This is a genomic window from Actinospineispora eucalypti (genome assembly GCF_039543365.1).
GTDB classification, from domain to species: Bacteria; Actinomycetota; Actinomycetes; order Mycobacteriales; family Pseudonocardiaceae; genus Pseudonocardia; species Pseudonocardia eucalypti.
Genome location: NZ_BAABJP010000039.1, coordinates 1 through 115,343 on the forward strand (window position 1 = coordinate 1; position 115,343 = coordinate 115,343).

The 115,343-nt window shown below is 73.0% G+C and carries 104 protein-coding genes (1 of these 104 running past the window's edge); 75 read left to right on the forward strand and 29 right to left on the reverse strand.

Annotated features, from left to right (window positions below):
* The coding region (locus ABEB12_RS29825; protein WP_345703259.1) for a VOC family protein at positions 1–597 on the forward strand (597 nt) is incomplete at its 5' end.
* Positions 598–657: 60 nt separating this feature from the next.
* Entirely contained in the window at positions 658–1,266 is a 609-nt protein-coding gene (locus tag ABEB12_RS29830) for a dienelactone hydrolase family protein (RefSeq protein WP_345703260.1), read from the forward strand.
* A 158-nt stretch (positions 1,267–1,424) separates the two neighbouring features.
* Here the strand turns inward: ABEB12_RS29830 and ABEB12_RS29835 are convergent, their stop codons facing one another.
* From ABEB12_RS29835 to ABEB12_RS29845, 3 genes are all read right to left on the reverse strand, one after another.
* Positions 1,425–2,687 (reverse strand): pentapeptide repeat-containing protein, encoded by a 1,263-nt coding sequence (locus ABEB12_RS29835; protein ID WP_185065253.1) that lies wholly within the window; start codon positions 2,685–2,687, stop codon positions 1,425–1,427.
* A gap of 735 nt (positions 2,688–3,422) precedes the next feature.
* Positions 3,423–4,115 (reverse strand): ferritin-like domain-containing protein, encoded by a 693-nt coding sequence (locus ABEB12_RS29840; RefSeq protein ID WP_345703261.1) that lies wholly within the window; start codon positions 4,113–4,115, stop codon positions 3,423–3,425.
* A complete protein-coding gene (locus ABEB12_RS29845; protein WP_185065254.1) occupies positions 4,112–4,618 on the reverse strand; it encodes a hypothetical protein in 507 nt (168 codons plus the stop codon). The genes ABEB12_RS29840 and ABEB12_RS29845 overlap by 4 nt, the downstream gene beginning before the upstream one ends.
* Before the next feature lie 111 nt (positions 4,619–4,729).
* Here ABEB12_RS29845 and rimP point away from each other — a divergent pair, with 111 nt between their 5' ends.
* From rimP to ABEB12_RS29905, 12 genes are all read left to right on the forward strand, one after another.
* A complete protein-coding gene (rimP, locus tag ABEB12_RS29850) occupies positions 4,730–5,287 on the forward strand; it encodes a ribosome maturation factor RimP (protein WP_185065255.1) in 558 nt (185 codons plus the stop codon).
* Positions 5,284–6,333, forward strand: a complete 1,050-nt coding sequence (nusA, locus tag ABEB12_RS29855) for a transcription termination factor NusA (RefSeq protein WP_185065256.1) — start codon at positions 5,284–5,286, stop codon at positions 6,331–6,333. The genes rimP and nusA overlap by 4 nt, the downstream gene beginning before the upstream one ends.
* A gap of 76 nt (positions 6,334–6,409) precedes the next feature.
* On the forward strand, positions 6,410–6,712 hold the full coding sequence (locus tag ABEB12_RS29860) for a DUF448 domain-containing protein (protein WP_185066131.1): 303 nt from the start codon (positions 6,410–6,412) through the stop codon (positions 6,710–6,712).
* A gap of 93 nt (positions 6,713–6,805) precedes the next feature.
* Positions 6,806–9,886 (forward strand): translation initiation factor IF-2, encoded by a 3,081-nt coding sequence (gene infB / locus ABEB12_RS29865; RefSeq protein WP_185065257.1) that lies wholly within the window; start codon positions 6,806–6,808, stop codon positions 9,884–9,886.
* A 57-nt stretch (positions 9,887–9,943) separates the two neighbouring features.
* A complete protein-coding gene (locus ABEB12_RS29870) occupies positions 9,944–10,240 on the forward strand; it encodes a DUF503 family protein (RefSeq protein WP_185065258.1) in 297 nt (98 codons plus the stop codon).
* 11 nt (positions 10,241–10,251) lie between these two features.
* Positions 10,252–10,698, forward strand: coding sequence for a 30S ribosome-binding factor RbfA (rbfA, locus tag ABEB12_RS29875; protein WP_185065259.1), 447 nt, complete (start codon positions 10,252–10,254; stop codon positions 10,696–10,698).
* Positions 10,699–10,777: 79 nt separating this feature from the next.
* On the forward strand, positions 10,778–12,109 hold the full coding sequence (locus tag ABEB12_RS29880) for an MATE family efflux transporter (RefSeq protein WP_185065260.1): 1,332 nt from the start codon (positions 10,778–10,780) through the stop codon (positions 12,107–12,109).
* Positions 12,110–12,140: 31 nt separating this feature from the next.
* Positions 12,141–13,631: a hypothetical protein gene (locus tag ABEB12_RS29885; protein ID WP_185065261.1), complete on the forward strand. Its 1,491-nt coding sequence runs from the start codon at positions 12,141–12,143 to the stop codon at positions 13,629–13,631.
* 44 nt (positions 13,632–13,675) lie between these two features.
* Complete coding sequence (locus tag ABEB12_RS29890) at positions 13,676–14,371, forward strand: crotonase/enoyl-CoA hydratase family protein (RefSeq protein ID WP_185065262.1); 696 nt, start codon at positions 13,676–13,678, stop codon at positions 14,369–14,371.
* 10 nt (positions 14,372–14,381) lie between these two features.
* Positions 14,382–14,966, forward strand: coding sequence for a WHG domain-containing protein (locus ABEB12_RS29895; protein WP_185065263.1), 585 nt, complete (start codon positions 14,382–14,384; stop codon positions 14,964–14,966).
* Positions 14,967–15,025: 59 nt separating this feature from the next.
* The gene (locus ABEB12_RS29900) at positions 15,026–15,478 is read left to right on the forward strand and encodes a MarR family transcriptional regulator (RefSeq protein ID WP_221498759.1); all 453 of its coding nucleotides are present in this window, start codon (positions 15,026–15,028) and stop codon (positions 15,476–15,478) included.
* On the forward strand, positions 15,475–16,857 hold the full coding sequence (locus ABEB12_RS29905; RefSeq protein ID WP_185065264.1) for an MFS transporter: 1,383 nt from the start codon (positions 15,475–15,477) through the stop codon (positions 16,855–16,857). The genes ABEB12_RS29900 and ABEB12_RS29905 overlap by 4 nt, the downstream gene beginning before the upstream one ends.
* Here the strand turns inward: ABEB12_RS29905 and ABEB12_RS29910 are convergent.
* Complete coding sequence (locus ABEB12_RS29910; protein WP_185065265.1) at positions 16,854–18,260, reverse strand: cation:dicarboxylate symporter family transporter; 1,407 nt, start codon at positions 18,258–18,260, stop codon at positions 16,854–16,856. The genes ABEB12_RS29905 and ABEB12_RS29910 overlap by 4 nt on opposite strands.
* A gap of 91 nt (positions 18,261–18,351) precedes the next feature.
* On the opposite strand from ABEB12_RS29910, the gene truB reads away from it, so the two are divergent.
* The 7 genes from truB (at position 18,352) to ABEB12_RS29945 (ending at position 26,110) form a co-directional block, all read left to right on the forward strand.
* The gene (gene truB, locus ABEB12_RS29915) at positions 18,352–19,239 is read left to right on the forward strand and encodes a tRNA pseudouridine(55) synthase TruB (RefSeq protein ID WP_185065266.1); all 888 of its coding nucleotides are present in this window, start codon (positions 18,352–18,354) and stop codon (positions 19,237–19,239) included.
* A gap of 10 nt (positions 19,240–19,249) precedes the next feature.
* Positions 19,250–20,191: a bifunctional riboflavin kinase/FAD synthetase gene (locus ABEB12_RS29920; protein ID WP_185065267.1), complete on the forward strand. Its 942-nt coding sequence runs from the start codon at positions 19,250–19,252 to the stop codon at positions 20,189–20,191.
* 739 nt (positions 20,192–20,930) lie between these two features.
* Positions 20,931–21,392 carry a helix-turn-helix transcriptional regulator gene (locus ABEB12_RS29925; RefSeq protein WP_345703262.1) on the forward strand — a complete coding sequence of 154 codons (462 nt, stop codon included), beginning with the start codon at positions 20,931–20,933 and terminating at the stop codon, positions 21,390–21,392.
* Positions 21,392–21,961 (forward strand): 2'-5' RNA ligase family protein, encoded by a 570-nt coding sequence (locus ABEB12_RS29930; protein WP_185065268.1) that lies wholly within the window; start codon positions 21,392–21,394, stop codon positions 21,959–21,961. The genes ABEB12_RS29925 and ABEB12_RS29930 overlap by 1 nt, the downstream gene beginning before the upstream one ends.
* Positions 21,962–22,081: 120 nt before the next feature.
* A complete protein-coding gene (gene rpsO, locus ABEB12_RS29935) occupies positions 22,082–22,351 on the forward strand; it encodes a 30S ribosomal protein S15 (protein WP_185065269.1) in 270 nt (89 codons plus the stop codon).
* A gap of 232 nt (positions 22,352–22,583) precedes the next feature.
* Positions 22,584–24,812 (forward strand): polyribonucleotide nucleotidyltransferase, encoded by a 2,229-nt coding sequence (locus tag ABEB12_RS29940; RefSeq protein WP_185065270.1) that lies wholly within the window; start codon positions 22,584–22,586, stop codon positions 24,810–24,812.
* A gap of 2 nt (positions 24,813–24,814) precedes the next feature.
* On the forward strand, positions 24,815–26,110 hold the full coding sequence (locus tag ABEB12_RS29945) for a M16 family metallopeptidase (protein ID WP_425572290.1): 1,296 nt from the start codon (positions 24,815–24,817) through the stop codon (positions 26,108–26,110).
* 16 nt (positions 26,111–26,126) lie between these two features.
* Here the strand turns inward: ABEB12_RS29945 and ABEB12_RS29950 are convergent, their stop codons facing one another.
* Entirely contained in the window at positions 26,127–27,452 is a 1,326-nt protein-coding gene (locus tag ABEB12_RS29950; protein ID WP_185065272.1) for a styrene monooxygenase/indole monooxygenase family protein, read from the reverse strand.
* A gap of 255 nt (positions 27,453–27,707) precedes the next feature.
* On the opposite strand from ABEB12_RS29950, the gene ABEB12_RS29955 reads away from it, so the two are divergent.
* From ABEB12_RS29955 to ABEB12_RS29970, 4 genes are all read left to right on the forward strand, one after another.
* Entirely contained in the window at positions 27,708–28,190 is a 483-nt protein-coding gene (locus ABEB12_RS29955; protein ID WP_345703263.1) for a DUF456 domain-containing protein, read from the forward strand.
* The gene (dapB, locus tag ABEB12_RS29960; protein WP_185065273.1) at positions 28,187–28,945 is read left to right on the forward strand and encodes a 4-hydroxy-tetrahydrodipicolinate reductase; all 759 of its coding nucleotides are present in this window, start codon (positions 28,187–28,189) and stop codon (positions 28,943–28,945) included. The genes ABEB12_RS29955 and dapB overlap by 4 nt, the downstream gene beginning before the upstream one ends.
* Before the next feature lie 170 nt (positions 28,946–29,115).
* Positions 29,116–29,682, forward strand: coding sequence for a GNAT family N-acetyltransferase (locus ABEB12_RS29965; RefSeq protein WP_185065274.1), 567 nt, complete (start codon positions 29,116–29,118; stop codon positions 29,680–29,682).
* 225 nt (positions 29,683–29,907) lie between these two features.
* A complete protein-coding gene (locus ABEB12_RS29970; protein ID WP_185065275.1) occupies positions 29,908–31,146 on the forward strand; it encodes a DNA glycosylase AlkZ-like family protein in 1,239 nt (412 codons plus the stop codon).
* A 6-nt stretch (positions 31,147–31,152) separates the two neighbouring features.
* On the opposite strand, the gene ABEB12_RS29975 is transcribed toward ABEB12_RS29970, so the two are convergent.
* Both ABEB12_RS29975 and ABEB12_RS29980 read right to left on the reverse strand, forming a co-directional pair.
* Positions 31,153–32,178 (reverse strand): DUF4097 family beta strand repeat-containing protein, encoded by a 1,026-nt coding sequence (locus tag ABEB12_RS29975; protein ID WP_185065276.1) that lies wholly within the window; start codon positions 32,176–32,178, stop codon positions 31,153–31,155.
* An 11-nt stretch (positions 32,179–32,189) separates the two neighbouring features.
* On the reverse strand, positions 32,190–32,726 hold the full coding sequence (locus ABEB12_RS29980; RefSeq protein ID WP_185065277.1) for a toxin-antitoxin system HicB family antitoxin: 537 nt from the start codon (positions 32,724–32,726) through the stop codon (positions 32,190–32,192).
* A gap of 100 nt (positions 32,727–32,826) precedes the next feature.
* Here ABEB12_RS29980 and thyX point away from each other — a divergent pair, with 100 nt between their 5' ends.
* The 9 genes from thyX to ABEB12_RS30025 all read left to right on the forward strand — a co-directional run bounded on the left by thyX (position 32,827) and on the right by ABEB12_RS30025 (position 44,863).
* Entirely contained in the window at positions 32,827–33,579 is a 753-nt protein-coding gene (gene thyX / locus ABEB12_RS29985) for an FAD-dependent thymidylate synthase (RefSeq protein WP_185065278.1), read from the forward strand.
* 6 nt (positions 33,580–33,585) lie between these two features.
* Positions 33,586–34,245, forward strand: coding sequence for a TIGR03085 family metal-binding protein (locus ABEB12_RS29990; protein ID WP_185065279.1), 660 nt, complete (start codon positions 33,586–33,588; stop codon positions 34,243–34,245).
* A gap of 5 nt (positions 34,246–34,250) precedes the next feature.
* Complete coding sequence (locus tag ABEB12_RS29995) at positions 34,251–34,886, forward strand: TIGR03085 family metal-binding protein (RefSeq protein ID WP_185065280.1); 636 nt, start codon at positions 34,251–34,253, stop codon at positions 34,884–34,886.
* A gap of 256 nt (positions 34,887–35,142) precedes the next feature.
* Positions 35,143–36,816, forward strand: a complete 1,674-nt coding sequence (locus ABEB12_RS30000) for an RNase J family beta-CASP ribonuclease (protein WP_185066135.1) — start codon at positions 35,143–35,145, stop codon at positions 36,814–36,816.
* A gap of 533 nt (positions 36,817–37,349) precedes the next feature.
* Positions 37,350–38,486, forward strand: coding sequence for a substrate-binding domain-containing protein (locus ABEB12_RS30005; RefSeq protein ID WP_185065281.1), 1,137 nt, complete (start codon positions 37,350–37,352; stop codon positions 38,484–38,486).
* A gap of 11 nt (positions 38,487–38,497) precedes the next feature.
* Positions 38,498–39,271, forward strand: coding sequence for an ATP-binding cassette domain-containing protein (locus ABEB12_RS30010; RefSeq protein ID WP_185065282.1), 774 nt, complete (start codon positions 38,498–38,500; stop codon positions 39,269–39,271).
* A 12-nt stretch (positions 39,272–39,283) separates the two neighbouring features.
* Positions 39,284–40,711: an ABC transporter permease subunit gene (locus ABEB12_RS30015; RefSeq protein WP_185065283.1), complete on the forward strand. Its 1,428-nt coding sequence runs from the start codon at positions 39,284–39,286 to the stop codon at positions 40,709–40,711.
* Between the two features lie 3 nt (positions 40,712–40,714).
* Positions 40,715–41,893: an ROK family protein gene (locus tag ABEB12_RS30020; RefSeq protein WP_185065284.1), complete on the forward strand. Its 1,179-nt coding sequence runs from the start codon at positions 40,715–40,717 to the stop codon at positions 41,891–41,893.
* 453 nt (positions 41,894–42,346) lie between these two features.
* Positions 42,347–44,863: a DNA translocase FtsK 4TM domain-containing protein gene (locus ABEB12_RS30025; RefSeq protein WP_185065285.1), complete on the forward strand. Its 2,517-nt coding sequence runs from the start codon at positions 42,347–42,349 to the stop codon at positions 44,861–44,863.
* 529 nt (positions 44,864–45,392) lie between these two features.
* Here the strand turns inward: ABEB12_RS30025 and ABEB12_RS30030 are convergent.
* From ABEB12_RS30030 to ABEB12_RS30040, 3 genes are all read right to left on the reverse strand, one after another.
* Positions 45,393–47,345, reverse strand: a complete 1,953-nt coding sequence (locus ABEB12_RS30030; RefSeq protein WP_185065286.1) for a sigma factor-like helix-turn-helix DNA-binding protein — start codon at positions 47,343–47,345, stop codon at positions 45,393–45,395.
* Between the two features lie 168 nt (positions 47,346–47,513).
* The gene (locus ABEB12_RS30035) at positions 47,514–48,371 is read right to left on the reverse strand and encodes a coiled-coil domain-containing protein (protein ID WP_185065287.1); all 858 of its coding nucleotides are present in this window, start codon (positions 48,369–48,371) and stop codon (positions 47,514–47,516) included.
* Between the two features lie 522 nt (positions 48,372–48,893).
* Positions 48,894–49,400, reverse strand: a complete 507-nt coding sequence (locus ABEB12_RS30040; RefSeq protein WP_345703264.1) for an amino-acid N-acetyltransferase — start codon at positions 49,398–49,400, stop codon at positions 48,894–48,896.
* 43 nt (positions 49,401–49,443) lie between these two features.
* Here ABEB12_RS30040 and rimO point away from each other — a divergent pair, with 43 nt between their 5' ends.
* The 4 genes from rimO to ABEB12_RS30060 all read left to right on the forward strand — a co-directional run bounded on the left by rimO (position 49,444) and on the right by ABEB12_RS30060 (position 52,992).
* The gene (gene rimO, locus ABEB12_RS30045; RefSeq protein ID WP_185065289.1) at positions 49,444–50,889 is read left to right on the forward strand and encodes a 30S ribosomal protein S12 methylthiotransferase RimO; all 1,446 of its coding nucleotides are present in this window, start codon (positions 49,444–49,446) and stop codon (positions 50,887–50,889) included.
* Entirely contained in the window at positions 50,886–51,500 is a 615-nt protein-coding gene (pgsA, locus tag ABEB12_RS30050; protein WP_345703265.1) for a CDP-diacylglycerol--glycerol-3-phosphate 3-phosphatidyltransferase, read from the forward strand. The genes rimO and pgsA overlap by 4 nt, the downstream gene beginning before the upstream one ends.
* 147 nt (positions 51,501–51,647) lie before the next feature.
* Positions 51,648–52,004 (forward strand): helix-turn-helix domain-containing protein, encoded by a 357-nt coding sequence (locus ABEB12_RS30055; RefSeq protein WP_185065290.1) that lies wholly within the window; start codon positions 51,648–51,650, stop codon positions 52,002–52,004.
* A gap of 148 nt (positions 52,005–52,152) precedes the next feature.
* On the forward strand, positions 52,153–52,992 hold the full coding sequence (locus ABEB12_RS30060; protein WP_185065291.1) for a PspA/IM30 family protein: 840 nt from the start codon (positions 52,153–52,155) through the stop codon (positions 52,990–52,992).
* Here the strand turns inward: ABEB12_RS30060 and ABEB12_RS30065 are convergent.
* Positions 52,989–53,807 carry an Fpg/Nei family DNA glycosylase gene (locus ABEB12_RS30065; protein ID WP_185065292.1) on the reverse strand — a complete coding sequence of 273 codons (819 nt, stop codon included), beginning with the start codon at positions 53,805–53,807 and terminating at the stop codon, positions 52,989–52,991. The genes ABEB12_RS30060 and ABEB12_RS30065 overlap by 4 nt on opposite strands.
* A 37-nt stretch (positions 53,808–53,844) precedes the next feature.
* Between ABEB12_RS30065 and ABEB12_RS30070 the strand changes: the two genes are divergently transcribed.
* The gene (locus tag ABEB12_RS30070) at positions 53,845–55,026 is read left to right on the forward strand and encodes an aminotransferase class I/II-fold pyridoxal phosphate-dependent enzyme (protein WP_185065293.1); all 1,182 of its coding nucleotides are present in this window, start codon (positions 53,845–53,847) and stop codon (positions 55,024–55,026) included.
* A 94-nt stretch (positions 55,027–55,120) separates the two neighbouring features.
* On the opposite strand, the gene ABEB12_RS30075 is transcribed toward ABEB12_RS30070, so the two are convergent.
* The 5 genes from ABEB12_RS30075 to ABEB12_RS30095 are packed head-to-tail and all read right to left on the reverse strand — an operon-like array spanning position 55,121 to position 62,520.
* Positions 55,121–55,513, reverse strand: a complete 393-nt coding sequence (locus tag ABEB12_RS30075; protein WP_345703266.1) for a type II toxin-antitoxin system VapC family toxin — start codon at positions 55,511–55,513, stop codon at positions 55,121–55,123.
* A gap of 16 nt (positions 55,514–55,529) precedes the next feature.
* Positions 55,530–55,760: an AbrB/MazE/SpoVT family DNA-binding domain-containing protein gene (locus tag ABEB12_RS30080; RefSeq protein WP_185065295.1), complete on the reverse strand. Its 231-nt coding sequence runs from the start codon at positions 55,758–55,760 to the stop codon at positions 55,530–55,532.
* A 38-nt stretch (positions 55,761–55,798) separates the two neighbouring features.
* A complete protein-coding gene (locus ABEB12_RS30085; protein WP_185065296.1) occupies positions 55,799–60,451 on the reverse strand; it encodes an ATP-dependent helicase in 4,653 nt (1,550 codons plus the stop codon).
* 46 nt (positions 60,452–60,497) lie between these two features.
* Complete coding sequence (locus ABEB12_RS30090; protein WP_185065297.1) at positions 60,498–60,776, reverse strand: Lrp/AsnC ligand binding domain-containing protein; 279 nt, start codon at positions 60,774–60,776, stop codon at positions 60,498–60,500.
* A gap of 34 nt (positions 60,777–60,810) precedes the next feature.
* The gene (locus ABEB12_RS30095; protein ID WP_185065298.1) at positions 60,811–62,520 is read right to left on the reverse strand and encodes a DEDD exonuclease domain-containing protein; all 1,710 of its coding nucleotides are present in this window, start codon (positions 62,518–62,520) and stop codon (positions 60,811–60,813) included.
* Between the two features lie 59 nt (positions 62,521–62,579).
* Between ABEB12_RS30095 and ABEB12_RS30100 the strand changes: the two genes are divergently transcribed.
* From ABEB12_RS30100 to ABEB12_RS30120, 5 genes are all read left to right on the forward strand, one after another.
* Positions 62,580–63,869, forward strand: a complete 1,290-nt coding sequence (locus tag ABEB12_RS30100) for an NYN domain-containing protein (RefSeq protein ID WP_185065299.1) — start codon at positions 62,580–62,582, stop codon at positions 63,867–63,869.
* Between the two features lie 125 nt (positions 63,870–63,994).
* Positions 63,995–64,273, forward strand: a complete 279-nt coding sequence (locus ABEB12_RS30105; RefSeq protein WP_185065300.1) for a hypothetical protein — start codon at positions 63,995–63,997, stop codon at positions 64,271–64,273.
* 279 nt (positions 64,274–64,552) lie between these two features.
* Entirely contained in the window at positions 64,553–65,593 is a 1,041-nt protein-coding gene (locus ABEB12_RS30110) for an NlpC/P60 family protein (protein ID WP_185065301.1), read from the forward strand.
* Positions 65,594–65,730: 137 nt separating this feature from the next.
* Positions 65,731–66,993: a hypothetical protein gene (locus ABEB12_RS30115; protein WP_185065302.1), complete on the forward strand. Its 1,263-nt coding sequence runs from the start codon at positions 65,731–65,733 to the stop codon at positions 66,991–66,993.
* Between the two features lie 71 nt (positions 66,994–67,064).
* Positions 67,065–68,213, forward strand: a complete 1,149-nt coding sequence (locus ABEB12_RS30120; protein WP_185065303.1) for a glycosyltransferase — start codon at positions 67,065–67,067, stop codon at positions 68,211–68,213.
* Positions 68,214–68,280: 67 nt separating this feature from the next.
* Here the strand turns inward: ABEB12_RS30120 and ABEB12_RS30125 are convergent, their stop codons facing one another.
* Positions 68,281–70,095 (reverse strand): AMP-binding protein, encoded by a 1,815-nt coding sequence (locus tag ABEB12_RS30125; protein WP_185065304.1) that lies wholly within the window; start codon positions 70,093–70,095, stop codon positions 68,281–68,283.
* Positions 70,096–70,252: 157 nt separating this feature from the next.
* On the opposite strand from ABEB12_RS30125, the gene ABEB12_RS30130 reads away from it, so the two are divergent.
* Genes ABEB12_RS30130 through ABEB12_RS30155 form a run of 6 tightly spaced genes read left to right on the forward strand, consistent with a single transcriptional unit; the run spans position 70,253 to position 74,636 of the window.
* Positions 70,253–70,675, forward strand: coding sequence for a polyketide cyclase / dehydrase and lipid transport (locus ABEB12_RS30130; protein ID WP_185065305.1), 423 nt, complete (start codon positions 70,253–70,255; stop codon positions 70,673–70,675).
* A 7-nt stretch (positions 70,676–70,682) separates the two neighbouring features.
* Positions 70,683–71,480 (forward strand): metallophosphoesterase, encoded by a 798-nt coding sequence (locus ABEB12_RS30135; RefSeq protein WP_185065306.1) that lies wholly within the window; start codon positions 70,683–70,685, stop codon positions 71,478–71,480.
* 37 nt (positions 71,481–71,517) lie between these two features.
* A complete protein-coding gene (locus ABEB12_RS30140) occupies positions 71,518–71,952 on the forward strand; it encodes an SRPBCC family protein (protein ID WP_185065307.1) in 435 nt (144 codons plus the stop codon).
* 34 nt (positions 71,953–71,986) lie between these two features.
* Complete coding sequence (locus ABEB12_RS30145) at positions 71,987–73,237, forward strand: TRC40/GET3/ArsA family transport-energizing ATPase (RefSeq protein WP_185065308.1); 1,251 nt, start codon at positions 71,987–71,989, stop codon at positions 73,235–73,237.
* Complete coding sequence (locus ABEB12_RS30150; protein WP_185065309.1) at positions 73,234–73,680, forward strand: hypothetical protein; 447 nt, start codon at positions 73,234–73,236, stop codon at positions 73,678–73,680. Before ABEB12_RS30145 ends, ABEB12_RS30150 begins: the two co-directional genes overlap by 4 nt.
* Positions 73,674–74,636: an ROK family protein gene (locus ABEB12_RS30155; RefSeq protein WP_185065310.1), complete on the forward strand. Its 963-nt coding sequence runs from the start codon at positions 73,674–73,676 to the stop codon at positions 74,634–74,636. Before ABEB12_RS30150 ends, ABEB12_RS30155 begins: the two co-directional genes overlap by 7 nt.
* A gap of 347 nt (positions 74,637–74,983) precedes the next feature.
* On the opposite strand, the gene ABEB12_RS30160 is transcribed toward ABEB12_RS30155, so the two are convergent.
* A complete protein-coding gene (locus ABEB12_RS30160; protein WP_185065311.1) occupies positions 74,984–75,445 on the reverse strand; it encodes a hypothetical protein in 462 nt (153 codons plus the stop codon).
* Between the two features lie 108 nt (positions 75,446–75,553).
* On the opposite strand from ABEB12_RS30160, the gene ABEB12_RS30165 reads away from it, so the two are divergent.
* From ABEB12_RS30165 to ABEB12_RS30180, 4 genes are all read left to right on the forward strand, one after another.
* Positions 75,554–76,288 (forward strand): 1-acyl-sn-glycerol-3-phosphate acyltransferase, encoded by a 735-nt coding sequence (locus tag ABEB12_RS30165; protein WP_185066137.1) that lies wholly within the window; start codon positions 75,554–75,556, stop codon positions 76,286–76,288.
* A gap of 8 nt (positions 76,289–76,296) precedes the next feature.
* Positions 76,297–76,812: a polyadenylate-specific 3'-exoribonuclease AS gene (locus ABEB12_RS30170; protein WP_185066138.1), complete on the forward strand. Its 516-nt coding sequence runs from the start codon at positions 76,297–76,299 to the stop codon at positions 76,810–76,812.
* 13 nt (positions 76,813–76,825) lie between these two features.
* On the forward strand, positions 76,826–77,851 hold the full coding sequence (locus ABEB12_RS30175; protein WP_185065312.1) for an ATP-dependent 6-phosphofructokinase: 1,026 nt from the start codon (positions 76,826–76,828) through the stop codon (positions 77,849–77,851).
* A gap of 154 nt (positions 77,852–78,005) precedes the next feature.
* Positions 78,006–79,397 carry a class II 3-deoxy-7-phosphoheptulonate synthase gene (locus ABEB12_RS30180; protein ID WP_185065313.1) on the forward strand — a complete coding sequence of 464 codons (1,392 nt, stop codon included), beginning with the start codon at positions 78,006–78,008 and terminating at the stop codon, positions 79,395–79,397.
* A 6-nt stretch (positions 79,398–79,403) separates the two neighbouring features.
* On the opposite strand, the gene pknB is transcribed toward ABEB12_RS30180, so the two are convergent.
* A complete protein-coding gene (pknB, locus tag ABEB12_RS30185; protein ID WP_185065314.1) occupies positions 79,404–81,095 on the reverse strand; it encodes a Stk1 family PASTA domain-containing Ser/Thr kinase in 1,692 nt (563 codons plus the stop codon).
* Between the two features lie 99 nt (positions 81,096–81,194).
* Between pknB and ABEB12_RS30190 the strand changes: the two genes are divergently transcribed.
* Entirely contained in the window at positions 81,195–81,560 is a 366-nt protein-coding gene (locus tag ABEB12_RS30190; RefSeq protein WP_345703267.1) for an Rv2175c family DNA-binding protein, read from the forward strand.
* A 50-nt stretch (positions 81,561–81,610) separates the two neighbouring features.
* On the opposite strand, the gene ABEB12_RS30195 is transcribed toward ABEB12_RS30190, so the two are convergent.
* The 6 genes from ABEB12_RS30195 to ABEB12_RS30220 form a co-directional block, all read right to left on the reverse strand.
* The gene (locus ABEB12_RS30195) at positions 81,611–82,555 is read right to left on the reverse strand and encodes a squalene/phytoene synthase family protein (RefSeq protein WP_185065316.1); all 945 of its coding nucleotides are present in this window, start codon (positions 82,553–82,555) and stop codon (positions 81,611–81,613) included.
* 8 nt (positions 82,556–82,563) lie between these two features.
* A complete protein-coding gene (gene mptB / locus ABEB12_RS30200) occupies positions 82,564–84,141 on the reverse strand; it encodes a polyprenol phosphomannose-dependent alpha 1,6 mannosyltransferase MptB (RefSeq protein WP_185065317.1) in 1,578 nt (525 codons plus the stop codon).
* An 82-nt stretch (positions 84,142–84,223) separates the two neighbouring features.
* Positions 84,224–85,717 carry a phytoene desaturase family protein gene (crtI, locus tag ABEB12_RS30205; RefSeq protein WP_185065318.1) on the reverse strand — a complete coding sequence of 498 codons (1,494 nt, stop codon included), beginning with the start codon at positions 85,715–85,717 and terminating at the stop codon, positions 84,224–84,226.
* 8 nt (positions 85,718–85,725) lie between these two features.
* A complete protein-coding gene (locus ABEB12_RS30210) occupies positions 85,726–86,838 on the reverse strand; it encodes a polyprenyl synthetase family protein (protein ID WP_185065319.1) in 1,113 nt (370 codons plus the stop codon).
* 26 nt (positions 86,839–86,864) lie between these two features.
* Positions 86,865–87,542, reverse strand: coding sequence for an LppM family (lipo)protein (locus tag ABEB12_RS30215; protein WP_185065320.1), 678 nt, complete (start codon positions 87,540–87,542; stop codon positions 86,865–86,867).
* Between the two features lie 93 nt (positions 87,543–87,635).
* Positions 87,636–88,226 carry a GNAT family N-acetyltransferase gene (locus ABEB12_RS30220; RefSeq protein ID WP_345703268.1) on the reverse strand — a complete coding sequence of 197 codons (591 nt, stop codon included), beginning with the start codon at positions 88,224–88,226 and terminating at the stop codon, positions 87,636–87,638.
* A gap of 161 nt (positions 88,227–88,387) precedes the next feature.
* Between ABEB12_RS30220 and ABEB12_RS30225 the strand changes: the two genes are divergently transcribed.
* Together ABEB12_RS30225 and ABEB12_RS30230 are read left to right on the forward strand one after the other, a co-directional pair.
* Positions 88,388–88,705 (forward strand): hypothetical protein, encoded by a 318-nt coding sequence (locus ABEB12_RS30225; protein WP_345703269.1) that lies wholly within the window; start codon positions 88,388–88,390, stop codon positions 88,703–88,705.
* Positions 88,706–88,716: 11 nt separating this feature from the next.
* Positions 88,717–89,172, forward strand: a complete 456-nt coding sequence (locus ABEB12_RS30230; protein WP_185065322.1) for an SAV_6107 family HEPN domain-containing protein — start codon at positions 88,717–88,719, stop codon at positions 89,170–89,172.
* Here the strand turns inward: ABEB12_RS30230 and ABEB12_RS30235 are convergent.
* Positions 89,144–90,073, reverse strand: coding sequence for a ParA family protein (locus ABEB12_RS30235; protein ID WP_221498762.1), 930 nt, complete (start codon positions 90,071–90,073; stop codon positions 89,144–89,146). The two genes, ABEB12_RS30230 and ABEB12_RS30235, sit on opposite strands and share 29 nt — an antisense overlap.
* Before the next feature lie 113 nt (positions 90,074–90,186).
* Between ABEB12_RS30235 and ABEB12_RS30240 the strand changes: the two genes are divergently transcribed.
* Both ABEB12_RS30240 and ABEB12_RS30245 read left to right on the forward strand, forming a co-directional pair.
* Entirely contained in the window at positions 90,187–90,993 is an 807-nt protein-coding gene (locus tag ABEB12_RS30240) for a methyltransferase domain-containing protein (RefSeq protein ID WP_185065323.1), read from the forward strand.
* Positions 90,994–91,157: 164 nt separating this feature from the next.
* The gene (locus tag ABEB12_RS30245) at positions 91,158–91,535 is read left to right on the forward strand and encodes a DUF3040 domain-containing protein (RefSeq protein ID WP_185065324.1); all 378 of its coding nucleotides are present in this window, start codon (positions 91,158–91,160) and stop codon (positions 91,533–91,535) included.
* Positions 91,536–91,550: 15 nt separating this feature from the next.
* On the opposite strand, the gene ABEB12_RS30250 is transcribed toward ABEB12_RS30245, so the two are convergent.
* From ABEB12_RS30250 to ABEB12_RS30260, 3 genes are all read right to left on the reverse strand, one after another.
* A complete protein-coding gene (locus tag ABEB12_RS30250; protein WP_185065325.1) occupies positions 91,551–94,028 on the reverse strand; it encodes a transglutaminaseTgpA domain-containing protein in 2,478 nt (825 codons plus the stop codon).
* Positions 94,029–94,255: 227 nt separating this feature from the next.
* Positions 94,256–95,503: a DUF58 domain-containing protein gene (locus ABEB12_RS30255; protein WP_185065326.1), complete on the reverse strand. Its 1,248-nt coding sequence runs from the start codon at positions 95,501–95,503 to the stop codon at positions 94,256–94,258.
* Complete coding sequence (locus ABEB12_RS30260; protein WP_221498937.1) at positions 95,496–96,458, reverse strand: AAA family ATPase; 963 nt, start codon at positions 96,456–96,458, stop codon at positions 95,496–95,498. The genes ABEB12_RS30255 and ABEB12_RS30260 overlap by 8 nt, the downstream gene beginning before the upstream one ends.
* Before the next feature lie 429 nt (positions 96,459–96,887).
* On the opposite strand from ABEB12_RS30260, the gene mraZ reads away from it, so the two are divergent.
* The 16 genes from mraZ to ABEB12_RS30340 form a co-directional block, all read left to right on the forward strand.
* Positions 96,888–97,319 carry a division/cell wall cluster transcriptional repressor MraZ gene (gene mraZ, locus ABEB12_RS30265; RefSeq protein ID WP_185065328.1) on the forward strand — a complete coding sequence of 144 codons (432 nt, stop codon included), beginning with the start codon at positions 96,888–96,890 and terminating at the stop codon, positions 97,317–97,319.
* A gap of 135 nt (positions 97,320–97,454) precedes the next feature.
* Positions 97,455–98,471 carry a 16S rRNA (cytosine(1402)-N(4))-methyltransferase RsmH gene (rsmH, locus tag ABEB12_RS30270; RefSeq protein WP_221498938.1) on the forward strand — a complete coding sequence of 339 codons (1,017 nt, stop codon included), beginning with the start codon at positions 97,455–97,457 and terminating at the stop codon, positions 98,469–98,471.
* Positions 98,472–98,514: 43 nt separating this feature from the next.
* A complete protein-coding gene (locus ABEB12_RS30275; RefSeq protein ID WP_185065330.1) occupies positions 98,515–99,177 on the forward strand; it encodes a septum formation initiator in 663 nt (220 codons plus the stop codon).
* Positions 99,174–101,018, forward strand: a complete 1,845-nt coding sequence (locus ABEB12_RS30280; protein WP_345703270.1) for a peptidoglycan D,D-transpeptidase FtsI family protein — start codon at positions 99,174–99,176, stop codon at positions 101,016–101,018. The genes ABEB12_RS30275 and ABEB12_RS30280 overlap by 4 nt, the downstream gene beginning before the upstream one ends.
* Before the next feature lie 257 nt (positions 101,019–101,275).
* On the forward strand, positions 101,276–102,772 hold the full coding sequence (locus ABEB12_RS30285; RefSeq protein WP_185065331.1) for a UDP-N-acetylmuramoyl-L-alanyl-D-glutamate--2,6-diaminopimelate ligase: 1,497 nt from the start codon (positions 101,276–101,278) through the stop codon (positions 102,770–102,772).
* A complete protein-coding gene (locus ABEB12_RS30290) occupies positions 102,769–104,187 on the forward strand; it encodes a UDP-N-acetylmuramoyl-tripeptide--D-alanyl-D-alanine ligase (RefSeq protein WP_185065332.1) in 1,419 nt (472 codons plus the stop codon). The genes ABEB12_RS30285 and ABEB12_RS30290 overlap by 4 nt, the downstream gene beginning before the upstream one ends.
* Positions 104,184–105,266 carry a phospho-N-acetylmuramoyl-pentapeptide-transferase gene (gene mraY, locus ABEB12_RS30295; RefSeq protein ID WP_185065333.1) on the forward strand — a complete coding sequence of 361 codons (1,083 nt, stop codon included), beginning with the start codon at positions 104,184–104,186 and terminating at the stop codon, positions 105,264–105,266. Before ABEB12_RS30290 ends, mraY begins: the two co-directional genes overlap by 4 nt.
* A 201-nt stretch (positions 105,267–105,467) precedes the next feature.
* On the forward strand, positions 105,468–106,847 hold the full coding sequence (gene murD / locus ABEB12_RS30300) for a UDP-N-acetylmuramoyl-L-alanine--D-glutamate ligase (protein ID WP_185066142.1): 1,380 nt from the start codon (positions 105,468–105,470) through the stop codon (positions 106,845–106,847).
* Positions 106,844–108,301 carry a putative lipid II flippase FtsW gene (gene ftsW / locus ABEB12_RS30305; RefSeq protein ID WP_345703271.1) on the forward strand — a complete coding sequence of 486 codons (1,458 nt, stop codon included), beginning with the start codon at positions 106,844–106,846 and terminating at the stop codon, positions 108,299–108,301. The genes murD and ftsW overlap by 4 nt, the downstream gene beginning before the upstream one ends.
* A complete protein-coding gene (gene murG / locus ABEB12_RS30310; protein WP_185065334.1) occupies positions 108,298–109,389 on the forward strand; it encodes an undecaprenyldiphospho-muramoylpentapeptide beta-N-acetylglucosaminyltransferase in 1,092 nt (363 codons plus the stop codon). Before ftsW ends, murG begins: the two co-directional genes overlap by 4 nt.
* Entirely contained in the window at positions 109,386–110,834 is a 1,449-nt protein-coding gene (gene murC, locus ABEB12_RS30315) for a UDP-N-acetylmuramate--L-alanine ligase (RefSeq protein ID WP_185065335.1), read from the forward strand. Before murG ends, murC begins: the two co-directional genes overlap by 4 nt.
* On the forward strand, positions 110,831–111,559 hold the full coding sequence (locus tag ABEB12_RS30320; RefSeq protein WP_185065336.1) for an FtsQ-type POTRA domain-containing protein: 729 nt from the start codon (positions 110,831–110,833) through the stop codon (positions 111,557–111,559). Before murC ends, ABEB12_RS30320 begins: the two co-directional genes overlap by 4 nt.
* A 156-nt stretch (positions 111,560–111,715) precedes the next feature.
* On the forward strand, positions 111,716–112,978 hold the full coding sequence (gene ftsZ / locus ABEB12_RS30325) for a cell division protein FtsZ (RefSeq protein WP_185065337.1): 1,263 nt from the start codon (positions 111,716–111,718) through the stop codon (positions 112,976–112,978).
* Between the two features lie 483 nt (positions 112,979–113,461).
* Positions 113,462–114,169 carry a peptidoglycan editing factor PgeF gene (pgeF, locus tag ABEB12_RS30330; RefSeq protein WP_185065338.1) on the forward strand — a complete coding sequence of 236 codons (708 nt, stop codon included), beginning with the start codon at positions 113,462–113,464 and terminating at the stop codon, positions 114,167–114,169.
* Positions 114,166–114,906, forward strand: coding sequence for a YggS family pyridoxal phosphate-dependent enzyme (locus tag ABEB12_RS30335; RefSeq protein ID WP_185065339.1), 741 nt, complete (start codon positions 114,166–114,168; stop codon positions 114,904–114,906). Before pgeF ends, ABEB12_RS30335 begins: the two co-directional genes overlap by 4 nt.
* A gap of 86 nt (positions 114,907–114,992) precedes the next feature.
* On the forward strand, positions 114,993–115,343 hold the 5' end (the start) of the coding sequence (locus ABEB12_RS30340) for a cell division protein SepF (RefSeq protein ID WP_185065340.1). Its footprint extends 399 nt past the window's final position; 351 of the gene's 750 nt are visible here — the first part of the coding sequence; the start codon lies at positions 114,993–114,995; its stop codon lies beyond the right edge, outside the window.

Below are 115,343 nucleotides of genomic sequence, written 5' to 3' on the forward strand. Positions count from 1 at the left end.
CCGGCCGGCCTGCCCATCGCCACCTCCAAGATCGAAGTGTTGCGACGACCGGTTGAATTCGCCCTTGATGCCCTGGTCGAAGTGCTGGCGACAGTGTTAGTCGTGTCGAGCGGTGGGCATCGGCTCGGCACGCTGCGTGGTCTTAGGGTGTCTGTTGGGTCTGGCCATGATGGAGGAGGAAGTTGGATGGGTGGTCCTCTCGGCTCTGCGCGGGCAATCACCAAGATCCCTGTGCGGGACTTGGAGCGGGCACGGCGGTTCTACCGTGATCGTCTCGGGCTTGATCCGGTCGAGGAACGTGCTGGCGGGTTGCGTTACGTGTGCGGGACGACGGAGTTTCATTTGTTCCGCTCGTCCGGGACGGCTTCGGGCGCATCAACGCAGATCGGGTTCGAGGTGGACGACATCGATGCGGTCGTGGCCGAGCTGCGTGCACGCGGGGTGCGGTTCGAGGCGTTCGACATCTCCGGTTTCGAGGTCGAGCACGACATCGTGACCGTGCCCAACAACTATCCCAGCAAGGGCAGCGGGGAACGTGGCGCGTTCTTCCGAGACAGTGAGGGCAACCTCCTGGCGCTTGGACAGGCAATCGAGTAACCGGGGGCGGCCTGGTCTGACGGCGCGCGAGCGCCGATGTGGGGCGTGGGGGATGCTGGAATGAGCCGGGACAACCGGGGCCTGGTCACGGTGGCCCTGTTCCATTCGATGTTCGGTCTTCGACTGGTCGAGCTGGCTGCGGCCGAGGATCTGCGCGCCGCCGGCCACAGAGTGGTCAGTCCGGATCTGTTCGCTGGCGCGGTCGCGGCCGAGCACGGTTCGATCCCGACACTCGATGACGGGTTTGCGCTCATGGAGCGGATCGGCTGGGAGACGATCACGGCGCGGGCCCGGGCCGCTATCCATGACTTACCCGCCGACACCGTCCTGGGCGGCTTCTCGATGGGGGCGGGCGTCGTGGGCAGCCTGTGGCCCGACCGACTTTCCGCGGCCGCTGTGTTTCTCCTGCACGCGACCGCGCCAGTGCCCGAAGGCGTTCCCGCCGGCATACCCGTCCAAGTACACGTCGCCGGGGGCGACCGGTTCGCCCCGCCGCACGAACTGGCCGTCTTCCGCGCCAGCGCGGGCCGCGCCGGTGCCGACGCATCGGTGCACATCTATCCGGACGTCGGGCACTTCTATAGCGACCCCGCGCTGCCCGATCACGACGCCATTGCCACCGAAGGCACCTGGCGGCACGTGCACACGATGCTGGAGAACCTACGTTGATCGCCCCGTCGCCGATCCAGTGAGTTGGACCGGGACGGGTGTGCTCCCGCGCCCGGCAGACAGCACCGACGCATCCGCTGGGCTGAGCCGGCGAGGCTGCTCGCCCGTTGTAGGACTGTTACGACCGCGTTCGCGTTGTCCGCGCCGATCGTTTTGGGTCACTCCCCGGTGGACGATTCCTCGAGCCAGTTGGTCGGAAGCGATGCGACTGCTCTCGTTTGAGCTTGGGTGAGCTGACTTCGCAGGAGCCCACGTGTGTTTGCGAGGTCGGCGTCCGTGAGGTCGGCGCCGGTGAGGTCGGCGCGGGTGAGGTCGGCGTTGGTGAAGTGCGCACCCATGAGCAGGGCGCCGGTGAGCTTGGCGTCGGTGAGGTTGACGCCGGTGAGGTTGGCGAGGGAAAGGCCGGCGTCCTTGAGGTAGGCGTAGGTGAGATTGGCGTACCAGAGTTGGGCACCGGAGAGGTGGGCGCCGGTGAGTCGGGCGCCGGTGAAGTCGGCCCGGGTGAGGTCAGCCCGAGTGAGGTCGGCGCCGGTGAGGTCGGCCTTGGTGAGCTTGGCGCCGGTGAGGTCGGCCTTGGTGAGGTCGGCCTTGGTGAGGGTGGCGCCGGTGAGGTTGGCGTCAGTCAGGCGCGTGTCGACGAGGCGGGCACTGGCGAGGATCGCATCGGTGAGGTCGGCGCTCGTGAGGTCGACACGGGCGAGCTGGGCGTTGTCGAGGTGGGCGCCGGTGAGGATGGCGCCGTCGAGGCGGGCGTCGTCGAGGTGGGCGCCAGTGAGGCGGGCGTCAGCGAGGCGGACGTGGGCGAGTTCGCTGGCGGTCAGGTCGGCATGAGGTTTTAGCGCCGGAGTGAGGTTCACGTTCCGAGCGGCAGCGCCAAGGTCGGCACGATCGACGCCCTCGCGCCGGGGAAGACGCGACAGGACCGACAGAGCGGCCAGCACATCCATAGACAGTTCCAGTGGGGGTATTTGCGGAGCCTCAGGCGTCGACGAATCGGTCACCGACCGGGTGGGGGTGCCTAGCTGCGCGATGCTGTGGCGGAAGAACGCTGAGAGGACCTCTCCGACCGTGGCTTGGTCGCCTGGTCGGTCGGTGTCGACGGCGATCTGTTCAAGGGCATAGATGCCGCCGAGGCGGATGGCGATGGATTCGGAGTTGCCGAGCTGTTCGATTGCCCTGGTGTAGCGGTCGGTGAGGTGCCCACGCTGCTGGATTCGGAAGGTCTGGTTGGTGATCGCGAGCGTATGCGCGGCAGTGCGTGAGTTCCGGTAATTGATCGCAATGGTGACAAGTGCGCCAAGCCCGGCCAGGGCAGCGAGGACGCTGGCGCGGGTGGTCACGATCGCCTGCGATCTAGCCGACTCCGCGGCGGCGAGCAGGGTCACGTCCTTGGCGGTGCTGGCCGGGTAGAGGTCGGGCACCTTGACCCACGCAAGCACTGCCAAGCCAAGGACCAGCGCGACCGCAAGTACAGCCAGCCTGATTAGGCGGCGGGTGTCGCTCCCGCCACCGGTAACCGCAGCCTCATCTGTCACGTCATGTTCGTCGCTACCGGTGATCGCGTCATTACGACATCAGCGGGGCACCTCACTCATGCCGTCCGAAACTGATGGCGCTTGCAGACAAGGGTCGAGCTGGAGCGTCGAGGCAGCAAGCAGCCGCAGAAGTCCGGCAAGGCGGCTGCTCGGCCGGGACGATCCAGCCATATCCCGGCGCCCAAGCGCTTTGAGAACAGAACCCACAAGCTGACGACGCTCCGGCCAGGTCCGCCCGACGTAGGCAATTCAAGCGTCGCGGGAGGCTCTTTGAGCAGGTGGCTTGCGGGCTGGTGATCCTTTTCGTAACGAGTAACCGGCACACTTGTAGTTGCCCTGCACTGTGAGTCGCTAACAAAGCCTCTTGACAGCGAGTCGGGGATCTGGGAACGCCGAGTCGGGGATCCGGGAACGGCGAGTCGGGGATGTGGGTGCGGCGGCCGGCATCTACCTGACCGGGCTCCGATCACGGCGCCGGCCCGGGGGACGCAGATCTCGGTGCACGCCGGCGGCGGCCGTACATCCAGGCACGGCCGGTCGGTCCGTACCTGGATCCCCGACTCGCCGTACCCACATCTCCGACTCGCCGTACCCAGATCCCCGACTCGCGGAGCGGAGGGGTTAGGGGCTGCCGGGGAAGGGGGGGATGGGTGGGGCGTTGTCGAGGGTGCCGGACCAGCGGGCGCCCCGGACGGCGGCGTCGATCAGGCCCTCCAGGGCGGTGCGGCGCATGCTGGGGTCGTCGCACCGCTCGAGCACGTACCGCCAGGCGGCCGCGGCGTCACCCTCGGCGAGCACGGCCAGCTGCGCGGCGGCCTTCTGGTCCTCCACCGGCTCGGGCAGGCGGTAGGCGGGCTCGGCGGGTTCCGGCGCCACGCCGGAGTCGGTGAGCACCCGCATGGTGTTGTCCCGCCTGGCCCGGTGCGCCGCGAGATCCTCTCTGGCCCGCTTGTCCAGGTTGGCCGGCAGGAACGCGGAGATCAGCCCGTAGCACCAGACGGCGGCGTGCTCGGTGCCCAGCGCGATCTGCACCGCCGCCGTGGTGTCCGGGTTGGGTTTCGGCTGGTCGGACGCCGGCACCGGGTTGCTGGGAGGCCGGGGCCGGTCGGTCGCCTCGGCACCCGGCACCGGAGCGGGCGCGGGTTCGGCGGACGGCTCCGCCGACGCCGACTCCGACGCTGAAGGGCGCAGTGACAGCGACGGCGACGACGACCGGGAGCTGGACCGGGACGGCCGGCTGGACCGGGAGGCGCTGGACGACCGGGGCGAGGAGGACGTGTCGTCGGCGTCGGGGGTCGGGGTCGGCGAGGTCACGCGGCAAGCACCGCCGAGTGGGCCGCGCAGTTGGCCGCGATCGAGCCGACCAGCCCGGCGCGCGCCCGGGGCAGCGTGGGCACCAGGTTCGCCGCCTGCTCGCGGGCCTGGTCCAGAGTGGCGCGGACCAGCCGGATGACGGTCTCGACTTCCCGCTTCGGGGCGGGCGGTTGCGGCTTGGGCGAGGGCGGGGTGGTCTCGCCCAGCTCCACGCCGAGCGCCTGGGCATGCTGCCGGCGGGCCTCCACGATCGGGTCCAGCTTGGGCGCCAGCTTCTCCCGCACCTCGGGGTCGGCGAGCAGCGCCTCGTACGCCTCCACCTCGGCGCGCGCCTGGCGGAGCAGCAGGTTCAGCGGGTCCTCGTCGCCCTTGCCGCAGCCGGCGAGCAGGCCGGCGAGCGGGGCGGCCACGGTCGTGGCGGCCAACGCGAGCAGCACCGGGCGGCGGCGCGGCCGGGTCGGTACCGGTGCCGGCCCGGAGGGAGCGGGATCTGGGACAACCACGTCGAGTGATACTGCCAGGCGCATCCGGAGCGGGTTCCCATCCGGGTCTGTCCCGCCCGGCGGGCGCGAGTTGTGGCGGGTGTCCGCCGGGCCGCGCGATACCCTGCCCAAATGGCCCTTCCCCAACCCGAGCGGCTGCGCGGTGAGCTGCGCCCGCTGGTCGAGCGCGCGGTGTCCTCGGTCGGATTCGACCTGGAGGACATCGAGGTGCGCCAGGCCGGGCGGCGACGCCTGGTCCGGGTGGTGGTGGATGCCGATACCGGGGTCGGGTTGGACGACATCGCCGTCCTGTCCCGGCGGATCTCCGCCGAGCTGGACCAGCACGACGCCGTGCTCGGCGGGCCGTACACGTTGGAGGTCACCTCCCCGGGGGTGGACCGGCCGCTCACCCTGCCCCGGCACTGGCGGCGGTCGAAGCTGCGCCTGGTCGAGGTGGCGCTGAACGACGCGGCCGGGTTCACCGGGCGGGTCGGTCCGGCCGGTGACGATACGGTGTTGATGTTGGTTGACGGGCGGATGCGAGAGCTTCGCTACGCCGACGTGAAGCGCGCCTCGGTGGTGGTGGAGTTCCGGCACCCCCCGGAGTACGAGCTGCGCGCGCTGGCCGAGGCGGAGGAAGCCAAGGCCGACCGGGATGACCTTGGGGAAGTTGCGGAGGAACACAAGTGAACGTCGACATCGCCGCCCTGCGCGCGATCGAGCGCGACAAGGACATCCCCTTCGACACGGTGATCGAGGCCATCGAGACCGCGTTGCTGACCGCCTACAAACACACCGAGGGCCACCAGGCGCAGGCCCGCATCGACATCGACCGGAAGACCGGCGTGGTCCGGGTGATGGCCCAGGAGCTGGCCGATGACGGCCAACTGGTGCAGGAGTGGGACGACACCCCGGAGGGCTTCGGTCGGATCGCCGCCACCACCGCCCGCCAGGTCATCCTGCAGCGGCTGCGGGACGCCGAGCACGAGCGCACCTACGGCGAGTTCTCCACCAAGGAGGGCGAGATCGTGGCCGGCGTGGTGCAGCGGGACGTGCGGGCCAACGCGCGCGGAGTGGTGGTGGTGCAGCTGGGCGGCTCCACCGAGGGTGTGATCCCGGCCGCCGAACAGGTGCCGGGGGAGCGCTACGAGCACGGCGAGCGGATCCGCTGCTACGTGGTCGGCGTGTCCCGGGGCGGCCGGGGTACCCAGATCACCCTGTCCCGGACCCACCCGAACCTGGTGCGCAAGCTGTTCGCGCTCGAGGTCCCCGAGCTGGTGGACGGCTCGGTGGAGATCTGCGCGGTGGCCCGGGAGGCCGGCCACCGGTCCAAGATCGCGGTGAAGGCCACGGTTCCCTCGGTGAACGCCAAGGGCGCGTGCATCGGGCCGATGGGTCAGCGGGTGCGCAACGTGATGAGCGAGCTGGCCGGCGAGAAGATCGACATCGTGGACTGGTCGGACGAGCCGGGCGAGTTCGTCGGGAACGCGCTGTCCCCGGCGAAGGTCGTGTCGGTGACGGTCCTGGACGAACGGGCGAAGACGGCCCGGGTCGTGGTTCCCGACTTCCAGCTCTCCCTGGCCATCGGCAAGGAGGGGCAGAACGCCCGCCTGGCGGCCCGTCTGACCGGCTGGCGGATCGACATCCGCAGTGACGCGGCCCCGCCGGCCGCCGAGCAGGGGGCTCCGAGCGCATCAGGTTCGCCGGCCGGACACGCCGGTGACCCGATCGCTTAGCGCACGCGCTACACTTTTGGTGGCCAAGCACCGCGATATTGCTCCCGCAGGCGAGTCATCCGACCGGGCCTCCGCAATGGGCCCGGTCCGCACTTGTGTGGGATGCCGTAACCGGTCCTCGGCCACCGAGTTGTTGCGTGTCGTCGAGGAGGCCGGGGTGCTGGTCCCGGACCCGAGGCGGCGGCTTCCTGGTCGAGGTGCCTGGTTGCACCCCGATCCGGAGTGCCTGCGTCGCGCGGAGCGACGGGGGGCGTTTCCGAGGGCGTTGCGCGTCCGAGGTCCGCTCGCCGCCGACGCCGTGTGGCGCCACCTTCAGCTCAACCCGAAGTGCGAGACCGTCTCGCACCTGGATCACGAGAGTCAGGTCGACCCGTCATGAGCCAGCTGTGAAGATCGCACCATGAATGTGCTGCGACAGTAGGACGAGGTCGAGCGGGTAGCTGCCGCCCGGCCTCCGATCAAGAGGAGAGCAGTGGCAGGCAAGGCCCGCGTGCACGAGCTCGCGAAGGAGCTCGGAGTTACCAGTAAGCAAGTTCTCAGCAAGCTGCAGGATCTCGGCGAGTACGTGAAGTCGCCGTCCTCGACGGTGGAAGCCCCGGTCGCCCGCAAGTTGCGTGACGCGATGGCCGGCGGTTCCGGTGGCGGGGATGGCCGGCCGTCCGGCCGAGGTCGCCGTCCCGGCGGTTCCGGTCGCCCCGGCCCCGGCGCGCGTCCGGGTCCGCCGGCCGCCGCCCCGGGCGCTCCGGCGCCTTCGGGGCAGCCGGCCCGCCCGGCCGCGCCCGCCGCGTCGGCTCCGTCCTCGGTGCCGTCGGCGCCGGCGGCGTCCTCTTCGGACGCTCCCGCCCGGCCCCAGCAGCCCCGTCCGTCCGGACCGCGTCCGGGCCCTCGCCCGCCCGCGCCGGCTCGCCCGGAGACCCCGGCACCGGCGGCTCCGGCGGACGCGTCCCGGCCGGGTCCGATGCCCGGCCCGCCGCCGGCGCCCAAGCCGCAGGCCCGCCCGGAACCGCAGGCCCCGGCCCGCCCGGCCGAGCAGCCGCCGCAACCGCAGCAGCCGGCCGCCGCCAGCGCGGATCCCGCCGTGGTTCCCCCGCGTCGGCAGTCGCCCAAACCCGGCCCCCGCGCGCCCAGGGTCGGCAACAACCCGTTCGGTGTCGGTTCCGGCGCTCCCGCGCCTCGGCCGCAGGCAGCACGTCCCGCCCCGCCCAACCAGCAGGGTGGCCAGCAGGCCCCGTCCCGTCCGGGTGGCGGCGGCGCGCCGCGCCCGCAGGGCGGCCCCCGTCCCGGCGGCCCGGCTCCCTCGGGCGGCCCCCGGCCCAACCCGGGCATGATGCCGCCCCGGCCCAACCCGGGCATGATGCCCGGCCGTCCGGCCGGTGGCGGTCGCGGCGGCCCTGGTGGCGGCCCCGGTGGGGGTCGTGGTGGCCCCGGTGGCGGTCGTCCCGGTGGCGGCGGCGGTCGCGGCGGCCCTGGTGGCGGCGGTCGTCCCGGTGGCGGCGGCGGTGGCTTCCGCGGCGGTCCCGGTGGTGGCGGTCCGGGTGGCGGCGGTGGCGCCGGCGCACCGGCCGGTGGTGGCTTCCGGGGTGGCGGCGGTGGCGGTCGTCCCGGTGGTGGCGGCGGCCGTGGTCGCGGCGGTGCCGCGGGTGCGTTCGGCCGTCCCGGTGGGCCGGCCCGCAAGGGCCGCAAGTCGAAGCGGCAGAAGCGCCAGGAGTACGACGCCATGCAGGCGCCGTCGGTCGGCGGTGTGCGGCTGCCCAAGGGCAAGGGCGAGACCATTCGCCTGCCCCGGGGTGCCTCGCTGACCGACTTCGCGGACAAGATCAACGCGAACCCGGCGTCGCTGGTGCAGGTGCTCTTCCACCTCGGAGAGATGGTCACTGCGACCCAGTCGGTGGCCGACGAGGTGCTCGAGCTGCTGGGCACCGAGATGAACTACGTCGTGCAGGTGGTCTCTCCGGAGGAGGAGGACCGCGAGCTGCTCGACTCGTTCGACATCTCGTTCGGTGAGGACACCGGCGACGAGGACGACCTCGAGGTCCGCCCGCCGGTGGTGACCGTGATGGGTCACGTCGACCACGGTAAGACCCGCCTGTTGGACACCATCCGGAAGTCCAACGTGATCGCCACCGAGGCCGGCGGCATCACCCAGCACATCGGCGCCTACCAGGTGGCCACCGAGCTGGAGGGCCTGGAACGGCTGATCACCTTCATCGACACCCCGGGTCACGAGGCGTTCACCGCCATGCGGGCGCGGGGTGCGAAGTCCACCGACATCGCGGTGATCGTGGTGGCGGCGGACGACGGCGTGATGCCCCAGACGGTGGAGGCGATCAACCACGCCCAGGCGGCCGAGGTGCCGATCGTGGTCGCGGTGAACAAGATCGACAAGGAGGGGGCCAACCCCGCCAAGATCCGCCAGCAGCTGACCGAGTACAACCTGGTCGCCGAGGAGTACGGCGGCGACACGATGTTCGTGGACGTCTCCGCCCGGGAGAACATCAACATCGAGCAGCTCCTCGAGGCCATCCTGCTCACCGCGGACGCGGCGCTGGACCTGCGGGCCAACCCGAACATGGAGGCCCAGGGTGTGGCCATCGAGGCGCACCTGGACCGGGGCCGAGGCCCGGTGGCGACCGTGCTGGTTCAGCGCGGCACGCTGCGGGTCGGTGACTCGGTCGTGGCCGGAGATGCCTCCGGCCGGGTGCGGCGCATGCTGGACGAGTACGGCGAGGACGTCGAAGAGGCGTACCCGTCGCGCCCGGTCCAGGTCATCGGCTTCACCTCGGTGCCCGGCGCCGGCGACACCTTCCTGGTGGTCGACGAGGACCGGGTGGCCCGGCAGATCGCCGACCGGCGGCGCGCCCGCGAGCGCAACGCCGAGCTGGCGCAGCGCCGCAAGCGGGTCAGCCTGGAGGACCTGGACGCCGCGCTGAAGGAGACCGACACCCTCAACCTGATCATCAAGGGTGACAACTCGGGTACCGTCGAGGCCCTCGAGGACGCACTGCTGAAGATCGAGGTCGGGGACGACGTCGCGCTGCGGGTCACGCACCGGGGCGTCGGTGGTATCACCGAGAGCGACGTCAACCTGGCCATCGCGTCGGACGCCATCGTCCTGGGCTTCAACGTCCGGGCCGAGGGCAAGGCCACCGAGATGGCCAACCGCGAGGGCGTGGAGATCCGCTACTACTCGGTGATCTACCAGGCCATCGACGAGATCGAGGCCGCCCTGAAGGGCATGCTGAAGCCGGAGTACGAAGAGGTCGAGCTGGGCCGGGCGGAGATCCGCGAGGTCTTCCGTTCGTCCAAGGTCGGCACGATCGCCGGTTGCATGGTGCAGTCCGGGATCATCCGGCGCAACGCCCGGGCGCGGTTGCTGCGGGACAACGTGGTCGTCGTGGAGAACCAGCCGATCAGCTCGCTGCGCCGGTTCAAGGACGACGCGGTCGAGGTGCGGGATGGCTTCGAGTGTGGTCTCACCCTCGGGTCGTTCAACGACATCAAGGTCGGCGACATCATCGAGACCTTCGAGATGCGGGAGAAGCCGAGGGCGTAACCGGAAGCCGGGCGCGGGGTCGACTGCCTCGCGCCCGGCCGCCGGTCGCGGCACATCATGTACGTAGGGGCCTTGGAGCTCGACGTGTTGCTCGGTGACGTCGGCTCGCTGAAACAGAAGCGGTCGCTGGTGCGGCCGGTGCTCGCGGAGCTGCGTCGCCGGTACGAGGTGGCGGTGGCCGAAGCGGGCCACCTCGAGCTGCACCGACGGGCGCTGCTCGGGGTCAGCTGCGTGGCCGCCGACGCCGGCTACGTGACCGAGGTGTTGGATCAGTGCGAGCGGATGGTTGCCGCGCGCCCGGAGCTGGAGCTGCTCTCCGCCCGGCAGCGGATCATCGGCCCGCACGACGACTGAGGGAGGGCATCGTGGTGGACCACGCGAGGGCCAGCCGACTGGCCAAGCGAATCGCGCAGATCGTGGCATCCGCGCTGGAGCACGAGGTCAAGGACCCCCGACTGGCCATGGTGACGATCACCGACGCCCGGGTGACCGGTGACCTGCACGATGCCACCGTCTACTACACCGTGCTGGGCAACACGGTGGACGCCGAGCCGGACACCAAGGGCGCGGCGGCCGCACTGGCCAGCGCGACCGGGGTGCTGCGCTCGATGGTCGGCCAGCAGACCGGGGTTCGGTTCACCCCGACGTTGACCTTCGTCCCCGACACCGTGCCCGACACCGCCCGCGGCATGGACGAGCTCCTGGCCCGCGCGCGGGACGCGGACGCGCAGGTGGCGAGGTTGGCCGCCGGTGCCAAGCCCGCCGGCGACGCCGACCCGTACCGGGCTCCGAGGGAAGACGACGAGGAGTAGCCCCTCGCACCCAGCCGGCTCCGAACCGAACAGCCAATAACCGGTCGCGGGTGCGGCGAGCGAAAGGCACCCTGGGCGGGTGGTCGAACCCAAACGAGCGGATGCCGGGGCGCGTGAGGTGGTGAGGCTGGCGGCGCCGGCGCTGCTGGTGCTGGCGGCCGAGCCGCTGTACCTGCTGGTGGACACGGCGGTGGTGGGGCACCTGGGGGCGGTCCCGCTGGCCGGGTTGGCGGTGGGGGCGGTTCTGCTGGCGCAGACGGCCGCCCAGCTGACCTTTCTTTCCTACGGCACCACCGCCCGGGCCGCCCGGCTGTACGGCGCGGGCCGGCGCGCCGACGCGATCGTGGAGGGCGTGCAGTCCACCTGGCTGGCGCTGGGCATCGGGGTACTGCTGGTGCTGGTCGGGCAGCTGGTGGCCGGGCCGGTGGCGCGGGCGATCGGCGGCGGGCCGGGGCCGGTGGCCGACGCGGCGATCGCCTGGCTGCGGGTGGCGCTGTGCGGGGCTCCGCTGGTCCTGGTGACGCTGGCCGGCAACGGGTGGATGCGCGGGCTGCAGGACACCGCCCGGCCGTTGCGCTACGTGTTGGCCGGCAACGGGCTGTCCGCGGTGCTGTGTCCGCTGCTGGTGTACGGGCCGGGGCCGCTGCCGGCCTGGGGACTGGTCGGTTCGGCGGTGGCCAACGTGGCCGGGCAGGTGGTGGCCTCGGTGCTGTTCGGCGCCGCGCTGCTGCGCGAGCGGGTGCCGCTGGCGCCGGTGCCGGCGTTGCTGCGCGCGCAGCTGGGCATGGGGCGTGACCTGGTGCTGCGCAGCCTCGGTTTCCAGGCCTGCTTCCTCTCCGCCGCCGCCGTGGCCTCGCGGTTCGGCGCGCCGGCGGTGGCCGCGCACCAGGTGGTGCTGCAGCTGTGGAACTTCCAGGCCCTGGTGCTGGACTCGCTGGCGATCGCGGCGCAGTCGCTGGTCGGCGCGACGCTCGGAGCCGGCGGGGGAGATCGGGCCAGGGAACTGGCCCGGCGGGTCACCCGGTACGGCCTGGTGCTGGGCTGCTTCTTCGGCGTGCTGTTCGGCGCGCTGGCCTGGGTGCTGCCGCGAGTGTTCACCAACGACCCGGCGGTGCTGGCCGCCATACCGGTGCCGTGGTGGTTCTTCGTGCTGTTGCAGCCGATCGCCGGGGTGGTCTTCGCCCTGGACGGGGTGCTGCTGGGCGCCGGGGACGCCGGGTTCCTGCGCACCTGGACACTGCTCGCCGCCGGGCTGGGTTTCCTTCCGTTGATCTGGGCGTCACTGGCGTTTGGCTGGGGGCTCGCCGGCATCTGGACCGGCCTGGCTATGTTCATGCTGATCAGGCTGGCCAGCGTGGCGGCGCGGACCCACTCGGGCGCGTGGGCGGTACTCGGCGCGGTTCGGCACTGACAGAGACCCGAGAACCGGGGGGATCATGCCGTTGACCAGCCAACTCCGCCGGCTCGCATGGGGCGAGCGGGCGTGCAAGGTACTCGTCGAGGTGGCCGACCTCAGCCCGGCGGGTTGGCGGCGGCTGGCCGCCGACCCCGAGCTGCGCTGGCGCCGGCTGAGTGCGACCCGCCCGGCCGGTGGCACCGGGGCGGTGCGCCGGCGGCGGGGCCGGCTGGAACCCGCCGGGCGGACGCACACGGCCGCGCCGACCCCGGCGGTGCTGGAGGCCAGCGGAGTGGCCGGCGGTACGGCGGCGGTGGCCAAGCAGCGGCTGGCCGCGCACGCGCTGGCCCGATTACACGCGGCCGGCCTGGACGGTGAGGTGGTCGGCGCCGCGCTGGCCGAGCCCGAGGAGGGGTCGGCGGCGCCCTCCGACGCCGAGTCGGTGTGGCCGGCCTCGCACGGCGTACTGATCTTCGGGCCGGCCCGGCAGGAGGAGCTGGACCGCCGGTTCGCCCTGGCCGCCCAGGCCTGGTCGCTGAACGGCCGGGCCGCCCGCCCGCCGGTGCTGGACCCGCCCGGCGAGCGCCGCCGGCGCGCCCGGGTCGATCTGCTGGCCGGGCTGTGTGTGCTGCCGTTGTTGCTGATGCTGGTGGCCACGGTGGGTCCGTGGCTGAGCGACCGGGCGTGGGTGTTGCTGCTGGCTGCCGCCGCGCTGTGCGTCGTGGTGCCGGTGCTGGTGGTGCAGGCCCTGGCGAACCGCCGGCCGGGGCTGGCGCCGGTGCGCGGCCGGGCGCTGGGGTTGGCCGCCGCGCTGATCGTGCTGGTGCTGGTGGCCCGGGTGCTGGCGCACCTGCCGGTGCCGCCGCTGGCCGTGATGGTCGGCTCCGCCGTGTTGATCGCGCTGCTCACGCCGGTGGTGGCCCGGCTGGCCCCCACCGGGTCCACCCCGAGGGCGGCCTCGGTGTTGCTGGTGCTGGGCCTGGCCGTGCTGGCCGCGCCGGTCGGCGAGCTGTTGGACGGGGTGTACCTGGGCCGGTTGGGGCTGCGGGCCACCGACGTCTCGCTCACCTTCGCCCAGCGCTGGTGGTCCGGGGCGTTCTTCGGGGTGACCGCGTTGGCCGGACTGATGCTGATCGCCTCGGTGTGGGGCTGGGTGCGCCAGCTGGACGCGGTGGGCCGTCGCCGGGCCCGGCCGCCCGCCCCGCTGCTCGCGCTGTTCGGCCTGGTCTACGCGGCGGCGCTGTTGGCGCTGGCCAGCACGGTGGCCTGGCAGCGGGCCGGCACGGCCGCCGCCGACGCACTGCCCGGCGAGTGGGGCGGCATCAACCCGGCGTGGGTGTGCTGGTCACCGGTGTCGCCGCCGGGCGCGGTGGACGAGGTGGGCTTTGCCGGCCGGGCGTTGCCGCCGACCGGGCACGCGGTGGCCTGGCTGGGCACCTCGGACGACCGGTACTCCCTCTGGTCGGCGGAGACCGGCGGCGTCACCGTCACCGACCGGATCCGTCTGCGCCTGCGCGACCAACCCGGCCCTTGTTGAATCGTAACTTGATTCCGTAACATTGATCCGATTACCCTCGGACCATGACGGTCGACTACCGATTCGCCAACTCGATTGCCACCCTGACCATGGACGACGGCAAGGTGAACGCGCTGTCCACGGCCCGGTTCGCCGAGCTGAACCACGTGCTGGACCGGGCCGAGCGGCAGGCCGAGGCGGTGGTGCTCACCGGGCGTCCCGGCGTCTTCTCCGCCGGCTTCGACCTGCCCGTGCTCCGGGCCGGTGGGGTGGACGCCACCACCATGCTGCGCGCCGGGTTCGAGACCGCCGCCCGGCTGCTGGCCTTCCCGGTGCCGGTGGTGGTCGCGGGCACCGGCCACGCCATGGCGATGGGGCTGTTCCTGCTGCTCGGCGGGGACTACCGGATCGTGGCCGATGGCGACTACAAGCTGGCGGCGAACGAGGTGGCCATCGGGCTCACCATGCCGCGCACCGCCGTGGAGATCCTGCGGCTGCGGCTGAGCCCGGCCGCCTTCCAACGCGCCGTGGCGCTGTCCGAGACGTTCGGCCCCTACAACGCGGTGCTGGCCGGGCTGGCCGACCGGGTGGTGGCGGCCGAGGAGCTGTCGGCGGTCGCCCACGAGCTGGCCGGGCAGATGCGCGGGTTGGACCGCGAAGCGCATCTGGCCAGCAAGTTGCGGGCCAGGGCGGGCGCACTGGCCGCGATCCGCGAGGCGATCGAACGGGACACGGCCGAGCCGCTCCCGGTCCGCCGCTAGGCTCCACCCGGTGCCGAGGCCGAAACAGCGAACCCCCGAGCTGCGCGATCGCCTGCTGCGCGCCGCGATCGACACCCTGACCGACGGCGGGATCGCCGGGTTCACCACCCGGCGCGTGGCGGCCGGCGCGGAGACCTCGGTGCCGGCGGTCTACGAGCTTTTCGGGGACAAGGCCGGGCTGGCCAGGGAGATCTTCTTCGAAGGGTTCCGCCGGCTGGGCGGAATGTTGCGTGCGGTGCCCGACGGCGCCGACCCCCGGCACGACCTGGTGTGCACCATCGACGCGTTCCGCGAGTTCGTGCGGCACAACCCGGAGCTGGTCGAGGTGATGTTCGGGCGGCCGTTCGCCGACTTCGACCCCGGACGGGGCGAGCGGGCCGCCGGCGACGTGGTCCGGGAGACCCTCACCGGCCGCGTGCGCCGTTGCGTGGAGGCCGGTGAGCTGGACGGCGACCCGACCGACCTGGCGCACGTGCTGATCGCGGTCGCCCAGGGCCTGGCCCGGCAGGAGGTGGCCGGCTGGCTGGGGGTCACCGAGGTCGAGCGGGACCGGCGCTGGTCGCTGGCCTTCGAGCGGGTGCTGCGGGCGCCATAGTCAGCATGGCTGTCTAATTTCTCACTGGCTCCAGGTGAATGCACAGCTATGCTGTGTATATGACCGCCGCCGACCAGATGACCGACCTTGCGGCGCTGCACGCCGCCGACGAGCTGCGCAACAGCGTGATGCGGCTGACCCGGCGGCTGCGCTACGAACGCCCGCCGCACGGGGTGGGGCTGACCAAGATGGCCTTCCTCAGCCACCTGGACCGGGTCGGCCCGGCCACGACCAGCGAGCTGGCGGCGACCGAGGGCATTGCCCAGCAGTCCGCCGCGCGCGCGGTGAACGACCTGGTGGAGGCCGGCCTGGTGGGCCGGGAGCCGGATCCCCGGGACGGCCGGCAGGTGCTGCTGCACCTGCGCCCGGCCGGCCGCAAGCTGCTCGAGTCGGACCGGGCGCAGCGGAACGCCTGGCTGGCCTGGGCGATGACCGAGCGGCTCACCGACGTGGAGCGCGAGCTGCTCGGCCTCACCGGGAAGCTGCTGGACCGGCTCGCGGGAGCCGAATGACCACCGAGACGCCTCGCCGCGAGCGGACGCGGTTACCGCCGGCCTTCCTCACCGCCATCGCGCTGGGCACGCTGCTGCAGCCGCTGAACTCGTCGATGATCGCGGTCGCGCTGGTGTCCATCCGCGACGAGTTCGACGCCGGCTCCGCCGCGTCCTGGCTGCTCTCCGGCCTCTACATCACCACGGCGGTGGCCGCGCCGGCGATGGGCCGGCTGGCCGACCTGATCGGGCCGAGGCGGGTGTACCTGGCCGGGATGGCGCTGGTCGCCATCGCCAGCGCGGCCACCCCGTTCGTGCCCGGGCTGGGCTGGCTGGTGGCGATCCGGGTGCTGCTCGGCCTCGGCACGGCGGCGCAGTACCCGGCCGGCGTGGCGCTGATCCGGGCCGAGTCCGACCGCCGGGGCGCCCGCGCCGGCGGCGCGCTCGGCCTGCTCGCGGTGTGTGGCCAGGCCAGCGTGGCGGTCGGCCCCAGCCTGGGCGGGGTGCTGGTCGGCGCGTTCGGCTGGCAGGCGGTGTTCCTGGTGAACCTGCCGTTGGTGCTGGCCGGCAGCGTGCTGGCGCTGCGGGTGCTGCCGGCCTCGCCCGGCAGTGGTCGGGTCGGGTTGCTGAGGAGACTGGACCTGCCGGGCATGGCCACCTTCGCCGCCGCGATGACCGCGCTGATGGCCTTCCTGCTCTCGGTCACCGGCCGGCCCAACTGGTGGCTGCTGGCGGCCTTCCCGGTGCTCCTGGCCGCTTTCGTGGCCCTCGAGCTGCGCGCGGCGGAGCCGTTCCTGGACCTTCGCTCGCTGGCCGGCAACACCGCGCTCACCGGCACCTACCTGCGCGTGGGGCTCACCTACGTGGCCTTCTACCAGATCTTCTTCGGCCTGCCGCAGTGGTTGGAGCAGGGCCGGGGGCTGGACGTCGCGCTGACCGGGCTGGTCATGCTGCCGATGTCCGGGCTGGCCGCGCTGAACGTGGTGTACGCCGCCCGCCTGGAACGGCGCCGGGGGCCGCGTCCGCTGCTGATCATCGGCTCCACCGGTTTGCTGGCCGGCGGGCTGCTGCTCGCCTTCGTGCTCGGCGGGTCCGCCTCGTTGTGGCTGGTCTTCGCGGTGAGTGCGCTGCTCGGCCTGCCCAACGCGTTCAACAGCCTGGGCAACCAGGCCGAGATGTTCCACGCCGCCGACCCGGCGGCGATGGGGGCGGCGTCCGGGCTGTACCGGACCTCCCAGTACGTGGGCGCCAACCTGGCCGCCGCCCTGCTCGAGGTCGTGTTCGCCGGCCCGCCGGCCGACCCCGGCCTGCACCGCATGGGCCTGAGCATCGCCGCCATCGCGGTGGTTCTCCTGGCCGCCGCGCTGCTCGGCGGCCGCCGCCGCACCCGTACTCCCTAGCGGGATGATCCGCCGTGGCTGACCTCGACCATGGCGGCGTCCACCAGGCTCGGGTCGTCCAGCACCGCCTGGAATCGCTCGTCGTCGCGTTCGCCCTGGAGCTTGGCGATGACCATGGTGGCGACGCTGTTGCCGATGCAGTTGGTCAGGGCCCGGCCCTCGCTCATCACCCGGTCGATGCCGACGATCACCGCGATGCCGATGGCGATCGCCTCAGCGGTGAAGAACTCGCCGCCGAAGGCCTGCAGCGAGGCACTGAGCGTGATCAGGCCGGAGCCGGTGATCCCGGCCGCGCCCTTCGAGGTGATCAGCATCATCGCCACCAGGCCGAGCTGCGCGGGCAGCGGCAGGGTCTCGCCGCCGGCCTGGATGATGAACAGCGCGCCCAGGGTCAGGTAGATGCAGGTGCCGTCCAGGTTGAACGAGTAGCCGGTGGGGATCACCACGCCCACCGTCTGCCGGGACGCGCCGGCCGACTCCAGCTTGGCCAGCAGCCGGGGCAGCACGGTCTCCGAGGACGAGGTGCCCAGGATGATCAGCAGCTCGTCCTTGATCAGCCGGACGAACTTGAAGATGTTGAACCCGCTCCACGCGGCCAGCGCGCCGAGTATGCCGAACACGAAGATCGCGCAGGTCACCCAGAAGACGACCATCAGCATGCCCAGGTTGACCAGCGACCCGCCGCCGAACGCGGAGACGGTGTACGCCATGCCGCCGAACGCGCCGAACGGCGCCACCCACATGATGATCCGGATGATGCCGAAGACCACCTTGCTGGCGGTGTTCACCACGTCGACCACCCGGTCGCGCATGGCCGGGGCGAGCATCGACACGGCGCACGCGGTGACGATGGCCAGCACCAGCACCTGCAGGACCTTGTTGTCCACGAACGGGCCGACGAAGCTGTCCGGCAGCAGATCCTTGGTGAGGAAGTTGACCAGGCCGGAGCCCTCCGCCGGCGGCTTCATCTGGCTCTGTGCCTTGGCCAGGTCGGCCGCGCTGGGGTGGCCCGAGAAGCCGGCGCCGGGCTTGAGCAGGTTGCCCGCCAGCAGGCCCAGGATGAGCGAGACCGCCGTGGCGATCAGGAAGTAGATCAGCGCCCGGGCGGCCAGCCCGCCGGCGCGGGCCAGGTTGCCCAGCGAGGCGATGCCCACCACCACGGTGCAGAAGATCACCGGGCCGGTGATGATGTGGATGAGCTGGAGAAACACGTCCGCCATCCACTTGGTGTTCTTCGCCACGCCCGGCGCGACCAGGCCCAGCAGGATGCCGCCGGCGATGGCGACCAGGATCCAGAACCAGAGCTTCCCGTAGAACTTCCCTCGGTCCGGTGGGGGTGACCCGCCGTTTTCCCCTGGTGGCGGTGGCGCGGTCGACGTGGTCGAGGTGTCCTGCTCGCTCATCTACCCCTCCGAACTCCTATGTCCGGGGTCACACTAAGGACTGGTGCACCCATTCGCCAGGTTTCTTAACCGTGCGGAAGGATATGCGGCCATGTCGGTACCTTCCGGTCTGGTGATCGTGGACAAGCCGCCCGGGATGACCTCGCACGACGTGGTCGGCCGGCTGCGCCGGCTGCTCGGCACCCGCAAGATCGGCCACGCGGGCACCCTGGACCCGATGGCCACCGGGGTCCTGGTGCTCGGCGTGCAGCGGGCCACCCGGCTGCTCGGCCACCTGGCCCTGGACACCAAGTCCTACGCCGCCACCATTCGGCTGGGCGCCACCACCAGCACCGACGACGCGGAGGGCGAGGAGCTCACCCGCACCGACGCCGCTTCCGTCGACGAGGCGCAGGTGGGCGCCGGGATGGCCGCGCTCACCGGGGCGATCGAGCAGGTGCCCAGCGCGGTGAGCGCGATCAAGGTGGACGGCCGTCGCGCCTACGCCAGGGTGCGCGCGGGGGAGCGGGTGGAACTGCCGGCGCGGCCGGTCACGGTGACCGAGTTCCGCCTGGACGCGCTGCGCCGGGCCGACCCGTTCACCGACCTGGACGTCACGGTGGACTGTTCGTCAGGCACCTACATCCGTGCGCTCGCCCGCGACCTCGGCGCCGGGCTCGGCGTCGGCGGGCATCTCACCGCGCTGCGCCGCACCCGGGTCGGTCCGTTCGACCTGGCCAGCGCGCGCACCCTGGACGAGCTGGCGGAGCGGCCCGAGCTGACCCACTCGGTGGACACCGCGGTCGCCGCCGCGTTCCGGCTGCGGGTGGCCAGCCCGGACGAGGCGCGGTCGCTGTCCTTCGGCCGCCCGCTGGACGTCGCGGGCATCGCCGGGGTGTACGCGGTCACCGATTTGGACGGCCGGGCGTTGGCGCTGGTCAGCGAGGAGCGAGGGCAGGCAAGGCCGGTGCTCGTACTGGCCCCGGCGGGGGCTGCGTAGGCTCGCGGATGTGCTGCGCTGGCGAGGCCTGGATGACGTGCCCACTGGCTGGGGGCGGAGCGTGGTCACCATCGGGGTGTTCGACGGGGTCCACCGGGGCCACCAGAAGCTGATCGGCCGGGCCGTAGAGGTGGCCACGGAACGCGATCTGCCTCCGGTGCTGGTGACCTTCGACCCGCACCCGACCGAGGTGATCCGCCCCGGCCAGCACCCTGCCCAACTGACGACGCTGACCCGGCGGGCCGAGCTGGTGGGTGAGCTCGGCATCGCGGCGTTCTGCGTGGTGCCGTTCACCAGCGAGCTGGCCCGCATGCCGGCGGACGAGTTCGTGCACGAGGTGCTGGTGGAACGGCTGCACGCGGCGGCCGTGGTGGTGGGGGACAACTTCACCTTCGGCTACGGCGCGCGCGGCCACGTGCCGCTGCTGCGCCAGCTGGGGCGGCGGTTCGGGTTCGCGGTGGAGGGGCTGCCGCTGATCACCGACACCAGTGACCCGCGCGACGGGGTGACCTTCTCGTCCACCTACATCCGCTCCTGCATCGACGGCGGGGACGTGGCGCTGGCGGCCGGTGCGCTGGGCCGGCCGCACCGGCTGGAGGGCGTGGTGGTGCGCGGCGACCGGCGCGGCCACGAGCTGGGCTTCCCGACCGCCAACCTGGCCACGCCGCCGCACGCCGCCGTGCCCACCGACGGGGTCTACGCGTGCTGGTTCGTGCACGGGCAGCGGCGGCTCCCGGCGGCGGTCTCGGTGGGCACCAACCCCACGTTCTCCGGGCGGGAACGCACGGTGGAGGCGTACGTGCTGGACGTGGACGAGGACTTCTACGGCCACCACGTGGCGCTGGACTTCGTGGAGCGGCTGCGCGGGATGGTCCGCTTCGACGGCGTGCCGGCGTTGGTCGAGGAGATGAAGCGGGACGTGGCCCGCGCCCGAGAGCTGTTGCGGAGCTGAGCGTCCCGGCCTGACGGCGCAGCGGCTGGGCGATCTGCCGCGCCTTGGGTGCGGCGTGGCCGCTTGCGTTCGGTTCCCCGGTGCTGGCGAGGTGCCGGCGGGCATCCCGGCCGCCCCGGGCGAGCCACCACCCGGGAAACGCAACGGGTGGCACCCAAGCCGCTGGGGGACGCGACCCCCTAAACCACCGGCGCGCACCGGTCGACACTCACCCTGAGTGACCGCCGAGTGGTCGGTGGGACAGTTGAGACGGCGAGCCGGCTGTGCTGGGTGTCCACCCCCGCCGAGTGCGTGGTGAGTCCGGTTTTGATCAAGGAATGAGCCGACTGAGCCAGCACTCGACGACCAGCGGCGATCACACCCGATCACACTCGGTGAGGCACCCGAAGACCTCAACCGGCGGCACCCGAGCCAGCAGGCCACTTAGCCCGCGCCGTCCAAGCTGGTCTTTGAACTGACACCCGACCATCCAAGTCCCAGCACCCGTCTGGGAACTCCGCTGATTCAGCCACGTCAGCGGGGCCGGGGCTGAATGACCGCGGGGAAGCCTGGGTGAGTGGTGGGTTCGAACGCTGCCGGCTCTGCGAGCCACCACACCGATCCCCGTAGACGGGAGTTCCCGGATGCGCTCTGAGATATAGCGATCAAGGCGGATATTTCCGTTTCGCCCCGCGCGGGGACCTCCGCCTGCGAACATGCTTGCGTACCGACGGTGTAACCGGACGCGAGCGGGGGCACGGTGGCAGTGCAGGACGGCTCGATGTTCGCCCGCAACGTGGCGCGACAGCGCGAGCTCTACGGGGAGCCGCTGGGCGACCGGATCCGCCGGCTGCAGACCAGCCTGGGGGTTTCCCAGGCGCGGCTGGCCGAGGGCCTCGGCCTCAGCACGGCCATGCTCAGCCAGCTGGTCAGTGCGCGCCGGGTGAAGATCGGCGATCCCGGCGTGCTGGCCCGGCTGGTGCTGCTCGAGCGGTACCTGCTGCGGTTGCCGCCCGGCGCCGAGGTGCAGGCCGAGGAACTGCTGGCCAAGCTGCGCACCGCTCGCCCGCACCTGGCCGTGCCGGGGGCCGCGCGGGACCCCGCCGAGTCGCTGCGTTCGGTGGCCGCGCCGGCCCAGCTGGCCGCCGCCGCCAGCGTGCTGGGACCCCGGTTCCCGGCCATTGCCGAGCTGCTGCGCCGTGCGGCCAAGGAGCGTCGGTGATGGCCAGGTTGTTCACCACCCTGTGGCCGTCCGAGGCCGCCGTGCACGCGTTGCGGGCCGAGCTGGCCGGCGTGTCCAACTGGCCGCCGGAGGGGTGGCGGGCCGTGCCGATGAGCCGCTGGCACGTGACGTTGTGCTTCCACGGCGAGGGGGATGCCGGGGTGCTGGCCCGGCGGCTGGACGCGGCCGCCGGCGGGCTGCCCGCGCCGGCCCTGCGGTTGGCCGGGGCGGTCGCCTTCGACGGAGTCGCGGCGGTGGGCGTGCGGCCGGTGGCGGACGCGGACGGGGAGGCACTGCACGACCTGGTCCGAGCGGCCGGCGGGGCGGCCGACCGGTTCCGCGCCCACCTCACCCTGGCCCGCACCACCCGGCGCGGTGACGCCCCGCCCCCGCGCGGCCCGCTGGACGGCTACGCCGGGCCGCAATGGCGCCCCGCCGAGGTGTGCCTGGTGCGTTCGGAGCTCACCTCGGGCGTGCGCCGCTACACCGTCCTGCATCGGGTGAACCTGGCGCCCGGGGCGGTGTGTCCGGTACCGGGCGGCGATCGGGCGCACAGTCACACCTGGTAATCTCACCAGTTGGGTGCGGCTGCGGTCCGTGGCGGCCGGCACCGTCTACCACCGCGGCGCGGGCTTTTGGCGGGCGCGGGGCCACACGGCACACACCAAGCAATGAGGAGTTACCCAACCGTGGCACTTTCCGCCGCTGAGAAGAAGGACATTCTCTCCGACTACGGAGTACACGAGTCCGACACCGGTTCGCCCGAGGCGCAGGTCGCCCTGCTGACCAAGCGCATCATCGGGCTCACCGAGCACCTCAAGCAGCACAAGCACGACCACCACTCGCGGCGTGGTCTGCTGCTCATGGTCGGCCGCCGCCGGCGGCTGCTGCAGTACCTTCGGAAGGTCGACGTGGCCCGCTACCGGTCACTGATCGAGCGGCTCGGCCTGCGTCGTTGAGCCATTGCGAGGGGGAGTGTCCGGACCGGCGCTCCCCCTCGCGGCATTCCGAAACCCCCAGAACTAGATAACGGAAACGGCCGCCGCGGCTTTCGGAACGAAGAAACCCGATCGCCGGTCCTCGGTAGTGGTTCCCGGAAGGCATCCGCCGGACCCGGGAACTTCGATCGAAGACCGGCCTCGCTCCGAGCCCCGCGGCGCGCCCCAGCACAAAAGAGGAGCGTTCGCTTTCATGTCAGAAGCGGTTCACGAAACCACCGCGACCCTGGACAACGGGAGCTTCGGCACCCGCACCGTCCGGTTCGAGACCGGCCGGCTCGCCCGGCAGGCCGCCGGATCCGTCGCTGCCTACCTTGACGACGAGACCATGCTGCTGTCCGCCACCACGGCGTCCAAGCAGCCCAAGGACCAGTTCGACTTCTTCCCGTTGACCATCGACGTGGAGGAGCGGATGTACGCCGCCGGGCGCATTCCCGGCTCCTTCTTCCGCCGTGAGGGCCGGCCGTCAACGGACGCCATCCTGGCCTGCCGGCTGATCGACCGGCCGCTGCGCCCGACCTTCACCGACGGCCTGCGCAACGAGGTGCAGGTCGTGGTGACCGTGCTCTCGCTGCACCCGCAGGACCCGTACGACGTGCTGGCCATCAACGCCGCGTCCGCGTCCACCCAGATCTCCGGGCTGCCCTTCTCCGGGCCGGTCGGCGGCGTTCGGGTGGCGCTCATCGACCGCCAGTGGGTCGCCTTCCCGACCTACGAGCAGCTCGAGACGGCCGTGTTCGACATGGTGGTCGCCGGGCGCATCGCCGGTGACGACGTGGCGATCATGATGGTCGAGGCGGAAGCCACCGAGAAGACCATCGAGCTGATCGCCGGCGGCGCCACCGCGCCGACCGAGGAGGTCGTGGCCGCCGGCCTGGAGGCCGCGAAGCCGTTCATCCGCGCGCTGTGCGTGGCCCAGCGGGAGCTGTTCGAGGCGGCCGCCAAGCCCACCGTCGAGTTCCCCACCTACCCGGCCTACCAGCCGGACGCGCTGGACGCGGTCACCGACCTGGTGTCCGCCGACCTGGCGCAGGCGCTGACCATCGCCGACAAGCAGGCGCGTAGCGCCCGCGAGGACGAGCTCAAGGCCGAGGTGCTGGACAAGCTCGCGGCGAAGTTCGAGGGCCGGGAGAAGGAGCTGGGCGGCGCGTTCCGCGCGCTCACCAAGAAGCTGGTCCGGCAGCGCATCCTGCGGGACAAGGTGCGCATCGACGGCCGCGGCGTCACCGACATCCGGCCGCTGTCGGCCGAGGTCGAGGTGGTGCCCCGGGCGCACGGCTCGGCGCTGTTCGAGCGCGGCGAGACCCAGATCATGGGGGTCACCACGCTGAACATGCTGCGCATGGAGCAGCAGCTGGACACGCTCTCCCCGGAGACGCGCAAGCGCTACATGCACAACTACAACTTCCCGCCCTACTCGACCGGTGAGACCGGCCGGGTGGGTTCGCCGAAGCGCCGGGAGATCGGCCACGGCGCGCTGGCCGAGCGGGCGCTCATGCCCGTGCTGCCCAGCCGGGAGGAGTTCCCGTACGCGATCCGCCAGGTCTCCGAGGCGCTGGGCTCCAACGGGTCCACCTCGATGGGCTCGGTGTGCGCGTCCACGCTGTCGCTGCTCAACGCCGGGTGCCCGCTGAAGGCCCCGGTCGCCGGCATCGCGATGGGCCTGATCTCCGACGAGGTCGACGGCAAGATGTCCTACATCGCGCTGACCGACATCCTCGGTGCCGAGGACGCGTTCGGCGACATGGACTTCAAGGTCGCCGGCACCAAGGACTTCGTGACCGCGCTGCAGCTGGACACCAAGCTGGACGGCATCCCGTCCGAGGTGCTCGCCCAGGCGCTGTCCCAGGCCAAGGACGCCCGGCTGACCATCCTGGACGTGATCGCCGAGGCGATCGACGAGCCGGACGAGATGAGCCAGTACGCGCCCCGGGTGACCAGCGTGAAGATCCCGGTGGACAAGATCGGCGAGGTCATCGGCCCGAAGGGCAAGATGATCAACTCGATCACCGAGCAGACCGGCGCGGACATCTCGATCGAGGACGACGGCACCATCTACGTGGGTGCGGCGGACGGCCCGTCCGCCGAGGCGGCGATCGCCATGATCAACGGGATCGCCAACCCGCAGCTGCCCAAGGTGGGCGAGCGGTTCCTGGGTACGGTGGTCAAGACCGCCGCGTTCGGCGCGTTCGTCTCCCTGGTGCCCGGCAAGGACGGCCTGGTGCACATCTCCAAGCTGGGCAACGGCAAGCGCATCGGCAAGGTGGAGGACGTCGTCAAGGTCGGCGACAAGCTCCGCGTCGAGGTGGTCGACATCGACAACCGGGGCAAGGTCTCCCTGGTCCCCGTGGTCGAGGAAGCCCCGGCCGTGCCGGCCGCCGAGGCCACCGCGTCTTCCTCGGAAGAGGCACCGGTCAGTTGACGCTGCTCGCCCCGTCGGGCCCGACCCCCGGCGCGGGCGCCGCGTCCAACTCGGACGAGGTCACCCTCAGCCTGCTGCCCAGCGGGCTGAGGGTGGTCACCGAACCACTGCCGGGGGTGCGCTCCGCCTCGGTCGGGGTGTGGATCGGCGCCGGCTCCCGGGACGAGGTCGCCGGCCAGGCCGGCGCCGCGCACTTCCTGGAGCACCTGCTGTTCAAGGGCACCGCTCGGCGCACCTCGGTGCGGATCGCCGAGGAGATCGACGCGGTCGGCGGCGAGCTGAACGCGTTCACCGCCAAGGAGCACACCTGCTTCTACGCCCAGGTGCTGGACACCGACCTGCCGCTGGCGGTTGACCTGCTGGTGGACGTGGTGACCGCCGCGACCATGACCCCGGCCGACGTCGAGCTGGAGCGCGCGGTGGTGCTGGAAGAGATCGCCATGCGCGCCGACGACCCGGAGGACATGCTCGGCGAGGTGTTCGACACCGCGCTGTTCGGGGACCACCCGCTCGGCCGCCCGGTGATCGGCTCACAGGCCTCCGTGGAGGCGCTCACCCAGGCCGGCCTGCACGGTTTCTGGCGGGAGCGCTACACCCCACCGCGGATGGTGCTCGCGGCGGCCGGCAACGTGGAGCACGCCCGGGTGCTGGAGCTGGCCGAGGCGGCGTTCCCGGCCGCGCCGGCCGGCACCCCGCTGGCGCCCCGCCAGGGGCCGCCGGTGGCGACTGGGGAAGCGCGGGTGGAGGTGCACCACGCGGACACCGAACAGGCGCACCTGATGCTGGGCGTGCGTGGCCTGGACCGCCGCGACGAGCGGCGCACCGCGTTGGAGGTGCTCAACACCGCGCTCGGGGGCGGGCTCAGCTCGCGGCTGTTCCAGCAGGTCAGGGAGCAGCGTGGGCTCGCATACTCGGTCTACTCGGCCACCACCAGCTACGCGGACGCCGGTCAGCTCGCGGTGTACGCGGGCTGCCAGCCGGACCGGCTCGGCGAGGTCACCTCGGTGATCCGCGAGGTGCTGGACTCGGTGGCCGAGCGCGGGCTCACCGACGCCGAGGTCGCCAGGGCGAAGGGCGCGCTGCGCGGGGGACTGGTGCTCGGCCTGGAGGACTCGGCCTCCCGGATGAGCCGGATCGGCCGGCACGAGCTGGACTACGGCCGGCAGCGGTCCATACGACAGACCCTGGACGCCATCGAGGCGGTCACCCCCGACGACGTGGCGGCGATCGCCGCCGAGGTGCTCAACCGGCCCCTGACCACGGCGGTCATCGGCCCCGTCGACGAGGCGCCGAGCTGACCGAGCGCGGCTGTCTCTACCCTGGCGCCTTCAGCCGCTTGGACAGCTGGTGGCCGACGATCTTCCCGGCCACGCCGATCTTGTAGCGCAGCACGTCGGCCCGGCTGACCCGGTGGCGCCGCAAGAACGCCCTGGCCGCGGCGGGTTCGACGAACCAGGGGAACAGGCCGGCCGGATCGCCGAAGCCGTCGAAGATCGCGGAGCCGATCTCCGGGTGCCGCGACGCGGCGATCATGAGGTCCTGTTGGAACCCGGCCAGCGGTTCCAACAGGGCGTTGGAGAAGTCGTTGACGAATCGGCCGTAGGCCCAGAACTCGTCGAACTGGCCGCGCAGCCAGTCCGCGTCGAATGGCCGGTCGCCGCGTGCGGCCAGGCGTTCGGCGAAGAAGCGCGCCATCCGGGTGGCGTTGTTGGCGCCTTGGCCGGCGAGCGGGTCGTTGAGCACGACGGCGTCGCCGAGGCCCAGCACACCGCGTCCGGACGGTAGCCGGGCGACGGGTTTGCGCACCGTCGGCGTGATCGCCCCGCTCAGCCAGGTGACCGGGCTGGTCGGGGCGGCGGGCGCAAGGAACTCCGTCTCCCAGGGCAGCAGGTCCCGCGCCAGACCGCGCAACACGTCCACCCCTTCCTCTGCCGACCCGACATCGGTGAAGCGATCGGCCGCGCCGCCGGGTACGGCCTCGACGAGCACGCTGCGGCACACGCCCGCGTCCTTGTCCAGGAACGGGACCCAGAAGATCTCGGCGACACCGGGGATGAACGAGAACTTCAGGTGCTCGTGGTGGGCGCCCGCCGCGAGGTCGTAGTCCCGGATGTTCACCATGAAGAGATTTCTCCGGGGACGGGCGTGCAGGCTCCGCTTCGGGTCGCGCTCGAACAGGGTCGGACCGAAGCTCCGGTGGCCGGCGGTCACCACGGTGACGTCGTGCTCGGCGGCCAGCGTGTCCAGCTTCTCGACCGAGATGGCGTCGACGCGGGTCGACGCACCCCGCGTGGCGAGCTCACGCAGGCCGTGTGCGAACTTCAGGCGCTGGTCGACCGCCAGCGCGGGCAACCGCATCGGCGCGGCGACGGAGAACAGGACCAGCCGGTCGGGTGCGCACAGATCGAGGTGAATTCGTTCGATGCTCGGCGCGGTGTCGTCCCAGAAGTTGAGCCCCAGCTCCCGTTCCCGCACGACCTGCTCGCCGAACAGGCACGCGGTGGGCCGGCCCCGGTCGGCAAGGTAGTCCTCGGGGCTCCGGTCGGTGTAGAGGGTGACCCGGAAGCCGGCCCGCAACAGCTCGGCGGCCAACACGATGCCGGCTTGCCCGGCCCCGACTATGCCCGCCGACCGGCTCACCGACCAGCCTCCTTCACCAGTGGTTGGTTCGGTGGCCGGGTAGGCCGTATCGCCAAGCCGGCCAGCGGCGTGGCTTCCCCGTAAGAGCCTGGCACGGGGAGGTCTCGGAACGGAATCGGGCGCGAGGGCCTTTCGAGGTGCACGGCGGGTACCAACCGCGCGTGGGGCGATCTCCACGAAACGCCGAGTGTGGGACGGGGGCGCTGAGCGCTGGTGCTGAGCGCTGAGCGCTGGTGCTGTGGCAGGCTGCGCGGCGTGACGGGGTGGCTGACGGCAGTGGCCGGCGTGATCATCGCCGCCGGCCTGGTGGGCATCGTGATCACCGTGTTGCCCGGGCTGCTGCTGGTGGTCGCCGGGGTCGCGGTGTGGGCGGTGCCGCGCGGGGACGCGGTCGGCTGGACCGTGCTCGCGGTCGCGGTGGGCTGCGCGGCGCTCGGCACGGTCGCCAAGTTCCTGCTGCCCGGCCGGGCGATGCGGGCGGAGGGGGTGCCCGGGCGGACCCTGCTGCTCGGTGCGGTGCTGGGCATCGTGGGCTTCTTCGTGATCCCGGTGATCGGGTTGTTCCTGGGCTTCGTGGCCGGCATCTACGCCGCCGAGCGGGTGCGCCTGGGCGAGCACGGGCGGGCGTGGGCGTCCAGCGGGTTCGCGCTGCGCATGGTCGGGCTGAGCATCCTGATCGAGCTGGCCGCCGGCCTGCTGGCCACCACGGCGTGGATCGTCGGGATAATCGTCGGGTGAGTGACGAGGCGAACGAGCTGACCGGGGTCGCGGTGCTGGGCGCGCGCGGCCGGATGGGTGTCGAGGTGTGCCGGGCGGTGGAGGCCGCCGACGACCTGGAACTGGTCGCCACGGTCGACGTCGGCGACGAGCTGGCCGACATCGCCGGCGCCCGGGTGGCGGTCGACTTCACCCAGCCCGGCGCGGTGCTGGACAACATCCGCTTCTGCCTCGACCACGACATCGCCCCCGTGGTCGGCACCAGCGGGTTCGACGCGGCGAAGCTGGACACCGTGCGCGGCTGGTTGGCCGAGAAGCCCGGCCTGGGCGCGCTGATCGCCCCCAACTTCGGCGTCGGCGCGGTGCTCTCGATGCACTTCGCCAAGCTGGCCGCCCGGTTCTTCGACTCCGCCGAGGTGATCGAGCTGCACCACGCCGGCAAGCTGGACGCCCCGTCCGGCACCGCCGCGCACACCGCCTCACTGATCGCCGCCGCGCGCGCCGAGGCCGGCAGCCCGCCCATGCCGGACGCCACCACCCAGGAGCTGGCCGGCGCCCGCGGCGCCTCGGTGGACGGCGTCCGGGTGCACTCGATCCGGGCCACCGGCCTGATCGCCCACCAGGAGGTGCTGTTCGGCACCGACGGCGAGACGCTGACCATCCGGCACGACTCGCTGTCCCGCGCCTCCTTCATGCCCGGCGTCCTGATGGCTATCCGCCACGTCACCCGAACCCCCGGCCTGACAGTAGGCCTGGAACCCCTCCTCAACCTCTGACCCCCCCACCAGCCTGATTCAGTGGGTTCAGCAGCGTGATTCAGTGGGTTCAGCACGGTGATTCAGTCGGTTCAGCACGGTGATTCAGTCGGTTTGGCAGGGTGATTCGGTCGGTTTTGGCGCCGTGACCCCGTGAAGGCGACGCCGCCGGTTTCGTGTAGGCAAGGGACATGGCTCTCGCATCGGTCCGTCCCGCCGGTCTCGACGATGTCGACGAGATTGTCCGGCTCCAGGCCCTCACCTGGCGGACCGCCTACGCCGAGATCCTTCCGGCGGCCGCGTTGGATCGGCTGGACGGGCCGGACGCCCGAGCGGCCTGGGCCGCCGCCGTCACGGCCGGCGACGGTCACCACGTGTTGGTCGCCACGGAGGGTGACTGGACGGTCGGGTTCTGTGCCGCCGGACCGGCGAACCTCGACGACCCGGATGCTCCGGACGGCCGGGTGCAGATCGCTTCGCTGCTCGTCGAGCCGCGTTGGGGCCGGCGGGGGCACGGCCGGAGGTTGCTGACCGCCATATTCCGCTGGCTGGCCGAGGACGGGGCGAGGGAGGGCGTGGTCTGGGTTCCCGAGCCCGATGTCGCCTCGCGCGCCTTCTACGACCGGGTCGGCTGGGACTCGGACGGCCTGGTGCGGACGCTCGACGCGGGTGACCGAGAGGTCCGGGAGATCCGCTTGGCCGGCGCACTGCGGGTGGAGAACCGGGATCCCCGGCGGCGGTCCGACCTGTCGAGCTGAGCCGGTCCGATCGAGCGGTGCGCCCGCTGCCAAACCGACTGAATCACCCTGCCAAACCGACCGAACCAGGCTGCCAAACCGACCGAACCAGGCTGCCAAACCGACCGAACCAGGCTGCTGAACCGACTGAATCACCCTGCCAAACCGACTGAATCACGCTGCTGGACCGACTGAATCAGGCTGGTGGAGGGGCTGAATCGGGAATTGTCGGGGGTGGGTGGTTCTATGGCCGGTGTGGAGACGATCACGGGTGGGGCGGCGCGGCGGGCCGCTCTCGCGGCGCAGGGGTTCGGTGCGCCTCGGCCGGCGAGTTCGGTGCACCGGGGGCACCTGGGGCGGCTGATCGAGCGGCTGCGGCTGCTCCAGCTGGACTCGGTGAACGTGGCTGTGCGGGCGCACTACATGCCGGTGTTCAGCCGCCTGGGCGGCTACTCGCGGGAGCTCCTGGACGAGACCGCGTGGCGGCACTCCGCGCGCCGGCCCCGGTTGCTGGTGGAGTACTGGGCGCACGAGGCGTCCCTGCTGCCGGTGGCCGACTGGCCGCTGCTGCAGTCGCGGGCCAAGCGGCCGGGCTGGTGGCGGCACTACGGCGAGCTGGTCGAGCGGGAGTCGGCGCTGGTCGACGAGGTGCTCGCGGCGGTCAAGGAGGTCGGCCCGGTGGGCGCCGGCCAGCTCGAGGACATGCTGGTGGGCGGGTCGGACCAGCCGGCCCGGCCCAAGGGCGCCTCCTGGTGGAACCGGTCGGACGTGAAGCGCATCTGCGAGTACCTGTTCGGCATCGGCCGGCTCACCACCGGCACCCGGGTCAACTTCCAGCGGCGCTACGACCTGCCGGAACGGGTGCTGCCGCCGGAGGTGTTGGCCGTGCCGGAGGTGAGCGCCGAGGACGCGGCCCGCGTGCTGATCCGGCAGGCCGCCGGGGCGCTGGGCGTGGCCACCGAACCGGACCTGCGGGACTACTACCGGCTCGGTCCCGAGGTGAGCCAGCGCGCGGTGGCCGACCTGGTGGAGGGCGGCGAGCTGGAGCAGGTGGCGGTGCGCGGCTGGGTACGCCCGGCGTACCGGGTGCCCGGCGCGCGGATGCCCCGCAAGATCAACGCTCGGGCGCTGTTGTGCCCGTTCGACCCGCTGATCTGGGAACGCGCCCGCACCGAGCGGATGTTCGACTTCCGCTACCGGATCGAGATCTACACGCCCGAGCCCAAGCGGGAGTTCGGCTACTACGTGTTCCCGTTCCTGCTGGACGACGCCCTGGTGGCCCGGGTGGACCTGAAGGCCGACCGCGCGGCCGGCCTGCTGCGGGTGCCCGGTGCGTTCGCCGAGCCCGGCAGCGACCAACCGAGGGTCGCCGCCGAGCTGGCCGCCGAGCTGCGCCAGATGGCGGACTGGCTGGAGCTGGACGACGTGCGGGTGGGCGAGCGGGGAGACCTGGTCGCCCCGCTCGCCCTGGCCCTCGCGCGGTGAGGCGCCTCAGCTCGCCGCGGCGCTGAGCGCCCGGGTCACCAGCACGTCGCCGCTGCCCGTGCGGCCGTGGATGTCCAGCTTCGCCGAGCCGCCGGACGGCGGTGCGGAGTCGTTCACGTCCAGGTCGCTGCGCACCTGTCCGGAGCCGGACCGCAGGTCCAGCCGCGCGGCCACCCCGGCGTGCACGCCCACGCGCAGGTTGCCCGAGCCGGTGGTCAGGTCGTAGGTACCGGCCTCGGCATCCTGCACGACCAGGTCGCCGGAGGCGGTGCGCGCGTGCAGATCCGCCCGGACCAGGCCGAGCCGCAGGTCACCACTGCCGGTGCGGAGCTGGGCCGGGCCGTGCACCTCGGCCAGGGAGAGGTCGCCGGACGCGGTCTTGGCCTGCAGCCGCCCGGCCACCGCGCCCACCGTGGCGCGGCCCGAACCGGTGCCGACCTCGAGGTTCCCGGCCACGTCGTCCAGCTCCACGCTGCCCGAAACGGTGTTCACGCTGGCGGTGCCGGCCGGCCCGGTCACGGTGATGTCCCCGGCACCGGTGCGCAGGGTGATCCGGGACTGGGCCGGCGCGGCCACGGTGAGCACCAGCGGCACGATGCGCAGCGGCAGCGTGCTCGGCGACCGGACCACCAGCCGGGGCTCCGACCAGCGCACCTCGGTGGCCCGCACTGCCTCGTCGCCCAGGTCGCTCCCGGCCAGGCCGGTGAGGTCGATGTCCGGCCCGCCGAACCCGAGGTCCTTGCTCCTCAGGTTGAACTCCCGGTTGCCGATCCGGATCGACCCGCTCGGCCCGGTCACCTCGTTGATCCAGCCGAGCACGCCGGACAGGCCCCGGGTCCAGCCGCCGCCGTGCTCGTCGGCCCGCAGGGTCAGCCGGACCGAGGTGACCGCCTCGTCCAGCGCCACCTCGATGCGGCCGACGTCCAGCGAGAGGTCCAGCTCGGCGGGGCCGGAGCAGTCCCACCGTTCGGTGCGCTCGGTGTTCTCCGGCTGCTCCGGTGTGTCCTGGGGAGGTGTGCTGTCTTCGGTCATGATCCCGCCTCTCAACCCTGTACCCAGCCGCGCAGCTGGCGGTCCCGGTCCCGGTCTCGTCCTTGGCGCCGGCCCCGGCCGGAGCGGTCCGGCTCGCCCCATTCCCAGCCCTGGTTCGACGCGCCGTGCAGGGCGCCCTGCACGGCCTGGGCGATCCACGAGTTCAGCGAAACGCCCTGCGCGGACGCGGCTTCCTCGGCCCGGTTCTTGATCTGTTCCATCAGCCGCAAGGTGATCCGGCTGATGTCGCCGGCCGCGTCCATCGGCGGGGGAGGAGGAGGTTCGGCGGCCGGCGCCGACCGGGCCGGGTCGCTCACCGCCACCCGGATCTCCCGGCCGTCCAGCCGGACCTCCACCACCCGCTCGCCGTCGAGTGCCTCGGTGACCTCGGCCGCCAGGTCGGCCAGCGCGTTCATCAGGGCCAGTCGGGCGGCGGGCTCCAGTGCGCCCGCGAGCAGGGTCGCGGTGCGTTGCGTCTGTTCGTCTCCGGCGGCCGCCGCGGCCATCAGGTCCTTGCGCAGCGCCGAGACGTACGGCGTGACATCCATGACACCACTATGGCGTCATAGTTGACGTCACCGCAAGGCGAATTTGCCGTCAGCTTGGCGTCAGGCTGAAAACGCCGGTCCACCCGATTACGCTTCCGCCATGCCCGACATCTCCGCGCCGAAGGTCCAGCTGATCGCGAAGACCGACTTTCTGCCGCCGGCGGACGTGCCGTGGGAGACCGACGCCGAGGGCGGGCAGGCGCTGTGTGAGTTCGCCGGCCGAGCGTGCTACCAGTCCTGGCGCAAGCCGAACCCGGCGACCGCCACCAACGCCGGCTACCTGCGGCACATCCTGGAGGTCGGTCACCTGAGCGTGCTCGAGCACGGCTCGGTCACCTTCTACCTGACCGGGGTGTCCCGCTCGCTGACCCACGAGCTGATCCGGCACCGGCACTTCTCCTACTCCCAGCTTTCCCAGCGCTACGTGCCCGGCCGGGGCTCGGCGGTGGTGGAGCCGGACGTGATCGCGGGGGAGCCGGAGCTGCACGCCGCGTTCGTGGAGGCCGCCGAGGCCGCCGAGAAGGCCTACGACCAGCTGCTCTCCGGGCTCGAGCAGCGGTTCGCGGACGTGCCGAACGCCACCCTGCGGCGCAAGCAGGCCCGCCAGGCGGCCCGCTCGGTGCTGCCCAACGCCACCGAGACCAAGATCGTGGTCACGGGGAACTACCGGGCCTGGCGGCACTTCATCGCCATGCGTGCCACCGAGCACGCCGACGTGGAGATCCGCGAGCTGGCCATTGAGTGCCTGCGCCAGCTTCAGGCCGCCGTGCCCAACGTGTTCTCCGACTTCGACATCGGCACCCTGGAGGACGGCAGCGAGATCGCGTCCAGTCCGCTCGTCACCGAGGGTTAGCCGAAGGTGTCCCCGAGGGCCGGCGTAGTCACCGAAGAAAGTCGAGAGCGCGCTGCCCTCTGCGTGACCCTGGAACGGGTCGGGCCGGCGGCGCCCACGCTGTGCAGCCGGCCGACCGCCGAGGACCTGCTGGCCTACCTGCTGGTGGGGGAGCGGCGCTTCCTGACCAGCCTGCTCGGCCTGCTGGTGCCGGCGGTGGCCAGCTCCGCCGAGGCCAAGATGCGCCACCGTTCCTGGGGCGAGATGATCGAGCTGCTGCGCGCCGGCCCGGCCTGGTGGTGGCCGTCGGCGCGGCCGGGGGACGGGTTGGACTTCTTGAAGCTGTTCGTGCACCACGAGGACATCCGCCGGGCGACTCCCGGCTGGGAGCCGAGGCCGCCCGAGCTGTACCGGGACGAGGTGCTCTGGCAGGCGGCCGCCCGGCTGGGTCGGCTTGCCTACCGGCGCAGCCCGGTCGGCGTGCGGCTGCGCCGGCCGGACGGAGTGTCCTGGCTGGTCAAGCCGGGCACCGAGACCGTCACCATGATCGGCGACCCGGGCGAGCTGGTGGTGCACATGTGCGGCCGGCGGGCGGCGCGTGTGCGGCCGACCGGCGCGCCCAAGGACATCGCCGCGGCGCTGGACACCCGACAGGGCACACTGTTCGGCGGCGTGGCCGAGGAGTGATCGCGATGAGACTGGTTCCCGAGGAACGGGCGGCGCTGTGCGACCTGTTCGCCGCGCTCGGCCCGGAGGCGCCGACCGTGCTGCCGGGCTGGCGGGCCGAGGAGCTGCTGGCCCACATGCTGGTCCGCGAGCGCCAGCCGCTCTACGCGCCGGGCATCCTGGTGCCCGCGCTGGCCGGGCGCACCGAGGCCGCCATGCGGTCGTACGGCAAGATGCCCTGGTCACGGCGGGTGGAGTTGCTGCGCGGCGGCGCCCCGCCCTGGTCGCCCTACTGGCTCGCGCCGGTCGACGAGAAGGCCAACCTGGTGGAGTTCTTCGTGCACTACGAGGACCTGGCCCGCGCCCAGCCCGACTGGCGGCCCCGCGAGCTCTCGCCGGAGCGGCAGGAGGCGATCTGGTCGATGCTGCGGCTGTCCGCCCGCGTGCTCTACCGGCGCAGCCCGGTCGGTGTGCTGCTGCGCCACCCCACCCGGGAGCGGGGCACGGACATCCACGCCCGTCCCGGCTCCAGCCGGGTGACCATCACCGCGCCGCCCGGGGAACTGCTGTTGCACGCCTTCGGCCGGGAGCAAGCCCGGGTGGAGCTGGACGGCACGCCCGAGGACCTGGAAGCCCTGGAGAAGACTCCGCGCGGCATCTGAGCCACCGGGCGGACTTGCTGTCTGTGCAACCGGTAGCATAGGAGCCGATGAGCGCCCTTAGCCGATCTGGCGGCGCGGAGCGTGGCCGGGTGCCTCGACGCCCGAACGCCACCGAAGACCCTGTCGCCGCTTATGCGTCGGCGACCTTGAGAAAGACCGGCACGGCCGGTCGCGAAAGTTGTTGCTTGTGAGTCGTTCTCACCCTGCCCGACCCAACCGCCGGAGCCCGGAGCCCGAGCCGGAGCCCCAGCCCGAACTGCCGAACACCGCGCCACCCGAGTTGCCCAACGGCGCGCTGCGCGTCGTCGCGCTCGGCGGCATCGGCGAAATCGGCCGGAACATGACCGTGTTCGAGTACGGCGGGCGCCTGCTCGTCGTGGACTGCGGCGTCCTGTTCCCCTCCGATGACTCGCCCGGTGTCGACCTGATCCTGCCCGACTTCCGGGCCATCGAGAACCGCCTCGACGACATCGACGCGGTGGTCCTCACCCACGGGCACGAGGATCACATCGGTGCCATCCCGTTCCTGCTCCGCCTGCGCCCCGACGTGCCGATCGTGGGGTCCAAGTTCACCCTTGCGCTGGTCGCCGCCAAGTGCAAGGAACACCGGTTGACCCCGCACCTGCGTGAGGTGCGGGAGGGTCAGCAGACCAAACACGGCGTGTTCGAGTGCGAGTACTTCGCCGTGAACCACTCCATCCCGGACGCGCTCGCGGTGGCCATCCGCACCCCGGCCGGCCTGGTGCTGCACACCGGGGACATCAAGCTGGACCAGCTTCCGCTGGACGGCCGGCTGACCGACCTGGCCGGTTTCTCCCGGCTGGGCGACGAGGGGGTCGACCTGTTCCTGGTCGACTCGACGAACGCCGACGTGCCCGGGTTCGTGATCTCCGAGCGGGAGATCGGCCCGGTGCTGGAGAAGGTGTTCGACGACTCGCCGCAGCGGATCATCGTGGCCTGCTTCGCCAGCCATGTGCACCGGGTGCAGCAGGTGCTGGACGCGGCCGCCGCGCGGGGCCGCAAGGTCTGCCTGGTCGGCCGGTCCATGTTGCGCAACATGAACCTGGCGGCCGACATGGGCCTGCTGCGGGTCCCGGACGGGCTGCTGGTGGACCTGGACGAGGCCATGCTGCTGCCCGACGACCGGCTGGTGCTGGTGTCCACCGGATCCCAGGGTGAGCCGCTGTCCGCGCTCTCCCGGATGGCGCGGGGCGACCACCGCCAGGTGAGGATCAAGCAGGACGACACGGTCATCCTGGCCTCGTCGCTCATCCCGGGCAACGAGACGGCGGTGTTCGGTGTGATCAACGGGCTGACCCGGCTGGGCGCCCGGGTGGTGCACCAGGGCACCGCCAAGGTGCACGTCTCCGGACACGCGCCGGCCGGTGAGCTGCTGTTCCTGTACAACGCGGTGCGCCCGGCCAACGTCATGCCGGTGCACGGCGAGTGGCGCCACCTGCGGGCCAACGCGGCCCTCGCGGTGAAGACCGGCGTGCCGGAGGACTCGGTGGTGCTGGCCGAGGACGGCGTGGTGGTCGACATGGTGAACGGCAAGGCCGCCATCTCCGGCCGGGTCGAGGTCGGCCGGGTCTACGTGGACGGGCTCGCCGTCGGCGACATCGGTGAGAGCACGCTGGGCGACCGCCTGGTCCTCGGCGAGGGTGGTTTCATCGCCATCACGGTGGCCGTGGACAGCACCACCGGCCGCGCGGTCGCGCCGCCCACGGTGTCCGGTCGGGGCTTCTCCGACGACCCGAAGGCGCTGGACGCCGTCGTGCCGTTGATCGAGGCCGAGCTGTCCCGCACCGAAGTGGAGGGCATCACCGACACCCACCGCATCGCGCAGGCCGTGCGCCGCGTGGTCGGCCGCTGGGTGTCCGACACCTACCGGCGCCGCCCCATGATCGTCCCCACCGTAATCCCCCTCTAACCCCTCGCCCGCCCACCCTCCCGATCCAGTCACTTCAGCAGGCTGGTTCAGTCACTTCAGCAGGGTGATTCAGTCACTTCAGCAGGCTGATTCAGTCGGTTTGGCAGGGTGAGTCGGTCGGTTTGGGCGGGCGCGGCGCGGCCCGCGCCCGCCGGAACGCCCGGCGCGGTGCGCCGTCTTGCCGGCTAACCCTGGTTCCCCCGACGCGCCGCGACGAGGTCGACGTGAGTCTGGATTTTCCAAAGATCGAAAGAGGCTGATGTCGATCTCGGCGCGTGAGCGCGTCGGGTTCGTCCGCATCCGCCGTCCGGCGACGCGTGCGTAAACCTCAGAGACCACTCTAGTCTCACAGGTATCACGAAGTGAATGCTCATTAACCGCCGTTGCCTATTTGTACGCAGAGCAAGGTGGGGGGCTCGTTGTGAATCCGTGACTCTAAATCGTTCAAGTGGGCTACCCGAATGAGTGGTTGAGGAAGTACGTTGTGCGCCACAACATATTCGGCGAAGTGGCCGGTACGAGAGGAAACGGGTATGGCGGCGAGCGGCAAGATCAGGCCGGCTGTGGCTGTTCTGGGCGCGGGCTTGGCGCTCGCGCTGACGGCGTGTGGGGCCAACACGACCAGCGGTGGCGGTGGTGGCGGAGGCGGGGCCACCAGCGCGCCGAGTGGTGGCGGCGCCAAGGTCGGCGTGATCTTGCCGGACACCGCCTCTTCGGCCCGTTACGAGAGTTTCGACCGGCCACTCCTGGAGAAAGCGCTGCGCGCCGAGGGACTCGAGGCGGACATCCAGAACGCCCAGGGTGACGTGCAGAAGTTCTCCCAGCTGGCCGACGGGATGATCAACGGCGGGGTCAAGGTCCTGATCATCGACAGCCTGAACAGCGAGTCCGGCGCGACGGTGGCGAAGAAGGCGCAGGCCTCCGGCATCCCGGTCATCGACTACGACCGGCTGAACCTGGGCAGCACTTCCGACTACTACGTCTCCTTCGACGCCACCAAGATCGGCGAGCTGCAGGGGCGGGGCCTGGTGCAGGGCGTCGGCGACAAGCAGGGCGCGAACATCATCGAGATCGAGGGCGCGGCCACCGACAACAACGCCACGCTGGTGATCGACGGCCAGCAGAAGCTGCTCAAGGAGAAGTACGCCTCGGGCGCCTACAAGGTGGTGGGCAGCCAGCGGGTGCCGGAGTGGAACAACCAGCAGGCCGGCCTGATCTTCGAGCAGTTCCTCACCGCCAACGGCGGCAAGGTGGACGGCGTGCTGGTGGCCAACGACGGCATGGCCGGCGCCGTGGTCACCGTGCTCAAGAAGACCGGACTGAACGGCAAGGTTCCGGTGACCGGCCAGGACGCCACCCCGGACGGCCTGCAGGCCATCCTACGCGGCGACATGTACATGACCGTGTTCAAGCCGATCGCCGAGGAGGCCAACGCCACCGCCAAGGTGGCCGCCGCGCTGGCCAAGGGCGACCGGGCGGCCGCCGACGCACTGGCCACCGCCACCTCGGACGACACCAAGAGCAACCGCAAGGTCAAGTCGGTGCTGCTCGAGTCGGTGCTGGTGACCAAGGAGAACGTCAAGGCCGTGGTGGACGCGGGCGGCGTGAAGGCCTCGGAGATCTGCGTGCCGGACACCCAGGCCGCGTGCAACGAGCTCGGCATCAAGTGAGCGAGCCGACCGTGACTAAGCCGATTCTGGAACTCAAGGCGGTGAACAAGAGCTTCGGGCCGGTCCACGTGCTGCACGACGTGGACCTGGCCATCCGGCCCGGGGAGGTCACCGCGCTGGTCGGGGACAACGGGGCCGGCAAGACCACCTTGATCAAGTGCATCACCGGGATCCACCCGATCGACTCCGGGGAGATCCACTTCGGTGGACAGCCGGTGAAGATCCACGGTCCGAGGGACGCCGCCGCGCTGGGCATCGAGGTCGTGTACCAGGACCTGGCGCTGGCGGACAACCTGGACATCGTGCAGAACATGTTTCTCGGCCGGGAGCGCGGGCACGCCTGGGCACTGGACGAGGCCAGCATGGAGCGGGCGGCGCGGGAAACTCTGGCGACGCTGTCCGTACGCACGGTGAAGTCGGTGCGCACGCTGGTCTCCGCGCTGTCCGGTGGCCAGCGGCAGACCGTGGCCATCGCCAAGTCGGTGCTGTGGGACAGCAAGGTGGTGTTGCTGGACGAGCCCACCGCCGCACTGGGTGTCGCGCAGACCCGGCAGGTGCTGGACCTGGTCCGCCGGCTGGCCGAGCAGGGTCTCGGCGTGGTGCTGATCAGCCACAACATGGCCGACGTGTTCGAGGTGGCCGACCGGGTGGCCACGCTCTACCTGGGCCGACTGGTCGCCGACCTTCCGGTGCGCGAGCTGACCCACAGCCAGGTGGTCGAGCTGATCACCGCCGGCCGGTCCGGTGAGCTCGGCCTGGCCCGTCCCGACACCGTGACGATCTGAGGCAGGGTCACGATGACTGAAACCACACCGGCCGCGCCGTCCAAGCCGGGCCGCTCGGAGGCGATCGGCGACTTCGGCATCGACACCACCGCCCGGACCACCGGCGAGGCGTTGCGCGACTACCTGGCCAGGGTGCGCGGTGGCGAGCTGGGCTCGCTGCCGGCGCTGGCCGGGTTGATCGTGCTGTTCGTGCTGTTTGCGTTGACCTCGGACACCTTCCTCACCTTGGGCAACCTGGCCAACCTGCTGGCCCAGGGCGCCGGAGTGACCATCATCGCGATGGGCCTGGTGTTCGTGCTGCTGCTGGGCGAGATCGACCTGTCCGCCGGCACCGCGTCCGGCGTCACCGCCTCGGTGATGGCTCTGCACCTGGTCTCCGGGGGCAACCTGCTCGGCGCGATGGGCACCGGGGTGTTCATCACGATCTGCGTTCTGCTGGTCGCGGCCGGGGTGGTGGCGGTGCAACTGCGGCTGCCGGCCGCCGTCGCGGCACCCCTGATCGCGTTGGTGATCCTGCTGGCCGGGGTGCCGGCCAACCCGTGGGTGGAGATGCTGCTGGCCGTGTGCATCGGCACCTCCATCGGGTTGCTCACCGGGTTCCTGGTGGCCAGGATCGGCATCCCCTCGTTCGTGGTGACGTTGGCGCTGTTCCTGGCCTGGCAGGGCGTCATCCTGCAGTTCATCGGGGCCGGCGGCACCCTGGCGCTGAACAACGACACGCTGTTCGCGGTGGCCAACGGGAACCTGCCGGCCCTGGCCAGCTGGGTGCTGTTCGTGGTCGCCGCCGGTGGCTACGCGGCGGTGCTGCTGGGCCGGCACTTCCGCCGGATGCGGGCCGGCCTGGTCACCCAGCCGACCCCGCTGGTGTTCACCAAGGTCGCGGTCACCGTGGTGCTCGCCGCCGTGGGCACCTACCTGCTCACCCAGAACCGGGCGCAGACCACGGTGATCGAGATCGCCGGCGTGCCGTACGTGGTGCCCATCGTGCTGGTGTTGCTGGTGGTGGGCAGCTACGTGCTGGACCGCACCAGCTACGGCCGGCACATCTACGCGGTGGGCGGCAACGCGGAGGCGGCCCGCCGGGCCGGCATCAACGTGCCCCGGGTCCGGGCCAGCGTGTTTGTGGTGTCCGCCACCATGGCGGCGGTGGGCGCGATCGTGTATTCCTCGAAGGTCGGTTCGGTGGACCCGAATGCCGGCGGCGGGACCACCTTGCTGTTCGCGGTGGGCGCCGCGGTGATCGGCGGCACCTCACTGTTCGGCGGGCGGGGGCGGATGAGCAACGCGGTGATCGGCGGCGCGGTGATCGCGCTCGTGCAGAACGGCCTCGGCCTGCTCAAACAGCCGGCTTCGGTGGTGCTCGTGGTCACCGGGCTGGTGCTGCTGCTCGCGGCCAGCGTGGACGCGCTGTCCCGGCGGCGGGCCGCCGCCAGTAGGTAGGCGTTGTCCGGTCCGGCTACCGAGGGCGCCCGCCCGGACGACGCCCGCAGACACAACCGTGGGGCCGTACTGCGCCGGTTGCACCGCGAGGGGCCGTGCACCCGGGCGGTGCTGGCCGCCGAGCTGGGGCTGAACCGCAGCACGATCAAGGCCGTGGTCGGCGAGCTTGCCGAGTCCGGCCTGGTCGGGGAGCGGTTGCCGACCCAGCGCAGTGGCGCCGGGAGGCCATCCCTGTTGGTCCTCCCGGCGCCCAGGGCGGCGGTGGTGCTGGCCGTCGACATCCGGGTGGACCGGGTGGCCATGGCTCTGGTCGGCCTGGGCGGGGAGATCCTCGGCCGGTGCAGCTGGCAGTTGCACCCGGGCTCGGAGCGGCCGCGCGAGGTGGTCACCCGGGTCATCGAGTCGGCCCGGATGCTGGCCGCCGAGCTGGGCAGCCCGGTGGTCGCGGCCGGGGTCTCGGTGCCCGGCGTGGTGCGCTGGGAGGACGGCCTGGTGCGTGAGGCACCGCACCTGGAGTGGACCGACGTGCCGCTCGGCGAGCTGCTCACGGCGGGCCTGCGGATGCCGGTCGCGGTGACCAACGACGCGGAGCTGGGCGCGCTGGCCGAGCACACCCGGGGCGCCGGCAAGGACGTGGACGACCTGGTCTTCGTGGCCGGTGACATCGGCGTCGGCGCCGGGGTGATCTCCGGCGGGTCGGTGTTGCGCGGCGCCGACGGCTACCTCGGCGAGCTCGGGCACATGGTGGTCCGGCCGAACGGCGAGCGGTGCCACTGCGGCCGCCGGGGCTGCTGGGAGACCGAGGTGGGCGCGGAGGCACTGGCCAGGGCGCTCGGGCTGACCGGGCGGGCCGGCCGGGGCGAACTGCTCGCCGAACTGCGCGAGCTGTCCGCCGACCCGTCGGTCACCTCCTCCCGGCTGGACGAGTTCACCGGCTGGCTGGAGCTGGGCCTGATCAACCTGGTCAACCTGCTGGCGCCGCGCATGGTGGTGCTCGGCGACCTGCTCGGTTCGGTGCCGGACAGCGTGCTGGCCTCGGTGGAACGGGAGGTGCGGGCCGGCAGTGTGGTGAGCCGGGCGGTGGCGCACACCAGCGTGGTGCGCTCCGCGCTCGGCCCGGATGCTCAGCTGATCGGCGCGGCGGAACTGGCCTTCGGCCCGGTCCTGGCCGCGGCGGAGTAGCCGCGCCGTGCCCCGACGGCTCAGGCGGCGTCGCCCGGCCTGGAGCGTCGCGCTCCGGCGGCACGACGTCGTCAACTCGGCGGCGGAGGTCCGGGCGACCCGGTTGTACTTCGACGGGCTGGCGGCCCGCATACCCCGGTGTGCTGATCATGAATCGAGCCCGGCGCGGCTGTATCGGTCGCCAGATCGATCCCATTCGAGTCGCCCCCACCCCCGGTGCGATCCGTCGGGCCGATCCAGCTCATCGAGCTGAGGGCCCGATTCCTGGATGATCGGGTGAGCGTGCATGCATTTCCGCACCACCGCGCCGTCCAATTGGAAAAGGCGCAGTATTTGTTATAGTGAATTGCAATGTCGTACTTGCTGGGAGGCGCAAATCCCCGGCGCCCGTCGTCGGCCACGCGCCGATCGGGTTGCGTGGTTTCCCCGGGAGGTTTGACTACCGTGTGGGACATGGCTGGACGTTCGACCTCGAGCAAGCGCGGCACCCCGACGTGGGGCCAGGCGAACCTGCCGAGCGCCGCGCCCCGTCCGGCCCGTTCCCGCCGGACGCCGGCCCGGCGTGCGCCCGCGCGGCGCACCCCGCCGCCGCCCAAGCCGGACATCATCACCTACATCGGCCGGGGCCTCGGCGTGCTGCGCCGGGCCGCCCGCCGCACCAAGGACATCGACGCGGCGCACCGGCGCGACGGCATGGCCGTGATGCTCTGGGTCGTCGCGGTGATCGTGGCCGCCGGGGTGTGGTGGAGCGCCGGCGGCCCGGTCGGCGCGGCGGTCAAGCTGAGCATGGCCACCGTGGTCGGCGTCGGGTCCTACCCGTTGCCGGTGCTGCTGTTGCTGATGGGCATCTACCTGATGGGCACGCCGTCCCGGCCCGAGGTGCGGCCCCGGGTGGTACTCGGGGCGTTGTTGCTGCTGCTCGGCGGGCTCGGCCTGACCCACGTGCTGCTCGGCGCGCCGCTTCAGCTGCCGGGGTGGCGGCAGGCCGGCGGCGTGCTCGGCTACGTCGCGGGCGCCCCGCTGGTGCAGGGCCTGACCGGCTGGGTGGCGGCGCCGGTGCTCGGGTTGGTGGCGCTGTACGGGTTCCTGCTGCTCACCGGCACCCCGGTGCGCCAGGTGCCGGCGAGGGTGCGCGCGCTGTTCGGCGGCGCGCCGGCGGAACAGCCGGCCGAGGGCGAGCAGACCGGGCCGGACGTGCCGGGCGAGGGCGCCACCCCGGACGTACGGCTGCGCCGGCCGTCCCGGCGGCGCCAGGGCAGCCTGGTGGACGCGGTCGCCGAGGCGTTCGCCCCGCCCGAGGGGGAGGGCACCCCGACCGCGCCGGCCGAAAGCGAGCGGCCGGCACCACGGAAGCCGGCCCGCGCCGGTCGCGGCCAGGCCGCCGAGCCGGATGCCGCCAAGGCGGACGCGGCCAAGCCGGCGGAGGCGCACCCGGACCCGGACAAGCCGATGGTCACCCGGGTGATCGACGGGGACTACCAGCTGCCGCCTCCGGACCTGCTGCCCACCGGCGCCCCGCCGAAGACGCGCAGCGCGGCGAACGACGCGATGATCGAGGCGATCACCGGCGTACTCGAGCAGTTCAACGTGGACGCCCAGGTCACCGGCTTCACCCGGGGGCCGACAGTGACCCGCTACGAGCTGGAGCTGGGTCCCGCGGTCAAGGTCGAGAAGATCACCCAGCTGACTCGGAACGTGGCCTACGCGGTGGCCACCGACAACGTGCGCATCCTGGCGCCGATCCCCGGCAAGTCGGCGGTGGGCATCGAGGTTCCGAACTCGGACCGGGAGATGGTCCGGCTGGGCGACGTCCTGCGCAGCGCCAGCACGGCCAAGGAACAGCACCCGATGGTGATCGGGCTGGGTAAGGACATCGAGGGCCACTTCCTGTGCGCCAACCTGGCCAAGATGCCGCACCTGCTGGTCGCCGGGTCCACTGGTTCCGGTAAGTCCAGCTTCGTCAACTCCATGCTGGTGTCGTTGCTGTCCCGGGCCACCCCGGACGAGGTCCGGATGATCCTGATCGACCCGAAGATGGTCGAACTCACCCCGTACGAGGGCATCCCGCACCTGATCACGCCCATCATCACCCAGCCGAAGAAGGCCGCCGCCGCGCTGGCCTGGCTGGTGGAGGAGATGGAGCAGCGCTACCAGGACATGCAGGCCAACAAGGTGCGGCACATCGACGACTTCAACCGGAAGGTGAAGTCGGGCGAGATCACCGCGCCGCTGGGCAGCGAGCGGGAGTACCGGCCGTACCCGTACATCCTGGCCATCGTGGACGAACTGGCCGACCTGATGATGACCGCGCCCCGGGACGTGGAGGACGCGGTCGTGCGGATCACCCAGAAGGCCCGCGCCGCCGGCATCCACCTGGTGCTGGCCACCCAGCGCCCCTCGGTGGACGTGGTCACCGGCCTGATCAAGACCAACGTGCCGTCCCGGCTGGCGTTCGCCACCTCCTCGCTCACCGACAGCCGGGTCATCCTGGACCAGCCGGGCGCGGAGAAGCTGATCGGCATGGGCGACGGCCTCTACCTGCCGATGGGGGCCTCGAAGCCGGTCCGCATGCAGGGCGCGTTCGTCTCCGACGAAGAAATCGCCGCCGTGGTCGGCTTCAGCAAGGACCAGGCGCAGCCGGAGTACACCGAGGGCGTCACCGCGCAGAAGGCCGGCGAGCAGCGGGAGATCGACCCGGACATCGGCGACGACCTGGACGTGCTGCTCCAGGCCGCCGAGTTGGTGGTGACCTCGCAGTTCGGCTCCACCTCGATGTTGCAGCGCAAGCTGCGGGTGGGCTTCGCCAAGGCCGGCCGGCTGATGGATCTGCTGGAGTCCCGCGGGGTTGTCGGCCCCTCGGAGGGCTCCAAGGCCCGGGACGTGCTGGTCAAGCCGGAGGAGTTGGACGGCCTGCTCTGGTCCATCCGGGGCGGGGGACCGGGCGGCGAGGACACCGACGAGGACGAGTGATCGGGCCGACGCCGGCGGGCCGCGGTTCGGGCTTGGGCTCCGACTCCCGGTTCGGCGCGGGTCGGATTCGGAAAGACGGCCTGGACGGCGGAGTGGCCGCCGGCCTTGCTACGGAACGTGACCGGTACGGGTCGAGTTAGGTTGGCCCCGTTCGTCGAGTGCGACACTGTTCTGGTTTTTCCGCGCTCCAACCAGACTGGTGTCGCGCTCGACACGGCCCCGAGGCGGATTCGCTTGCGTGGCCCGGTGTTTCGCAACGCTGCGTCACGGCGGCCGCCGCGCACCACCCAGCTGCCGTGGGTGTGAGCGTGGAGCGCCCCGGAACGGTGCCGGGCCAGTCTCGAGCCGCGGCAGACCGTGGCCAGGGCCGTCCAGGCGGTTTTCGAACCCGGCCCCGCGCCGAACCGGTGGCCGGGTTCGAAAGACCGAGCCCGAACCCGCGGTGTCCCAGCTCGGGCGACAGGCCCAGACCGCCAACTGAACGGCTTGGCGCCTCGGTCGCGTCGTTGGCTCGGTGCCCGCGGCGGACTCAGTGGTCCCCGCCGCCACCTCCACTGCGGGAGCCTCCGCCGCCACCGCCTCCGCCGCCGCGTGACCCGCCGCCGTCGTGCGATCCGCCGCCATCGTGTGACCCGCCGCCGTCGTGTGACCCGCCACCGCCCCGGGAACCGCCGGAGTCACCGTCCGAGTCGCCACCGGAGTCGCGGTGTGAGCCGCCGCCGCTCCGGGACTCGCCCGAGTCGCGGTGGCGCCCGGACCCCCGGGAGCCGCCGTCGGAGTCGGAGCCCCGCGTACCGCGGGACCCGGAGCCGTCGTCGGCGCGACGGTGCCGGCCGCCGCCGGAAGGACGCTCACCGCCGCTCGGACGCGCCTGCTGCCCCTCGGACGAGCCGCGCTGGCCCTCCGGCGATCCTGGCCGCCTGGCGGCCTGCTGATCGTGCCCGGCGTTGTTCTGCCCGGCGCCCGGTTGGCTCTGCCCCGGGTTGTTCTGTTCGGGGGCCGGCCGGCTTTGGCCGGGGTTGGCCTGCTCGGGAGACGGCTGGCCCGGCCCGGGGTTGTTCTGTTCGGGGGACGGCTGGCCCGGCCCGGGGTTGTTCTGTTCGGGGGACGGCTGGCCCGGCCCGGGGTTGTTCTGTTCGGGGGACGGCTGGCTCGGCCCGGGGCCGGGGCGGCTCTGTGGAGCGGCGTTGCCCGGTCCCGCGAACAGGTTCATCCGGGACTGCTCGGGCTGGGGAGCCGGCAAGGTCTCGGCGACCGGGGCGGGGGGACGCGGCTGCCCGGGCGGTTGCCAGGGACCGGGCGGGTACTCGCCCGGCCAGGGGAACGACCCGCCGGGCGGCCACTGCGCCCACGGCGGGCGGTGACCGTGGTCGTGATCGTGGTCACCGCGATGCCAGGAACGGCCCCGGTCCCCGTCGCCGTCCCCGTCGTTGTGGTCATGGTCGCCGTCGTCGTCGAAGTCGTTCCACCAACGGACCCGGGAGTCGTCGTTTCCCGAGGCGGCGGCGTTCGGGGCCACCGGGATGACCGGCCCGGGGGCCGGCCGCAGGAGGGCCGTCGGGTCCAGCTCGGCCGGGCCGGGCTCGCTGGTGGGCGCGATGACCGGGGTGTCGGGGGTGCCCAGCTCGGGCGAGGCCGGACCGGGGGCGAGGCCGCCTTCCGGCACCGTGCCGGTACCGCCGGCCTCCAGCAGGTTCAGCATGCTCTCGGAGGAGAGCTGGGTGGCCATGGTGGCGCTCACCGCGCCGACCAGCGCCACCGCCGCGGCCGCGCCGGCGGTTGCCCGCTGGCGCCGGGCCATCCGCTCGAACGCCACCGGGTCCGGGGTGTTGTCGTCGGTGGGGGAGAGGCGGACGGTGAGCGCGTGCAGCTCGCGACCGACCCAGTGCTGGATCGCCGCCCACCTTGCGTCCGGGTCCCGTTGCGCGTCCCTCGGGATGAGGTCCTGCGCACCGAGCTTGCGGGCGAGGGTGAACTGGCCGTGGGCCAGCCGGGTCTCGATCGTGGCCGAGCCGGTGCCTTCCTCGTCGGCCACCTCGGGCACGGAGAGCCCGGCCATGTGGTGCAGCACCAGAGCCCGCCGCTGCACCGCCGGCAGCTCGGCCAGCACGTTGAGCACGGCGGGCCGGGCCTCGCGGGCGGAGGCCAGCCGGGACAGCTCGCCGGCCGAGGAGCCCAGGCGACGCCGCTCGGTGGCCGACTGGCTGGCGGTGCGGCGCATCCACCGCATGGGGTCGGGCAGCTCGCGCACGGTCTCCCACTGCCGCCAGGCACTGGTCATCGCCCGCTGGACCGCGGCCCGTGCTCGCGCGCCGTCGCCGAGCAGGGCGTGCTGCTCGGCGACGAGGCGCGGGTAGGCCGTCAGGTAGTACCGGTTGAACTCGGTCCGGTGAGTCTGCCGGGCCGGTAATCGTGCCGAGGCACGCGCCGATGGCTGGCCCAGCGAGGCAGCGCCTTGGCCGCCGGCCAGTCTGTCCAGCATCCGGCTGACTCTCCTTGTCCCGGGGGCGGCTGGGGCGGCCGCTCCCGGCTAGGTCTCCCGCGGGCGCCTGACTGGGCGCCCGCTCGGTTAGCGCGTTCCGCTCTGTCTCCCGCGGACGCCTGACTGGGCGCCCGCTCGGTTAGCGCGTTCCGCGCTGAAAACGCGAACTCAGGCGCCGGTACGGGCCTGGAGGTGCTCGTCGTGGTCCTCGTGCTCGTTGACCCGGTGGTGCGGGCGCGGGTGCGGGCGTGGGTGCGGCCGGGGCTGCGCCGGTGCCGGCACCCGCTGCTGCAGGTTGGCCGCCCGCTCGCCGCCGAACTCGCCGGCCAGCGACTCGAGCAGCCGGGCCAGCTGGCCGCGTACCTCGTCGTGCAGCGAGCGCAACCGGGCCAGCTCCTGCTCGGCGGCCTCGTGCCGCTCGCGGATGGCCTTCTCGGCCTTGAGCCGCTCCTGCTCGGCGCGCGCCTTGGCGTCCTGGCGAACCTGCTCGGACTGGCGGCGCACCTCGGAGATCATCCGCTCGGCCTCTTCGCGGGCCGCGGCGGTCTGCTCCGAGATCTGGCGCTCCCGCTCGTCCAGCTTCACCTTGCGCTGGGTGGCTTCCTGCTCCAGCGTGGCGGTGCGGGCGATGAGCGACTGCTCGACCTCGTGCCGGTGGGCCTCGGCGTCCTCGCGGGCGCGCTCGAGCAGCGCGGTGGCCTCACGGGCGGCGCTGGAACGGACGTCCCCGGCCTCCTGCTCGGCGGCCCGGAGCAGCTTCTCCACCCGGTACCCGAAGCCCTGCTTGGACTCGGAGTCGCGGTTTTCGGACTCGGAGTTCTGCAGCTCCTCGAGCTGGGTCTGCGCGTTGCGCAGCTCCCCTTCGACCCAGTCGGCTCGACGGCGCTCGCGTTGGTGGGACTTCTGCGCGTCGGCGAGCGCGGCGTGCAGAGTGTGCACGTGGTCGTCGACCTGGCGGCGGTCGTAGCCGCGCCGGACGAGGTCGAAGACGTGCGTCTGGACTGAGTCGATCTGCGGCTCAGTCACGGGCTTGGGTGTGTTGTTGGCGGAACACGGGGACACCCCTTGTTAGGTTCAGGTCTGGCCTTACGTCGTGCGAATCGTGCGGGAGCTGCTGTGCATTAGCTCCTGAAACGGATTAGGCCCGTATCGGGGGAGCTGTGGGCCTCATTCGAGTGAACCAGAAGCGCCCGCAGACTACTCCAGGCCTCACATCACGGTGCAATCACAGCCACCCGTTAGGGTGAACACTGTTAATAAACTTTGATTCTTACTGTGTGTGTCTGGCCTGGTCGGGCGGCCGTCGAGACTCTCCGGTGACCGACTCGTTACCTCTGTGACCTGCGTGTATTCGCCCCTTCCCGGTCAAGTGTTGGTGAGCCAGGTCACCCATATTTTCCAGTTCGTTAATATTGTGGCCGCAAATGTGCAGCCTGCCGGATCCGTCGATGCCCGGCATCGCTAAAAGTGATGACCGGTCACTCGGTGGCGCGCTGGATGGGTGAATAGTGAACACTTAGTTAGGAGACTAAAGTAGGTGTAGGACATCTACAGTTCGAGAAGCATTCGCACGTTCCCGAGTGTGTTCGGGCGCACATAGGCCAGGTCCAGGAACTCCGCCACGCCCGCGTCGTAGGAACGCCGCATCTGCTCGTAGACCTCGGGAGACACCGGCGTACCGTCGATCTCGGTGAAGCCGTGCCGGCCGAAGAAGTTCTTCTCGAACGTGAGCACGAACACACGTCGCACGCCTACCTCGCGCGCGGTACGCACCAGAGCGTTCATCAGCGCGTTACCCACGCCGGTCCCGGCGGCGGAAGGGTCCACCGCGACGGTGCGCACCTCGGCCAGGTCCTGCCAGAGCACGTGCAGCGCGCCACAGCCGACGATCCGGCCCTCGTGCTCGACCACCCAGAACTCCTGCACGGTCTCGTACAGGGTGATCAGATCCTTGGCCAGCAGCACCCGGCCGGCGTAGTGGTCGACCAGCGCCTTGATAGCCACCACGTCGTCGGTGCGCGCGCGGCGCGCGACCGTGTCGGGCCCAGTGGTCACGTCGACCGACATTAACGGATCCGGTGCCGGATACCCTTGAGCCGTGCCACGGGGACAGACACAACCGAAGGCGGCCTTGGTAACCCTGGGGTGCGCGCGCAACGACCTGGATTCGGAGGAGCTGGCGGGCCGGCTCACCGCGCAGGGATGGAGCCTGGTCGACGCCGAGTCGTCCGGGGACGACTCGCCCGACGTCATCGTGGTGAACACCTGCGGGTTCGTGGCCCAGGCCAAGAAGGACTCCATCGACACCGTGCTGGCCGCGTCCGACGCGGCGCGCGAGGTGGGCGCCAAGGTGGTCGCCGTCGGCTGCCTGGCCGAGCGGTACGGCGCCGAGCTGGCCGCCGAGCTGCCCGAGGCGGACGCGGTGCTCGGCTTCGACCAGTACTCGGAGCTGGGCGCGCGGCTGTCCGAGGTGGTGGCCGGCCGGCACGTCGAGTCGCACAAGCCGGTGGACCGGCGCACCCTGCTGCCGATCAGCCCGGTGTCCCGGCCGGCGGCCGCGGAGACCGTCGCGGTGCCCGGTCACGGCTGGGTGCCGGACGTGACCAGGCGCAGGCTGGACGACCGGCCGGTGGCGCCGCTGAAGCTGGCTTCCGGGTGCGACCGGCGCTGCGCCTTCTGCGCCATCCCCTCGTTCCGGGGCTCCTTCGTGTCCCGCCCGCCGGCGGAGGTTCTCGGCGAGGCGGCCTGGCTGGCCGAGCAGGGTGTGCGCGAGCTGGTGCTGGTCAGCGAGAACTCGACCTCCTACGGCAAGGACCTCGGTGACCTGCGCTCGCTGGAGGCGCTACTGCCCCGGTTGGCCGCGATCGAGGGCATCGAGCGGGTGCGGGTCAGCTACCTGCAGCCGGCGGAGACTAGGCCCGGCCTGATCGAGGCGATCGCCGGGACGCCCGGCGTCGCGGACTACTTCGACCTCTCCTTCCAGCACGCCAGCGAGCCGGTGCTGCGCCGGATGCGCCGGTTCGGCTCGGTGGAGGCCTTCCTCGACCTGTGCAACCGGATCCGCGCGCTGGCCCCGGACGCCGGCATCCGCAGCAACGTGATCGTCGGCTTCCCCGGGGAGACCGAGGCCGACCTGGCCGAGCTGGAGCGCTTCCTCACGGAGGCCCGGCTGGACGCCGTGGGAGTGTTCGGCTACTCGGACGAGGACGGCACCGAGGCCGTCGACTACCCGGAGAAGGTGCCGGCCGAGGTGATCGCCGAGCGGGTGGCGCGGGTCACTCAGCTGGCCGAGGAGCTGACCAACCAGCGGGCCGAGGACCGGATCGGTTCCACGGTGCGGGTGCTGGTCGAGGAACTGGGCGAGCAGGACGCGGCGGACGAGGGCGAAGCGGTGGGCATCGGCCGGGCCGCGCACCAGGCGCCCGAGGTGGACGGCGAGTGCATCCTCACCGGCGACGGCTGGCGGCCGGGCGAGCTGGTCGACGCCGTGGTGCTGGACACCGAGGGTGTCGACCTGGTCGTGGCGCGCGGGGGGCCGAGGTGAGCGAGCCGACGGAGCCGGAGGCGCCGTTGGTCAACCTGGCCAACGCGTTGACCATGCTGCGCCTGGTGCTGGTGCCGGTGTTCCTGGCGTTCCTGCTGGTACACGACGGGCAGCACACCGGCTGGCGGCTGGCCGCCGGCGGCGTGTTCGTGGTGGCCTCGCTCACCGACCGGTTCGACGGCCAGATCGCGCGCAGCCGGGGACTGGTCACCCGCTTCGGCATGATCGCCGACCCGATCGCCGACAAGGCGCTGACCGGGGCGGCGCTGGTCGGGCTGAGCCTGCTGGGCGAGCTCTCCTGGTGGGTGACCACGGTGATCGCGGTCCGCGAGCTGGGGGTCACGGCGCTGCGGTTCTGGGTGCTGCGCCACGGTGTGATCGCCGCCTCACGTGGCGGAAAGCTCAAGACGCTGGCCCAGACGATCGCCATCGGCTTCTACCTGCTCCCGCTGACCCTGGTCGCCCCGGCCGCCCTGGTCGGGCACGCCCGCTGGTGGCTGATGGCCATCGCGGTGGCGTTGACGCTGGTCACAGGCCTGGACTACGTCCTGCGCGCGCTGCGCCTGCGGGCCCGCGGCGTGGCGGCGGCCCGAGCGGTCACCGGAACCTGATCACGGCGTTCGCCGTGAGCGGACAGGGTTCGCCGGGTTGCGCAGGGTCAACGGCGGCCGGAAATCGGTAACGTGGGTGCACCGGGACTCGCTCCCACTAGGAACAGGACGTCGCGCTCGTCGGAGCGGGCATAGGGAGGTTGGCTGATGACCCTGCTACTGCGTGAGGCCATCGGTGGCAGCCTGCGGCGGGCCCGGGTGAAGCGCAGCCGCACTCTGCGCGACGTGTCGCACACCGCGCGGGTCAGCCTCGGTTACCTGAGCGAGGTGGAGCGGGGCCGCAAGGAGGCGTCCAGCGAGCTGTTGGCCGCGATCTGCGAGGCGCTGGAGTTCCCGCTGCCCGACCTGCTCGCCGAGGTGGCCGAGGAGCTGCGCCCCCTGCCCGCAATGCAGCCGCTGACCCCGATCGGCACCCGGCACACCGATCTTCGCCGCGCGGTCACCGCCGCCCCGGCGCGCCCGGCCGGCGCGCCCGCCTCTGCCCTGGTCCGGGTGGCTGCCTGACCGCCCTGACAACCGGGTTTGCCCCGGTGGCCCTGAGCACGGGGGTCAGGGTGATCCCCGATATCGTCAACTTTGGTGGAAGCGGCGCGCGTTCGCTGACACCATGGGATCCGGTAGACGTGGCTCGAGGGACAGGCAGGCGGAGGAGATGGCCAACGGTTTCGTGAAGGCCTTTAAGTACCTGGGGGCGTTGTTCTCGTCCAAGGTGGACGAGTACGCCGATCCCAAGGTGCAGATCCAGCAGGCCATCGAGGAGGCTCAGCGGCAGCACCAGGCGCTGTCCCAGCAGGCCGCCGCTGTGATCGGTAACCAGCGGCAGCTGGAGATGAAGCTGAACCGGCAGTTGGGGGAGATCGAGAAGTACCAGAACTCGGCCCGCCAGGCCCTGGTGCTGGCCGACCAGGCCCGGTCGCAGGGCGACGTGGCGAAGGCCCAGCAGTACGAGAACGCCGCGCAGGTCACCGCGACCCAGCTGGTCACCGCCGAGCAGTCGGTGGAGGACCTGAAGGTGCTGCACGACCAGTCGCTGGGCGCCGCCCAGCAGGCCAAGGCGGCGGTCGAGCGGAACTCGATGATTCTGCAGCAGAAGATCGCCGAGCGCACCAAGCTGCTCAGCCAGCTGGAGCAGGCGAAGATGCAGGAGGAGTCGGCGAAGTCGCTGCAGCAGATGTCCGAGCTCGCCGCGCCGGGGAACACCCCGTCGCTGGAGGAGGTCCGGGACAAGATCGAGAAGCGGTACGCGAACGCGCTGGGATCGGCCGAGCTGGCCCAGAACTCGGTGCAGGGCCGCATGCTCGAGGTGCAGCAGGCCACCGTCGACATGGCCGGAGCCTCCCGGTTGGAGCAGATCCGGGCGTCGATGGGAGGCGCTGCCGGGGGTGCCGCCGGTCAGCAGCAGCTGGACGCCAGCGGCCCTAAGCAGGTCACCGCCGGCGGCACCGGGGCAGGCCAGGAGCAGAGCCAGTCGCAGGAGAACAAGCAGTCCTAGCGCCCCGCGTCCCGGCCGGGGACCGGACCGGGTTGGCAGCGTGGGCAGTAGTAGGCGACGCGGGCGTAAACCCCGTCGCCTTGCTCGCCCGCGCGGATCCGGGTACCGCAGCGCCGGCACGGTTTCCCGGCGCGGCCGTACACCCACTGCTCGCGTCCCCGGCCGAGTTCGCCGGTGGTGGACTGTTGCGGCCGGTCGGCGTTGCGCCGCAGCAGCTCCCGGGCCAGGGTGATCGCCCGCACCGGGGCCGGCACGTCGCGCACCGGTGTCCACGGCGAGAGCCCGAGCAGGAAGCAGACCTCGGCCTTGTACAGGTTGCCGATGCCGGCGACCACCCGCTGCTCGAGCAGGGCCAGGCCCAGCTCGGCGCGGGGCCGGGCGGTGAACCGGCGCACCGCGTCGTCCAGGTGCCCCTGGCTCCAGGCGGGGTCGAGCAGGTCGGGGCCGAGGTGTCCGACCAGCTCGTGCTCGTCGCCGGTGGGCAGCAGGGCGAGATCGTGCAGCCGGAATCCCACCGCCAACCGGGTCGGCGTGGCCAGCACGGCGCGGGCGTGGTGGGCCGGGAGGCGCCACCGGTCGGCCGGCCGGTAGAGGTGCCAGCTACCGTCCATGCGTAGATGGCTGTGCAGGCTGAGCTGGCCGTCGAACCGGGTGAACAGGTGCTTGCCGATGCTACGGACTTCGGACACGGTGCGCCCGGCGAGATCGTGCTCGACCAGGGTGGGGTGGCGCAGCTCGCCGCGCACCAGTCGTTCGCCGGCCAGTGCGGCGTGCAGCCGGCGCGCGGTGAGGTAAACGGTGTCGCCCTCGGGCATGGTGGGAGATCGTGCCAGGGGGAGAACGGGAGTGCATATGTTGCGGACGGTGGCCGGCTTCGACCGGCTCGGTGACGAGAACGCGTTCACGGTGCTGGCGCGGGCCGCCGAGCTGAACGCCCAGGGCCACGACGTGATCAACCTGGGCATCGGCCAGCCGGACTTCCTGCCGCCCGACCACGTCATCGAGGCGGCCGTGCGGGCGCTCCGGGACGGCAACCACGGCTACACCGAGACCACCGGCATCCTGCCGCTGCGCGAGGCGGTGGCGGCGCACGTGGCCGGCCGCACGGGCGTCACCATCCCGGCCGACCGGGTGATGATCGTGCCGGGCGGGAAGGTCACCATGTTTGCCGCGATCATGATGTTCGGCGAGCCCGGGGCGGAGATCCTCTACCCGGACCCGGGTTTCCCGATCTACCGGTCGATGATCGAGTTCACCGGTGCGACGCCGGTGCCGGTGCCGATCCGGGAGGCCAACGGGTTCGCATTCTCCGCCGAGGAGCTGCTCGGGTTGATCACCCCGGCCACCCGGCTGCTGATCGTGAACTCGCCGGCCAACCCGACCGCCGGGGTGACCCCGCGCTCCGAGGTGCACCGGCTGGTCGCCGGCCTGCTCGAGCACCCCAATGTGGCGGTGCTCTCCGACGAGATCTACGACCGGATGGTCTACGGCGAGGCCGAGCACGTGTCGCTGCTGCGCTTCCCGGAGATCCGCAACCGGTTGATCCTGCTGAACGGCTGGTCCAAGACCTACGCGATGACCGGCTGGCGGCTGGGCTGGTCGATCTGGCCGACCGCGCTGGTGGACCGGTTCCGCCGGTTCGCGGTCAACTCGTGGAGCTGCGTGAATGCCGCCGCACAGTACGCCGGGATGGCCGCGCTGGAGGGGCCGCAGGACGCGGTGGAGGAAATGGTCGCCGAGTTCGACAAGCGCCGGAAGACGGCGGTGAGGCGGCTGAACCAGCTGCCCGGGGTGTCCTGCCTGTCGCCGCACGGGGCGTTCTACGCGTTCCCCAACATCACCGAGACCGGCTGGTCGGCGTCCGCGCTGGCCACCGCGCTGCTCGAGCGGGCCGGTGTGGCGGTGATCGGCGGCCCGGACTTCGGCGAGCTGGGGGAGGGCTACCTGCGCGTCTCCTACGCCAACTCGGAAGAGAACATCGAAAAGGCCCTGGACCGCGTAGCCGAGTTCCTCGCCGAAACCCGCCCCCGCTGACCCGTTTCCCCTCCCGCGCGCGCACGCCCCTTGGCGCTGGCACACGACCTGCAGTCCGTGTGTCAGCACCGAAGCGTGAGTGTGAGCTGGGGGATCAAGGGGCGATCAGGTGGACGGTGGGGAAGTAGGTGCGATAGCGGGTTGCGTCTCGGGTCAACAGGCGCAGTTTGAGTACGGCGGCGTGGGCTCCGATGAAGAAGTCCGGCAGGGTTGATGTGCGGGTGCCACCCCGCTTCCGGTACGTCCGGTAGGCCCGCGCCGCGAGGAACGCCGCCTCCCACGGCAGGTTGTTGCGCACGAAGCGATCCTCGCCGAGTGCCTCGTTCAACGCCTCGATGTTGATGAAGCCGTGCGAGATCTCGCCGTAGACGATCTGGTTGATCACCAGAGGGCCGCGATCGGATGCGAGCGCGAGCTGTTCGGCCGACCACGCGTACCAGCGCTGATCCTCGGTGAGCAGGTCGAGCAGGATGTTGGAGTCGACCAATGTTCCCCGGTCGCTGTCATTCACCTCGGGTGAGAGCCATGATCTCATCAGTGCTGAGCCCGACCTCGGCCTTGCCGGTCAGCGCGGCGACGATTCGTTCGCCCCGGGTGCTCGGCCCGGTGGCTGGAATAATGCGGGCGGTGCCGTCCTCGCCGACAATGACGGCCACCTCGTCGCCGGGCTCGAGGCCGAGCTCTCGGCGCACCTGCTGGGGAATGGTGATCTGGCCCTTGCTGGTGATGCGCACCTGGTAAGAGTAGCACTGGTATTACTGCAACTGGGTTGTCAGGCGCGCAGGCGTAGGCCCTTCGGGGTGGCGCGGAAGCCGGCCTCGGTGAGGATGTCGGCGAGGTGGCTGGACAGCGAGCCGACACCGTCCGCGCGCTCCACGGCCAGCGTTCCCAGCCAGCCCTCCCGGACCGCGCCGGCCAGCGCGGTCGCCGCCGCGCGCAGGGCGGGCTCGTCCTCGGTGAAGGACAGCAGCGACCGGCCGCCCCGTTCCACGTACAGCGTGGGGGAGCCGTCCACCAGGACGGTCAGCGCACCGGCCTTGCGCCCCGGCCGGTGTTTGGCGTCCCCGGTCGTGGCCGGCCAGGGCAGGGCGGCGCCCCACGGCTGGGCCGGGTCGGCGGCGGCGAGAACCATGGTGGTCGGCGCGGCGCCGGGCTGGTCCGGCTCGCGGGCCAGCGCGCGCAGCCGGTCGATCGCACCCGGCACGGCGAACTGGGCGGCGCCCAACCCCTCTACGACGTAGCCGCGCCGGCAGCGCCCGGACTCCTCCATGGCCCGCAGGATCCGGTAGATCCCGGCGAACCCGCCGTCCACGCGCTCGGTGCCCAGCGCGCCCCTGGTCAGCACGCCGTGCCGCTCCAGGAACGACTCGGTGCGGGCGTGCGCGCGGCGGGTGGGATCGGTCTCCCTCGGCGGGGCGAGGGACCAGCGGCCGGCCACGGTCGGCGGCCCGGTGCGGCTGGGCATGTTCGGCCGGCCCCGGTAGCCGGCGCCGCGCAGCCGGGCGTACCGGCCCCTCGGCGCGCTCGGGCGGGCCTTGTGCGCCGCGCCCCGGCCCGAGGTCAGCGCGCGCACCGGGCCGAGCGTGTCGTTGCCCAGCAGGCCGGCCCAGACCAGGTCCCAGATCGCGGCGACCAGCGTCGCGTCGTCCGGTGCCGGCTCCTCGGCGGCGCGCAGCGCGGCGGCGGCGGTGTCCGCGAGCTGCCGGAAGAACAGCGCCCCGCCGCCGTCCAGCGCGGCCAGCACGGCGTTGTGCAGCGGCGTGGCCGGCGGTTCGGGCTCGGGGTCGGGCAGCAGCAGGTCGGCGACGTCCGCCGGGGCGAGGGCCAGCCAGCCGTCCCCGCCGGCCAGCGAGCCGCACCCGGTCCAGGTGACCTCGCCGGCCGCGGTCAGCTCGTCCAGCAGCGCGGGGACGTACCCGGGCAGCCGGGCCGGCAGCACCAGCGACTCCAGTGCGCTGGCCGGGATCGGCGCGCCGGCCAGCTGCTCCACCACGGAGAGCACGTCGTCCGCGCCGGGAGCCCGGCGCAGCCGCCCGCCGGGCCGGGTCGAACCGGCGGAGCCGACGCAGCCGTGCCAGGCCGGCAGGAACCGGCCGAGCGCCGCCGGTTCCACCGGCTCCACCTCGGCGCGCAGCCTGGCCAGGGACGCCCGGCGCAGCCGGCGCAGCACCTCGGCGTCGCAGTACTCCGGCGCACCGACCGCGCCCGGACTGTGTTGCTCGCGCACCGGCCGCAGCTCGCCCCGGACCAGCCGGCCGGCACCGACCAGGCGGTCCAGCACGCCGCGAACCACCGCCACACCCAGCCCGAACCGCTCGGCCGCCTCGGCGGCCTCGAACGGACCGTGCGTGCGGGCGTACCGGGTGAGCAGCTCGCCCAGCGGGTCCGCCACCGGCTCGGTGAACGCCTCGGGCACACCGACCGGCAGCGCGGCGCCCAGCGCGTCCCGAACCCGGCCCGCGTCCTCGATGGCCAGCCAGCGCTCCTGCCCGGCGATGCGCACCCGGATCGCCCGGCGGGCCGATTCCAGCTCGGCCAGCCAGGCCTCGTGGATGCCGCGCGCGGCCGCTTCCCCGGTGGTCAGGTCGCCGAGGAACCGCAGCAGGTCGGCCGCCCCCTCGGCGTCCCGGGCGTGCCGGCCGGGGGCCAGGCGCTGCAGCTCGGCCTCGATCTCGGCGAGCACCTCGGGGTCCAGCAGCTCGCGCATGGCCTCGGAGCCGAGCAGCTCGGCGAGCAGCGTGGCATCCAGGGAGAGCGCGGCGGCCCGGCGCTCGGCCAGCGGGGCGTCCAGCTCGTAGAGGAACATGCCCACGTAGCCGAACAGCAGGCCCCGGGCGAACGGTGACGGGGACGGCGTGGTCACCTCCACCACCCGCACCTTGCGCGCGGCCACGTCGGCCATGAGCTCGCGCAGCCCGGGCAGGTCGTAGACGTCCTGCACGCACTCCCGCATCGCCTCGAGGGAGACCGGGAACGAAGCGAAGCGGCTGGCCACGGTGAGCAGCTGGGCCGACCGCTGGCGTTGCTGCCACAGCGGGGTCCGCCGGCGCGGGTCGCGCCGGGGAAGCAGCAGCGAGCGGGCCGCGCACTCCCGGAACCGCGCGGCGAACAGCGCCGAGTTGCCCAGCTCGTCGACCACGATCCGCTCCACCTCGTCCGGGGCGAGCAGCACGTCGTCGGCGGTGGGCAGCACCTCGGTGCCGGAGTCGTCGAGGGCGTCGGGCAGCCGCAGCACGATGCCATCATCGGCACTGGCGGCGCTGACTTCGACGCCGCGCCGCTCGCGCATCCGGGCCGCGATGGCCAGCGCCCACGGACCGTTCACCTGGGCGCCGAACGGGGAGTGCACGACCATCCGCCAGTCGCCGAGCTCGTCCCGGAACCGCTCCACCAGCACCGTGCGGTCGCTGGGCACGTGCTTCGTGGCGTCGCGCTGTTCGGCCAGGTAGGCGAGGAGGTTGTCGGCCGCCCACTCGTCCAGGCCGGCCGCCGCGACCCGTTCCCGGGCATGCTCGGCGCCCAGCGTGGACAGCTCCCGTACGAAGGCGCCGACCGCCCGGCCCAGCTCGAGCGGGCGGCCCGGCGCGTCGCCCTTCCAGAACGGCATCCGGGCGGGCTGCCCCGGCGCCGGCGTGACCACCACCCGGTCGTGGGTGATGTCTTCCACCCGCCAGGAGGAGGTGCCGAGCAGGAACGTGTCGCCCACCCGCGACTCGTAGACCATCTCCTCGTCCAGCTCGCCGACCCGCGACCCGGCGCCGTCCGCGCCGCCCGGGGTCATCACGGTGAACAGGCCCCGGTCCGGGATCGTGCCGCCCGAGGTGACCGCCAGGCGCTGCGCCCCCGGCCGCCCGCGCAGCTCGTCGGTCACCCGGTCCCAGGTGATCCGGGCGCGCAGCTCGCCGAAGTCCTCGCTGGGGTAGCGCCCGGCCAGCATGTCCAGGGTGGCGTGCAGGGCCGAGTCAGGCAGGGCGGCGAACGGGGCCGCGCGGCGGACCAGCGCGCCGAGGTCGCCGACCGTCCACGGCTCCATGGCCACCATCGCCACGATGTGCTGGGCGAGCACGTCCAGCGGGTTGCGCGGGTAACGCAGCGACTCGATGGCGCCGGTCGCCATGCGTTCCGCCACCACCGCGCAGGAAACCAGGTCGCCCCGGTACTTCGGGAAAACCACGCCCCGGGACACCGCGCCCACCTGGTGCCCGGCCCGGCCCACCCGCTGCAGCCCGGACGCCACGCTGGGCGGCGCCTCCACCTGGATGACCAGGTCGACCGCGCCCATGTCGATACCCAGCTCCAGGCTGGACGTGGCCACCACGCAGGGCAGCCGGCCGGCCTTGAGCTCCTCCTCCACCAGGGTCCGCTGCTCGCGGGACATCGACCCGTGGTGCGCCTTGGCCACCACCGCCTCGGCCCCGGTGGCCAGGCCGGACTCGCCGATCGCCTCCGCCGGGAAGGCATCGCCGGGTTGCAGCTCCTGCTCGCCGGTGGCCAGCTCGTTCAGCTTGGCGGTGAGCCGCTCGGCGAGCCGCCGGGAGTTGGCGAACACGATGGTCGACCGGTGCTGGCGGACCAGCTCCAGCACCCGGCGCTCCACCGCCGGCCAGATGGACGGCCGCCGCGCCGCCCCGGATGCCGAGCCGACCACTTCCTCGTCGGAGCTGCCCGGCTCGGGGTTGACGTCCAGCGCGGCCAGGTCCGGCACCGGGACCTCCACCTCGACCTGGATGGTCTTCGGGATGGGCGGGCGGATCACCTCGACCGGCCGGTTGCCGGCCAGGAACGCGCTCACCTCGTCGACCGGCCGGACCGTGGCCGACAGGCCGATGCGTTGCGCCGGGCCGTCGTTCAGCAGCTCGTCCAGCCGCTCCAGGGACAGCGCCAGGTGCGCGCCGCGTTTCGTGCCGGCCACCGCGTGCACCTCGTCCACGATCACCGTGGTGACCCCGCGCAGCGACTCCCGCGCCGACGAGGTGAGCAACAGGAACAGCGACTCCGGGGTGGTCACCAGCACGTCCGGCGGGGTACGGCCGAACCGGCGGCGGTCGTCGGCCGGGGTGTCCCCGGTGCGCATGCCGACGGTGATGTCCGGTTCCGGCCGGCCCAGCCGATGCGCGGCCTGCCGGATGCCGGCCAGCGGGGACCGCAGGTTGCGCTCGACGTCCACGGCCAGCGCCTTGAGCGGGGAGACGTAGAGCACCCGGCAGCGGTGCTTGGGTTCGTCCGGCACCGGCTCGCTGGCCAGCCGGTCCAGCGCCCAGAGGAACGCGGCCAGCGTCTTGCCCGAGCCGGTGGGCGCGACCACCAGCGCGTGCTTGCCGGCCCGCGCCGCCGCCCAGGCCCCCTCCTGGGCGGCGGTGGGCGCGGCGAATGCCCCGGCGAACCAGTTCCTGGTCGCGGGGGAGAAGCCGGTCAGTGCGTCCACGGGTCCATCATGGCCGGCCACCCCGACAGTTTCCGGCGCGGCTCGGTTACACCTGGCCGACGTCGAAGCCTTCCTCGACGTCCCGGCGGGAGTAGGAGCGGAACGAGATGTGGGTGTCGGTCTGCCGCACGCCGGGCACCTTGCTCACCCCGCCGGCGATCACCTCGGCCAGGTCCTCGTGCTGGCGCACCCGGACCACCGCGATCAGGTCCACGTCGCCGGCGCAGGAGTAGACCTCGGCCACGCCGTCCAGGTCGGCGATCGCCTGCGCCGCCTCGGGAATCCGGTCGGCGGCGGTGTGGATCATGACGAACGCGGTGATCACGGCGGCTCCTTCGCGGGCGCGGGTGTGTCCGATCTTAGGACGACTTGTCCGCGCGGGTCCGCGCCACGCTCTTGGCGAGCCACGGCCGCCAGCGGCCGGCGCCCCGGGCCGGCTCCGCCCACGGCGTGGCGGCCAGGACCAGGCGGGTGCCCGGCCGGTCCACCCAGCGCAGCAGCGCGGACACCTCCTCCTCGGGCGCGCCGAACAGCGGGCCGGGACCGGTCCGCGCCGTCTCCGCGCCGGCCAGCAGCGCCTCCACCACGGGCATCGGCGGCACGCCGCGCCGGGCCACCCCGGCCGAGGCCAGCCGGCCGTGCCGGATCACGGCGAACTCCCAGCCGCCCGCCCCGTCCGGGTGCGCGGCGGTCAGCTCGGGCAGCGCGGCCAGTGCGGTGAGCCGCTGCGCCCGGTCCAGCGCGCCGATCAGGTCGGCCAGCCGGTCTCGGCGCACGGCGGCCGCCTCGAACCGCTCGTCGGTCGCCAGCCGGCCCACCTCCTCGGCCAGCGTGTCCAGCGGCCCGTCCGACCGGCCGGCGAACAGCCCGGCCACCGCCTCGGCCAGCGGCGCGTAGTCCGCCACGCTCTGCCGCCCGGTGCACGGCGCGCCGCACCGGCCCAGCTCGGCCAGCACGCAGGCGCTGCCCTTCGGGGCGCGGGCCGAGATGCGCTGGGTGCACCGGCGGATCGGCACCGCGTCCTGCAGCGCGTCCACCGCCGCCACGGCCAGCGCCCGGGCCCGGAACGGCCCCAGCGCGCCGTCCCTCGGCCGGTTGACCACGGACAGCCGGGGGAAGGGCTCGTCGGTGAGCGCCACCCACCAGGCGTGGTTGGGCGTGCGGGAGCGCCGGTTGTACCTCGGCCGGTGCGCGCCGATCAGGCGCAGCTCGCGCACCCTCGCCTCGAGCGCGTGCGCGCACTCCACCGCGTCCACCCGGACGGCCTGGGCGACCATGTCCCGCACCCGGCGCCGCCGCTCGGCGGCGGTGAAGTAGGAGCGCACTCGTTTGCGCAGGTCACCGCTGGTTCCCACGTAGAGCACCTCCTCCCGGGCGCCGCGGAACAGGTACACCCCCGGCGCGTTCGGCAGGTGCTCGGCCAGCTTCCGGTTGCGCCGCTGGGCATCGGTGGGCCGGGTGCCGGCGGCGCTCGCGGCCAGCGCGAGCAGCTCCTCCAGGCTGTGCACGCCCAGGTTGCCGACCCGTTCCAGCAGGGCGTGCAGCACCTCGACGGTGGCCCGGGCGTCGTCCAGCGCGCGGTGCGTCGGCCGGGTCGTGGTGCCGAACAGCTCGGCCAGCGCACTCAGCCGGACCGTGGGCGTCTCCCCGGCGGGCAGCACCGCCCGGGCCAGCCGCGCGGTGCACAGCACGGCCGGCCGGGGCCACGCCAGGTCGTGCCGGGCGCAGGCGGCGCGCAGGAAACCGGTGTCGAACGGGGCGTTGTGCGCCACCAGTACCGCGCCCGCGCAGAACTCCAGGAGGCTGGGGAGCACGGCGCCGATGCGCGGCGCACCGGTGACCATCGCCCGGGTGATGCCGGTGAGCGCGACCACCGAGGGCGCGATCCCGGTGCCCGGGTCGACCAGCGTGGACAGCTCGCCGAGCCGCTCGCCGCCCCGCACCTTCACCGCGCCCACCTCGGTGATGGCGTCGGTGCCCGCGCTGCCCCCGGTGGTCTCCAGGTCCACCACGACGAACGTCACCTCGCGCAGCGGGATGCCGAGCTCGTCGAATGACAACTGTGGCATTCACCGGACGGTAGGACCTGACCCCGACGTTTCCGGTCGTGCGCGACTAACCTAGTTAGATGGGTGAGCAGGCATGGAACGCGTTGCCGGATCCGGTGCGCGCCCGTCTGGCCGAGCTCGCCTCGGCGGCCCTGGTCGAGCTGCCGACCGGGGACGTGCCGCCGTCGCTGCGCCGGCTGGCCCACTTCACCCCGAGCAAGCGGGCCCGGGTCGGCGCGCGGCAGCTGGTCGGCGAGCTGCGCGACTCGCCGGCCTTCCGGGGCGCCGTGCTCGCCTGGTGGATGAACCACCGGCCGGAGGAGCTCGCCAGCCCGGGCGCGGACCCGGTCGGCGTGGCCGCCGGAGCGCTGCTGGCGGACGAACCGGACGTCGACGAGCGGTTGAAAATGATCGCCGAGCGGGTCGATCTCGGCGCGTTGCGGGCGGAGCGGGACGCCGCGCTGGCCCGGGTGGAGAAGCTCGGCGGCGAGCTGGAGCGGCTGCGGGCCGAGCTGGCGGACGCCAGGGCCGGCGCGCGGGACCAGCACACCGAGCGGGACCAGGAGCTGGCCAAGCTGCGCCAGCGGTTCCGGCAACAGGGCACGGAGCTGCGCGCCGCCCGGGACGAGGCGGCGTCGGTGCGCGCCGAGCTGGCCGAGCTGCGCCGGACCGGCGCCGAGCAGCTGGCCTCGGCGTTGGCCGAGCGGGACCGCGCGCGGGACAAGGCGGCCGCCGACCGTGCGCAGGCCGAGCGGGCCAGGGACCAGGCCAGCGGCGCCCGCCAGGCCGCCCGCGAGGCCCGCCGCTCGGACGAGGTGCGGCTGGCCCTGCTGGTGGAGACGCTGGACGGGGCGCTGACCGGGCTGCGCCGGGAGCTGGCGCTGGACACCACCGGCGCCCGCCCGGCCGACCTGGTGGCGGGTTCGGCGGCGCCCCGGCCGGGACCGTCCTGGGTGCCGGACGCGGCGGTGCTGGACCGGCTGCTCGGGCTGCCCATGGCCCACCTGATCGTGGACGGCTACAACGTGAGCAAGTCCGCCTACCCCGACCTGCCCCTGTTCGACCAGCGCTCCCGGCTGGTCGGCGCGCTCGGCGTGCTCGCCGCGCGGACCGGTGCGGAGGTCACCGTGGTGTTCGACGGCGCCTCGGTGGCGGCCGGGACCGGGCGGCAGCCACGCGGGGTGCGGGTGCTCTTCTCCGATCCCGGTGTGCTGGCCGACGACGTGATCAGGGACCTGGTCCGCGCCGAGCCACAGGGCCGGCCGCTGGTGGTGGCCAGCTCGGACCGCGCGGTCGCCGAATCGGTCCGCCGGGCGGGGGCCTACCCGCTGGCGGCGGCGGTGTTGCTGCGCCTGCTCAGCCGGGGCTGAACACCCTTCACGGCTGGCTGAAACGACCTCGGTTCCGGGCCTGTGAGCTGGTGAAACCCGAAACTGTCGGGGTGTCGCCCTAGCGTCTGCCGTGTCGCTGACCAGTTCATCGAAGGGACTCTGTGATGATCGTCGACTGTGACCGGTGCGAGGTGCGCGGCAACGCCTGCCAGGACTGTGTGGTGGGTGTGTTGCTCGGCATCCCCGAGGTGCCCGGTGCCGGTTCGGCCGGCGCCAACCTGCCGTCCGGCGCTCGAAGCTTGCAGTTCGACGCACCGGAGTGCCGGGCGCTGAGTGTTCTTGCCGACCAGGGACTGGTGCCGAGGTTGCGCCTGGTGCCCAGCCAGCCGCGCCGAGCGTCACCCAACCCGAGGATCGGAGACGGATTCAGTAACGCTGGGTAGAGCAGATAGCTGAATAGTGCGTCCGCCGTTCACCCCAAGTGACGACTGGGGTCCGGTGGCTGCCGCGCCACGCCGGCTGAGTGCCCTTCTGGACGTGGCACGCGGCGCTCCGTAATCTCCCCGAGACCTCAGTGGGCCGTTTGCCATTCGCTCCCCGATTGGCACCGTGAGGTCGCCGCCGTCAGTGGTTTGCGCGAGTCGAGCCAGATCCCCAGCTGGTTCCCGCCTCCCCGGCTTCGCGCGCCGCCAGCGGTGGTTTCAGGGAAGGAGACCGGCGTCGTGGCGCCCAGCGGAAACCTGCGCTCCTTTGTTGGCGCACTCTCCGCGACCGCATTAGCCCTGGCCGCAAGCGCGCTCTTCGCCAGCCCGGCCGCCGCCGACCCGGCCCCGGCGCCGCCCAAGCCGGACGCCCGTGCGCAGTTGGCGGACGCCCAGCACGACGCCGAGCAGCTCACCGAGCAGTGGCACGAGGCCAAGGACAACCTGGACGCCAAGCGCGACGAGGCCACCCGGGCCAAGGCGGCCGTGGTGCCGGCCCGCCAGGCGGCCAGCCGGGCCGAGGCGGCGGAGGAGAAGTTCCGGGGCCAGCTGGACCAGGTGGTCGCCCGGGCGGCCGAGGGCGGGCGTCTGGACGAGCTGAACGCGCTCGTGCTCAGCGACTCGCCGAGCGACTTCCTCGACCAGATGACCACGCTGGAGATGTACAGCGCCGACCAGAAGTCCGTTCTGGACCAGGCCCAGCGGCTGGTGGCCGACGCGCGCAAGGCTCGCGCGAATGCCGACCAGGCGGTCGCGGTGGCCGCCAAGGCGACCGACGAGGCCCGCCAGGCGGTGGAGGACATCGGCAAGCGCAAGAAGGAGGCCGACGCGCGGATCGCCCAGGCGGAGCGGCTGCTCGGCCGGTTGTCCCCATCCGAGCGCGCGGACCGCACCAAGTCGATCGGCGACCCGGTGGGTGTGGTGCTCGGCGGCGGCAAGGGTGCGCTCGCGCTGAAGGCGGCGATGTCCCGGATCGGCGGCCCGTACGTGTGGGGCGCCGAGGGGCAGCGCAGCTTCGACTGTTCCGGCCTCGTCTTCTGGGCCTTCCAGAAGGTCGGCATCACCATGCCGAGGTCCAGTTCCGCGCAGGCCCAGGTGGGCCGGCCGGTGTCCAGGAGCCAGCTGCAGCCCGGTGACCTGGTCTTCTTCTACCACCCAGTCAGCCACGTCGGGTTCTATGCCGGTGACGGCAAGGTGCTGAACGCGGTGCAGACCGGCGACACCGTCCGGTACACCGAGCTGTCCAAGATGAAGAGCTATGCCGGCGCTCGCCGACTGTAAGCGAGCATCCCACGGCTGAAAGACCAATCCGCTCCCCGCGGCGGGCGGCGGCCGGTGTCCCGACTCACCGGCCGCCGCCGCACCTCTGGACCGAGCGGCCACTGAGCCACGTCCACCTGCTCGGCGCGTCCGGCGCCGTGCTGGTGTTGATCGCCAGCCTGATCGTCGCGGTGTTCGGCGCCGGGATGCCCACCGGCCCGCACGTGATCGACCGGACGGTGGCGCCCTCCGAGGAGGCCAAGGCCGGCGTCACCGACCTGCTGCGCCGGCGGGCCGAGGCCATCCGCGCCCGCGACCGGGCCGGGTTCGCCGCCACCCTGGACCCGAAGGCCGCGCCCGAGTTCCGGGATGCGCAGCTCGCGCTGTTCGCCAACCTGGCCGCGGTGCCCCTGGCCAGCTGGGAGTACCTCTTCGATGCCGCCGACCCCTCGGACGTTCCCCGGTCCCAGGTGGACCGTTCGGCCGACGAGGTGTGGGCGCCCCGCACCGAGCTGCGTTACGCCCTGGCCGGCGCCGACCTCGAGGTGACGGGCCGGCCGGCCGGCTACCTCTACCTGCGGCGGGGCGACTCCTGGTACCTGGCCTCGGACACCGCGCTGGACGAGGTCGGCCGGCCGACCTGGCGGGGGGTCTGGGACTTCGGCCCCTGCCACGTGGCGCGGGCGGAACACGGCCTGGTGATCGGCCACCCCGCGTCGGCCCCGCTGATCGACCTGCTGGCCAAGGAGCTGGACGGCAGCGTCGCCGCCGTCACCGCCGTGTGGGGTCCCGGGTGGCCGGGGCGGGTGGCCGTGCTGGTCCCCGGCGGCCCGGCCGAGCTGCGCGCGCTGCTGGGTCCGCGCGACCCGGCCGACTCGATCGCCGCGATCACCCTGGCCGACCGGGTGGACCGGGCGGCCGGCAAGGCGTGGGGGCAACGCGTGGTGATCAACCCCGGGCAGTCGGTGCAGCTCGGGCCGACCGCGGTGCGCGTTGTGCTGCGCCACGAGATCACCCACGTGGCGGCGCAGGTGGCCACGGACGACCGGGCGCCGCTGTGGCTCAAGGAAGGCTTCGCCGAGTACGTCGGGTACCTGGACAGCGGGCTGGCCATCGCCGAGGCGGCCCCGGCGCTGCTCGAGCAGGCCCGCCGGGAGCAGCTGCCCGACTACCCGCCGCCGGACGGGGCGTTCCGAGGCCCCGGACTGATGCTCGCCTACCAGCAGTCCTGGAGCCTGATGCGGCTCGTCGGCGAGCGGGTCGGCCCGAAGGGCGTGGTCGGGTTGTACCGGAGCCTGGCCGCCGAACCCGGCGCGACCGCGCAGCCCCGGCTGGACCAGACGCTGCGCGCCACCCTGGGCAAGGACCTGGACGACCTGATGGACGACTGGCACGACGAGCTGGCGGACGAGGTCGAGTGAGCTAGCGCGGAACGCGCTTGCCGAGCGTGCGCCCAGTTTGGCGCGCGCGGGGCCCGCTAGCCTGGTCCGCGATGCCGACCTTGCTGGTTACCAACGACTTCCCGCCCCGGGCGGGCGGTATTCAGGCCTATCTCGCCGAGCTGGCCGGTCGGCTGCCGGCCGGGGAGATCGTGGTCTACGCGCCGGCCTGGCCCGGCGCCGAGGAGCATGACGCCGCGTTGCCGTACCCGGTGCACCGGCACCCCGGCTCGCTCATGCTGCCGGTGCCGCCGGTGGCCCGCCGGGCCGAGGAGCTGGCCCGCCGCTACGGCTGCCGCTCGGTGTGGTTCGGCGCGGCCGCCCCGCTCGCCGTGCTGGCCCCCGGGCTGCGCCGCAGGGCCGGCGTCGAGCGGGTGGTGGCCAGCACGCACGGTCACGAGGTGGGTTGGTCGATGCTTCCGGCGGCCCGCCAGACGCTGCGCCACATCGGCCGGCACGCCGACGTGGTGACCGTGGTCTCCGACTACACCCGGCGCCGGTTCGCCGCCGCGTTCGGCCCGCTGGCCGCGTTGGAACGGCTCCCATCGGGCATCGACACCGACCGGTACCGGCCGGATCCGGCGGCCCGCGCCGAGCTGCGGGCGCGCTACCGGCTCGGCGACCGCCCGGTGGTGGGCTGCGTCTCCCGGCTGGTGCCGCGCAAGGGGCAGGATGCCCTGATCGCCGCGCTGCCCTCGGTGCGGTCCCGGATCCCCGGCGCGGCGTTGCTGCTGGTCGGGCACGGGTCGTACGCCGACCGGCTGCGCCAGCTGGCCGCCCGGCACGGGGTGGCCGAGCACGTGGTGTTCACCGGTCCGGTCCGTTGGGACGAGCTGCCCGCGCACCACGCCGTGGCGGACGTGTTCGCCCTGCCCTGCCGAACCCGGGGCGGCGGGCTGGACGTCGAGGGCCTCGGCATCGTGCTGCTGGAGGCGGCCGCCTGCGGGTTGCCGGTGCTGGCCGGAAGCTCCGGCGGCGCCCCGGAGACGGTGCGCCCGGGGGAGACCGGCGAGGTGGTGGACGGCCGGGACGTGTCAGCACTGGCCGACGCGCTGGCCGGCCTGCTCGCCGACCCGGACCGGGCCGCGGCCATGGGTGCCGCCGGGCGGGCGTGGATGTGCCGCGACTGGCAGTGGTCCACCGCCGCCGACCGCCTAACCACCTTCCTCCACCAGCCTGATTCAGTGCCTTTGGCAGGGTGATTCAGTCAACACCGTTTACCGAACCAGGCTGCTGAAAGCACCGAACCAGGCTGCTGAACGCACTGAATCAGGGGGTGTAGAGGGTGGCGATCTCGGCGGCGTAGGTTTTGGCGACCACGTTGCGCTTGAGTTTCATGGTGGGCGTGAGCTCGCCGCCCGACTCGGTGAAGTCGACCGGGAGCACCTTGAACTTCTTGATCGCCTCGGCGTGCGAGACGGCCAGGTTGGCCTCCTTCACGGCGGCGTCGATCTCCGCGAGCAGGTCCGGGTCGTCGACCAGGTCGGACGGGTCGGCCGGGTCCGACGGGGCGGGCTTGCCGTGCGCCTCCCGCCAGGCCGGCAGCGCCTCCTGGTCCAGGGTGACCAGTGCGGCGATGAACGGCTGGCCGTCCCCGACCACCATGCACTGGCTGATCAGCGGGTGCGCCCGCAGCCGGTCCTCCAGCACGGCGGGGGCGACGTTCTTGCCGCCGGCGGTGACGATCAGCTCCTTCTTCCGGCCGGTGATGCGCAGGAAGCCCGCGTCGTCCAGCTCGCCGAGGTCGCCGGTGTGGAACCAGCCGTCCTCCAGCGCCTCCTCGGTGGCCGCCGGGTTGTTCCAGTACCCCCGGAACACGATGTCGCCGTGCAGCAGGATCTCCCCGTCCTCCGCGATCCGCACCCCGCCGCCGGTGAGCGGCCGGCCGACGGTGCCGACGCGCTGCGCGTCGGGCGTGTTCACCGTGGCCCCGCCGGTGGTCTCGGTCAGCCCGTAGCCCTCGTACACCGGCAGCCCGGCGCCCCGGAAGAAGTGGCCCAGCCGCTCGCCCAGCGGCGCCCCGCCCGACACGGCCGCCACGCACCGGCCGCCCAGCGCGGCGCGCAGCCTGGCGTACACCAGCCGGTCGAACAGCGCGTGCCGCAACCGCAGCCCGACACCGGGGGAGGGCTGGGCCCGGCTCCACGCCTCGGCGGTTTCCGCCGCCGCGTCGAAGATCCTGCCCTTGCCCGAGGCGTGCGCCTTCTGGCGCGCGGCGTTGAACACCTTCTCGAACACCCTGGGCACGGACAGCACGAAGCTGGGCTGGAACTCGGCCAGGTCGGCGAGCAGGTTCGAGGTGTCCGAGACGTGTCCGACGGTGGTGCGGGTGTAGATCCCGCCGCACTGGATGACCTTGGCCAGCACGTGGGCCAGCGGCAGGAAGAGCAGGAGCGAGTTGTCCGAGGTGAGTAGTTGGGGGAAGCCCAGCTGGGCCGATTTCAGCTCGGTCAGCAGGTTGCGGTGGGTCAGCTCGCAACCCTTCGGCCGGCCGGTGGTGCCGGAGGTGTAGATCAGCGTGGACAGGTCGTCGGCGCGCACCTCGGCGCGGCGCCGGGCCACTTCGTCCGCCGGTACGGCGGCGCCCAGCTCGACCAGGTGGTCCACGGCGGCCGGCCGGTCGGCCGGGTCGGTCGGCTCGATCTGCCAGACGTGCCGCAGGGCGGGCAACTGGTCGCGCAGCGCGGCCACCTCACCGTGGTGCTGGTCGGACTCCACCAGGGCGGCGGTGGCGCCCGAGTCGGCCAGGATCCAGTGGACCTGCTCGGTGGACGAGGTCTGGTAGATCGGCACGGTGGTCGCGCCGACCGCCGCGATGGCGTAGTCGACCAGCGTCCACTCGTAGCGGGTGCGGGACAGGATGGCCACCCGGTCGCCCCTGGCCACCTCGGCGGCGATCAGGCCCCGGGCCACCGAGGTGACCTGCTCGGCGAACTCGGCCGCGGTCACGTCCACCCAGCGGCCGTCCACCTTGCGCCGGAAGCTGACCGTGTCCGGGTAATTCTCGGCGTTGTGGAACACCGTGTCGGACAGGCTCTCCTCGTCCCCCACCCGTTCGACCGCCGGAACCAGGTACTCCCGCATCGGCTCATCTCCTATCCGACCGTCCCCTTCGCACACCGTATATCGGCTACCCGGCGGTAGGTAGGTGTCGGTGATCGCGGCCCGCGCACTGGATGCGGTGGCGCCGACTAACCTCCGGAGGCATGTACGGAGTCGTGCGGGCGCCCGGGGGTGCCCGGTGAGCAGCGTGGACGTGGTGGACGAGACCTTCCTCACCGTGCCGCCGGCCCGGCTGGCCAGCGAGTTCGCCGACCCGTCCAGTTGGACGCGGTACTGGCCGGACCTGCGCCTGACGGTGGTCACCGACCGGGGGGAGCGGGGCATCCGCTGGACCGTCGGCGGGGCGCTGGTGGGCAGCATGGAGGTCTGGCTGGAAGAGGTGCTGGACGGCACCGTGCTGCACTACTACCTGCGCGCCGACCCGGTCGACCGGGAGGGCCGGCCGAAGCCGCTGCCGTGGCGCAAGGCGGGCGCCGAGATCGCCCGCCGCCAGCGCGCCGCCAAGTCCATCGCGCTCGGCCTCAAGGACCGGCTCGAGCGCGGCCGGCCCCCGGGCGAGCCACCCCAGATCCCGCTGGCCCTGCCGACCAACGGCCGCTGAGCCGCCGATGCGGGTCCACGTGGTCTCCGACGTTCACGGCAACGCCGAGGCGTTGGCCAGGGCGGGGGATGGGGCGGACGCCCTGATGGTGCTCGGCGATCTGATCGACTTCGTGGACTACGCGGACCACTCCGGGGGCATCCTCGGCCGGGTGTTCGGGCCGGAGGCGGTCGGCCAGTTCGCCCGGATCCGTGCCGAGGGCCGGCCCGGTGAGCTGCGCGACTTCACCGGTTCCCTCTGGCAGCGGCTGGCCGACCCCAGGGCCACCCTGGAGGACGCGGTCCGGGAGCAGTACGGGCGGCTGTTCGCCGCCCTGCCGGCGCCGGCCTACCTCACCCCGGGGAACGTGGACCTGCCGCACCTGTGGCCGGAGTTCGCCGCGCCCGGCGTGCACATGCTGGACGGCCAGGTGGCGGAGCTGGACGGGCTGCGTTTCGGCTTCGTCGGCGGCCTTCCGCTGCCGCCGGCGCTGGAGCGGATCGAACCGGCCCGGCGCGGGCCGTGGCGCCCGTACGTGCGCCCGTGGCGGGAGTACGCCGACGCCTGCGCCGCGCTGGGCGCGGTCGACGTGCTGTGCAGCCACGTGCCGCCCAGGGTGCCCGAGTTGACCTACGACGTGGTCACCCGGCGGGCCGAGATCGGCAGCGACGCGCTGCTCGAGGTCATCGAGCGGCACCGGCCGAGGGCGGCGCTGTTCGGGCACGTGCACCAGCCGATGGTGCCGCGAGCCCGGGTGCGGCGGACCGAGTGCGTCAACGTCGGCCACTTCCGGCGCACGGAGCGAGCCTTTGTGCTGACCTGGTAGTCGGGCGGTCCGGAGCGCGCCGGTAGCCTCTGCGGCCATGGCCGACTCGACCACGCAGTCCATCACCATCGATGCCGAGCCGGAACGGATCATGGCGGTGATCGCCGACTTTCCCGCCTATCCGGAGTGGGCCAACGCGGTGCGTACCGCCGAGGTCGTCGACCCGGGAGCCGGCGAGCGGGCGGCCGAGGTGCGGTTCGGCCTCGACGCCGGCGTGTTCAAGGACACCTATACGCTGGCCTACGATTGGGCGCAGGATGGGCTGTCGGTCCGCTGGCACCTCACCAAGGGGCAGGTGCAGAAGGCGCAACAGGGCTCCTACGTGCTGGAACCGGCCGGTGCCGGCACCAAGGTGACCTACTCGCTGAGCGTGGAGCTGACCATCCCCATGATCGGGATGCTCCGCCGGAAGGCCGAGAAGATCATCATCGATACGGCGCTGCGCGAGCTGAAGCGCCGCGTCGAAGGCTGAAATCCGACCGATGTGCGGAACGGGGTAGGGCACGGTGCGGATCCTGCTGTTCACCGGGAAGGGCGGCGTGGGCAAGACCACGCTCGCCGCTGCCACCGCTGTCCGGGTTGCCCGGAGCGGGCGCAAGGCCCTGGTCGTCTCCACCGACCCGGCGCACTCGCTGGGCGATGCGCTGGACGTCCGGCTGACCGGCGACGCCGTCGAGGTGGAGCAGGGGCTGTCCGCCGCGCACCTGGACAACCGGGCGCTGCTCGCCGGCGCCTGGGGTGAGCTGCGTGGACACCTCCGCACGGTGCTCGCCGGGGCCGGCGTGGACGAGCTGGTGGCCGAGGAGCTGACCTGGCTGCCCGGTGTGGAGGAGCTGCTCGCGCTGGCCGAGGTGCAGCGCTTGGCCCGCACCGGCCCGTGGGACGTGGTGATCGTGGACTGCGGGCCGACCGCCGAGACGCTGCGCCTGCTCGGGCTGCCCGAGGCGGTGGCCGGCTACCTGGAACGGCTCTACCCGGCGCACCGGCGCGCGGTTCGGGGCCTGCTGGCCGGCATCTCCGGGGCCACCGGCCGCCCGGCCACCGGCGACTGGGACGACGCCGCCGACGCGCTGGGCCGGCTGGCCGAACAGGTGGCCACGCTGCGCGCCATGCTGGCCGACCACACCACGACCAGCATCCGCCTGGTGCTCACCCCGGAGCGACTGGTCGCGGCGGAGAGCCGGCGCACCATGACCGCGCTGGCCCTGCACGGGCTGCGGGTGGACGGCCTCGTGGCCAACCGGGTGGTGCCGCCGATCGCGCCGTCGCTGCGCGGCCCGGCGGCCCGCTGGGTCCGGGCCAGGCACGCCGAGCAGCAGGAGGTGCTCGGCGAGCTGGCCGCCCTCTGGGGCCATGACCGGGCGGCCGAGGGCTCGGTCCGGGCCGTGCCGTACACGGCGGCCGAGCCGATCGGCACCGCCGCGCTGGCCGAGCTGGCCGAGGCGGTCTACGGCGACGACGAGCCGCTGGTGGGTGCGCCGGCCGAGACGCTGCTCTCGGTGCGCCGCACCGACGGCGACGGAACCGACGCGGAGTCGCGGTTCGAGCTGGCGCTGCGGCTGCCCGGGCTGGACAAGCGCACGCCCCTGGAGCTGACCCGGATCGACGACGACCTCGCGGTCACCGTGGACGGGGTGCGGCGACTGGTCGCCCTGCCCGCCGTACTGGCCCGCTGCGAGGTGCTGGGCGCCCGCGTAGGGGTGGACGAGCTGGTCGTGCTGTTCCGGCCCGACCCGGCGGTTTGGATGTCCCGGTGAACACGCAACGGTGCGCGGACCACGACACGGTCGCGGACGACTGGCGGGCCTACGCGGACAGCGCGTTGGACATGCTGGAGCCGCTGGTCGAACGGATCCGGACCCAGCCCCCGCCCGCCGGTGCGGAGGCCGAGCCGAGCAGCTGCGCGAACTGTCCGGTGTGCGCGGTGATCACCCTGCTCCAGGGCGGTCGTTCGGAGCTGGCGGTGCGGCTGGCCGACCAGTTCGGCGAGCTGCTGGAGGCCCTGCGCACGGCCCTCGCGGAGGGAGCCGGCGCACCGCCGAAGCCGGGCCGGCCGGCCCCGAAGGCCCCCGGAGGGCACCGGGGCTTCCGGTCGCCCCGGGTGCAGCACATCTCCGTGGTGCGCGACGGCGACGGCGGAGCCGCTTCGGGTCGGGCGCCCAGTTCGGCGCCCGACGGCGATACAGGCGGCCCGTGCTGACGATCGGCGTCGACGTCGGGGGCACCAGCGTGCGGGCCGGCGTGGTCGACCCCGAAGGCGCGGTCCTGGACACCGCGCGCGCCCCGACGCCGGCCGAGGAGAGCGCCCTGGACGCGGCGATCGTCGGCGTGGTCGACGAGCTGGTGGCCCGGCACCCGGTGCGCGCCGTCGGGCTGGCCCTGGCCGGGTTCGTGAGCCCGGACCGCCGGGTGGTCCGGTTCGCCCCGCACCTGCCGTGGCGCGGGGTCGCGGTGGCCGACCGGATCGCGGCCAAGTGCATGCTGCCGGTGGTGATCGAGCACGACGCGAACGCGGCGGCGCTGGCCGAACGCCGGTTCGGCGCGGCCTCCGGTTCCGGATCGCGGGCGCGGTCGATCGTGTTCATCGCCCTGGGCACCGGGATCGGGGCCGCCCTGCTGATCGACGGCCAGATCTACCGGGGGGCGCACGGCGTGGCCCCGGAGCTGGGCCACCTGCGGGTGGTGCCGGGCGGCCGGGCCTGCCCGTGCGGCAAGCGGGGCTGCTGGGAGCGCTACTGCAGCGGCACCGCGCTGGTCACCACGCTGGTCGAGATGCTGGCCGCCGACCCGGCCGCCTCACCCATGCTGGCCCGGCAGACCGTGGTGGAGGCCCGGGGGATTACCGGTCGGCAGGTGGCCGCCGCCGCCCGCGACGGCGACCCGCTGGGCCAGCGCGCGATGGCCGAGCTGGCCCGTTGGCTGGGGGAGGGGCTGGCTCTGGTGGCCGACATCTACGACCCGGAGCTGGTGGTCATCGGCGGCGGCGTCTCCGGCTCGGCCCCGCTGTTCCTGGACGAGGCCAGGGAGCACTACGCGCGCACGCTGACCGGGGGCAGCCACCGCCCGCTGGCCCGCATCCGCACCGCGCAGCTCGCCGACAACGGCGGAGTGATCGGCGCGGCCCAACTGGCCAGGGAACAGGTCACCACCCGCTGACCACCCCGATTCAGTCACTCCAGCAGCGTGATTCAGTCACTTCAGCACGGTGATTCAGTCGCTTCAGCAGGTTGATTCAGTCGCTTCAGCAGGTTGATTCAGTCACCCGTCGGGGCTGACGCGCCGAAAGTGACCGGAGCGCTCAGCGCCCGTCCCCAAACCCGCGCGACCGAACCTCGCCGAGACAAGCCACGACACCCCGCCGAGCCCGCCCCAAAGGTTCCCGGTCCACCCCGAGTCGGCTCGGCCGAAACGACTGAATCACGCTGCTGAAATGACTGAATCACCGTGCTGAAGTGACTGAATCACCGTGCTGAAGTGACTGAATCGGGGAGGGGAGGGCGGGGTCAGACGATGGCGCCGTCGTCCGGGCCTTCGGCATCCGGCTTGGTCCGGGCCGGCCAGCAGCGCAGCAGCAGCCAGCCCAGGCCGGTGGAGATCAGAACCAGGCCGAGCGGCAGGCACACCGCCGAGTCGAGGCGCAGCGTGTCGTGCACGGCCAGCAGCACGATCCCGGCGCTGACCAGGATCAGCACCGCCATGGCGGCGAAGCTCATCCGGGGTAGCGGCGGCGGGTCGGGCGGCACGAAATGGTCCTGCCCGGCGAGCATGTCGTAGGGCGGACAGACGCTCGGAGCGGGCGGCGGATCGACCGGCTGCTCGGCGGCGGCCTGGCGCGCGGCCGGCGGGTCCGGCCACCGGGGCACGGTGCCCTCGGCGACCCAGCCGGCGACGATGTCGTCGAAGCTGGCCGGACGACCGGAGGCGTGCGTGGGCCGTCCCTCTTCCTCGGGCTGCGGCCGCGTCACCGGCACATCGTGACACGAACTACGCCGAAGCGGGAGTGGTCCGCGTTGTCCGTTATCAGAGTGGCTCCGTAGGCTGGGCGGTGGTCGGTGGACGAGAGGCGGCGTTTGGTGGTCTGGTGGTTGCTCAAGTACGTGCTGCTGGGGCCACTGTTGCGCCTGTGGTGCCGGCCGTCGGTCGAGGGCGAGGAGAACATTCCGGAGCGGGGCGGTGCGCTGGTGGCCAGCAACCACCTGTCCATGGTCGACTCGTTCTACCTGCCGCTGGTGCTGCGCCGTCGCATCGCCTTCATGGCGAAACGGGAGTACTTCACCCAGAAGGGGTTCATCGGCTGGTGCAAGAAGCAGTTCTTCACCGCCGTCGGGCAGGTGCCCATCGACCGGTCCAGCGGCCTGGCCGCGCGCGCCGCGCTGGACACCGGTAACCGGCTGCTCGGTGAGGGACGGCTGGTCGGCATCTACCCGGAGGGCACCCGCTCGCCGGACGGCCGGCTCTACAAGGGCAAGACCGGGGTGGCCCGGATGGCCCTGGAGTCGGAGGTTCCGGTGATCCCGGTGGCCATGTTCGGCACCGAGAGGGTGCACCCGGCGGGCGCCCGCATGTGGCGCCCGTACAAGGTGCGGATCAAGATCGGTGAGCCGATCGACTTCTCCCGCTACTACGGCATGGCCAACGACCGGTTCATCCAGCGCTCGATCACCGACGAGATCATGTACGCCCTGATGGAGCTGACCGGCCAGGAGTACCGGGACGTGTACGCGGCCAAGGTCAAGGAGGACCTGGAGACGGCGAAGAAGTCCGCCGCCCGCCCGCCGGCCCCGTTGTCCAGCGGAAAGGCCAGTTGATCGGGCTCGTGCGCTTCTTCTACGACTGCGAGTTCATCGAGGACGGCCGGACCATCGAGCTGGTGTCCATCGGCGTGGTGGACACCGAGGGCCGCGAGTTCTACGCGGTGTCCACCGAGTTCGACGACCGGATGGCCGGCCCGTGGGTGCGGGCCAACGTGCTGCCCAAGCTGCCTTCGCCGGCCGACCGGGCGTGGCGCTCGCGCGAGCGGATCCGCCGGGACCTGCTCGAGTTCCTCACCGCGCCGGGCGAGGAGATCGAGCTCTGGGCCTGGATCGCCGCGTACGACCACGTGGTGCTGTGCCAGCTCTGGGGCGCCATGCCGGCGCTGCCGAGGCCGTTGCCCCGGTTCACCAGGGAGCTGCGGCAGCGCTGGGAGGACGCCGGGCGACCCCGGCTTCCGGCCGCCCCCTCGGACGCGCACGACGCGTTGGCCGACGCCCGGCACAACCTCGCCCGATGGCACGCGATCGAAGCTCACCTTTCCGCGCGGGGCGGCTTGCTGCATCGATCCAGCCCGTGAGAGTCTTCCCGTCGTGCGAATCGGAGTGCTTACCGGTGGCGGCGACTGTCCCGGGCTGAACGCGGTGATCCGCGCCATCGTGCGCAAGGGTGTGCCGGAGTACAACTACCAGTTCGTCGGTTTCCGGGACGGCTGGCGCGGGCCGCTCGAGGGCGTGACCATGCCGCTGGACATCCCGGCCGTGCGGGGCATCCTGCCCCGGGGCGGGACGATCCTGGGCTCCTCCCGGACCAACCCGTTCAAGGTGGACGGCGGCGTCGACCAGATCCGCCGGACCCTGATGAACCTCGGCGTCGAGGCGTTGATCGCGATCGGCGGCGAGGACACCCTCGGCGTGGCGGCCAAGCTGCACGAGAAGGGTGTGCAGGTGGTGGGCGTGCCGAAGACCATCGACAACGACCTGTCCGGCACCGACTACACCTTCGGCTTCGACACCGCCGTCGGCATCGCCACCGAGGCGATCGACCGGCTGCACACCACGGCCGAGTCGCACCACCGGGCGCTGATCGTCGAAGTCATGGGCCGGCACGCCGGCTGGATCGCGCTGCACTCCGGCATGGCCGGAGGGGCGAACGTGATCCTCATCCCGGAGGTCCCGTTCGACATCGACCAGGTGTGCGACTGGGTGAACAGCCGGTTCCGCACCAACTACTCGCCGATCGTGGTGGTGGCCGAGGGGGCCACCCCGAAGGACGGCACGATGGGCGTCCTGACCGGGGAGAAGGATGCCTTCGGGCACGTGCGGCTGGGCGGCATCGGCGAGTCGATCGCCCGGGAGATCGAGGAGCGCACCGGCAAGGAGGCGCGCACCACGGTGCTCGGGCACGTGCAGCGCGGCGGCACGCCCAGCTCCCGGGACCGCTGGCTGGCCACCCGGTTCGGGCTGCACGCCATCGACGCGGTGCACGACGCCGCCTGGGGTTCCATGGTGGCCCTGCGCGGCGCGGACATCATCCGCGTCCCCCTGGCCGAGGCCACCGAAAAGCTGAAGACGGTCGACCCCGCCCTCTACGCCGAAGCCGCCCAGTTCTTCGGCTGACCGGGGCTCGAGCACCTTGAGACTACCTCTGGTGGCAGGCGCAGGACAGGAAGACACTGCGCCGCTACGGGTCGCCGCGTGCCGCTACCACTACGAGGGCTGACCACGTGACCGGCGATGGCCGAACTCGACGAGTGGCTTAGGCTGGGGAACCGTGAACTGGACCGTGGACGCACCGGTTGATGAGCTGCCCGAGCTGCCGCCGCTGCCGGAGTCGCTGCGCACCCGGCTGGACGGTGCGCTGGCCCGGCCGGCCGCGCAGCAGCCGGAGTGGCCGGACGACGGCGAGGTGCGGCAGGTGCGCACCGTGCTGGAGAGCGTCCCGCCGGTGACCGTGCCGGAGGAGGTGGACCGGCTGCGCGAGCGGCTGGCCGCCGTGGCCCGGGGCGAGGCGTTCCTGCTGCAGGGCGGGGACTGCGCGGAGACCTTCGCCTACAACACCGAGCCGCACATCCGGGGCAACATCCGCACCCTGCTGCAGATGGCCGTGGTGCTGACCTACGCGGCCAGCATGCCGGTGGTCAAGCTGGGCCGGATCGCCGGCCAGTACGCCAAGCCCCGCTCGTCGCCGATCGACGCGCTGGGCCTGCCGTCCTACCGGGGCGACATCGTCAACTCGCTGAAGGCCACGCCGGAGGCCCGGATCCCGGACCCCAGCCGGATGATCCGCGCGTACGCCAACGCCAGCGCGGCGATGAACATGGTGCGCGCGCTGACCGGTGCCGGCATGGCCGACCTGTCCTCGGTGCACGACTGGAACAAGGACTTCATCCGCCGGTCCAAGGCCGCCGAGCGGTACGAGGCGCTGGCCACCGAGATCGACCGGGGCATGCGGTTCATGGCGGCCTGCGGGGTGGACGACCCCAGCCTGCACAGCGTGGAGTACTTCGCCAGCCACGAGGCGCTGCTGCTGGACTACGAGCGGTCCATGCTCCGGCTGGACGCCCGCGACCCGAACGAGCCGAAGCTCTACGACCTGTCCGGCCACTTCCTGTGGATCGGAGAGCGGACCCGGCAGCTGGACGGCGCGCACATCGCCTTCGCCGAGCTGCTGGCCAACCCGATCGGGCTGAAGATCGGCCCGACCACCAGCCCGGAGCTGGCGGTGGAGTACGTGGAGCGGCTGGACCCGCACGGCGTTCCCGGCCGGCTGACGCTGATCAGCCGGATGGGCAACGGCAAGGTGCGCGACGTGCTCCCGCCCATCGTGGAGAAGGTGACCGCGTCCGGGCACCGGGTGATCTGGCAGTGCGACCCGATGCACGGCAACACCCACGAGTCCACCACCGGCTACAAGACCAGGCACTTCGACCGGATCGTGGACGAGGTGCAGGGCTTCTTCGAGGTGCACCACTCGCTGGGCACGCACCCCGGCGGGCTGCACGTGGAGATCACCGGCGAGGACGTCACCGAGTGCCTCGGCGGCGCGCAGGAGATCTCCGACGCCGACCTGGCCGGCCGCTACGAGACCGCCTGCGACCCCCGGCTGAACACCCAGCAGTCCCTCGAGCTGGCCTTCCTGGTCGCGGAGATGCTCCGAGGCTGACCCGGCTCAGCGGTGGCCGCGGCCGCCGAAGATGTCGTCCAGCAGGCCGTCGAGCTGGTCGCCGATGGCGTCCTCGACGTCCTGGCGGAACCGTGAGGGCGGCCCTGTACTGACCACCAGGGTCACCGGGCTGTTGGACGCCAGCTCGGTGCCGGCCCTCGGCAGGGTGCCGATCACCGTGCCGGCCGGCACCGTCGGGTGCGCGCGCCGCGCGCTCGGCAGCTCGCGGGGTGCGAGACCGGCCGCCTTGATCAGCTCCTCGGCCTCCGGCACCGCGGTGCCCGGTGGGATGGACGGCACCCTCGGCTTCCCGGTGGAGATCAGAAGCGTCACCGTGCTGCCCTTGCGCGCCTCGGTGCCGCTGGGCGGCGTCGAGGACACCACCCGGTCGGCGGGCACGGTGTCGCTCGGCGATTCCCGCACCGTGGGCACCAGCTCGGCGTCGCGCACCGTCCGCTCCGCCTGGTCCCTCGGCATGCCTTCGAGCACCGGGGTGGTGGTCCACCGGCTCGCGCCGGCCTGCCAGGCGAACAGCCCGACTATCACGGCCAGGAGCACCACCGCGGCCACCCAGATGGCCGTCCTACGGCGTCCCTGGCGCCGCCGGTGGAGATGGGCCGGCGCATCGATCAGCGCCGTCCGCGGGCCCTCAGCGGCATCCACGCCCGGCGGCACCATGGAGGTGAGCGCCCGGGTCGCCCGGTGCGGCGGCCGGCCGCTGGAGCGCGCCTCGGGCACGGTGGCGGCGGCCATGCCGTCGGCGTCCAGGGGAGTGGCGACCGGCACGGTGGCCTGGGGGTCGAGGGAGCCCGGCACGGGCACCGGGACCTCCGGGATGCGCGCCGAGGCCCGCACCCCGCGCACCGCGTAGAGCAGCGTCCGCGCGTCGGCGGGGCGGGCGTCGCGGTCCCGGCGGGTGGCGCCGGCCACCAGGGCGTCCAGGTCCGGGCTGATGTCCGGCACCAGCTCCGACGGCGCCGGCACGTCCTTGTTCACGTGCTGGTAGGCCACCGAGAGCGCATGGTCGCCGGTGTACGGGGTCTGCCCGGTGAGCAGCTCGTAGAGCAGCACGCCGGCCGCATACACGTCGCTCCGGGCGTCCACGTCGCCGCCGACGACCTGTTCCGGCGACAGGTAGGCCATCGTGCCGAGAATCATCCCGGTCTTGGTCTGCCGGTGCTGCGCGGCCGCCGTGACCAGCCCGAAGTCGGCCACCTTGACCGCCCCGGTGTTGCTGATCAGCACGTTCTCCGGCTTCACGTCCCGGTGGGTGAGGCCCTGGGCGTGGGCGGCGGCCAGCGCGGAGAGCACCGGCTCCAGCACGGCCAGCGCCTCGGGCGGGTCCAGCGCGCCGCGCTCGGTCAGCACGTCCCGCAGGGTGCCGCCCTGGACCAGCTCCATGGCCAGGTAGACCACCGGCGGCGGCCGGTTGTCCACCAGGTGCTCGCCCTGGTCGTAGACCTCGATCACGCACGGGTGGTCGATCCGCGCGATCGCCCGCGCCTCCCGCTCGAACCGGTCCCGGAACGCCGGGTCGGCGGCCAGGTTGGGGTCCATCACCTTGAGCGCGACCTCGCGGTCCAGCCGGCGGTCCACGCCTCGGTAGATGCGTGACATGCCGCCCACCGCGAGCAGCTCGCGGATCTCGTAGCGCCCTTCCAGGAGTACCCCGGTGAGGTCTTGCTCGGCGGAAACCACCCGGCGATGGTACGGAAGCCCCCCGACCGGCGTGCCAGCGGTAGTTTGAGTTACGACAAATGGTGCCGTGTCCTACGCCACTGTGGCATGGTGTGCTGGGTGAGCGAAATTCAGGTCGGGCACTTCGTTCTGGCCGGCGACGTGTCCGCCATCTCGATCCCAGAGGTTGCCAACCGGCTTGGTGTGCCGGTCAGCCGGGTCCAACAGTTCATCAGGGACGGTCATCTGCTGGCCGTGCGGCGGGACGGCGTGCTGGCCGTGCCCGAGGACTTCCTCGGCGCGGACGCCGTGGTCAAGGGGCTCGGCGGCACCATCACCGTGATGCGTGACGGTGGCTACGCGGACGACGAGATCCTGCGGTGGCTGTTCACCGAGGACGACTCGCTGCCCGGGACACCGATCGCCGCGCTCCGGTCCAACCGGGGCCGCGAGGTGAAGCGGCGCGCCCAGGCCATGGCCTTCTAGCGCGTTCCGCGCTAGCTGAGCGCGCGCCCGGTTGGGCGTGCGCGGGAGACCTAGGCGTTCCCGGATCGGTACAGTCGCGCGGCCCAGCTGCGCGGTAGCGCGGTCAGCGCGGCGCCGAAGCGCTGGCCCACCGGCACCACTACCCGGTGGTGCAACACCGGGTAGTCGGCGGCCTCGATCTCTCCCAGGATGCCCGCGTAGAGGGTGAAGGCCGTGCGGATGCACGGCCGGGCCGCCGGGTGCAGCAGCCCGATTCCGGGCGCGGCCTCCCGGTACTTCGCCCGCGCCCTGGCCACCAGGTAGGCCAGCGCGCGGCGCACCCTCGGGTCGGTGCGGCCCTCACGCCGGCACCAGTCCAGCAGCTCGCGGTGCACGCCGAACGCGGCCAGCTCGTCGGCCGGCAGGTACACCCGGCCCCGGTCCAGGTCCTCACCGACGTCGCGCAGGAAGTTGGTGAGCTGGAAGGCCACGCCCAGCGTCTCGGCGCTCGGCGCGGCCTCCTCGGGCGGGCACACCGTGCCGAGCACCGGCAGCAGCTGCAGGCCGATGGTGGCCGCCGAGCCGTGCATGTACTCGGCCAGCGCGGCGTAGCTGGGGTACTCGGTGACCTTGGTGTCCATCCGCATGGCGTCCAGGAACGCGGTGAACAGCGTGCGGTCGATCCGGTAGCGCGCGGCGGTGTCGGCGACCGCGACGAGCAGCGGGTCGACGCCGTCCGGGTCGCGCGGCGCGCGGTCGAGCCCCTCGGCCAGGGCGTCCAGCGCGGCCGCCCGGTCGTCGGGAGAGCGCTGGTCGTCCACCGAGTCGACCAGCTCGTCGGCGTACCGGGCGAAGCCGTACAGCGCATGAACCGCCGGGCGGCGGTCCGGGGGCAGCAGCCGGGTGGCCAGGAAGTAGCTGCGCCCGTGGCTGGCGTGCAATGCCCGCCCGCGCATATAGCCCCTTCGCAGGGCCGGGTCGGTGATTCCGGCCGCCGCCAGCTCGCGACCTGCCACGGCCGGGTTCAGCGGGGGACGGGTGTGGATCGCAGCCCGAGCGGGTCGGGCTTACGCAGCGAGATCGCGGCCACCACGGCACAGGCCATCACGAGGATCAGGTAGCCGAAGGCGTACAGCGAGACCTCGCCGGAGGGGAACGCGGCGACGATCAGGAAGCAGGACACCAGGATGACCGCCTGCATTCCCCGCGCGGTCCACGCGACGGCGGCCAGCAGCGCCATGCCCCAGGTGTAGTACCAGGGCAGCACGGCGGGGGAGCACAGCACGAACACGATCAGCAGCAGCGCGCCCTTGCGCACCGCGTCCGGACCGCCGGAGCGGGCGGAGAGCCACAGCTTCACCCCGACGTACAGGAAGATCAGCACGGCCAGCGCGCGGGCGGCCTGGATGTACGGCATGTCCCACACCGGGCCGAACGCCCACGCCACCACCGAGTGGACGAGCTGCCCGACGCCGGTGGGCAGGGACAGCCAGTTGGTGATGTTGGTCGGCGCGCTGGCGGTGACCAACCAGCCGAGGCCGACGCCGCCGAGGGCCGAGCAGGCGGCCAAGGTGGCCACGAACACCGCGATTCCGGCGGCGGCCGCCCGGACGATCCGGGACAGCTCGGGGCCACGCAGCCGCGCGGCCCACACCAGCACCAGGAACGGCAGAGCGAGCCCGGCGGTGGCCTTCACCGCCGCCGCGGCGGTGACCAGGGCGATGCCGCCCGCGTGCCGCCGGTTCAGGACCATCAGCGTGCCCATGGCCAGGAACCCGACCACCAGCAGGTCGTTGTGCGGGCCACCGATCAGATGGACGATCATCACGGGGTTGGCCACGGCCACCCACAGCGCGACCGCGGGCCGCCCGCCGAGGTGCCGGCAGAGCCCCGGGATGGCGGCGATGAACAGCACCAGGCCGACCATCATGGCCAGCCGCATGAGGATCACGCCGAGGATCATGTTCTCGCCGGTGACCCCGGCGACGGCCTTGGCCACCGCCACGAACAGGGGCCCGTACGGCGCCGGCGTGTCCTGCCAGAACCAGTGCACGTTGTCGGTGATCGGACCGGTGAGGATGTTCGGGCCGTCCACGTACGGGTCGTGGCCCTGCAGCGCCAGCGTGCCGTAGGCCAGGTAGCTGTACGGGTCCCGGCTGAACAGCGGGGGAGAGGCCACGATGGGCACGGTCCACAGCAGCGCGCTGCTCAGCACCGCCCGGCCACCCGCTCGCCGGGACAGCACGTCGCGGCCCAGCAGCACCCAGGCCCACACCGCCAGTGCCAGGCCGAAGTAGGTGACCATGACCGCGAGGTTGTAGCCGTGGCCGAACCGCCACGCGGCGAACGGCGTGCCCTCGAGCACCGGGTCGCGCCGGAGCACGCCACCGGCGCCGACACCACCCAGCACCAGGATCACGTTGCCGAGCAGGCCGAGCAGCAGCGGCTTGCGGCCGGGGTTGCCCGACCAGCGCTGCCACCAGCCGAATTCCCCTGCTGGCGGGGCGAGCGCGGGCTCGGTAAGGACGGAGGTAGCCGAAAGTCCCGCCTCGGGCGCGGCGGGCCCGGCGGGCGTCGTGGACAGCTGCGGCTGGGACGTCATCTCGCCGCCTATGCTCGCACGGCGGCCATCGCCGTGCGCCGCCAGGGGTTCCGATCAAGCTCCGGTCAAGATCGTCGGAGCCTCAGCGGCCGAGGATGCGCCATGCGGCCAGCCGGCCGGAGATCAACACCGGCGGCACGCCGACGCCCGGTGTGGTGCCGCACCCGGCCAGCACCACGTTCTCCCAACCCCGGACCAGGTTGGCCGGCCGGAACGGTCCGGTCTGGGCCACCGAGTGCGCGGCCGAGAACGGGGTGCCGGCGGCCAGGCCCTGGGCGGCCCAGTCGGCCGGGGTGATCAGCAGCTCGGTCTCCGGCTCCGCCGGGAGCAGACCGCGCGCCTCCAGCACGCCGAGCAGCTCGTCCCGGTACGCGGGGCCGACACGGGGCCAGTCCAGTGCGGCGCGGGCCGTGTTCGGGCACGGGGCCAGCACCGACCACAACCGGTGGCCCTCGGGGGCCAGTGCGGGATCGGTCAGCGTCGGCGCGGTGACCAGCAGCGACGGGTCGGCCATCAGCTCGCCCCGGTGCAGGATCTGGTCGAACGTGCCCTCCCACGCATCGCCGAAGGACACCGTGTGATGGGCTCCCGGCGGGCCGGCTGCCGGGCCGCCGGCGTGCAGGACCACGGCCGAGGGCGCCCAGCGGAGCGGGACCGCCCGCCGGGGTGCCCCGCCGAGCAGCCGGTATGCCTCGGGCAGGTCGGCGGTGAGCACCACGGCGTCCGCCGCGACCCGGCGCCGCTCGCCGGCCGGGTCCAGGTAGACCACGCCGGCGGCCCGGCCGGCGCGCCGCTCCAGCCCGGTCACCCGGCAGCCGGTGTGCAGCTCGGCGCCGGCCGCCACCGCCGCGCCGGCCAGCGCGCCCGGCACCGCGCGCATGCCGCCCCGGGGGAAGTACACGCCGGCCACCGTGTCCATGTAGGCGATCACGCCGTACGCGGCGAGGGCCCGCCCCGGGCTCACCCCGGCGTAGAGCGCCTGGAAGGAGAAGATCCGGCGCAGCCGGGGATCAGCGACGAACCGGGCGACCCGGGGACCCAGCCGGCCGAACCCGCCCAGCGCGACCAGCCGCGCCAGGTCCGGGGTGAGCAGGCGCAGCGGCGAGTCGAAGTTGGCCCCGATGAAGGTGTCGATCTGCACCCGGTAAAGCTCGGTCAGCCAGTGGCGCAGCCTCCGGTAGCCGGCCGCGTCGGCCGGGCCGCAGGTGGCGGCGACCTCCGCCTCCATCGCCTCCGGGTCGGCCAGCACGTCCAACTTCGAGCCGTCGGCGAACCGGGCGCGGTAGGTCGGGTCCAGGCGGGTCAGGTGCAGCCGGTCGGCGAGCGCCTCGCCGACCGGGGCGAGCGTTTCCTCCAGCACCTCCGGCATGGTCAGCACGGTGGGGCCGGTGTCGGCCAGGTAGCGGCCGGCCGGCCCGGTCAGGTCGGCCCAGCCGGCGCGGCCTCCCGGCCGGTCCGCGCGTTCCAGCAGGGTCACCCGGCGGCCGGCGCCGAGCAGGTGCAGCGCGGCGGACAGGCCGGCGAGTCCGGCGCCGACCACGACCACGTGGTCGACCGGCCCGGGGACGGTGCGCACCGGCCGGTTCAGTACCTGCGGCGGGTCGCCGCGTGGGCCAGCTCGGGTAGCCGGGTCGCGGCCGGTTCGGCCACCGGCACCTCGGCGAGCGCGTCCAGGGCGGCGCCGGTCAGCCGTTCGATGTCCCGTTCGACCTGGTCGGTCGCGCCCAGCGTCTCCAGCAGCTCGCGCACTCGGTCCAGCATCGGGGCGTCCAGGCCGGGGTTGCCGAGCGCCTCGTTGAGCGCCTCCAGCGCGGCCGGATCCCGCCGCTCCCGGGCGGCGCGCATGGCGTGCGCCATCAGCAGCGTGCGCTTGCCCTCGCGCAGGTCGTCCCCGGCCGGCTTGCCGGTGACCGCCGGGTCGCCGTAGACCCCCAGTAGGTCGTCACGCAGCTGGAAGGCCACCCCGATGTCCGCGCCGAACCGGTGGTAGGCGGCGAGCAGTGCGTCGTCCGCGCCGGCCAGGGTGGCTCCCAGCAGCAGCGGCCGCTGCACCGTGTAGGCGGCCGTCTTGAACTGGCAGACCCGCAGCGCGGTCTCCTCGCTCTCGTCCCCGCTGGCCTGCCCCCACACGTCCAGGAACTGGCCGCCCAGCATGTCGCCGCGCATGCCGGCCCACACCGGGTGGGCCCTCCGGCGCGCCGGCTCGGGCAGGTCGGCCCCGCTGAACATGTCGTCGGCCCAGGCCAGGGCCAGGTCGCCGACCAGGATCGCGGCCGCCGCGCCGAACCGCTCCGAAGGCCCCAGCCAGCCCCGCTCCCGGTGTCGCCGGGTGAACGTGACGTGCACGGTCGGCCGGCCCCGGCGGGTGTCCGAGTCGTCCATCAGGTCGTCGTGGATCAGCGCGTTGGCCTGGATCAGCTCCAGCGCACTGATCGCGGCGAGCACCGGGTCGGCCCCGGCCGGCTCCTGCCCGCCGCCCGCGCCCCGCCAGCCCCACCAGGCGAACGTGGGCCGCACCCGCTTCCCGCCCAGCAGCACGAACTCGGTCAGCGCCTCGGTGACCTCGGCGGTGACCGGGGCGATCGCGTCCAGCTCGGGCCGGCGGCGGGCGAAGTAGCGGCGCAGCTCGGCGTCCACCCGGCCGACCAGGTCGTCGTCGATCGTGGTGCCGGGCGCGACAATGGCCGGCTGGGTCATCTGACCTCCTCGGAGAGCGGGCAGGGTCAGCGCCGCGGACGCCGGCGCGCCGGCGGGTTCCGGTTCGCCTTGGCCAGCAGCACCACACCGGCCGACGCGATGAGCAGCACCGCGACGACCACCAGTGCCCACCGTCCCACGGATGGCGCCCCCGGGTCTGGGGCATTCACCGTGGCGGTGAACTCACTCACCTGACCGGGGGTGAAGGCCCAACTCACCGTGTCCGCCCGGCGCTGTCCGTCGGTGCCGACCACCTCTCCGGGGAACGCCACCTTGAGCTGGACGTCCGCCCCGTCCACCGGCAGCGCGGTGAGATCCACCTGGCCGTTGAGCAGCAACGCGCCGCCGGCCCGGCGCAGCGCGAAATGGAACCGGCCGGAGGCCGGCGGGACGATGGAGGCCAGCGAGTTGACCTCGTCCAGGGTCAGCCCGGTGAAGCCCAGCTGGGTTCCCTGGTATCCGTCCGCCTGGTAGGGCCGCACGGATACCCGTCCGGCGAGGGCGGGCGGGATCACCACCGCCGGGCCGCCGGACCCGCCCGCGACCCCGATGACGATCTCCCCGGCCACCGTGTCGTCGCCCTGGACCGCCAGCGCGGTGCGCACCCGGGTGCACCCGCCGGCCAGGGCCAGCACGGCGAGCACGGCCACCAGGACCAGCAAGATCAGCCTGCTGGTCCGCCGCCGGGGAGCATTCGCGCGCACCAGCCCATGGTGCCAGCCGCCCGGCGCGGCCCCCCGTGATTCGGCGCACCGCCCCGCACGTCCGGGCGACCCGACTGATCTTCCGTGTGACGGCTACCGGTACGGGGGCGCGGTCCCGGCCAGCGGCAGCTCCCGCCCCAGGACCGCGAACGGCCGGGGGTCGCCGACGAACCGGTGGTCGCGCAGCACGTCCACGAACCCCAGCCGCCGGTACAGCCGCCAGGCCCGGGCCGGCCGGGCCGGGTCCAGCTCGGGAGTGGACAGCAGCACGGCCCGCTGGGCGCAGTCGGTCAGCAGGGTGCGCAGCAACTGCTCGCCGAGGCCGCCGCCCTGGGCCTTGGGCAGCACGTGCAGCTCGGTCAGCTCGAAGTAGTCGGCCAGCCAGCCGAGGCCGTCCGGGTAGCTCATCCGCAGCCCCCGGCGTACCTCCTCGTGCCACCACTGCCCCCGGGCGCCCCGGTAGCCGTAGCCCAGCCCGACCAGGGCGTTCCGCTCGTCCAGCGCGCCCACGGCCCGCCATCCGGGCCGGTGCGTGTGCTCGCGCCAGAGCGGGGCCCGCTGGCGGATGGCCGAGCGTGGGTAGCCCATGGCGCTCACGTACACGGTGAGTGCCTCGGTCAGCCGGTCCAACAGCACGTTGGCCGGCAGCCAGACCAGGCGGACCTTGGGTGGGGCGGTGGTCACCGGGGGCCCTTCATGTGCCAATGAGACCACACCTGGCCGGGCCCGCGACTTGACGTACGCGCTCCGACGCGCTGTACTGGTTACATCGAACATCAGTTCGATGGAGGTCTGGTCGGCGTCCCTACGTCGATTAAACCGCACACGGAGGAGGTGGGGCACCCGTGGGAGTGCTGACCCGTCGGTTCGGCTCGCGGCAGCCGACCCCGATCCAGGTTCGCTGGATGGACGGCGAGCCGGTGGAGTTCCAGCGGCGCCCGGTGCGCCGGGGCCCGCGGTACCTGGTGACCGACGTCCAGGAGCGCTGGATCGAGGAGTCGCCCTGGCCCTTTCCGTCGCCGATGCCGGTGGGCGGGGACCAGATGCGCTGTTGGCGGGTGCTGGCGACGTCGTCGGCGGATCCGGAGCGGCCGGCGGAGGAGTTCGTGCTGCGCATGCGGGCGGGCCCCGGCGTGTGGGACCTGATCCGGGTGGACGAGTGAGGAGGCAGACGATGAGCAGGACCGCGACCCCACCGAGGACCCGGCCGTTGGTGCCCCGGCCCAGGCCGGGCGGCTCGGCGCGGGCGACCCCGCCGCCGTCCGCCCCGGCGCTGGCACTGCTGCGCCAGGCCGAGGCCGGTCTCGCCGAGGCCGAGCTGACCACCGACGACCCTTGTCGCCGGTACGCGTCCGCCTACCTGGCCGCGTTGCGCGCCGGTGCGGCCGTGTTGGCGGTGCGGGCCCAGCCGAGCGCGCGCCAGCGGGCCGGGCGCAGCGTGTGGCAGCTGCTCACCCGGGTGACCCCGGAGCTGGCGGAGTGGGCCGCGTTCTTCGCGGCGAACTCGGCCACCAGGTCGGCGGCGGAGGCGGGCATCAGCAGGCTGGTCAGCGCTCGGGCGGCGGACGACCTGTTGCGCCAGGCCGAGCAGTTCGTCGGGCTCAGCCGGTCGCTGGTGTGTCCGTCCTGAACACCGCCCGGCGCGCGGCGCCGGCCATGGGGGAGTGCCGGCCGGTGCTGCGCATGATCCGGCCGAGCAGGCCGTTGAACACGGCCGAGACCTCCCGGGCACCCGGGGTGTCCCACTGCTGAATGGGCACACACGCGCCCTGGGACTGTTGGATCGCCGAGCGGTCCGGGATCACGCTGGTGAGCACCAGCGGCCCGAACAGCTCACGCAGTTCGGCGACCCGGAACGCGTGCTCCGCCGAGCGGGAACGCACCCGGTTGATCAGCACGCCCAGCGGCTGGAGGTGCGGGTTGGTCTGCACCCGTTCGTTCTGCACGGCCTCGAAGGCGCGCTGCACGCCGGCTACGGCGAAGATCGTCGGGTCGGTGACCAGGACCGCCCGGTCGGCGGCTACCAGCGCGGACCGGGTGAGCTGGCTGAGCGAGGGCGGGCAGTCGATGATTACCAGGCCGTACTCCTCCTCCTCGGTGGTACGGCCGGCAATGCTGGCGCGGGCGCCTTCCTCTCCGGTGAGCCGGCTCAGCGCGCGGTCGAGGCGGCTGAGCTGCTTCTCGGTCGGTTCGGGGTGGTTGTGCCGCTCGTTGCTCTCGGCCCCGACGAGCACGTCCAGGTCGTCGCCCCAGGCGCTGGGCGCGATCGCGCGCCTCATCACCGAGCGCCGGGGGTCGTCCAGTACATCGGCGATGGTCGCGGAGGTCTCGGCGGGCTGGAGCGCCACCGTGGCGTTCGCCTGCGGGTCGAGGTCGACCACCAGTGTGCGTACGCCGCGCTGCATGGCGGCCCCGGCTAAGCCGAGCACCACCGTTGTCTTGCCCACGCCCCCCTTGAGGCTGAGGACCGCGATCACCTGCACGCACGACAACCTACCCTGGGCGTAGTCGGGCAGAAGCCCTTGCTCCATCTTTTGGTCGGGCTCCCCGGGTCGACCGGGCAACCGCCGCCAGGGAACGCCGTCCTTCGCCGGACGCTCTAAGCTGCCGCCGTGCGCAGCCGGTGGTGCGGGTGACCCCGCCGATGGGAACGACCGATGCCGACGAGCGCGGGTGGCCGGCCGAGTTCGGGCCGCCCGCCGCGAGCGGCGCCGTTCGGCGCGCGCTCTGGGCCGAGCTGGCCGACGCCCGGCGGCGCCGGGGGGAGGCCCCGGTGCGGGTGCTGGACGTCGGTGGCGGCACCGGTGCCTGGGCGGTGCCGATGGCGGTGGCCGGCTGTCAGGTGACCGTGGTCGACACCAGCCCCAACGCGCTGGCCGCGCTGCGCGGCCGGGCCCGGGAGGCCGGCGTGGGCGGCCGGGTGCACGCGGTACAGGGCGACGCGCAGAACCTGACCGATGCGGTGCCCGCCGCCGATGCGGACTTGGTGCTCGGCCACGGCCTGCTCGAGGTGGTGGACGACCTGGCCGTGGCCGTGGTGCAGCTGGCCCAGGCGGTCGAGCCGGGTGGCGCGGTCTCCGTCCTCGCCGCCGGCCGGTACGGCGCGGCGCTCGGGCAGGTGCACGCCGGCCGGCTGCCGCAGGCGCGGGCCATGCTCACCGACCCGGAAGGCCGGTCCGGGGCGCCCACCGACCCGCTGCGCCGCCGGCTGGACGCCACCGCGCTGCGCGGGCTGCTCGAGTCGGCGGCCGGGCTGTCCATCGAACTGATCCACGGCGACGGCGTGTTCGACAGCTGGCTGCCCGCCGCCGTGCTCGAGGCGGACCCCAGTGGCGCCGACGAACTGGCCGCGCTGGAGGACATCGTGGCCACGACGCCGGAGCTGTTGGTGCTGGCAGCGCGGCTGCACGTGCTCGCACGCCGGCCGTCCGGCGGGCCCGGGGAGCTGTGATCTCACCCACTCGGCCCACAACTTACTGGCGAGTTTGCCGGTCCGGGTAGTCGCGGCTTGCCGGGGATCGTATCCTCGTTGGTACCGCCCGCAACTGGGCGCTCGTCAAGTGCTGCTGGCACGGGGTGGCACTTGACGCCCGAACCTGTGCCGGAGGCGAAGACATGCCCCTCTCCGAGCACGAGCAGCGGCTGCTCGACCAGATCGAGCGCGCTCTCATCGCGGAGGACCCCAAATTTGCGTCGACCGTGCGCGCGGGCCGCTTGCGACGACCCACCCGCCGGCGGCGGCTGCAGGGCCTCGCGCTGTTCATTACCGGCCTGGTGTTGCTGGTGGTCGGGGTTGCCGTGCACGCACTGTGGGTGCAGAACGTTCCCGTGCTCAGCGTCGTCGGCTTCCTGATCATGCTGGCCGGTGCGGTACTCGGCATCACGTCGATCGGTGCCGGCAAGAAGGCTCCCGGAAAGCCGGAGCCGGAGCGCGGCAACAAGTTCGGCGGCAAGATGGAAGAGCGCTTCCGCCGCCGCTTCGAGCAGGAGTAACCCGCTCCCGCCGGTTCAGCCGGTTCGGTGAGGTGTGCGCCTGGGGCGGACGGACCGCGGCCACAGCCGGTCCAGGATCGTCAGCGGGCGTTCCTTCTCCAGGCCGGCGCGCACGTTGCGCACCGCCGTGACCAGGGTGGTGCCGGAGGTCGTTCCGGACTGACCGCCGTACCACCCGCGTTCCACCGCCGAGACCACCGTGCGCATCGACTCGACGATGTCCCGGTCGAGGCTGTGCTTGGTGGTCAGCTTGCGCGCGGCGCGGCGCACGGTCTCGTTGCCGGGCGGCCGGGCGCCCCGGTCCTGGAACTCGGCGACCAGTTCCCGCCAGGCGGCGGTCGCGCCGTCCGGGCCACCCCGGCTGGCCTGGGCCAACCGGCGCGCGCGGTTCACCCCGCGCAGCGTGGCCGGCGTGCTGGCCAGCAGGACCAGGATCAGGAACAGCAGCGCGGCGAGCAGCATCGCCCGCGCGATGAGGCTCATGCCGGCGCCCGGACCGTCCTCATCATCCCGCCCGCCCGAACCCGTGTCCTCGTCGCTGCCGCCGCCCTCGCCGTCGTTGTTGCCCGAGCCGCCGGACGGGTCCTGGCCACCCTGGTCCTTGCCGGTCTGGTCCTGGCCCTGGCCGGAGGACTGGTTGCCGGGCTCCGGGTTCTGCTGGGCGTTCTGGTCGGCCTGCTGGTCCTGCTGGGGCTGCGGCGCCCGTGGGTCCTGGGTGGGCGGACCGCCGGGCGGCGGGGTGTCACCCTCGAGCGGGTTGTCCTGCTCCGGCGGCGCGACCTGCTCGGGGGAGGGGCCACCGGGCACCCGGGGGGCCTTGCTCACGTAGTCCGGAATGATCGCCCGGCCGTCCGAGCGCGGCGTCGGGTCGAACATCAGCCAGCCGACGCCGGGGAAGTAGGACTCCACCCAGGCGTGGGCGTCGGCGCTGCTCACCGGGCGGTAGTCGTCCACCGGCTCCCCGAGGGCGAACCCGACGGCCACCCGGGACGGCACGCCGACCGCGCGCAGCATGATCGCCATGGCCGAGGCGTACTGCTCGCAGTAGCCGGTCTTGCTGTGCTCCAGGAACTCGATCAGCTGCTGGGAGTTGTTGCCGGCCGGGCTGTTGATGTCGTAGCGGAACCCGTTCGCCGGGTCGAGGAAGAACCGGTTGATGGCGATGACCCGCTCGAACGGGTTGCGGGCCTGGCGGGCCACCGACTGGGCCAGCCGGACGATCCGCTGGTCCGCGCCGCCGGTGTCCAGGTAGGCCGGGTTGATGTCCTCCACCGGTCCGGTGGACGCCAGGGCCTGCGGCGCCGGGTTGGGCAGCGCGGCCCGCTCGGTCCACGCCTTCTCGGTGACCTTGCCGTCCGCGTAGGCGGTGGAGCTGGTGGTGTCGTAGTGCCACCGCCCCTCGGTCACCCCGGTGACCCCCATCGGCTGCCCGACCATCGGCAGCCACTGGTCGTTGTACTTCAGGTTCTCCACCTGGACGGTCGCCGTCGGGTTGTGCACCGGGATGGGCAGGCCGGAGGGGAGCGTGTCGTCCAGAGTCACCCCGTTGTACCGGTCCGGCAGCTGCCAGCCCTGGGCCGGTACGTACCGGTTCAGCGTGAGCGAGCGTATGTACTGCGGCTGGGCCAGCCCGCGCACCCGCATGAGCTCGGTGGGCTCTTCCCCGTTCTGCAGCTGGTTGTGCAGCGAGTTGAACGGGCTGAGGCCGAGGTGGCCGTCGGAGGCCGAGTCCGGCTCGCCGTGGCCGGGGAACCGGCCCTTGGTACCGACCAGGGGAGCGGCGGCCAGCCCGATGCCCAGTGCGGCGGCCAGCGACACCGAGATCAGGATCAGCGCGAGCGGGGAGCCCAGCAGGCTGGGCCGCAGCCGGGCCAGCCAACCGGTCAGGCCGCCCCGGTCGGCCGCCGGCGAGCGCAGTGACTGGCCGCGCTGGGCCTGCCGCCGCCGGTGCTCCACCAGCAGCAGCAGGCCGTAGCCGGCGGCGCCGGCGGCCAGGGTCCAGTCCGGCAGCGGCCGGGGGGTCAACGCCGTGGGCACGGTGTAGCCGCCGAGCAGTATCAGCCCGCACACCGAAGCGCCGTGCCCGGCCGAGGTGAGTGCGTCGGCGGCGATGGTCACCAGCCCGAACCCGACGCAGATCAGCAGCATCATGGCGTCGGTGGCGCGGACCGGCGGTACCCCGGTCTCGATCACCGAGATGGCCTCGCCGAGCCGGTTGACCAGTTCGGTGAACGCGTCCGGCCCCGGGAGCACGCCGAAGACGGCCTTCTCGCTGAACAGCCCGGTGAGCATGAGCACCAGGCCCAGCAGCTGGCCCAGAGGGACCACCAGCGCCGGCGCCCGGAACAACCGGGCCATCGCGCCGATCAGCACCATCGCGCCGATCACCGGCAGCACCATCCACAGCCAGCGGTAGCCCTGCATGACGCCGGCCAGCGCGGTGGAGCCCAGCGCCAGGGACAGGCCGGCGGCGAGGTTCACGACGAGCGGCACACCGGCGCCGGACCTCGGCCCGGCCGGCGTGGACGGCGGCCCTCCCGGCCCCGGCCCTCCCGGTCCCGGCCCTCCCGGTCCCGGCCCGCCCGGCCCTCCGGGCACGGGAGGCGGCGGTCCGCCGGGGGCGGAGGGCGGCGGCGCCGAGCCCCGGGGCTCCGGTGGCCGGGTGCCCTGCCCGGGCGCCCACGGCGACGACGGTGACGTTCTCGGGGTGTCCGCGCGGGTCATCGGCCGGTTCCCAGGCGCACCGGCAGGCGCCGGCAGAAGTCGTTCCACACCCGGTCCGGGCCGCGTTCCGGGCGCCCGGTCAGCACGCTCCAGCCGGCCTCGGTGAACGCCCGGGACGCGGCGGCGACACCGGTCTTCGGGCGGGTCTCGTCCGGGCCGGTCCAGGCGGCCACGTCCAGCAGCACGGCGTGCCCGTGCCCGCCCTCGGCCCCCTCGACCAGCGGCCGGACCGTGCCGGGGTCGACCGCGCCGAGCACCGCGAACAGCTCGCCGCCGCTGGCCGGCGGGCAGATCAGGCCGGGCTGGTTGGAGGTTCGCAGCAGGGCCAGCGCGTCCAGCAGCGCCTCCGGGTCCCGCCCGTTGGAGAGCGTCACGCCGTTCTCGGTGACCAGGGTGACCCGGCGGCCGTGGGTGATCAGGTGCCGGCACACGCTGGCGACCAGCTCGATCGCCCACTCCAGGCTGGCGTCGGCGCCCTTGCCCCGGTGCGCGTGGCCCCGGTGGTCGAGCAGCACCGTGACGCCGCCGTGCCACGGCCGCTCCTCCAGCCGCACCATCAGCTCGTCCCGGCGCGCGGTGGACTTCCAGTGAACCTTGCGCAGCGGGTCGCCCGGTTCGTACTGGCGCACCAGCGCGTCGTGCTCACCCGGCCCCCGGCGCAGCCCGGTGGACCCGGACTCGCCCTCGCCCCGGCCGAAGCCGTCCGGCAGCCCGGACAGCGGGGTGACCCTGGGCACCACGGTCAGCGGTACCCGGCCGACCAGCTCGCGCTCGTAGTCGGCCAGGCCCAGCGGGTCGCTGACCCGCATGGTGAGCGGACCGACCATGTGCACGCCGCGCACCAGCGGGGTCAGCGGGTAGCTCAGCTCCACCGGCGGCTCGGAGCGCCGGGGCGGGTGGGCGAAGAACCGGGGCGAAATGCCCAGCACGTCCGGCAGGGCGTCGGTGAGCAGCAGGCCGGTGCGGGGCAGCCGGCCCCGGCTGTGCACGCTCAGCACCGCCTCGGTGGTGGAGCGGGCGGTCATCCGGGTGGCCGCCAGCTCTCGTTCCACCCGCACCACCAGCCGGATCCGCGAGGTGAACAGTGCGGCCAGCAGCGGCAGCACCATCACCAGCACGCCGATGCGCAGCAGGTCGCGCTCGTCCAGCGCCACCCCGCACACCGAGGATGCGAGGCCGGCCGCGATCAGGCACCGGCCCAGCGTGGTGAGGCCGGTGGAGCTGTCGTGGCGGGTTTCAGTCACGGGCGGGGCGCGGGGCCTGCGGCACGGGGATCCGGCTGAGCAGCGCGCGGATCAGGTCCGGCGCGGTGCGCCGGGCGGTGAGGGACTCGGCGGTGAGCACCAGGCGGTGCGCGAGCACCGGCACGCACACCGCGTGCAGGTCGTCCGGCACCACGTAGTCGCGGGCGGAGAGGGCGGCCTGCGCGCGGGCCGCGCGCACCAGGTGCAGGGTGGCCCTCGGCGAGGCGCCGAGCCGGACCTCCGGCATCCGGCGGGTGGCCGAGGACAGCTCGACGGCGTACCGGCGCAGTTCCGGGGCAACGTGGATGGCCCGCACCGCGGCCAGCACGGCCTGCATCTCGCGCGCGTCGGACACCGCCGAGAGGGTCTGCAGCGGGTCCTCGCCGGAGTGCCCGTCCACCATGGCCAGCTCGGCGGCCTGGTCCGGGTAGCCGATGCTGATCCGCGCGGTGAACCGGTCCCGCTGGGCCTCCGGCAGGGCGTAGGTGCCCTCCATCTCCACCGGGTTCTGGGTGGCCACCACGAAGAACGGGTCGCTCAGCGGGTAGGTCATGCCGTCGACGGTGACCTGGCGCTCCTCCATGCACTCCAGCAGCGCCGACTGGGTCTTGGGGGAGCCCCGGTTGATCTCGTCGCCGATCACCACGTTGGCGAAGATCGGGCCGGGCCGGAACTCGAACTCGGTGGTGTTCCGGTTGTAGATCGACACGCCGGTGATGTCGCTCGGCATGAGGTCCGGGGTGAACTGGATGCGGCTGACCGAGCAGTCGATGGATCGGGCGATCGCCTTGGCCAGGGAGGTCTTGCCCACCCCGGGCACGTCCTCCATCAACAGGTGTCCCTCGGAGAGCAGCGTGACCAGCGCGATCCGGATCGCCTCCGACTTGCCGGCGATCACCCGGTGCACGTTCTGGGAGATCCGTCCGCTGACGGTGGTGAGTTCGGAGAGCGACATGGGCAACGGCGGGCTGCTCATTGTCGTCATACGACCTCCTGCTCTTGACGAGGGCCCTCGAGCAGTCTGTCAAACCGCTCCTGAGGGTCCGTAGCCCCACCTTGCGGGCGCCTCGGTTAGTCCGTCGGTCGTAGTGCCCGCCGCGTTTCCAACCTGCCCTGAGGCGACACCCCCCACCATCCCCCACGGCCACCCCCTGGGCGCCAGGGCGCGGCTCACACTTCGGCAAAACGCCAGCTCGCGTTCGTCGCGACGGGTCCGCCGAGGGCTCGGACGGACCCCGGACCGTCGGCGCGTCCCCACCTTCACCCACCGGAGCTGATCTGCGGAAACCGCCCGATTCACCCTTGAGGTGGGGGAGGGGCGTGTGCGGGGTGGTGGAAAGTGGGGTAATGTGGTGATCGTTGGGGACGCGGGGAGGCGATGCCGGTGTTTCTCGGCACTCACACGCCTCGGCTCGACGACAAGGGCCGGCTGACGCTGCCCGCCAAGTACCGGGACGAGCTGCGAGGGGGGATGATGATCACCAAGGGTCAGGACCACTGTCTCTACGTGTTCCCCCGCGAGGAGTTCGAGCGGCTGGCCCGCAAGGTGGCCGAGGCGCCCTTCACCAACGAGTCGGTGCGCGCCTACCAGCGCTACCTGTTCGCCGGCACCGACGAGCAGCATCCCGACTCGCAGGGCCGGATCCCGATCACCGCCGAGCTGCGCCGCTACGCCGGGCTGACCAAGGACTGCGTGGTCATCGGCGCGGTGAGCCGCCTGGAGATCTGGGACGCGACGGCCTGGCAGAGCTACCAGGAACGGCACGAAGAGAACTACGCGCAGGCGCAGGAGGAAGTACTACCCGGCATGTTCTGACCTGTCGGGGAGTGAAGGCACGTCCGGCTCGGGTGTCCGGAGGCCTCCACTCCGCTGCTGGTGGCCCTGGCGCACCTTCCCCGGTGCCAGGTCCGCAAGGAGCGGAGCGGGGACCTCGGGGCACCCGGGCCGGATCTGCCTCAGCGGGGGAATCGGCGAGCGGAGAGGGGGCCTTCGGTGGCTGGCTCGACGCCGCGCGACCCTTCCGCCTTACACGTGCCCGTGCTGCTGGACCGGGTGCTGGAGCTGCTCGCCCCCGCGCTGGACCGCCCGGCGGCGGTGGTGGTGGACGGCACCCTCGGCCTCGGCGGGCACTCCGCCGCGCTGCTCGAGGCGCACCCCGGGCTGACCCTGGTCGGGCTGGACCGGGACGTGCAGGCGCTGGAGCTGGCCGGCCGGCGACTGGCCGCCCACGCCGGGCGCATCCATCTGGTGCACGCCCGCTACGACCGGCTGCCCGAGGCGCTGGCCGAACTGGGCATCGAGCGGGTGCACGGGGTACTGCTCGACCTCGGCGTCTCCTCGCTGCAGCTGGACTCGGTGCAGCGGGGCTTCTCCTATGCCCGGGACGCCGCGCTGGACATGCGGATGGACACCACCGGCGGGCCCACGGCGGCCGACGTGCTCAACGGGTACTCGGCGGACGAGCTGACCAGGGTCCTGCGCGACTACGGCGAGGAGCGGTTCGCCCGGCGAATCGCCTCGGCGGTGGTCCGGCGGCGCGAGCGGTCCCCGCTGCGCACCAGCGCGGAGCTGGTCGAGCTGCTCTACGACGCGGTGCCGGCGGCATCCCGGCGGACCGGGGGACACCCGGCCAAGCGGACCTTCCAGGCGCTGCGCATCGAGGTGAACGGGGAGCTGGAGTCGCTGCGGGCGGTGCTGCCCGCCGCGCTGGACGCGATCGACGTGGGCGGCCGGCTGGTGGTGATGGCCTACCACTCGCTGGAGGACCGGCTGGTCAAGCGGGCGCTGGCCGACGCGGCCGCCTCCCGCACCCCACCCGGGCTGCCGGTGGAGCTGCCCGGACACGGACCGAGGTGGCGGCTGCTGACCCGGGGCGCCGAGGTCGCCGGGGACGCGGAGACCGCCGCCAACCCGCGCGCGGCCTCGGTCCGGCTGCGCGCCGGCGAACGAATCGCGGTGGCGGCGTGACGGCGTACCCGCACCGCACCAGGGACACGAGCGAGGTGGCGACATGACAGCGGTGGCACCGGAACGGACCCGACCCACCAGGGCGGGTCGCCCGAGCCGTACGACCGGATCCGGCCGCCCGGGACGGACCGGTTCCCGAGCCGATTCCCGGGGCGCCTCCCGGGCGTCGGACCAGCGGGAACCGGCGGGTGCGGTGGGCAAGGCGTACGCGCGGCGGGCCCGTCGGCTCGGTGTGGACGGGGGCGCCGACCGCGCGGCGGCCGGGCGTTCCCGGTTCGTTCTGCTGGTGATGGTGCTGCTCGGCTCGGGTCTGGTGGCCTCGCTGTGGCTGTCCACCACGGCGGCGGCCGACTCCTACCGGTTGGACAAGGCGCGGCTGGCCGCCCGTGAGCTGTCCGAGCGCAGCGAGCAGCTCCGGATGGACATCACCTCGATGGAGTCGGCCCCGGCGCTGGCCCGCTCGGCGCGCCAGCTGGGCATGGTGCCGGCCTCCGACGTGGCCCGGCTGGTGGCCCGGCCGGACGGCTCGGTGCAGGTCGTCGGCACGCCGAAGGCCGCGGTGGCCCCGGCGCCACCGCCCGCTCCCGCGCAGCCCGCTCCCGCCGTCCCGTCCCAGCACACAGCGACCCAGAACCCGCCGACCCAGAACGCGCCGTCCCAGGCCGGCGCGGGCACCGGAGCGGAGCCGGGGGTCAGCGCGCCGTGACCCGTGCCGCCAGCCCGACCCGCCGACCCGGCGCGCCGCCGAACCCGCCGCGCCGGCGCCCGAAGAACCGGGCGGACGCACGTGCCGCCCAGCGCGGGCGGTTCGTGGCCGGCCGGTTCATCCTGGTCGCGATGCTGGTGGTCGCCGGGCTGAAGCTGGTGACCGTGCAGGTGGTGGACGGGGACCGGCTGCGCACCGAGGGGGACCGGCAGCGGGTGACCCCCCTGGTGCTGCCCGCCGACCGGGGCTCCATCCTGGACCGGCACGGCACGCCGATGGCGTTCAGCGTGAAGGCCAAGGCGCTTACCGCCAACCCGTTCCTGATCTCCCGCAACCAGGGCGCGAACGCGATGGCGCGCAAGACCGAGATCGCGCTGGGCGTGGCCGGCCTGACCGGTCAGGACCCCAACCAGGTCTACGCGGCGCTCAACACGGACAAGCACTACGTGGTGCTGTCGCCGCTGGTCGAGCCCTCCGTGGCGCGCGCGGTCACGGAGAAGTTCGTAGAGGTCGGGCAGGAGGACCGGGAGGCGAGGCAGTATCCCGGCGGCCCGCTCGCGGCGAACGTCATCGGTGCCGCCTCGTGGAACATGGACCAGCGGAAGCTGCACGGCCTGGTGGGCCTGGAGGCGGCCGCCGAGAACACCCTGGCCGGTGTCGACGGCAAGCGGGTGGTGGACACCGCCAGCGGCAGCAACACGGTCATCCCGGGCAGCCAGCGCGCGGAGAAGCCGGCCGTGGCCGGCGCCAACCTCCAGCTGACCCTGGACGCCGACCTGCAGTACACGGTGCAACAACAGCTGACCGCCTACACCGCCGCGCACGGCGCCAAGAACGGCAGCGCGGTGGTGCTGGACGCGAAGACCGGCGAGGTCCGCGCGCTGGCCAACAGCAACACCTTCGACCCGAGGAACATCGCCGACGCGAACTCGGCGCAGATGGGCAACGCGGCGGTGACCACGCCGTTCGAGCCGGGTTCGGTGAACAAGATCGTCACCATGGCGGCCGCGCTGGAGTCGGGGCTGGCCACACCGGACTCGGTGACCGACGTGCCGGACCACATCAAGGTGGCCGACCGGGTGGTGCACGACGCCTGGGAACACCCGGCCGAGCGGTTCACGCTGACCGGGATCCTGGCCCGCTCGTCCAACGTGGGCACGCTGATGACCGCGCAGAAGGTCGGACCGGACCGGTTCTGGGAGATGCTCACCCGGCTGGGGATCGGCCAGCGCACCGACGTCGGCCTGCCGGGGGAGAGCCCGGGGCGGGTGCCGCCGAGGGCGAGCTGGTCCGGGTCGACCTTCGGCAACCTGCCGATCGGCCAGGGCCTCTCCATGACCGTGCTCCAGCTGGCCGGGATGTACCAGGCGGTGGCCAACGACGGGCTGCGGGTGCCTCCGCGCATCGTCGACTCCACCATCGGCCCGGACGGCGTGCGGCGGGCGGAGGCCCGGCCGGTTCCGGTGCAGGCGATGACCCCGCAAACCGCGCAGACGCTGCGGCGGATGCTGGTCGCGGTCACCCAGAACGGCCGGGGTACGCAGCGCGGCACCGGCCCGGACGCGGCCATCCCGGGTTACCGGGTGGCGGGCAAGACCGGCACCGCCCAGCAGGTCAACCCGGCCTGTGGCTGCTACTCGTCGTCCAGCTACTGGATCACCTTCGCGGGCATCTTCCCCGCTGACCAGCCCCGGTACGTGGTGGCGATCATGCTGGACGCGCCGACGCACGGGCAGAGCGCCGCGGGCCTTTTCCACGACATCGCATCCACCCTGGCCCAGCGCGACCGCATCCCGGTGACCACCGAGCCGACCCCCATGCAGCAGCTCGTCCTCCCATAGCCCCGCGCGGGCGTCCGCCGCTGCCGGGACACCGCTGGACGAAGATCAGCGGGCGAGCCGGGGGTTCTGAAACCTTTCAGAGCCTCCCCGGCCGCCCGCTGGTCGCGCGTGCCCGGGTGTTGTAGCAGGTGCGGGGGTGGGGCGCGGGGTGGATGGGCACCCCGAGGGGGCCGATCCGCGCGCCGGTAGCCTTCCGCGACGTGCCCCCGACACCGATCGCGGCCGCGCTCCCCGCGGCTCCGCGACCAGCGCGAGCCATGCCCACAGGGCTGGCCCGGCTGGCCGCGCTCGCCGGTGTGCCGGAGGGCGACCGCCCGGCCGAGGGGACGGTCACCGGCGTGACCCTGCGCACCCAGGACGTGCGCCCCGGTGACCTGTTCGCCGCGCTGCCCGGCGCCCGCGCGCACGGCGCGGACTTCGTCGGGGCCGCGCTGGCCGCCGGTGCCTCGGCGCTGCTCACCGACCCGGCCGGGGCCACCCGGCCCTCGGTTGCCCAGGCCCCGGTGCCGGTGCTGGTGGTGGACGACCCGCGAGGGGTGCTGGGGAAGCTGGCCGCCGCCGTCTACGGCGACCCGACCGCCCGGCTCAAGGTGCTCGGGGTGACCGGCACCAGCGGGAAGACCACGGTCAGCTTCCTGGTGGACGCCGGCCTGCGCGCCGCCGGGCACACCACCGGGCTGCTCGGCACGGTACGCACCACGATCGCCGGGCAGCGCTGGGACTCCGCGCTGACCACGCCGGAGGCGTCGGACCTGCAGGCGCTGTTCGCGGTGATGGCCGAGCGCGGCGTCACGCACGCGGCGATGGAGGTGTCCAGCCACGCGCTGGCCCTGCACCGGGTGGACGGCACCCGGTTCGCGGTGGCCGCGTTCACCAACCTGTCCCAGGACCACCTGGACTTCCACCGGGACATGGAGAGCTACTTCGCCGCGAAGTCCGCGCTGTTCGACGGCCGGGCCGGGGAAGAGGTGGTCAACGCGGACGACCCCTGGGGCCGCCGGTTGATCACCGAGGACACCCTGACGGTGTCCGCCGCCGGGCGGGTCGACGCGGCCTGGCGGGCCGAGGCGGTGCTGCCCACCCCGGACGGCGGCCAGCGGTTCGTCGCGGTCGCCCCTTCCGGGCGGCGTACCGAGGCGACGCTCGCGCTGCCCGGCGCGTTCAACGTGGCCAACGGGCTGCTCGCGCTGGCCTGCCTGGACCGGCTGGGCGTGCCGGCGGAGGCGGCGGTGGAGGGCCTGGCCACCGCGTCCGTGCCCGGCCGGCTGGAGCGGGTGGACGCCGGCCAGCCGTACCTGGCCGTGGTGGACTACGCGCACAAGCCGGCGGCGGTGGCCGCGCTGCTGGACACCCTCAGCGCCCGCGTGGTGGGCACCGGGGGCCGGCTGCTGATCGTGCTGGGCTGCGGCGGCGACCGGGACGCGGCGAAGCGCCCGCTGATGGGCGCCGAGGCGGCCAGCCGGGCGGACCTGCTGGTCATCACCGACGACAACCCGCGGGGCGAGGACCCGGCCACCATCCGCGCGGCGATGCGGGCCGGCGCGCTGGCCGCCCCGCCCAAGGGCGAGGTCATCGAGGTGGGCGACCGCCGCGACGCGATCGCCGAGGCGGTCCGCCGGGCCCGCGCGGGGGACGTGCTGGTGGTCGCGGGCAAGGGACACGAGTCCGGGCAGCTCATCGGCGCCGAGCGCCGGCCGTTCTCCGACGTGGACGAGCTCGCCTCGGCAATTCGCCGTCTGGAGTCGACTAGATGATCACGATGTCCCTCGCCGAGGTGGCCGAAGCCGTGGGCGGCCGGCTGCACCGGGCGACCGGTGGCGAGCCGGTCAGCGGCACGGTGGAGTTCGACTCCCGCAAGGTCACCCCGGGCGGACTGTTCGTGGCCCTGCCCGGCGAACGGGTGGACGGGCACGACTACGCCACCGGCGCGCACGCGGCCGGCGCCACCGGGGTGCTCGCCGCCCGGCCGGTGGACGCCCCATCGGTACTGGTGGACGGCCCGGACCCGAACGCGGCCGTGCTCGGCGCGCTGTCCGCGCTGGCCGCGCACGTCGTACGCCGGCTGCCGGGCCTGGAGGTCGTCGGGCTGACCGGGTCTTCCGGCAAGACGTCCACCAAGGACCTGGTGGCGGCGGTGCTGCGCCCGCTGGGCGCCACGGTCGCCCCGCCCGAGTCGTTCAACAACGAGCTGGGCCACCCGTGGACCGTGCTGCGCGCCGACGCCGGCACCCGGCACCTGGTGCTGGAGCTGGCCGCGCGCGGGGCCGGGCACATCGCCTCGCTGTGCGCGGTCGCGCCGCCGCGCATCGGCGTGGTGCTGAACGTGGGCCGTGCGCACCTGGGCGAGTTCGGCTCGCCGGAGGCGGTCGCCCGGGCGAAGGGCGAACTGGTCGAGGCGCTGCCGGCCGAGGCGGACGGCGGGGTGGCGGTGCTGAACGCGGACGACCCGAGGGTCGCCGCCATGGCCACGCGCACCCTGGCCAGGGTGGCGCGGTTCAGTCTCAGCGCGGCCGACGCCGACCTGCGCGCCGTCGAGGTGCGCCTGGACGACACCGGCCGGGCGGGGTTCCGGCTGGTCAGCCCGGCCGGCGAGGCCAGGGTGCGGCTGCGCGCGGTCGGTGCGCACCAGGTGTCCAACTCGCTGGCCGCGACGGCGGTCGGGCTGGAGCTGGGCGCGAGCCTGGACCAGGTCACCGCCGCGCTGGAGGCCGCCGAGCCGGCGTCCCGCTGGCGGATGGAGGTCACCGAACGCCCGGACGGCGTGATGGTGATCAACGATGCGTACAACGCCAACCCGGAGTCGATGCGCGCCGGGCTGGAGGCGTTGGCGGCGATAACCGGCACCGCCCGCAGGGGGTGGGCGGTGCTGGGTGCGATGGGGGAACTGGGGGAAGCAGGTCCCGCCGCGCACGCCGAGGTCGGCCAACTGGCCGCGCGACTCGGGGTGCGGCGGCTTCTGGCGGTAGGCCCGGACAACTATCAGCAGGGCTACCGCGCTGGGTGTGGGGAGGAGTCGATGGTCGTGCCGGATGTGCCGACGGCGCTGGAGGTACTCAACGAGCGGCTGCGGCCCGGTGACGTGGTGCTGGTGAAGGCGTCCAGGGCGGCCGGGCTGGAACGGGTGGCGGCCGGTTTACTGACCAACCCGGTCCCGGGAGAGCGCCGGTGAAGGGAATCCTGATCGCCGCGGCCGTCGCGCTCGCGGTGTCCATCCTGGTCACGCCCTACCTGATCCGGTTCTTCGCCCGGCAGGGTTTCGGCCAGGAGATCCGGGCGGACGGCCCGGCCAGCCACCAGTCCAAGCGGGGCACCCCGACCATGGGTGGGGTGGCCATCCTGGCCTCCATCTGGGCCGGCTACCTGGCCGCGCACCTGATCTCCGGTGAACAGGGCGGCGGGCCGACCGCGTCCGGCTGGCTGGTGCTGATGCTCACCACGGCGCTGGGGTTCGTGGGTTTCGCGGACGACTTCATCAAGCTCCGCCGGCAGCGCAACCTGGGGCTGAACAAGACCTCCAAGCTGGTCGGCCAGCTGCTCACCTCGGTGATCTTCGCGGTGCTCGCGCTGCGGTTCGCCAACTCCTCCGGGCTCACCCCGGCGTCCACCCGGCCGTCCTTCGTGCGGGACATCCTGGTGCTGTCCTTCGGGGCCATCGGGTTCGTCGTGTTCTGCTACATCCTGGTCGCGGCCTGGTCCAACGCGGTCAACCTGACCGACGGCCTGGACGGGCTGGCCGCGGGCACCGCCGCCATGGTGCTGGCCACGTACGTGATCATCTCTTTCTGGCAGTTCCGCAACACCTGCCTGCCGCCCGAGGCCAACCCGGGCTGCTACTCGGTACGAGATCCGCTGGACGTGGCGATCGTGGCCGCCGCCGCGATGGGGGCCTGTATCGGTTTCCTCTGGTGGAACGCCGCGCCCGCGCGCATCTTCATGGGCGACACCGGTTCGCTGGCGCTGGGCGGCCTGATCGCCGGGCTGTCCATCGTGACCCGGACCGAGCTGCTGCTGGTGATCATCGGCGGCGTGTTCGTGGTGGAGGCGCTGTCGGTCTCGTTGCAGATAGTGGTGTTCCGGGCGACCCGGCGACGGCTGTTCCGGATGGCTCCGTTCCACCACCACTTCGAGCTGGCCGGCTGGGCGGAAACCACGGTGATCATCCGGTTCTGGCTGCTCGCCGCCATGTGTGCCGCCGGCGGCCTGGGCATCTTCTACAGCGAGTGGCTCGCCGAGTCCACCGGTGGATAGCGGGCCGCGCCCCATGCATTACGTCTGCCTCATCGGTAACAGAGAGCTCGAGAGTCCGGAAAACGCACTTGCCGCTTCCGGCATGGAAACGCCGTTATGCGTGCCGGAAGCGGCAAGTCGTTTCCGCGACCTCCCACATAGAGGCTGGAGTGAAGGGGCCACCGCGGCGGACGAGGGCGGCGGGGGCGGGTTAACACGGTGATGCTCACGGACCTGCGCGACCGACCGGTGCTGGTCGCCGGGGCGGGGGTGTCCGGCCTGTCCGCCGCCGCCGCGCTGGCCGAGCTGGGTGCCCGGGTCACCGTGGCCGACGGCGCGGCCGACCGGCTGGCCGAGCTCCCAGACGGGGTAGAAGGCGCGCACGGCATCGACACCCCGCCGCCGGGCACCGCGCTGGTGGTGACCAGCCCGGGCTGGCGGCCGGACGCCCCGCTGCTGGCCGCCGCCGCCGGCGCGGGCATCGAGGTGATCGGCGAGCCCGAGCTGGCCTGGCGGTGGACCAGCCCCGGTGGCCCCGCCGACAGCGGCAGCCCGCCCCGGTGGCTGGCGGTGACCGGCACCAACGGCAAGACCACCACGGTCGGCATGCTGGAGTCGATCCTGCGCACCGCCGGCCGGGACGCCGTGGCCTGCGGGAACATCGGCACCCCGGTGATCGACGCGGTGCGGGCGGGGCACCGGGAGCTGGCCGTCGAGCTGTCCAGCTTCCAGCTCTACTGGTCGCCCTCGCTCCGGCCCGCCGCCGGCTGCCTGCTGAACATCGCCGAGGACCACCTGGACTGGCACGGCGGCATGCCCGGCTACCTGGCCGCCAAGGTGCGCGTGCTGACCGGCGAGGTCGCGGTGGCCGGGGTGGACGACCCGGTGCTGGCCGGCGCGCTGGCCAACGCCCCGGCCGCCCGGCGGGTGGGCCTGACCATGGGCGAGCCGGCCTCGGGGCAGCTGGGGCTGCGCGACGGGAAGCTGCTGGACCGGGCGTTCGGCGCGGACGAGGAACTGATCGCTGCCGAGGACGTGCGGCCGGGCGGCCCCACCGGGTGGGCGGACGCGCTGGCCGCCGCCGCGCTGGCCAGGGCGGCCGGGGTGACGCCGGGCCAGGTCGCGGACGGGCTGCGGGCGTTCTCCCCGGGGCCGCACCGGGGCGCGGTGGTCGGCGAGGTGGCCGGCGTCCGGTACATCAACGACTCCAAGGCGACCAACCCGCACGCCGCCGCCAGCGCCCTCTCCGGGCACCCCCGGGTGGTCTGGCTGGCCGGCGGGTTGCTCAAGGGTGCCTCGGTTACCGAAGTGATCCTTCAACACGCACATAGGTTGGTCGGCGTAGTCCTAATGGGTACCGATCGAGGGATCATTCGTGACGCGTTGTTGCGACACGCGCCGAATGTCCCGGTCGCGGAGATCCCTCAAGGGGAACATGAGGGTATGACCGACGGGGTACGGCTGGCCGCCGCGATGGCCGCTCCAGGAGATGTTGTTTTACTTGCTCCGGCCGCGGCTTCTCTGGATCAGTACCCCAGTTATGCCGCTCGGGGACGGGCGTTCGAGGAGGCCGTCCGGGCCCTCGCGGCGGCCCGAGGGTGACCGCCACCCGAACCAGCGCACGCCGGACCGAGGGAGTGCGCTCGGCCCTCCACGGCGTCAGGAGCGGCCGGCAGGGTGCACGCCGGGCCCACGCGGCGCTCACCGCCTGGCTGGCCCGCCCGCTCACCTCGCTGCACATCGTGCTCGGCGTGTTCGGCCTGCTCACCCTGCTCGGCCTGGTGATGGTGCTCTCCGCGTCCAGCGTGGAGGCCTACGCGGCGGACGGGTCCTCCTACGCGGTGTTCGGCCGGCAGCTGGTCTTCTGCCTGATCGGGCTGGTCATGTTCTGGCTGGGCATGCGCATCCCGCCGAAGGCGCTGCGGGCGCTGGCGCCGATCCTGCTGGTCGTGTCGGTGATCCTGCTGGTGCTGGTGCTGATCCCGGGGATCGGGCAGGTCCGGGGCGGCGCGCGCAGCTGGTTCGATCTCGGCCTGGCCTCGGTGCAGCCCGCCGAGATCGCCAAGGTGGCGATGGCGCTGTGGGGCGCGCACGTGCTGGCCGCCCGGCAGCGCATGCTGGGCAACTGGCGGCAGGCGCTGTCCCCGGTGGTGCCGGTGGCGATCGTGCTGTTCACGCTGATCGTGGTGGAGCCGGACCTGGGCACCGCCGCCTCGCTGGCCATCGTGGTCTACGCGCTGCTGTTCCTGGCCGGGGCTCCGCTGCGGCTGCTCATCGCGCTGACCGTGGGCGGCCTGGCCGGCGGGATCATCCTGGGGCTCTCCGCCGGCTACCGGCAGAGCCGGATCACCGCCTTCCTGTCCCCGGACTCCGGTGACCCGCTCGGCGCGACCTACCAGGCCCGGCAGGCGCTCTACTCGCTGGCCGACGGCGGCCTGTTCGGGGTCGGGCTCGGCCAGGGCCGGGCCAAGTGGTCCTACCTGCCGAACGCCCACAACGACTTCATCTACGCCATCATCGGCGAGGAACTCGGTATGGTCGGCGCGGTCGCCGTGCTGACGCTGTTCGGCTTGCTCGCCTACGTCGGGCTGCGCATCGCGGCGCGCAACACCGACCCGTTCCTGAAGCTGGTCGCCGGCACGCTCACCGTGTGGATGGTCGGCCAGGCCGTGATCAATATTGGCTACGTGGTGGGCCTGCTGCCGGTTACCGGTATCCCGCTGCCGCTGGTGTCCTCGGGAGGTTCTGCCCTGGTGACCGCGATGTTCGTCGGTGGCCTGCTCGCCAACGCGGCCCGGCACGAGCCGGAGGCGATCGCCGCGCTGCGTACGCAGGGGCAGGGCCGGATGGCCCGGATGCTCGGCCTCGGCCTGCCCGAGCCGTACCGCAGCCCGCGTTCGTCGTCTTCAAACCCGCCCGCCACCCGCCCGCCCGCCACCCGCGCGCCCGCCACCCGTACTTCCGCTCCGAGGGTCCCGGCCCAGGACCGGTCGGCCGACTCCCGGCGCCGGGCCACCGGAGGCGGCGCCGTGCCCAGACAGAGAGGCCGCCGATGACCGCGCCGCTTTCCGTGGTGATCGCCGGGGGAGGCTCCGGCGGCCACATCCTGCCCGCGCTGGCCTTCGCCGACGCGGTCCGCCGGCTGCGCCCGGACACCACCGTCACCGCGCTGGGCACCGAGCGCGGCCTAGACCGGACGCTCATCCCCGCCCGGGGCTACCCGCTGGAGCTGATTCCGCCGGTGCCGCTGCCCCGCAAGCCCACCGTCGACCTGCTGAAGCTGCCGACCAAGGTGCGCGACTCGGTGCGCCGCACCCGGGAGGTGCTGGACCGGGTGGGCGCCGACGTGGTCGTCGGGTTCGGCGGCTACGTGGCGCTTCCCGCCTACCTGGCCGCCCGCGGCCGGGTTCCGATCGTGGTGCACGAGGCGAACGCGCGCGCCGGGCTGGCCAACAAGGTGGGCGCCAAGTTCGCCGCCCGGGTGGCCACGGCGGTGCCGGAGACCGGGCTGCCCGGTGCCGTGCACGTGGGGATCCCGCTGCGCACCCAGATCACCGGCCTGGACCGGGCCGCCCTGCGCGCCGAGGCGCGGGAGCACTTCGGCCTGCCGGCGGACGCCCCGGTGCTGCTGGTGTTCGGCGGCTCACAGGGCGCGCGCACGCTCAACAACGCGACCACCCAGGCGGTGGAGGAGCTGACCGCCGCCGGGGTCGCGGTGCTGCACGCGTACGGCCCGAACAACGCCCCGGCGACCCCGGTCCCGGTGCCGGCCGGCGGGCGCTACGTCGGCCTGCCCTACCTGGAGCGGATGGACCTGGCCTACGCGGCCGCCGACGCGGTGCTGTGCCGTTCCGGGGCGATGACCGTCGCCGAGGTGTGCACGGTGGGGCTGCCGGCGGTGTACGTGCCGCTGCCCCACGGCAACGGCGAGCAGGCGTTGAACGCGGAACCCGTGGTGCGCGCGGGCGGCGGCACGCTGGTGCCGGACGCCGAGCTGGACGGCGCGCGGCTGAGCGCCGAACTGCTGGGCCTGCTCACCGACCCGGCCCGGCTGGCCGCGATGAGCGAGGCGGCGCGCCGTTCCGGGCACGCCGGGGCGGACGAGGCGCTGGCCAACCTGGCCTTCGAGGCGGCGGGCCGATGAGCACGGGGCTGGACCGGGTGCACCTGATCGGCATCGGGGGCGCCGGGATGAGTGGCATCGCGCACATCCTGCTGGCCAGGGGCGCGGCGGTGTCCGGCTCGGACGCCAAGGACTCCCGCACCGTGCTGGCGCTGCGGGCCAGGGGAGCGCGCATCGCGGTCGGCCACGAGGCGGCCAACCTGACCCAGCTGGACGGCCCGCCGACCGTGGTGGTCTCCACCGCGATCCGGCCGGACAACCCGGAGCTGGTGGCCGCGCGCGCCCAGGGCCTCCCGGTGCTGCACCGGTCCGAGGCGCTGGCCGCGCTGATGGCCGGCCGGCGGGTGGCCTGCGTGACCGGCACCCACGGCAAGACCTCCACCACCTCGATGCTCACGGTGGCGCTGCAGCACTGCGGGCTGGACCCCTCGTTCGCCATCGGCGGCGACCTCACCGTGGCCGGCGCCGGCGCACACCACGGCGAGGGGGACATCTTCGTCGCCGAGGCCGACGAGAGCGACGGCTCCTTCCTGCGGCTGCGCCCCTCGGTCGGGGTGGTCACCAACGTGGAGGCCGACCACCTGGACCACCACGGTGACGAGGCCGCCTACGCGCGGGCGTTCGAGGACTGGTTGACCCGCATCGAGCCCGGCGGTGCGCTGGTGGCCTGCGCCGACGACCCCGGATCCAAGAACCTGGCGGTGAAGGCCGAGGCGGCCGGCATCGCGGTGCGGCGCTACGGCCGGGCCGCGCCGGCGCTGCCCGGCAACGCGCGGCTGGTGGACTACCGCCCGGCCGGCGCGGGCGGGCGGTTCAAGATCCTGCTGACCGGCGAGGACGGCCCGGTCGAGCACGAGGTGGAGCTGCCGGTGCCCGGCGAGCACATGGCCGCCAACTCGGTGGCGGCGCTGCTGGCCGGCATCGAGCTGGGCGCCCCGGTGGACGGCCTGGTCGAGGGCCTGGCCGGCTTCTCCGGGGTGCGCCGGCGCTTCGAGTTCAAGGGCAAGGCCGCCGGCGTGGCGGTCTACGACGACTACGCGCACCACCCCACCGAGGTGGCCGCCCAGCTGACCGCCGCCCGCCAGGTGGCCGAGCGCCGGCTGATCGTGGCCTTCCAGCCGCACCTGTACTCCCGCACCAGGGCGTTCGCCGCCGAGTTCGGTGCCGCGCTGGCCCTGGCCGACCAGGTGGTGGTGCTGGACGTGTTCGGCGCGCGGGAGGACCCGGAGCCCGGGGTGAGCGGTGCGCTGGTGGCCGACGCGGTGACCCTGCCGGCGGACCGGGTGCACTACGTGCCGCGCTGGGCCCAGGTGCCCGAGGTGGTGGCCGGCCTGGCCACCCCGGGGGACCTGGTGATCACCATGGGCGCCGGTGACGTGACCGTGCTGGGACCCGAGGTGCTCACCGAGCTGGGGCTGAGAGATGGCCGGGAGAGCCGGGAGGGCGCGCCGGAGGCCGCCCGATGACCCGCGCGGCCCTGGACGGCGAAGCGGCCCGGTACCGCAGGCGGCGGCTGCTCGCGCTGGTGCTGCTGGTGGTGCTGGTGGGTTTCGGGCTGGTGGTCGGCGCGCGTTCGCTGCTGCTGCACGCGACCCGGTTCCGGGTGGCCACGATCGAGGTGGTCGGCACCTCGGCCGGGCCGGCCGGGCTGGACCCGGCCAAGGTGCGCGCGGCGGCCGGGGTCACCGCCGGAACCCCGCTGCTCGCGGTGGACCTGGAGAACGTGAAGCGGCGGGTGGCCAAGGTGTCCGAGGTCGCCTCGGTGGACGCCGGCCGGCGCTGGCCGAACACGCTGCGCGTGACGGTGACCGAGCGCACCCCGGTCGCGCTCGCATCCTCGTCGACCGGCCCGCGTCTGGTGGACGGGACCGGCCTGGCCTACCAGGCGGCGCCCGCCCAGCGGCCCGGTCTGCCCCGGCTGGCCGCCGACCGCGTGGCGCCCGGCGACCCCGCGACCCTGGCCGGGCTGGCGGTGCTGACCTCGCTGAACCCGGCGCTGCGGGAGAAGCTGCAGGTGGTGGAGGTGGCCGGGCCTTCGGCGGTGACGCTGCGGATGGCCGACGGGCGACAGGTGAGGTGGGGTTCGTCGGACGATTCGATCCGAAAAATGGCGGTGCTGAACGTATTACTGAGCCAACCCGGCAGCATCTACGATGTGAGCGCGCCGGACCTCCCGACGATCCGGCGTTGAGCACCCTGGGTAGAGGCGGATAGGCGTCCGGCGCGCCTGCTGGATTACGGCCGATGCCGACCCTACCGTTCTGGTGCGAGGTCGGCGGCTGGCGCATAGCTCAGTCTCTGGTCGAGGTTGAGCAGTGTGATTACGCCAGTTAGGAAGGTGCCGCGTATGACCCCCCCGCACAACTATCTTGCGGTGATCAAGGTCGTCGGCATCGGCGGCGGCGGCGTCAACGCGGTCAACCGCATGATCGAGGTCGGCCTCAAGGGCGTCGAGTTCATCGCGGTGAACACCGACGCGCAGGCCCTGCTCATGTCGGACGCCGACGTGAAGCTGGACATCGGCCGCGAGCTGACCCGGGGACTGGGTGCCGGGGCCAACCCGGACGTGGGCCGCAAGGCCGCCGAGGACCACCGGGAAGAGATCGAAGAGGTGCTCAAGGGCGCCGACATGGTCTTCGTGACCGCCGGCGAGGGTGGCGGCACCGGCACCGGCGGCGCCCCCGTGGTGGCCAGCATCGCCCGCAAGCTGGGCGCACTGACCATCGGCGTGGTCACCCGGCCGTTCACCTTCGAGGGCAAGCGGCGCGCGGGCCAGGCCGAGGACGGCGTCACCGCGCTGCGCAACGAGTGCGACACGCTGATCGTGATCCCGAACGACCGGCTGCTACAGCTGGGCGACGTCGGCGTCTCGCTGATGGACGCGTTCCGCTCGGCCGACGAGGTGCTGCTCTCCGGTGTGCAGGGCATCACCGACCTGATCACCACGCCCGGTCTGATCAACCTGGACTTCGCCGACGTGAAGAGCGTGATGTCCGGCGCGGGCAGCGCGCTGATGGGCATCGGCTCGGCCCGGGGCGAGGGCCGCGCGGTGCAGGCCGCCGGCAAGGCGATCAACTCGCCGCTGCTGGAGGCCTCCATGGACGGCGCGCACGGCGTGCTGCTCTCCGTGGCCGGCGGTTCCGACCTGGGGCTTTTCGAGATCAACGAGGCGGCCTCGCTGGTGCAGGAGGCCGCGCACCCGGAAGCCAACATCATCTTCGGGACGGTCATCGACGACTCGCTCGGCGACGAGGTGCGGGTGACGGTGATCGCCGCCGGGTTCGACTCCGGCACCCCGACCCACAAGAAGCTGGACCCGGCCGCCTTCCGCACGCCCCGGGCGTCGGACAAGGGCGGAACCGGTACCGGTTCGGGCGCCGGGTCGCCCTCCCCGGGGCCGCCGCAGAAGCGACTGGTCGACCCGCCGTCCGGCGGCGGAGCCAACGGCACCGGCCCGTCGAGCGGCTCGATGCGCTCACCCGGCATCCCGGCCCAGCCACCGCAGCCCCGCTCGGCCTCATCGGTGGCCCCGCCTCCCATGAGCGCCGCCCGCACCGTCCTCGACCTGGACGACGACGACGTGGACGTCCCCCCTTTCATGCGCCGCTGACCCGACCCACCCGTCGGGTGCGGTTGGGGTGCGGTGTCGGCTCAAAGACGGCTTGGACGGGCACAGTTCGGTGGTCTGCCGGGCTCGGGTTGGGCCACTTGCGTGGGGCTCGCGCGCTTTGTCCCATTCGTCACTCTGGTTCCATGACCGGAACACCGTAGGTGTTCGATCTTGCGCCGACCCCCATGGTGTTCCCCTCATGAAACGGACGTTACGGATGGTGCGGTGCCGGTGGGCGATTCATGATCATCAGGGCGTGGTGGCCGCTTTCGGGGTGGCTGTGCGACCGTGACGTCCTGATGACCATGAAAGGTCGGGGTCGAACCGCGACGAACCGCATGCAAGCCGCGGCAGACCGCCGAACTGTGCCCGTCCATGCCGTGATTGAGCCGACACGGACGGCATACGAGTGGCCGCGCCAGGAGCCGCGCCAGCCGAACAGGCTTGAAGCTGTCCGCAGGGGAGCGCATTAGGGTGGCTGCTGTGCGGGTTCGGCGGGTCGTGACCACCAGGGCAGGGGGCGCATCGGCCGCGCCCTACCACTCCTTCAACCTCTCGGCGCTGGTCGGCGACGACCCGGCGGCGGTGGTGGCCAACCGTCGCCGGCTGGCCACCGGGGTGGGCCTGCGCCCGGACGACGTGGTGTGGATGCGCCAGGTGCACGGCACCCGGGTGGCCACGGTGACCGAGCCGCCGGGGGAGGACCTCGCCGACACCGACGCCATGGTCACCGACCGCCCGGGCATTGCGCTGGCTGTGCTGGCCGCTGACTGCGTGCCGGTGCTGCTGGCCGACCCGGAGGCCGGGGTGGTCGGCGTGGCGCACGCCGGCCGGGTGGGCGCCCGCAACGGCGTGCTGCCGTCGCTGCTGACCGCCATGGCGGACCTCGGCGCTATGCCCGGGCGGATCGAGGCGCTGCTCGGGCCGGCGGTCTGCGGCCGCTGCTACGAGGTGCCGGCCGAGATGCGCGCCGAGGTACACGCCGCCCTGCCCGGCAGCGGCTGCGCCACCAGCGCCGGCACGCCGGGCCTGGACCTGCGCGCCGGCCTGCGCACCCAGCTGCGCGCGCACGGGGTGACCAGGGTGGACACCGACCCCCGGTGCACGGTTGAGGACCCCACGCTCTACTCGCACCGCCGGGAGGGGCGCACCGGGCGGCTGGCCGCCGTCACCTGGCTGGAGCCGAGGTGACCGACCCGGTCGACGAGCGGCGGGCCGAGCTGGCCGAGGCGCTGGCCGCGGTCCGGGGCCGCATCGCCGCCGCCTGCGCCTCGGCGCACCGGTCGCCGGACGAGGTCGAGCTGCTCGCCGTGACCAAGACCCGGCCGGCCACCGACGCCGCCCTGCTGCTGGAGCTGGGCCTGTGCGCGTTCGGTGAGAACCGGGTGCAGGAGGCCACCGGGAAGGTGGCCGAGCTGGACCGGCTGCGCCCGGGCAACGGCGCGCGCTGGCACCTGGTGGGCCGCCTGCAGCGGAACAAGGCCCGGCCGGTGGCGGCCTGGGCCGCGCGCGTCGAGTCGGTGGACTCCGTGCGGTTGGCCGATGCGCTGGACGGGGCCGCCCGGCGGGCCGTGCAGGGCGGCGAGCGGTCCGCGCCGCTGCCGGTGCTGGTCCAGGTGAGCCTGGACGACGACCCGGCGCGGGGAGGGGTGCCGCCCTCGGGGCTGGACGAGCTGGCCGACCGGGTCGCGGCGGCCGCCGGGCTGCGGCTGGACGGGCTCATGGCGGTCGCCCCGCTGGGCGCCGAACCGGCGCGCGCGTTCGCCGATCTGGCCCGCCTGGCCGAACGATTGCGCTCCCGTCATCCCGACGCGCGGGTGCTGTCCGCCGGCATGACCGCCGATATGGATGAGGCGATCCGATGCGGATCGACCTGTGTGCGTGTCGGTACGGCCCTACTGGGTGAGCGGCGGTTAGCCTCGCCGTAAGCGATGACGGGGTGTCACCGCGGCCGCTAATCCGGTCGGTGACCACCCGTTTCGCATGCACTCGTGTCGGGATGGAGGGGCTGCCAATGAGCACGTTGTATCGGCTCAAGGCGTATTTCGGGATGGTTCCCGCCGAGGACATGGACGCCTATCTCGACTACGACGACGAGCCTGGCTACTACGAGGATCGGCGGCCCGACTACCCCGAGCCGAGGGGTGGCTCGCGGGCGGAATCGGACAGCCGGCTGCCGGAACGGGTGCCTCCGGAGCGGCATTACCCGGACCGGCGATATGAACAGCACCCGACCGAGCGGCGCGCCGCTGATCGCCCGATGGATCGCCAGGTGGACCGCCACCCGGAGCGACTCACTATGGAGCGGCACGCCGAACGGCCATCGCTCGATCCAGTCGGAGCCGGTCACTCGGCGCCCGTGCAC

What these genes read in the sequence shown, in the direction of transcription:
- ABEB12_RS29830 (WP_345703260.1), top strand. Translation starts at nt 658, where the DNA reads ATGAGCCGGGACAACCGGGGCCTGGTCACGGTGGCCCTGTTCCATTCG.
- rimP (WP_185065255.1), top strand. Translation starts at nt 4,730, where the DNA reads ATGGCCCTTCCCCAACCCGAGCGGCTGCGCGGTGAGCTGCGCCCGCTG.
- ABEB12_RS29860 (WP_185066131.1), top strand. Translation starts at nt 6,410, where the DNA reads ATGGGCCCGGTCCGCACTTGTGTGGGATGCCGTAACCGGTCCTCGGCC.
- ABEB12_RS29870 (WP_185065258.1), top strand. Translation starts at nt 9,944, where the DNA reads ATGTACGTAGGGGCCTTGGAGCTCGACGTGTTGCTCGGTGACGTCGGC.
- ABEB12_RS29890 (WP_185065262.1), top strand. Translation starts at nt 13,676, where the DNA reads ATGACGGTCGACTACCGATTCGCCAACTCGATTGCCACCCTGACCATG.
- ABEB12_RS29900 (WP_221498759.1), top strand. Translation starts at nt 15,026, where the DNA reads ATGACCGCCGCCGACCAGATGACCGACCTTGCGGCGCTGCACGCCGCC.
- ABEB12_RS29905 (WP_185065264.1), top strand. Translation starts at nt 15,475, where the DNA reads ATGACCACCGAGACGCCTCGCCGCGAGCGGACGCGGTTACCGCCGGCC.
- ABEB12_RS29910 (WP_185065265.1), bottom strand. Translation starts at nt 18,260, where the DNA reads ATGAGCGAGCAGGACACCTCGACCACGTCGACCGCGCCACCGCCACCA.
- truB (WP_185065266.1), top strand. Translation starts at nt 18,352, where the DNA reads ATGTCGGTACCTTCCGGTCTGGTGATCGTGGACAAGCCGCCCGGGATG.
- ABEB12_RS29930 (WP_185065268.1), top strand. Translation starts at nt 21,392, where the DNA reads ATGGCCAGGTTGTTCACCACCCTGTGGCCGTCCGAGGCCGCCGTGCAC.
- ABEB12_RS29940 (WP_185065270.1), top strand. Translation starts at nt 22,584, where the DNA reads ATGTCAGAAGCGGTTCACGAAACCACCGCGACCCTGGACAACGGGAGC.
- ABEB12_RS29965 (WP_185065274.1), top strand. Translation starts at nt 29,116, where the DNA reads ATGGCTCTCGCATCGGTCCGTCCCGCCGGTCTCGACGATGTCGACGAG.
- ABEB12_RS29970 (WP_185065275.1), top strand. Translation starts at nt 29,908, where the DNA reads ATGGCCGGTGTGGAGACGATCACGGGTGGGGCGGCGCGGCGGGCCGCT.
- ABEB12_RS29975 (WP_185065276.1), bottom strand. Translation starts at nt 32,178, where the DNA reads ATGACCGAAGACAGCACACCTCCCCAGGACACACCGGAGCAGCCGGAG.
- ABEB12_RS29980 (WP_185065277.1), bottom strand. Translation starts at nt 32,726, where the DNA reads ATGGATGTCACGCCGTACGTCTCGGCGCTGCGCAAGGACCTGATGGCC.
- thyX (WP_185065278.1), top strand. Translation starts at nt 32,827, where the DNA reads ATGCCCGACATCTCCGCGCCGAAGGTCCAGCTGATCGCGAAGACCGAC.
- ABEB12_RS29995 (WP_185065280.1), top strand. Translation starts at nt 34,251, where the DNA reads ATGAGACTGGTTCCCGAGGAACGGGCGGCGCTGTGCGACCTGTTCGCC.
- ABEB12_RS30005 (WP_185065281.1), top strand. Translation starts at nt 37,350, where the DNA reads ATGGCGGCGAGCGGCAAGATCAGGCCGGCTGTGGCTGTTCTGGGCGCG.
- ABEB12_RS30015 (WP_185065283.1), top strand. Translation starts at nt 39,284, where the DNA reads ATGACTGAAACCACACCGGCCGCGCCGTCCAAGCCGGGCCGCTCGGAG.
- ABEB12_RS30025 (WP_185065285.1), top strand. Translation starts at nt 42,347, where the DNA reads ATGGCTGGACGTTCGACCTCGAGCAAGCGCGGCACCCCGACGTGGGGC.
- ABEB12_RS30030 (WP_185065286.1), bottom strand. Translation starts at nt 47,345, where the DNA reads ATGCTGGACAGACTGGCCGGCGGCCAAGGCGCTGCCTCGCTGGGCCAG.
- ABEB12_RS30055 (WP_185065290.1), top strand. Translation starts at nt 51,648, where the DNA reads ATGACCCTGCTACTGCGTGAGGCCATCGGTGGCAGCCTGCGGCGGGCC.
- ABEB12_RS30060 (WP_185065291.1), top strand. Translation starts at nt 52,153, where the DNA reads ATGGCCAACGGTTTCGTGAAGGCCTTTAAGTACCTGGGGGCGTTGTTC.
- ABEB12_RS30065 (WP_185065292.1), bottom strand. Translation starts at nt 53,807, where the DNA reads ATGCCCGAGGGCGACACCGTTTACCTCACCGCGCGCCGGCTGCACGCC.
- ABEB12_RS30070 (WP_185065293.1), top strand. Translation starts at nt 53,845, where the DNA reads ATGTTGCGGACGGTGGCCGGCTTCGACCGGCTCGGTGACGAGAACGCG.
- ABEB12_RS30095 (WP_185065298.1), bottom strand. Translation starts at nt 62,520, where the DNA reads ATGCCACAGTTGTCATTCGACGAGCTCGGCATCCCGCTGCGCGAGGTG.
- ABEB12_RS30100 (WP_185065299.1), top strand. Translation starts at nt 62,580, where the DNA reads ATGGGTGAGCAGGCATGGAACGCGTTGCCGGATCCGGTGCGCGCCCGT.
- ABEB12_RS30105 (WP_185065300.1), top strand. Translation starts at nt 63,995, where the DNA reads ATGATCGTCGACTGTGACCGGTGCGAGGTGCGCGGCAACGCCTGCCAG.
- ABEB12_RS30120 (WP_185065303.1), top strand. Translation starts at nt 67,065, where the DNA reads ATGCCGACCTTGCTGGTTACCAACGACTTCCCGCCCCGGGCGGGCGGT.
- ABEB12_RS30125 (WP_185065304.1), bottom strand. Translation starts at nt 70,095, where the DNA reads ATGCGGGAGTACCTGGTTCCGGCGGTCGAACGGGTGGGGGACGAGGAG.
- ABEB12_RS30135 (WP_185065306.1), top strand. Translation starts at nt 70,683, where the DNA reads ATGCGGGTCCACGTGGTCTCCGACGTTCACGGCAACGCCGAGGCGTTG.
- ABEB12_RS30140 (WP_185065307.1), top strand. Translation starts at nt 71,518, where the DNA reads ATGGCCGACTCGACCACGCAGTCCATCACCATCGATGCCGAGCCGGAA.
- mptB (WP_185065317.1), bottom strand. Translation starts at nt 84,141, where the DNA reads ATGACGTCCCAGCCGCAGCTGTCCACGACGCCCGCCGGGCCCGCCGCG.
- ABEB12_RS30210 (WP_185065319.1), bottom strand. Translation starts at nt 86,838, where the DNA reads ATGACCCAGCCGGCCATTGTCGCGCCCGGCACCACGATCGACGACGAC.
- ABEB12_RS30230 (WP_185065322.1), top strand. Translation starts at nt 88,717, where the DNA reads ATGAGCAGGACCGCGACCCCACCGAGGACCCGGCCGTTGGTGCCCCGG.
- ABEB12_RS30235 (WP_221498762.1), bottom strand. Translation starts at nt 90,073, where the DNA reads ATGGAGCAAGGGCTTCTGCCCGACTACGCCCAGGGTAGGTTGTCGTGC.
- ABEB12_RS30240 (WP_185065323.1), top strand. Translation starts at nt 90,187, where the DNA reads ATGGGAACGACCGATGCCGACGAGCGCGGGTGGCCGGCCGAGTTCGGG.
- ABEB12_RS30245 (WP_185065324.1), top strand. Translation starts at nt 91,158, where the DNA reads ATGCCCCTCTCCGAGCACGAGCAGCGGCTGCTCGACCAGATCGAGCGC.
- ABEB12_RS30260 (WP_221498937.1), bottom strand. Translation starts at nt 96,458, where the DNA reads ATGTCGCTCTCCGAACTCACCACCGTCAGCGGACGGATCTCCCAGAAC.
- ABEB12_RS30275 (WP_185065330.1), top strand. Translation starts at nt 98,515, where the DNA reads ATGACAGCGGTGGCACCGGAACGGACCCGACCCACCAGGGCGGGTCGC.
- ABEB12_RS30285 (WP_185065331.1), top strand. Translation starts at nt 101,276, where the DNA reads ATGCCCACAGGGCTGGCCCGGCTGGCCGCGCTCGCCGGTGTGCCGGAG.
- ABEB12_RS30290 (WP_185065332.1), top strand. Translation starts at nt 102,769, where the DNA reads ATGATCACGATGTCCCTCGCCGAGGTGGCCGAAGCCGTGGGCGGCCGG.
- murD (WP_185066142.1), top strand. Translation starts at nt 105,468, where the DNA reads ATGCTCACGGACCTGCGCGACCGACCGGTGCTGGTCGCCGGGGCGGGG.
- murG (WP_185065334.1), top strand. Translation starts at nt 108,298, where the DNA reads ATGACCGCGCCGCTTTCCGTGGTGATCGCCGGGGGAGGCTCCGGCGGC.
- murC (WP_185065335.1), top strand. Translation starts at nt 109,386, where the DNA reads ATGAGCACGGGGCTGGACCGGGTGCACCTGATCGGCATCGGGGGCGCC.
- ABEB12_RS30320 (WP_185065336.1), top strand. Translation starts at nt 110,831, where the DNA reads ATGACCCGCGCGGCCCTGGACGGCGAAGCGGCCCGGTACCGCAGGCGG.
- ftsZ (WP_185065337.1), top strand. Translation starts at nt 111,716, where the DNA reads ATGACCCCCCCGCACAACTATCTTGCGGTGATCAAGGTCGTCGGCATC.